This is a genomic window from Paraburkholderia largidicola, from assembly GCF_013426895.1.
In the GTDB taxonomy this organism is placed as follows: domain Bacteria; phylum Pseudomonadota; class Gammaproteobacteria; order Burkholderiales; family Burkholderiaceae; genus Paraburkholderia; species Paraburkholderia largidicola.
The window spans coordinates 3,161,695-3,277,037 of the sequence record NZ_AP023174.1; the positions used below are offsets into that span (position 1 = coordinate 3,161,695).

The 115,343-nt window shown below is 62.7% G+C and carries 99 protein-coding genes, 3 tRNA genes, 3 rRNA genes and 2 pseudogenes (2 of these 107 only partly in view); 45 read left to right on the forward strand and 62 right to left on the reverse strand.

The genetic code is table 11. From position 1 onward, the window contains the following. The 12 genes from araH to mpl all read right to left on the reverse strand — a co-directional run. Nucleotides 1-177, reverse strand: partial view of an L-arabinose ABC transporter permease AraH gene (araH, locus tag PPGU16_RS13990; RefSeq protein WP_180720503.1) — the beginning only. The gene continues 840 nt to the left of window position 1, outside the view; the window shows 177 of its 1,017 coding nt (coding positions 1-177); its start codon is at nt 175-177; its stop codon lies off the left edge, out of view. Nucleotides 178-282: 105 nt separating this feature from the next. Beyond that, a complete protein-coding gene (araG, locus tag PPGU16_RS13995; protein WP_180720504.1) occupies nt 283-1,797 on the reverse strand; it encodes an L-arabinose ABC transporter ATP-binding protein AraG in 1,515 nt (504 codons plus the stop codon). A 146-nt stretch (nt 1,798-1,943) separates the two neighbouring features. Beyond that, nucleotides 1,944-2,942: an arabinose ABC transporter substrate-binding protein gene (locus tag PPGU16_RS14000; protein ID WP_180720505.1), complete on the reverse strand. Its 999-nt coding sequence runs from the start codon at nt 2,940-2,942 to the stop codon at nt 1,944-1,946. A gap of 177 nt (nt 2,943-3,119) precedes the next feature. Continuing rightward, nucleotides 3,120-3,896, reverse strand: coding sequence for an SDR family oxidoreductase (locus PPGU16_RS14005; RefSeq protein WP_180720506.1), 777 nt, complete (start codon nt 3,894-3,896; stop codon nt 3,120-3,122). After that, nucleotides 3,893-4,573 carry a 2-dehydro-3-deoxy-6-phosphogalactonate aldolase gene (locus PPGU16_RS14010; protein ID WP_180720507.1) on the reverse strand — a complete coding sequence of 227 codons (681 nt, stop codon included), beginning with the start codon at nt 4,571-4,573 and terminating at the stop codon, nt 3,893-3,895. The genes PPGU16_RS14005 and PPGU16_RS14010 overlap by 4 nt, the downstream gene beginning before the upstream one ends. 53 nt (nt 4,574-4,626) lie before the next feature. Continuing rightward, nucleotides 4,627-5,676, reverse strand: coding sequence for a 2-dehydro-3-deoxygalactonokinase (locus tag PPGU16_RS14015; protein ID WP_180720508.1), 1,050 nt, complete (start codon nt 5,674-5,676; stop codon nt 4,627-4,629). Next, nucleotides 5,673-6,626, reverse strand: a complete 954-nt coding sequence (locus tag PPGU16_RS14020; RefSeq protein WP_180720509.1) for an IclR family transcriptional regulator — start codon at nt 6,624-6,626, stop codon at nt 5,673-5,675. Before PPGU16_RS14020 ends, PPGU16_RS14015 begins: the two co-directional genes overlap by 4 nt. A 389-nt stretch (nt 6,627-7,015) precedes the next feature. After that, the gene (mtgA, locus tag PPGU16_RS14025; protein WP_180720510.1) at nt 7,016-7,750 is read right to left on the reverse strand and encodes a monofunctional biosynthetic peptidoglycan transglycosylase; all 735 of its coding nucleotides are present in this window, start codon (nt 7,748-7,750) and stop codon (nt 7,016-7,018) included. Between the two features lie 59 nt (nt 7,751-7,809). Next, a complete protein-coding gene (gene aroE, locus PPGU16_RS14030; RefSeq protein ID WP_180720511.1) occupies nt 7,810-8,682 on the reverse strand; it encodes a shikimate dehydrogenase in 873 nt (290 codons plus the stop codon). Continuing rightward, nucleotides 8,679-10,760, reverse strand: coding sequence for a ribonuclease catalytic domain-containing protein (locus tag PPGU16_RS14035; RefSeq protein WP_180720512.1), 2,082 nt, complete (start codon nt 10,758-10,760; stop codon nt 8,679-8,681). The genes aroE and PPGU16_RS14035 overlap by 4 nt, the downstream gene beginning before the upstream one ends. A 135-nt stretch (nt 10,761-10,895) precedes the next feature. Then, nucleotides 10,896-11,504: a YqiA/YcfP family alpha/beta fold hydrolase gene (locus PPGU16_RS14040; protein ID WP_180720513.1), complete on the reverse strand. Its 609-nt coding sequence runs from the start codon at nt 11,502-11,504 to the stop codon at nt 10,896-10,898. Further along, nucleotides 11,501-12,922, reverse strand: coding sequence for a UDP-N-acetylmuramate:L-alanyl-gamma-D-glutamyl-meso-diaminopimelate ligase (gene mpl, locus PPGU16_RS14045; protein ID WP_180720514.1), 1,422 nt, complete (start codon nt 12,920-12,922; stop codon nt 11,501-11,503). Before mpl ends, PPGU16_RS14040 begins: the two co-directional genes overlap by 4 nt. Before the next feature lie 258 nt (nt 12,923-13,180). Between mpl and PPGU16_RS14050 the strand changes: the two genes are divergently transcribed. The 13 genes and pseudogenes from PPGU16_RS14050 to PPGU16_RS14105 all read left to right on the forward strand — a co-directional run bounded on the left by PPGU16_RS14050 (nt 13,181) and on the right by PPGU16_RS14105 (nt 25,470). After that, nucleotides 13,181-13,834 carry a UDP-N-acetylmuramate--alanine ligase gene (locus PPGU16_RS14050; protein WP_180720515.1) on the forward strand — a complete coding sequence of 218 codons (654 nt, stop codon included), beginning with the start codon at nt 13,181-13,183 and terminating at the stop codon, nt 13,832-13,834. A gap of 24 nt (nt 13,835-13,858) precedes the next feature. Beyond that, nucleotides 13,859-14,407, forward strand: a complete 549-nt coding sequence (locus PPGU16_RS14055) for a TlpA family protein disulfide reductase (RefSeq protein ID WP_042307944.1) — start codon at nt 13,859-13,861, stop codon at nt 14,405-14,407. A gap of 194 nt (nt 14,408-14,601) precedes the next feature. After that, on the forward strand, nt 14,602-15,066 hold the full coding sequence (gene aroQ, locus PPGU16_RS14060; protein WP_180720516.1) for a type II 3-dehydroquinate dehydratase: 465 nt from the start codon (nt 14,602-14,604) through the stop codon (nt 15,064-15,066). A gap of 68 nt (nt 15,067-15,134) precedes the next feature. Further along, entirely contained in the window at nt 15,135-15,608 is a 474-nt protein-coding gene (gene accB / locus PPGU16_RS14065; protein ID WP_180720517.1) for an acetyl-CoA carboxylase biotin carboxyl carrier protein, read from the forward strand. Between the two features lie 123 nt (nt 15,609-15,731). Then, nucleotides 15,732-17,099 carry an acetyl-CoA carboxylase biotin carboxylase subunit gene (accC, locus tag PPGU16_RS14070; protein WP_036002540.1) on the forward strand — a complete coding sequence of 456 codons (1,368 nt, stop codon included), beginning with the start codon at nt 15,732-15,734 and terminating at the stop codon, nt 17,097-17,099. Between the two features lie 3 nt (nt 17,100-17,102). Then, nucleotides 17,103-18,005, forward strand: coding sequence for a 50S ribosomal protein L11 methyltransferase (prmA, locus tag PPGU16_RS14075; RefSeq protein ID WP_180720518.1), 903 nt, complete (start codon nt 17,103-17,105; stop codon nt 18,003-18,005). A gap of 59 nt (nt 18,006-18,064) precedes the next feature. Continuing rightward, nucleotides 18,065-18,130, forward strand: a pseudogene (locus tag PPGU16_RS43390) (hypothetical protein); the annotation flags it as partial. Nucleotides 18,131-18,169: 39 nt separating this feature from the next. Continuing rightward, complete coding sequence (locus PPGU16_RS14080) at nt 18,170-19,912, forward strand: DUF3426 domain-containing protein (protein WP_345961186.1); 1,743 nt, start codon at nt 18,170-18,172, stop codon at nt 19,910-19,912. 93 nt (nt 19,913-20,005) lie between these two features. Further along, nucleotides 20,006-20,506, forward strand: coding sequence for a thiol peroxidase (gene tpx, locus PPGU16_RS14085; RefSeq protein ID WP_007743647.1), 501 nt, complete (start codon nt 20,006-20,008; stop codon nt 20,504-20,506). 109 nt (nt 20,507-20,615) lie between these two features. Next, nucleotides 20,616-21,560 carry a carbohydrate kinase family protein gene (locus PPGU16_RS14090; RefSeq protein ID WP_180720520.1) on the forward strand — a complete coding sequence of 315 codons (945 nt, stop codon included), beginning with the start codon at nt 20,616-20,618 and terminating at the stop codon, nt 21,558-21,560. An 87-nt stretch (nt 21,561-21,647) separates the two neighbouring features. Further along, nucleotides 21,648-22,136 (forward strand): outer membrane lipoprotein, encoded by a 489-nt coding sequence (locus tag PPGU16_RS14095; protein ID WP_180720521.1) that lies wholly within the window; start codon nt 21,648-21,650, stop codon nt 22,134-22,136. 387 nt (nt 22,137-22,523) lie between these two features. After that, a complete protein-coding gene (locus PPGU16_RS14100; RefSeq protein ID WP_180720522.1) occupies nt 22,524-23,663 on the forward strand; it encodes an IS481 family transposase in 1,140 nt (379 codons plus the stop codon). Between the two features lie 535 nt (nt 23,664-24,198). Then, on the forward strand, nt 24,199-25,470 hold the full coding sequence (locus tag PPGU16_RS14105; protein ID WP_418016271.1) for an IS256 family transposase: 1,272 nt from the start codon (nt 24,199-24,201) through the stop codon (nt 25,468-25,470). A gap of 398 nt (nt 25,471-25,868) precedes the next feature. Here PPGU16_RS14105 and PPGU16_RS14110 read toward each other — a convergent pair whose 3' ends face one another. From PPGU16_RS14110 to PPGU16_RS14135, 7 genes are all read right to left on the reverse strand, one after another. Continuing rightward, entirely contained in the window at nt 25,869-26,474 is a 606-nt protein-coding gene (locus PPGU16_RS14110) for a histone H1-like DNA-binding protein (RefSeq protein WP_036003902.1), read from the reverse strand. 30 nt (nt 26,475-26,504) lie between these two features. Beyond that, nucleotides 26,505-26,831, reverse strand: coding sequence for a hypothetical protein (locus PPGU16_RS42675; protein WP_224031814.1), 327 nt, complete (start codon nt 26,829-26,831; stop codon nt 26,505-26,507). 79 nt (nt 26,832-26,910) lie between these two features. Then, the gene (locus PPGU16_RS14115; RefSeq protein WP_180720523.1) at nt 26,911-28,125 is read right to left on the reverse strand and encodes a ribonucleotide-diphosphate reductase subunit beta; all 1,215 of its coding nucleotides are present in this window, start codon (nt 28,123-28,125) and stop codon (nt 26,911-26,913) included. A gap of 570 nt (nt 28,126-28,695) precedes the next feature. Then, nucleotides 28,696-31,698: a ribonucleoside-diphosphate reductase subunit alpha gene (locus tag PPGU16_RS14120; RefSeq protein WP_180720524.1), complete on the reverse strand. Its 3,003-nt coding sequence runs from the start codon at nt 31,696-31,698 to the stop codon at nt 28,696-28,698. 497 nt (nt 31,699-32,195) lie between these two features. Continuing rightward, complete coding sequence (gene ampD / locus PPGU16_RS14125; RefSeq protein WP_180720525.1) at nt 32,196-32,816, reverse strand: 1,6-anhydro-N-acetylmuramyl-L-alanine amidase AmpD; 621 nt, start codon at nt 32,814-32,816, stop codon at nt 32,196-32,198. Then, nucleotides 32,813-33,145 (reverse strand): PP0621 family protein, encoded by a 333-nt coding sequence (locus PPGU16_RS14130; protein WP_180720526.1) that lies wholly within the window; start codon nt 33,143-33,145, stop codon nt 32,813-32,815. The genes ampD and PPGU16_RS14130 overlap by 4 nt, the downstream gene beginning before the upstream one ends. Before the next feature lie 5 nt (nt 33,146-33,150). Next, nucleotides 33,151-34,092: a cytochrome C assembly family protein gene (locus PPGU16_RS14135; protein ID WP_180720527.1), complete on the reverse strand. Its 942-nt coding sequence runs from the start codon at nt 34,090-34,092 to the stop codon at nt 33,151-33,153. 80 nt (nt 34,093-34,172) lie between these two features. Here PPGU16_RS14135 and ffh point away from each other — a divergent pair, with 80 nt between their 5' ends. Next, on the forward strand, nt 34,173-35,540 hold the full coding sequence (ffh, locus tag PPGU16_RS14140; RefSeq protein ID WP_091780145.1) for a signal recognition particle protein: 1,368 nt from the start codon (nt 34,173-34,175) through the stop codon (nt 35,538-35,540). Between the two features lie 154 nt (nt 35,541-35,694). Next, a complete protein-coding gene (locus tag PPGU16_RS14145; protein WP_036002518.1) occupies nt 35,695-36,246 on the forward strand; it encodes a hypoxanthine-guanine phosphoribosyltransferase in 552 nt (183 codons plus the stop codon). A gap of 81 nt (nt 36,247-36,327) precedes the next feature. Here PPGU16_RS14145 and PPGU16_RS14150 read toward each other — a convergent pair whose 3' ends face one another. Next, a complete protein-coding gene (locus tag PPGU16_RS14150; RefSeq protein ID WP_042307913.1) occupies nt 36,328-36,933 on the reverse strand; it encodes a MarC family protein in 606 nt (201 codons plus the stop codon). Between the two features lie 12 nt (nt 36,934-36,945). Continuing rightward, nucleotides 36,946-38,682 carry a proline--tRNA ligase gene (locus PPGU16_RS14155; RefSeq protein WP_180720528.1) on the reverse strand — a complete coding sequence of 579 codons (1,737 nt, stop codon included), beginning with the start codon at nt 38,680-38,682 and terminating at the stop codon, nt 36,946-36,948. 289 nt (nt 38,683-38,971) lie between these two features. Here PPGU16_RS14155 and PPGU16_RS14160 point away from each other — a divergent pair, with 289 nt between their 5' ends. Both PPGU16_RS14160 and PPGU16_RS14165 read left to right on the forward strand, forming a co-directional pair. Continuing rightward, on the forward strand, nt 38,972-39,670 hold the full coding sequence (locus PPGU16_RS14160; RefSeq protein ID WP_036002508.1) for an RNA pyrophosphohydrolase: 699 nt from the start codon (nt 38,972-38,974) through the stop codon (nt 39,668-39,670). 75 nt (nt 39,671-39,745) lie between these two features. Then, nucleotides 39,746-40,330 (forward strand): CNP1-like family protein, encoded by a 585-nt coding sequence (locus PPGU16_RS14165; protein ID WP_180720529.1) that lies wholly within the window; start codon nt 39,746-39,748, stop codon nt 40,328-40,330. A 124-nt stretch (nt 40,331-40,454) separates the two neighbouring features. Here PPGU16_RS14165 and proB read toward each other — a convergent pair whose 3' ends face one another. From proB to rplU, 4 genes are all read right to left on the reverse strand, one after another. Then, nucleotides 40,455-41,573 (reverse strand): glutamate 5-kinase, encoded by a 1,119-nt coding sequence (gene proB, locus PPGU16_RS14170; protein ID WP_180720530.1) that lies wholly within the window; start codon nt 41,571-41,573, stop codon nt 40,455-40,457. A 73-nt stretch (nt 41,574-41,646) separates the two neighbouring features. Then, complete coding sequence (cgtA, locus tag PPGU16_RS14175; RefSeq protein WP_180720531.1) at nt 41,647-42,762, reverse strand: Obg family GTPase CgtA; 1,116 nt, start codon at nt 42,760-42,762, stop codon at nt 41,647-41,649. A 221-nt stretch (nt 42,763-42,983) separates the two neighbouring features. Further along, nucleotides 42,984-43,247, reverse strand: a complete 264-nt coding sequence (gene rpmA / locus PPGU16_RS14180; protein WP_007747163.1) for a 50S ribosomal protein L27 — start codon at nt 43,245-43,247, stop codon at nt 42,984-42,986. 24 nt (nt 43,248-43,271) lie between these two features. Next, nucleotides 43,272-43,583 (reverse strand): 50S ribosomal protein L21, encoded by a 312-nt coding sequence (gene rplU, locus PPGU16_RS14185; protein WP_007747161.1) that lies wholly within the window; start codon nt 43,581-43,583, stop codon nt 43,272-43,274. A 239-nt stretch (nt 43,584-43,822) separates the two neighbouring features. Between rplU and PPGU16_RS14190 the strand changes: the two genes are divergently transcribed. The 9 genes from PPGU16_RS14190 (at nt 43,823) to PPGU16_RS14230 (ending at nt 51,785) form a co-directional block, all read left to right on the forward strand. Further along, nucleotides 43,823-44,815 carry a polyprenyl synthetase family protein gene (locus tag PPGU16_RS14190; RefSeq protein WP_180720532.1) on the forward strand — a complete coding sequence of 331 codons (993 nt, stop codon included), beginning with the start codon at nt 43,823-43,825 and terminating at the stop codon, nt 44,813-44,815. Between the two features lie 52 nt (nt 44,816-44,867). Next, nucleotides 44,868-44,944 (forward strand) — tRNA-Pro (locus PPGU16_RS14195). A gap of 181 nt (nt 44,945-45,125) precedes the next feature. Then, nucleotides 45,126-46,430: an HlyC/CorC family transporter gene (locus tag PPGU16_RS14200; protein WP_180720533.1), complete on the forward strand. Its 1,305-nt coding sequence runs from the start codon at nt 45,126-45,128 to the stop codon at nt 46,428-46,430. Nucleotides 46,431-46,536: 106 nt separating this feature from the next. Next, nucleotides 46,537-47,790 carry a GspE/PulE family protein gene (locus tag PPGU16_RS14205; RefSeq protein WP_180720534.1) on the forward strand — a complete coding sequence of 418 codons (1,254 nt, stop codon included), beginning with the start codon at nt 46,537-46,539 and terminating at the stop codon, nt 47,788-47,790. Beyond that, a complete protein-coding gene (locus PPGU16_RS14210) occupies nt 47,787-49,010 on the forward strand; it encodes a type II secretion system F family protein (protein WP_180720535.1) in 1,224 nt (407 codons plus the stop codon). The genes PPGU16_RS14205 and PPGU16_RS14210 overlap by 4 nt, the downstream gene beginning before the upstream one ends. A 31-nt stretch (nt 49,011-49,041) precedes the next feature. Further along, the gene (locus PPGU16_RS14215; protein ID WP_180720536.1) at nt 49,042-49,971 is read left to right on the forward strand and encodes a prepilin peptidase; all 930 of its coding nucleotides are present in this window, start codon (nt 49,042-49,044) and stop codon (nt 49,969-49,971) included. Between the two features lie 3 nt (nt 49,972-49,974). Then, nucleotides 49,975-50,577 (forward strand): dephospho-CoA kinase, encoded by a 603-nt coding sequence (gene coaE, locus PPGU16_RS14220; protein ID WP_180720537.1) that lies wholly within the window; start codon nt 49,975-49,977, stop codon nt 50,575-50,577. A gap of 198 nt (nt 50,578-50,775) precedes the next feature. After that, nucleotides 50,776-51,531, forward strand: coding sequence for a cell division protein ZapD (gene zapD, locus PPGU16_RS14225; protein ID WP_007747120.1), 756 nt, complete (start codon nt 50,776-50,778; stop codon nt 51,529-51,531). A gap of 59 nt (nt 51,532-51,590) precedes the next feature. Further along, nucleotides 51,591-51,785, forward strand: coding sequence for a DNA gyrase inhibitor YacG (locus PPGU16_RS14230; protein ID WP_180720538.1), 195 nt, complete (start codon nt 51,591-51,593; stop codon nt 51,783-51,785). A 66-nt stretch (nt 51,786-51,851) separates the two neighbouring features. Here the strand turns inward: PPGU16_RS14230 and PPGU16_RS14235 are convergent, their stop codons facing one another. From PPGU16_RS14235 to secA, 4 genes are all read right to left on the reverse strand, one after another. Further along, a complete protein-coding gene (locus tag PPGU16_RS14235; RefSeq protein WP_180720539.1) occupies nt 51,852-52,286 on the reverse strand; it encodes an NUDIX domain-containing protein in 435 nt (144 codons plus the stop codon). After that, nucleotides 52,283-53,152, reverse strand: coding sequence for an ATP-binding protein (locus PPGU16_RS14240; RefSeq protein WP_054929039.1), 870 nt, complete (start codon nt 53,150-53,152; stop codon nt 52,283-52,285). Before PPGU16_RS14240 ends, PPGU16_RS14235 begins: the two co-directional genes overlap by 4 nt. Nucleotides 53,153-53,169: 17 nt before the next feature. Then, entirely contained in the window at nt 53,170-54,411 is a 1,242-nt protein-coding gene (argJ, locus tag PPGU16_RS14245; protein WP_180720540.1) for a bifunctional glutamate N-acetyltransferase/amino-acid acetyltransferase ArgJ, read from the reverse strand. Between the two features lie 149 nt (nt 54,412-54,560). Beyond that, nucleotides 54,561-57,374: a preprotein translocase subunit SecA gene (gene secA / locus PPGU16_RS14250; protein WP_180720541.1), complete on the reverse strand. Its 2,814-nt coding sequence runs from the start codon at nt 57,372-57,374 to the stop codon at nt 54,561-54,563. A 309-nt stretch (nt 57,375-57,683) separates the two neighbouring features. On the opposite strand from secA, the gene PPGU16_RS14255 reads away from it, so the two are divergent. Then, nucleotides 57,684-58,187: a DciA family protein gene (locus tag PPGU16_RS14255; protein ID WP_180720542.1), complete on the forward strand. Its 504-nt coding sequence runs from the start codon at nt 57,684-57,686 to the stop codon at nt 58,185-58,187. A 91-nt stretch (nt 58,188-58,278) separates the two neighbouring features. Here the strand turns inward: PPGU16_RS14255 and lpxC are convergent, their stop codons facing one another. The 19 genes and pseudogenes from lpxC to PPGU16_RS14350 form a co-directional block, all read right to left on the reverse strand. Continuing rightward, entirely contained in the window at nt 58,279-59,196 is a 918-nt protein-coding gene (gene lpxC / locus PPGU16_RS14260; RefSeq protein WP_180720543.1) for a UDP-3-O-acyl-N-acetylglucosamine deacetylase, read from the reverse strand. 270 nt (nt 59,197-59,466) lie between these two features. Further along, nucleotides 59,467-59,976, reverse strand: a complete 510-nt coding sequence (locus PPGU16_RS14265) for a peroxiredoxin (protein ID WP_180720544.1) — start codon at nt 59,974-59,976, stop codon at nt 59,467-59,469. 239 nt (nt 59,977-60,215) lie between these two features. Further along, nucleotides 60,216-61,409, reverse strand: a complete 1,194-nt coding sequence (gene ftsZ / locus PPGU16_RS14270) for a cell division protein FtsZ (RefSeq protein WP_007747082.1) — start codon at nt 61,407-61,409, stop codon at nt 60,216-60,218. 123 nt (nt 61,410-61,532) lie between these two features. After that, on the reverse strand, nt 61,533-62,765 hold the full coding sequence (gene ftsA / locus PPGU16_RS14275; protein ID WP_007747080.1) for a cell division protein FtsA: 1,233 nt from the start codon (nt 62,763-62,765) through the stop codon (nt 61,533-61,535). Between the two features lie 27 nt (nt 62,766-62,792). Further along, nucleotides 62,793-63,545 (reverse strand): cell division protein FtsQ/DivIB, encoded by a 753-nt coding sequence (locus PPGU16_RS14280; protein ID WP_180720545.1) that lies wholly within the window; start codon nt 63,543-63,545, stop codon nt 62,793-62,795. 18 nt (nt 63,546-63,563) lie between these two features. Next, entirely contained in the window at nt 63,564-64,505 is a 942-nt protein-coding gene (locus PPGU16_RS14285; RefSeq protein WP_180720546.1) for a D-alanine--D-alanine ligase, read from the reverse strand. Next, entirely contained in the window at nt 64,502-65,896 is a 1,395-nt protein-coding gene (gene murC, locus PPGU16_RS14290) for a UDP-N-acetylmuramate--L-alanine ligase (RefSeq protein WP_180720547.1), read from the reverse strand. The genes PPGU16_RS14285 and murC overlap by 4 nt, the downstream gene beginning before the upstream one ends. Further along, on the reverse strand, nt 65,893-67,011 hold the full coding sequence (gene murG / locus PPGU16_RS14295) for an undecaprenyldiphospho-muramoylpentapeptide beta-N-acetylglucosaminyltransferase (RefSeq protein WP_180720548.1): 1,119 nt from the start codon (nt 67,009-67,011) through the stop codon (nt 65,893-65,895). Before murG ends, murC begins: the two co-directional genes overlap by 4 nt. A gap of 1 nt (nt 67,012) precedes the next feature. Further along, nucleotides 67,013-68,278, reverse strand: a pseudogene (gene ftsW, locus PPGU16_RS14300) (putative lipid II flippase FtsW); the annotation flags it as partial. Continuing rightward, nucleotides 68,275-69,789 carry a UDP-N-acetylmuramoyl-L-alanine--D-glutamate ligase gene (murD, locus tag PPGU16_RS14305; RefSeq protein WP_180720549.1) on the reverse strand — a complete coding sequence of 505 codons (1,515 nt, stop codon included), beginning with the start codon at nt 69,787-69,789 and terminating at the stop codon, nt 68,275-68,277. The pseudogene ftsW and the gene murD, both read right to left, overlap by 4 nt. A 58-nt stretch (nt 69,790-69,847) precedes the next feature. Further along, entirely contained in the window at nt 69,848-71,017 is a 1,170-nt protein-coding gene (mraY, locus tag PPGU16_RS14310; protein WP_007747064.1) for a phospho-N-acetylmuramoyl-pentapeptide-transferase, read from the reverse strand. Nucleotides 71,018-71,034: 17 nt separating this feature from the next. Then, nucleotides 71,035-72,447 (reverse strand): UDP-N-acetylmuramoyl-tripeptide--D-alanyl-D-alanine ligase, encoded by a 1,413-nt coding sequence (locus PPGU16_RS14315; protein WP_180720550.1) that lies wholly within the window; start codon nt 72,445-72,447, stop codon nt 71,035-71,037. Continuing rightward, entirely contained in the window at nt 72,444-73,985 is a 1,542-nt protein-coding gene (locus tag PPGU16_RS14320; RefSeq protein WP_180720551.1) for a UDP-N-acetylmuramoyl-L-alanyl-D-glutamate--2,6-diaminopimelate ligase, read from the reverse strand. Before PPGU16_RS14320 ends, PPGU16_RS14315 begins: the two co-directional genes overlap by 4 nt. Further along, nucleotides 73,982-75,865 carry a peptidoglycan D,D-transpeptidase FtsI family protein gene (locus PPGU16_RS14325; protein ID WP_180720552.1) on the reverse strand — a complete coding sequence of 628 codons (1,884 nt, stop codon included), beginning with the start codon at nt 75,863-75,865 and terminating at the stop codon, nt 73,982-73,984. Before PPGU16_RS14325 ends, PPGU16_RS14320 begins: the two co-directional genes overlap by 4 nt. Then, nucleotides 75,862-76,212 carry a cell division protein FtsL gene (gene ftsL, locus PPGU16_RS14330; RefSeq protein ID WP_036002429.1) on the reverse strand — a complete coding sequence of 117 codons (351 nt, stop codon included), beginning with the start codon at nt 76,210-76,212 and terminating at the stop codon, nt 75,862-75,864. The genes PPGU16_RS14325 and ftsL overlap by 4 nt, the downstream gene beginning before the upstream one ends. Next, complete coding sequence (rsmH, locus tag PPGU16_RS14335; RefSeq protein WP_180720553.1) at nt 76,209-77,162, reverse strand: 16S rRNA (cytosine(1402)-N(4))-methyltransferase RsmH; 954 nt, start codon at nt 77,160-77,162, stop codon at nt 76,209-76,211. Before rsmH ends, ftsL begins: the two co-directional genes overlap by 4 nt. 15 nt (nt 77,163-77,177) lie before the next feature. Beyond that, the gene (mraZ, locus tag PPGU16_RS14340) at nt 77,178-77,606 is read right to left on the reverse strand and encodes a division/cell wall cluster transcriptional repressor MraZ (RefSeq protein ID WP_009771045.1); all 429 of its coding nucleotides are present in this window, start codon (nt 77,604-77,606) and stop codon (nt 77,178-77,180) included. Between the two features lie 404 nt (nt 77,607-78,010). Further along, nucleotides 78,011-78,640 (reverse strand): 2-polyprenyl-3-methyl-6-methoxy-1,4-benzoquinone monooxygenase, encoded by a 630-nt coding sequence (gene coq7, locus PPGU16_RS14345; RefSeq protein WP_180720554.1) that lies wholly within the window; start codon nt 78,638-78,640, stop codon nt 78,011-78,013. Continuing rightward, nucleotides 78,630-78,962: a hypothetical protein gene (locus PPGU16_RS14350; RefSeq protein ID WP_180720555.1), complete on the reverse strand. Its 333-nt coding sequence runs from the start codon at nt 78,960-78,962 to the stop codon at nt 78,630-78,632. Before PPGU16_RS14350 ends, coq7 begins: the two co-directional genes overlap by 11 nt. Here PPGU16_RS14350 and PPGU16_RS14355 point away from each other — a divergent pair. Then, on the forward strand, nt 78,932-80,134 hold the full coding sequence (locus tag PPGU16_RS14355; protein WP_180720556.1) for a porin: 1,203 nt from the start codon (nt 78,932-78,934) through the stop codon (nt 80,132-80,134). The genes PPGU16_RS14350 and PPGU16_RS14355 overlap by 31 nt on opposite strands. Before the next feature lie 195 nt (nt 80,135-80,329). On the opposite strand, the gene PPGU16_RS14360 is transcribed toward PPGU16_RS14355, so the two are convergent. Both PPGU16_RS14360 and PPGU16_RS14365 read right to left on the reverse strand, forming a co-directional pair. Next, nucleotides 80,330-82,003, reverse strand: a complete 1,674-nt coding sequence (locus PPGU16_RS14360; RefSeq protein ID WP_180720557.1) for a long-chain fatty acid--CoA ligase — start codon at nt 82,001-82,003, stop codon at nt 80,330-80,332. Between the two features lie 167 nt (nt 82,004-82,170). Then, nucleotides 82,171-84,249, reverse strand: a complete 2,079-nt coding sequence (locus tag PPGU16_RS14365) for a molybdopterin-containing oxidoreductase family protein (protein WP_180720558.1) — start codon at nt 84,247-84,249, stop codon at nt 82,171-82,173. Between the two features lie 167 nt (nt 84,250-84,416). Between PPGU16_RS14365 and PPGU16_RS14370 the strand changes: the two genes are divergently transcribed. Further along, the gene (locus tag PPGU16_RS14370) at nt 84,417-85,610 is read left to right on the forward strand and encodes a M20 aminoacylase family protein (protein WP_180720559.1); all 1,194 of its coding nucleotides are present in this window, start codon (nt 84,417-84,419) and stop codon (nt 85,608-85,610) included. 357 nt (nt 85,611-85,967) lie between these two features. Here the strand turns inward: PPGU16_RS14370 and rrf are convergent. From rrf to PPGU16_RS14400, 6 genes are all read right to left on the reverse strand, one after another. Further along, nucleotides 85,968-86,081: ribosomal RNA gene (gene rrf, locus PPGU16_RS14375) — 5S ribosomal RNA — on the reverse strand. 207 nt (nt 86,082-86,288) lie between these two features. Next, nucleotides 86,289-89,169: ribosomal RNA gene (locus PPGU16_RS14380) — 23S ribosomal RNA — on the reverse strand. 308 nt (nt 89,170-89,477) lie between these two features. Further along, nucleotides 89,478-89,553, reverse strand: a tRNA-Ala gene (locus PPGU16_RS14385). Nucleotides 89,554-89,615: 62 nt separating this feature from the next. Further along, nucleotides 89,616-89,692: transfer RNA gene (locus tag PPGU16_RS14390), tRNA-Ile, on the reverse strand. A gap of 65 nt (nt 89,693-89,757) precedes the next feature. Next, nucleotides 89,758-91,288, reverse strand: a 16S ribosomal RNA gene (locus PPGU16_RS14395). The 16S, 23S and 5S rRNA genes sit together here with 2 tRNA genes alongside, the layout of an rRNA operon. Before the next feature lie 445 nt (nt 91,289-91,733). Further along, nucleotides 91,734-92,510 carry an enoyl-CoA hydratase gene (locus PPGU16_RS14400; protein ID WP_180720560.1) on the reverse strand — a complete coding sequence of 259 codons (777 nt, stop codon included), beginning with the start codon at nt 92,508-92,510 and terminating at the stop codon, nt 91,734-91,736. Between the two features lie 136 nt (nt 92,511-92,646). On the opposite strand from PPGU16_RS14400, the gene paaN reads away from it, so the two are divergent. The 5 genes from paaN to paaK all read left to right on the forward strand — a co-directional run bounded on the left by paaN (nt 92,647) and on the right by paaK (nt 98,359). Beyond that, a complete protein-coding gene (gene paaN / locus PPGU16_RS14405; protein WP_180720561.1) occupies nt 92,647-94,338 on the forward strand; it encodes a phenylacetic acid degradation protein PaaN in 1,692 nt (563 codons plus the stop codon). A gap of 140 nt (nt 94,339-94,478) precedes the next feature. Continuing rightward, nucleotides 94,479-95,681: a 3-oxoadipyl-CoA thiolase gene (pcaF, locus tag PPGU16_RS14410; RefSeq protein WP_180720562.1), complete on the forward strand. Its 1,203-nt coding sequence runs from the start codon at nt 94,479-94,481 to the stop codon at nt 95,679-95,681. 43 nt (nt 95,682-95,724) lie between these two features. Next, a complete protein-coding gene (gene paaG, locus PPGU16_RS14415) occupies nt 95,725-96,516 on the forward strand; it encodes a 2-(1,2-epoxy-1,2-dihydrophenyl)acetyl-CoA isomerase PaaG (RefSeq protein ID WP_180720563.1) in 792 nt (263 codons plus the stop codon). Between the two features lies 1 nt (nt 96,517). Then, nucleotides 96,518-96,979, forward strand: a complete 462-nt coding sequence (gene paaI, locus PPGU16_RS14420) for a hydroxyphenylacetyl-CoA thioesterase PaaI (protein WP_180720564.1) — start codon at nt 96,518-96,520, stop codon at nt 96,977-96,979. Between the two features lie 75 nt (nt 96,980-97,054). Next, nucleotides 97,055-98,359 (forward strand): phenylacetate--CoA ligase PaaK, encoded by a 1,305-nt coding sequence (gene paaK, locus PPGU16_RS14425; protein ID WP_180720565.1) that lies wholly within the window; start codon nt 97,055-97,057, stop codon nt 98,357-98,359. 95 nt (nt 98,360-98,454) lie between these two features. Here the strand turns inward: paaK and mltA are convergent, their stop codons facing one another. After that, nucleotides 98,455-99,687 (reverse strand): murein transglycosylase A, encoded by a 1,233-nt coding sequence (mltA, locus tag PPGU16_RS14430; protein ID WP_180720566.1) that lies wholly within the window; start codon nt 99,685-99,687, stop codon nt 98,455-98,457. On the opposite strand from mltA, the gene PPGU16_RS14435 reads away from it, so the two are divergent. Then, a complete protein-coding gene (locus PPGU16_RS14435; RefSeq protein ID WP_180720567.1) occupies nt 99,608-99,781 on the forward strand; it encodes a hypothetical protein in 174 nt (57 codons plus the stop codon). The two genes, mltA and PPGU16_RS14435, sit on opposite strands and share 80 nt — an antisense overlap. A gap of 35 nt (nt 99,782-99,816) precedes the next feature. Here the strand turns inward: PPGU16_RS14435 and apaG are convergent, their stop codons facing one another. Then, complete coding sequence (gene apaG / locus PPGU16_RS14440) at nt 99,817-100,191, reverse strand: Co2+/Mg2+ efflux protein ApaG (protein WP_180720568.1); 375 nt, start codon at nt 100,189-100,191, stop codon at nt 99,817-99,819. Nucleotides 100,192-100,445: 254 nt separating this feature from the next. Here apaG and rpe point away from each other — a divergent pair, with 254 nt between their 5' ends. The 8 genes from rpe (at nt 100,446) to PPGU16_RS14480 (ending at nt 107,759) form a co-directional block, all read left to right on the forward strand. After that, the gene (gene rpe, locus PPGU16_RS14445; protein WP_180720569.1) at nt 100,446-101,129 is read left to right on the forward strand and encodes a ribulose-phosphate 3-epimerase; all 684 of its coding nucleotides are present in this window, start codon (nt 100,446-100,448) and stop codon (nt 101,127-101,129) included. A 1-nt stretch (nt 101,130) separates the two neighbouring features. Further along, the gene (locus PPGU16_RS14450) at nt 101,131-101,853 is read left to right on the forward strand and encodes a phosphoglycolate phosphatase (RefSeq protein WP_180720570.1); all 723 of its coding nucleotides are present in this window, start codon (nt 101,131-101,133) and stop codon (nt 101,851-101,853) included. 408 nt (nt 101,854-102,261) lie between these two features. Beyond that, nucleotides 102,262-103,755, forward strand: coding sequence for an anthranilate synthase component I (gene trpE, locus PPGU16_RS14455; RefSeq protein ID WP_180720571.1), 1,494 nt, complete (start codon nt 102,262-102,264; stop codon nt 103,753-103,755). A 13-nt stretch (nt 103,756-103,768) separates the two neighbouring features. Then, on the forward strand, nt 103,769-104,356 hold the full coding sequence (locus tag PPGU16_RS14460; RefSeq protein ID WP_180720572.1) for an aminodeoxychorismate/anthranilate synthase component II: 588 nt from the start codon (nt 103,769-103,771) through the stop codon (nt 104,354-104,356). Between the two features lie 15 nt (nt 104,357-104,371). Continuing rightward, nucleotides 104,372-105,400: an anthranilate phosphoribosyltransferase gene (gene trpD, locus PPGU16_RS14465; protein ID WP_180720573.1), complete on the forward strand. Its 1,029-nt coding sequence runs from the start codon at nt 104,372-104,374 to the stop codon at nt 105,398-105,400. An 11-nt stretch (nt 105,401-105,411) separates the two neighbouring features. Continuing rightward, on the forward strand, nt 105,412-106,197 hold the full coding sequence (trpC, locus tag PPGU16_RS14470; protein ID WP_180720574.1) for an indole-3-glycerol phosphate synthase TrpC: 786 nt from the start codon (nt 105,412-105,414) through the stop codon (nt 106,195-106,197). A 30-nt stretch (nt 106,198-106,227) separates the two neighbouring features. Further along, nucleotides 106,228-106,863 carry a CYTH domain-containing protein gene (locus PPGU16_RS14475; protein WP_180720575.1) on the forward strand — a complete coding sequence of 212 codons (636 nt, stop codon included), beginning with the start codon at nt 106,228-106,230 and terminating at the stop codon, nt 106,861-106,863. 77 nt (nt 106,864-106,940) lie between these two features. Further along, nucleotides 106,941-107,759 (forward strand): uracil-DNA glycosylase, encoded by an 819-nt coding sequence (locus tag PPGU16_RS14480; RefSeq protein WP_180720577.1) that lies wholly within the window; start codon nt 106,941-106,943, stop codon nt 107,757-107,759. A gap of 119 nt (nt 107,760-107,878) precedes the next feature. Here PPGU16_RS14480 and PPGU16_RS14485 read toward each other — a convergent pair whose 3' ends face one another. From PPGU16_RS14485 to PPGU16_RS14500, 4 genes are all read right to left on the reverse strand, one after another. Then, nucleotides 107,879-108,475: an FMN-dependent NADH-azoreductase gene (locus PPGU16_RS14485; RefSeq protein WP_180720585.1), complete on the reverse strand. Its 597-nt coding sequence runs from the start codon at nt 108,473-108,475 to the stop codon at nt 107,879-107,881. A gap of 155 nt (nt 108,476-108,630) precedes the next feature. Further along, the gene (locus PPGU16_RS14490) at nt 108,631-110,424 is read right to left on the reverse strand and encodes a M61 family metallopeptidase (protein WP_180720587.1); all 1,794 of its coding nucleotides are present in this window, start codon (nt 110,422-110,424) and stop codon (nt 108,631-108,633) included. 85 nt (nt 110,425-110,509) lie between these two features. Further along, nucleotides 110,510-111,235, reverse strand: coding sequence for a DsbC family protein (locus tag PPGU16_RS14495; protein ID WP_180720589.1), 726 nt, complete (start codon nt 111,233-111,235; stop codon nt 110,510-110,512). Nucleotides 111,236-111,446: 211 nt separating this feature from the next. Continuing rightward, nucleotides 111,447-112,619 carry a UbiH/UbiF family hydroxylase gene (locus PPGU16_RS14500; protein WP_180720590.1) on the reverse strand — a complete coding sequence of 391 codons (1,173 nt, stop codon included), beginning with the start codon at nt 112,617-112,619 and terminating at the stop codon, nt 111,447-111,449. Between the two features lie 420 nt (nt 112,620-113,039). On the opposite strand from PPGU16_RS14500, the gene ychF reads away from it, so the two are divergent. After that, complete coding sequence (ychF, locus tag PPGU16_RS14505; protein WP_180720592.1) at nt 113,040-114,134, forward strand: redox-regulated ATPase YchF; 1,095 nt, start codon at nt 113,040-113,042, stop codon at nt 114,132-114,134. A gap of 270 nt (nt 114,135-114,404) precedes the next feature. Further along, nucleotides 114,405-115,343, forward strand: partial view of a sn-glycerol-3-phosphate ABC transporter substrate-binding protein UgpB gene (ugpB, locus tag PPGU16_RS14510; RefSeq protein WP_180720594.1) — the 5' portion only. Its footprint extends 387 nt past the window's final position; 939 of the gene's 1,326 nt are visible here — the first part of the coding sequence; its start codon is at nt 114,405-114,407; its stop codon lies beyond the right edge, outside the window.

A 115,343-nucleotide genomic window follows, 5' to 3' on the forward strand; every position in this document is an offset into this window, starting at 1 on the left:
GATCGAGAAGAAGTGATCGACGGTCAGCGACATCGTGATGAACATCACGACGAAGATCACGATCAGACTGTATTCCGTGATCTGCTGCCACCACTTCTGCTTGTCGTTGGCTTGCGGAATCAGCGCTTCAGCGGCGCTCTTGGCGGCCTGTTGCGCGAGGTTTTCTCTGGCTTGCATTTGGTTCACTCCTCCCGTTCCCCACGGGTTACAGGACTGTTGTAGATCCTGTCAGTTACAGATGTCTTGCGGTTTTCGTTTCACCCAGCCGGCGCGCCCAGGCGTTCAGGCCGCCTGCGCCGTCGTCGAACTCTTCGGCAGCGCGAGGTTCAGCACCGATTGCTCGGTCGCGGCGCTGCGCGACAGTTCGCCGGAGATGCGCCCCTGGCGCATCACGAGGATCCGGTCGGACACGCCCAGCACTTCCGGCAGTTCCGACGAAATCATCACGATCGCGCAGCCGCGCTGGGCCAGCTCGTAAATCACGTTGTAAATCTCGTGCTTCGCGCCGACGTCGATGCCGCGCGTCGGCTCGTCGAGAATCACGACGCGCAGATCCGGCTCGGCCAGCCAGCGCGACAGAATCGCCTTCTGCTGGTTGCCGCCCGACAGAAAACGGATCTTCTGCCGGCGGCTCGGCGTCTTGATCTTCAGCAGCTTGATGAAACGGTCCGCCGTTTCGGCTTCCTTCTTGCGATCGAGGAACAGCCCCGCCTTCAGATAGTGACGGCGGCAGCTGATATTGATGTTCTCCGACACCGACGCAATCGCGACGATGCCTTCTTCCTTGCGGTCTTCCGGGCACAGCACGATGCCCTGGCGGATCGCTTCACCGGCGCTCTTCACCTTGATCGGCTTGCCGTCGAGCACCAGTTCGCCGCCCTTCTTCGGATCGTCGCCGTAGATCAGGTGCATCAGTTCGCTGCGGCCCGCGCCCACGAGACCAAAGAAGCCGACGATCTCGCCGCGGCGCACTTCGAAGCTCGCCGGTTCCGCGAGCGGGCCGCCTTCGATGTTCTTCACCGAGAAGCGCACTTCGCCGAGTTCGCGCGGCCGGTAGCCATAGATATCCGAGATCTCGCGGCCGACCATTTCGGCCACGATCGTGTCGCGGCTCACGCCTTCGAGCGTCGGATGCGACGCGACCTTGCGGCCGTCGCGGAAAATCGTGCACGCGTCGCACAGCTGATAGATCTCGTCCATCCGGTGTGAGATGTAGATCAGCGCGCGGTTGTCGGCGCGCAGATCGCGCACCAGCTTGAACAGCACTTCCGTTTCGCGGTGCGACAGCGAGCTGGTCGGCTCGTCGAGCGCGATCACGCGGGCGTTGCGCATCAGCGCCTTGCAGATTTCGACCATCTGGCGTTGCGCGATGGAGAGCTTGCGCAGCTTCGCGTTCGGATCGAGATCCACGCCCATCGCTGCGAGCTGCTCGCGCACGTACCGCTTCGCGTCGCCCTTCTTCACGAAGCCGATCGTGTTCGGCAAGCGGCCGAGCAGCAGGTTTTCCGATACCGTCAGATCGGGCACGTACTGCAGTTCCTGGTGAATCACCGCGATGCCCGAGGCAATCGATGCGCCTGCGCTTGCAAAACGCACTTCGTTGCCGTCGATCATCACGCGGCCGGAATCCGGCTGATATTCACCGCCGAGAATCTTGAGCAGGGTCGATTTCCCTGCGCCGTTTTCGCCCATCAGGCCGTGCACCTGGCCGGCGTGCACGTCGAAAGAGATGCCGTCGAGCGCACGCACGCCTGGAAACACCTTGCCGATATTGTCAAAACGCAGCGTCGCTGACACTTTGCCTCCTGTTACTTCGATTGAACCTTCGTGCATGCCGAAGCGCGTTTGTATGGCGCGGCGATCACGATGGCTGGTCCCTCTGCTTCTGATCCGTTCCGTCTCGCGCGTGAATGCCAGCCTGGCACTCACGCGCGTATTCCCGCTTACTTCGATGCGAGACCCATCTTTTCACGCACTTCGCCGACGTTGTCGCGCGTGGCCAGCATGCCCGTCGTCAGCGTGAGCTTCGGCGGTTCCTTGCCTTGCGTGATCCAGGCGTACATCAGGTCCGACGTCTCTTCGCCGTGGCGCTTCGGGCTGATGATGACCGTGCCGAAGAAGCCCGTCGGGTTCGGCTTCTTGAACTCGTTCAACGCCGAGTCCGAGCCGCCAATGCCGATGCCGATCATGTTGTCGGCCTTGAAGCCGCGGCCTTCCGCTGCGCGCACGGCGCCGAGCACGGCTTCGTCGTTCAGGCCGTAGGCAACCCAGTGCTTGAAGTTCGGATTCTTCGTCAGCGCGATGTTCGCTGCGTTGAACGCGTTTTCCGTGTCGGTCTTCGATTGCGGCGCGGCGATGATATTGGCCTTCGGGAAACCGGCGGCGATCAGCGCGTCGGTGGCGCCTGCCGTGCGGTCATGAGCCGTCGGCAGCTGTTCGTAGGTCACGTCGATCGCGCCGACGTCCTTCATGTCCCAGCCGCGCTTCTTGATTTCAGCCGCGATGCCTTCGCCAACCTGCTTGCCGATGTTGTAAGCCGAGATGCCCATGTGCGGCACCGATTCGATCGGCTTGCCTGCGCCGTCGACGAGACGGTCGTCCACCGTCATCATCTTCAGGTTGTCAGCCTTCGCCTTCGCGACGATGCCCGGTCCGAGCTTCACGTCCGGCGTGCAGATCACGAAACCTTGTGCCTTTTGCGCTGCGAGGTTGTCGATCGCGCTCATGACCTTCTCGCCCGACGGCGCGCCGATCTTCACCAGCGTGAAGCCCTTTTCTTTGGCAGCGGCTTCGGCGAACTTCCACTCGTCCTGGAACCACGGTTCTTCCGGCTGCTTCACGAGGAAGCCGATCTTGACCGGGTCGGCGGCTTGCGCGACGGGTGCGTTGAACAGCACCGCCGTCGCCGCTGCTGCCAGCGTGAGGAAAATTCTGCGTTTCATAATGCGTGTCTCCTGACTAATGAGTAACGAGAAGGTTATCGGCCGCGTCTTCTTGTACCGCCACCGACACACGCGGCCAGCGCGTCAGGCGGTTCACACCGTCGCCCCGTTTGCGGGGCGGCTTTGCTGCTTTTTCTGTTCCTTCGCTACTGCTTTGTTCTTTGCTTGTTCAGTCTTTCAGTCGTGGTAAAGCGCAGAGCGCCCGCCGTCGACGGTGATGCAACTCGCGTTGATGAAAGGCGCTTCATCCGACGCGAGAAATACGGCTGTCATCGCGACTTCTTCCGGCTTGCCGATGCGCTTCATCGGCTGCAGATCGAGCGTCGCCTGCTTCGCGGCGGCGGGGTCCGTCTGACCGTCCCACCAGTCGCGCGTCAGTTGCGTTTCGATGTAGCCCGGCGCGATCGCATTCACGCGCACGTTGCGCGGCGCGTATTCGATGCCGAGCGCGCGCGTGAGGCCGATCACGCCGTGCTTCGCGACGGGATACGGGAAGCAGCCCGGAATGATCTTGAACGAGTGTGTCGACGCGATGTTCACGATGCTGCCCGCGCCGCGCTCGACCATTCCCGGGAGCACCGCGCGGCAACCGTTCCACACGCCGTCCAGATCGACGGCGAAACAGCGGCGCCAGTCGTCGTCGGTCATCGTCAGCGGATCGCAGAACACGTTGATGCCTGCGTTGTTCACCAGCACGTCGATCGCACCGAACGCTTTTTCGCCTTCGCTCACCGCGCGCTGCACCGACGCCGACTGCGTGACGTCCGTCTGCACGGCAAGCGTCTTGCCGCCCGTTTGCGCGGCAATGTCGGCGGCCGTGCGCTGTGCGGTTTCGATATCGAGTTCCGCGAGCACGACAGCCGCGCCCTCGCGCGCGAACGCCGTCGCGATCGCCGCGCCGATGCCGCGTCCCGCACCCGTCACCAGCGCGACCTTGCCTTGCAGCCGTTTCATTTCTTCACGCCCGCGCGCGCAATGCGCAGGCCGTTGATGAACGCCTTCGCATGCGAAGCCGTCGTCGTCGCCGGCTGGCCGGGTTTGTAGAGCGCCGAGCCGAGGCCGAAACCATTCGCGCCAGCGGACAGGAACGGTCCCATGTTGTCCGGCAAGATCCCGCCGACGGGCAGCAGCGGCACGTCCTTGTGAATCACTGCGCGCCACGCCTTCACGACCTGGCAGCCGAGTTGCTCGGCGGGGAACATCTTCAGCACGTCCGCGCCGTTCTTCAGCGCGATAAAGGCTTCCGTCGGCGTCGCGACGCCGGGCGCGCACGCCATCGCGAGCGACTTCGCCGTCGTCACGACTTCGGGGTCGCTGTGCGGCATCACGATCAGCTCGCCGCCCGCCGCCTTCACGTCGTGCACGAGTTCGCCGCGCAGCACCGTGCCCGCGCCGATGATGGCATCGACGGGCAACGCCTGGCGGATCGCCGCGATGCTGTCGAACGGGTTCGGCGAATTGAGCGGCACTTCGATGATGCGAAAGCCCGCTTCGTAGAGTGCGCGGCCGTGATCGGCGGCATCGGCGGGCGTGATGCCGCGCAGAATCGCGACCAGCGGGCACGCTTCGAATGCGGCCATCAGGCCGGCGTGCGGCTGGTACGGTGCGGGCAGATTCAGATCGAGTGACATGACGGTTCCTTTGATTCGTTGTGCGCCGGCGCAGGTCGGGTTCAGGCCGCGCTTCAGGTCGCCTGCGCGGCGCCCGACGCCTCGCTGACGAGACCCGCTTGCGCCGCGATGCGCCACAAGCCGCGCTCGGTCGCCTGCTTCACGAGGTCCGCCTGATGACAGCCGAATTGCGCGAGCGCGAGCCGGTAGCGTTCGCAGAGCGCCTCGTTGCCGATCAGTTGCAGCGCGCTGCCGGCGAGCGTCGATTGCTGTTGCGCGAGTGCTGCTTCGAGGCCGCTCAGTTCGTGGCCGATCAGCAGGCCGGACAGGTAATCGGGTTGTTGCTCGCGCGCAAGCTGGCCCGTCAGGCCCAGCGTGCGCGTGCTGAATATCGTTGCGAGCACGCCGGCCTTGCCCTTGTCGCGCGCGACGCGCACGCCGCGCAGGAAGGCCTCGGTGTCGGGCTGGTCGGGCGTGAGCATCGTGCGGCCGAGAATGGTGTGCTCGGAAAGCGCCGCGAAGACTTCACCCGTCATGAACGTGTCGAAGCGCTCGATCTTCGCGTCGCGCACCATCACCCATTTCGCGTGCGTGCCGGGCAGGCCGATCAGCAGGCCCTTGCCCGCCGCCGACGGTTCCGCGCAGGCCAGCGCGCCGAAAATCTGCGTTTCCTCGCCGCGCATCACGTTCGGCAGTTCGCCGTTCTGCAGCACGCCGGGGACGATATTCAGCGTCACGCCGCGCGCCGTCTGCACGCGCACGATGCCGTCGACGAGCGCATCGGCGCTGGCGGGCGCATTCACGTACGGCGCTTCCTTCCAGCCTTGCGCGCTGCCGACCATGCCGGCAGCGATCACGGGCAGCTCAGGCGTGCGGTCCAGCCAGGCGCCGACGACGGCATCGAACGCCGCGTCGAAGCCGCCTTCCGCCGCCGGGCGCGGCAAATTCATGATGCCCGCCGTCGACGCGCGCGTTTCCAGCACGGCGCCGTTAGCGTCGTACAGATACGCACGCAGCGACGTCGTGCCCCAGTCGAGCGCGATCAGCGCGGCATGACCCGCTGCTGCCGCCGTCTGCGCCGGCTGGGCTTGTTCCGTGGACAGGGTCGAGCCCGTCTGAGTCATCGTTTGATCCTGCGGGTAGTCGGTTGCGGAACACGCCAGCCCAGTTCTTCCGAAATCGCGCGCGCCTCGCGCTGCACGACGGGAATCAGCTCGTCCATGCGTTCGAGCGACATGTACGGAATCGTGCTCGCGACCGACAGCGCCGCGACGATCGAACCCGACGCGTCGCGCACGGGCGCGGCCACGCAGCGGATCGACGCTTCGTTTTCCTCGAGGTCGAACGTGAAGCCGCCCGCCGAGTAGTTCGTCATGCGCTGCATGAAGGTCTGCTGGTCCGGGCGGTTGTCGGGCTTGAAACTGACGCCGGCCAGCGCGCGGCGCGACGCGTCGAACAGCGACTGCCACTGGTCGGGACCGAGGTCGAGCATCATCGCCTTGCCGATACCCGTCGATGCGAGCGGCATCCGGTGGCCGACGCGCGAGCGCATTTCGAGGCCGCGCGTGCCGGGAATCTTGTCGATGTACAGCACGTCGTCGCCGTCGCGCACGCCGAGATGGATCGTGTCGTGCGTCAGTTCGGCGAGCGACGCCAGATGCGGACGCGCGACGGTCGTGAGCGGCATCTGCTCGAGCGCGATCGTGCCGAGTTCGATCAGCTTCGGACCGAGCAGGTAGCCGCCCTGCACCTGGCGCAGATAGCGCGCCTGCACGAGGCTGCTGACGAGCCGGTGCGTGGTGCTGCGCGTCGTGCCGAGCGCGGCGCCGAAGGTGCGCAGATCGCGCACGCCCGCGGCGGCGGCTTCGAGAATCGCGAGGCCGCGCAGCAGCGTCTGCGTGCCGGCTTGCTGCGGCGTGATGTCGAGCAGCGTGCTCGGCAGGCCGATCGTGTCGGCAGGCGGCGTCGGCACGACCGCGCCGTTGGCGGGACGCGCGGCGGGCTTGCGCACGGTTTCGACTTCAAGCGCCTCGGGCGCTTCGGACTCGACGTGAGAGGTCATCGCTTTGTTCATGGCGACTGGCAACAGACAAAAGGTGAGTTACCGCGAAATGCCGGCGTGACGGTGCGCGTCGGGCGTGGTTCGAAGCTGAGCGTGATTCGCGCGGTTTGGCGCGAGCGAGCTGTGCAGCAAGGTGCTGGAAGGCATGGCGTGGTGTCTCCGATTTTCGTCCCGCTGCGCGCACCGCGCGGTTTTGCGCTGGCGACGAGGCGGTGTTTCTGGCCGGTGTCGGCTCGTTGAACCGGATTGTAGGGCGCTTTTTTGAGATTCACCAACATATGAACGTGACGTCCATATTTTGGGAATTACGTGAAATCGGATGGCGTGTGCCCAAGCAGAAAGCAAAACGGCGGGTCCCGTTACGGGATCCGCCGTTTTTGTGGCCATTCGGTGTGCGGAACTCAGTCCGGCAGTTCCGCCGCGCCCATCCGGCGCGCGATCACCCGCGCGCGTTGCGTGAGATAGCTGGAAGTACGATGCTCGTCGAAGTATTTCGGTCTCGGCAGCATGACTGCGAGCCGCGCAGATTGCCCGGCCGTCAGCTTCGCGGCCGATGTCTTGAAGTAATAACGCGCCGCCGCTTCCGCGCCATACACGCCATTGCCCCATTCGACCGAATTCAGATAGATCTCGAAGATGCGCTCCTTGTCCATCAGCGTCTCGAGCATCCACGTGATGATCAGTTCCTGGCCCTTGCGGATATAGCTCTTTTCACGCGACAAGAACAGATTGCGCGCCAGCTGCTGCGTGATCGTGGAGCCGCCCGCGACGATCTTGCCGCGCGCCTTGTTCTTCTCCCATGCCTGCAGAATCGCGTCCGTCTCGTAGCCGTTGTTACTGGCGAAGTTCGCATCTTCCGAAGCGATGATCGCGCGCTTCAGATTGCGCGAGATCTGATCGTAGGGCACCCACGTATGCTGGAGCGACAGATCGGGACGCTCTTGAGAAAGACGCCAGGCATCGGAACGCATGAAGGCCGTCGATTGCGGATTCACGGTGTTCCACACGGCGATCTGCGCGAAATAGAAAAGCTGCGTGGCGACCCACGCGACGACGAACACCGCGCCGGCATACAGCACCCAGCGTGCGGGACTCGCGCCGGCCCGCTGCCCCTTCGCGCGCCTCGTCTTCGTCATTGTCGTCGCCATGTCGTGGAATCTGGAGGCGCGTCGCTTGCGTTGATCGGCTCAGCCGCTCACGCGCTTTGCGGCGCGCGCAGCATCTCGCGCAGCGCGGCGAGCACGGGCGCGCCGTCGGGGCGCACGCCGCGCCACACGAAGAACGATTCCGCCGCCTGCTCGACCAGCATGCCGAGGCCGTCCGCCGCGCGCGCGCCGAGCTGGCTGGCGTGCTGCATGAAAACGGTCGGCTGCGCGCCGTACATCATGTCGTACGCGAGCGTGCCCGCGCCGAACGCGCCGTCGTCGCACTCGGGCAACGACGCATCGAGGCTGCTCGCCGTCGCGTTGACGATCACGTCGTAGGCGCCTGTTTCGATCGCTTGCGCACTGCCGCCCGTCAGACGGCATGCGGCGTCGCTGGCCGCGCCGGCGAATTGTGCAACCAGCGCCTCGGCCTTCGATGCCGTGCGATTCACGATGGTGAGCGATTGCGGCTTGCGCTCGAGCATCGGCAGCACGACGCCGCGCGCCGCGCCGCCCGCGCCGAGCAGCAGCACGCGCGCGCCTTTCAGCGACACGCCCAGGTTCACTTCGATATCGCGCACGAGGCCGAAGCCATCCGTGTTGTCGCCGTAGACGCCGCCGTCCTTCTCGAAGCGCAACGTATTCACCGCGCCCGCCGCGGCCGCGCGCGGCGACAGCGTGGTCGCAAACGCGTGCGCGTCGAGCTTGAACGGCACGGTGACGTTCATGCCGCGCCCACCTTCGGCGATGAAGGCACGCACGTGCGACACGAACTGATCGACGGGCGCGAGCAGGCGGCCATATTCGACGGGTTCGCCCGTCTGCTCGGCAAAGCGCGCATGGATGAGCGGCGACTTGCTGTGCGCGATCGGATTGCCGATCACCGCGTAGCGGTCGCGCTGGGTGGTCGTGTCGGTCGTCATTGGCCCTGCTCCGTCGCGTGTTGCGTTGAATCGTTCGAGTCGGCGGGCTGCTCGCCTTCCGCTGCGGCCGTATCGGCTTCGGCTTGCGCTTCGGCTTCGCTTTCGGCGGATTCGTCGGCGGCGTCGATGATTTCTTCTTCGGTCTCTTCCTCTTCTTCCGCGCCGCTCGTCACGGTCGGCGCGTCGAGTACGTGCAACGGCCGCACCGATGCCTCGACCGTCAGTTCATCCACCGACATCACTTCGAGCATCAGCCGCGTGCCGCGCGCATGCACGCCGAGACCCGGCACGTGCAGCAACAGCGGCACCTCTTCGAGCCGCACGAGATCGCCCTTCACGACGGAAGCGACCACCTGTTTCTTGCCTTCCTGCGTGAGCCAGCGCAGACACCAGAAATACTCCATGCGACGCTGATGATCGGCGTACGCGGTGTAGGTGTCGTCGAAGCCTTGCACGACGGCGAACAGGTCGGCGTCCTTCGGCTTGAACGGCGCGGCGAGCTTGGCCGTCACGCCGTGCTGCACGCACGCAATCAGCTGCCACTGGTTGACGAGGTCGACATAGCGGCGCAGCGGCGACGTGCTCCACGCGTACTGCGACACGCCGAGACCTTCATGCGGTGCGGCCGTCGTCTGCATGCGGGTGCGCTTCGGTCCCGTCGGCGCGCCGAACGCGCGCTGCGACCGATAGATGCCGGGCACGCCGTGATCGTGCAGGAATGCGCCCCACGTCGAATTCGCGAGAATCGCCAGTTCGGCGACGATGGTGTCGAGCGGCGAACCGCGGCGGCGCGGCGTGATCGACACGTGCTCGCCTTCGACGTAAAAGTTGAAGTCCGTATTGCGCTGCACTTCGCGCTTGAGGCCGAAACCGGCGCGCGCAAGCTGGCGCTTCTCGAAGAGCGCCTGTGCAAACGGCCACAGTACCGCGATGTCTTCCTTGTGCGGATAGTCGCCCGTGCCGTTGGCGAGCGCTTCTTCAGTGACGAGTTCGTCGAGCGTGTTGTGGCGCAGATTGTTCTTCACGTAGACGAGTTCGGCCCGCGTTTCGCTCACCACGATTTCCTGCGTCTCGCGGTTCACGATGCTGTACAGCGACAGCGCCGGACGCAAACCGCCCTCGGCCAGCGTGAATTTCTCCACGACGGAATCGGGCAGCATCGTGATCTTGTCGCCCGGCATGTAGACGGTCGACAGACGGCCACGCGCGATGGCATCGACAGCGTCGCCGCGTTCGATGCCCAGCGCCGGCGCCGCGATGTGAATGCCGATCCGCACGCGCCCATCGGACAGATGCTCGACGGAGAACGCGTCGTCGATTTCCGTCGTGGTCACGTCGTCGATCGAGAACGCTTCGACGTCGGCTTGCGGCAGATCGTCCGGCAGCGCGCCGACCGTCACGGGCGGAAAACCCGTGCCGTGCGGGAAGAATTCCGACAGGAAGCGCGCCTCGTGCAGCGCGCGCGCCGACGGAATGCCGCCGCATTCGAGCATCAGACGCGCCATCGAAATACCGCGCGCCGCCGCTGCCGCTTCGAGCGCCTTATATTCGATCGAATTCTTGTCGGGCTTCGTCAACAGGCCGAGCGCCTTGCTCTGGAAGCCGTCCGGCAGACGGCCCGCCTTCAGTTCTTCTTCGTAGCCCTGCTGCACGAGCGCCTGCTGGCGCTTGCGCTCCAGCGAAGCGAGCGCCATCTTCAGTTGCTCTTCCGGCGCGCGCTGATACTGGCCGCGCCCCTTGCGGCGGAAATAGATGGGCGAGCCGTGCATGCGCAAAATCAGCGCGGCACGCTCGACGGGTCCGAACGACTCGCCGAAGTATTCGGCGCCGAGCGTGGCAAACGGAAATTCGTCTTCCGGCGCGCATTCCCACAGGAAGTCCAGATCGATCTCCTGTGCGGCAGCATCGGCCTGTTCCATCAGTTCGCCCGCCGACGGCTTTTCGAATTCCATCAGCACGTCTTTTGCGCGAACTTTCGCGCGGCGTCCGCCCGGCAGCTCGACCTGAAACGCGTCGCCTTGACGCGACATCACGCTGCCGGCCTTGAAACTACCCGATTCCTCGAAGAAAACGTTCACTCAATACTCTCGTTCTGGCTTGCGTCGGCCGGCGCGCAGTGCGGTTGCTTCGCGCGTCGGCGTCGTGTTCGGTGTGGTGTTCCGCAACGCGCGTGCCTCAACCGTCAGCGTGCGCGGCGTATGCGGATCATCGGATCATGCCGCCTCGCGCGGTGCGGGCGGCTCAGTGTCGGCGTCGGCGGCATCGCAAAACGCGAGCACGTCGTCGACATAGTCGGGAAACTCGCTGATCGCGTGGTCGCTGCCTTCGATCAGTCTGGTCTGCACACCGGGATAATGCGCGAGCATTTCGCGGTAATCGAGCACTTCGTCGCCGGTGGCGGCAAACAGATAATAGCGTTCAGGGCGGGTGATTCGCGCGACGCCTAGCGCACGCAACTCATCAAGATGATGCGGCTCGACCACGATGCTGCCGCCGCCATGCCACAGCGGCTGCTCGCCGAGATAGTGGCTAAGATCGCGCTGCGGTACGACCGCGGGATTCAGCAGCACGGCGCGCCAGCCGTGCTTTTCGGCGAGATGCGTCGCGAAATAGCCGCCCAGCGAGCTGCCGATCACCGTCACCTGCGCCGGCTTCGCCGCCGCGACCCGTTCTTCGACGAGCGCCACGGTGTCCAGCGGCGACACGGGCAGCATCGGACAGCACCATTCGGCGCTGCGGCCAAGCGCCGCAAGACGCTCGGCCATCACGCGCGCCTTGAACGAATTCGGCGACGAGCGGAAGCCGTGCAGATAGAGGATCACGCGACGCCCCGCGCCTGCGCCGTCGGACGCGCCGACAGCGCGTCGAGCAGTTTCTGGTGCACGCCGCCAAAGCCGCCATTGCTCATCACGAGCACCTGATCGCCCGGGCGCGCGGCCGCGACCACGGATTTGACGAGCGTGTCGATGTCGTTGAAGGCTTGCGCCTTGTCGCCCATCGGCGCGAGCGCTTCGGCCAGATTCCAGCCGAGCGCGTCTTTGCCCGTGGGCGCGCCATAGCCGAATACCAGATCGGCGTCGACGAGGCTCGCCGGCAATTGCGCCTTCATCACGCCGAGCTTCATCGTGTTCGAGCGCGGCTCGAGCACGGCGAGAATGCGCGCGCGCTTGCCGTTCTCGTCGCGGCCGATGCGCGTGCGCAAACCGGCGACCGTCGTCTGGATGGCGGTGGGGTGATGCGCGAAATCGTCATAGACAGTCACGCCGTCGACGCTGCCGCGCACTTCCATGCGCCGCTTCACGTTACGGAAGGTCGACAGCGACTTCGCGGCCTGCGCTGGCGGCACGCCGATGTGGCGCGCGGCCGCAATCGCGGCGATCGCGTTCATGCGGTTGTGCTCGCCCTGCACCTGCCAGTCGACCACGCCGACGCGCTCGCCGTTGTGATAGACGGCGAAGCGCTCGTCGATGGCGACGCCGTCTTCAGCGGGCAACGCCTGCCAGCCGCCGTCGACGCCGAACCGCTCCACTTCGCTCCAGCAGCCGCGCGTGAGCACGCGGTCCAGCGCGTCTTCCCGACCGTTCGAAATGACGCGGCCAATGCCCGGCACCGTGCGCACGAGGTGATGAAATTGCGTTTCGATCGCGGCGAGATCGGCGAAGATGTCCGCGTGATCGAATTCGAGGTTGTTCAGGACCGCGGTACGCGGCCGATAGTGGACAAACTTCGAGCGCTTGTCGAAGAACGCCGTGTCGTATTCGTCAGCTTCGATCACGAAGAAGCTCGAATCCGTCAGGCGGGCCGACACGCCGAAGTTCAGCGGCACGCCGCCGATCAGAAAGCCGGGGTTCATGCCGGCGTCTTCCAGCAGCCACGTCAGCATCGAGGTCGTCGTGGTCTTGCCGTGCGTGCCCGCCACGGCCAGCACCCACTTGCCGTTCAGCACGTGGTCGCCGAGCCATTGCGGGCCGGACGTGTACGGCAGGCTGCGGTTGAGGATTTCTTCCATCAGCGGATTGCCGCGCGTCACGACGTTGCCGACCACGAACAGGTCCGGCTTCAGGTCGAGCTGCTCGACACCCCAGCCTTCGATCAACCTGATGCCTTGCGCCTCGAGCTGCGTGCTCATTGGCGGGTAGACGCCGGCGTCGCAGCCCGTCACCGTGTGACCGGCGTTGCGCGCGAGAACCGCGAGACCACCCATGAACGTACCGCAGATGCCGAGGATGTGAATGTGCATAAAGCTGTCGCGCCGCAAGGCGTGTTTTGCGTGGAAAGTGGACATGCGCCGGGGACCGGAAAGCCCTCGCGCGAAGGACGCCTATTGTAACCGACAGGCCCGCCCGATCTTGATCGGGCGTGCTTTTCCCGCCGATGTTTCGCGGCGGCCGGAAACCCGCCGCAGACCCGTCAGATAGCCGCCAGATAGCCGCCTGAGGCCCGCCGAGGCGACGGCGGCGTAAAAAGACCCTCGGGCTTTCTCTAGTATGATTGGCGGATGGTTCGCAAATCACATTTCGATCCGCAGCGCGTGCGCGAGGAAATCGCCATCGCGGCTGCGCGGATGATCGCCGAGGACGGGCTCGACTACTCGACTGCGAAGCGCAAAGCTGCGCGGCAGGTGGTCGGGGAGACGCGCGTCGCCGGCGAATGGCTGCCGGATAACGACCAGATCGAGGAAGAAATCCGCGAATATCAGTCGCTGTTCCAGGGCGACAGTCAGCCGGCCGTCTTGCGTCGGCTGCGCGAAGTCGCGCTGGACTGGATGCAGCGGCTCGCGCCGTTCAATCCTTATCTGACGGGCGCGGTATTGGGTGGGACGGCGGGCGAACATTCCGATGTCCATCTGCAAGCCTTCTGCGACGACCCGAAGGAAGTTGCCATTTATCTGTTAAACGCGAATGTGCAGTACGACGTTTCCGAAACGCGGCACTTTGCGGGTCGTGGCTACGTCGAAACATTGAGCTTTCTGTGGCGTCCGGCGAATGAAGGGCGTGACACTGAGCCCGTGGGCATTCACCTCGCGCTCTACAGCACCGACGACCTGCGCGGCGCAGTACGCGCCGACGCGCGCGGACGATTCGCGCGCGCCGACGTCCGCGCCGTCCAGGCGCTGATCGACGAAAGCGACGCCGCGCGTCCCACGAACTGAACTCTTAACAGACACACTCTCTATATGAAGCGGATTCTGGCAATCGCGGCGGTGGCTGTCGTCGCGACAGCGGGCGGCGCGGTGGCAGGCCACTGGCTGCTCGGCAACAACGACCTCGCGGGTGTCGCGAATGCGGCGCCCGCCGACAGCAACAACGCCGTCAATCAGTTGTGGGCCGCGAAAGTGACCAATGCCGACGGCGCGCCGCAGTCGCTCGCCGGTTTCAAGGGACACCCGGTCGTGATCAACTTCTGGGCGTCGTGGTGCGGGCCGTGCGTCGAGGAAATGCCGTCCCTGTCGGCGCTGCACAAGGAATACTCGAAAAAGGGCATCGAGTTCGTCGGCCTGGGCGTCGATTCCGACAAAAACATCAAGGCTTTCCTGCAGAAAGTGCCCGTCAACTATCCGATCTATGTCGCCGGGTTCGGCGGCGCGGACCTCGCGCGCGCGTTCGGCAACAACGCAGGCGGTTTGCCGTACACGGTCGTAATTGACGCGAAAGGCGTCGTACGGTCGACAAAACTCGGCCAGATCAAGCCGGACGAGTTGAAACGCACGCTCGACGCGCTCTGATTTCGACAACTTTTTGACATTTAGTTGAGAACTTTTTGCCTCAGATTGGGCGATATTCACAATAAGATGTCAGAAGTTCGTCGAGTTGCTGCTATCCCGGTAAGGCCGCGAGACACGCCACGCGTTCGAGAAACTAGACAAATTTCTCTAATCAGCGCTAAAGTGCGGCCAATTCCACGGAAAACGAACCGACCATGACGCGACTGCTGGTTCTGCACGGCCCCAACCTCAACCTTCTCGGTACCCGGGAACCTGAGGTCTATGGCCGCGTCACGCTCCCGCAGATCGATCAGGCGCTGGCGGACCGCGCAGCGGACGCCGGTGTCGAACTGGCCACCTTCCAGGGCAATCACGAAGGCGCGCTGGTCGATCGCATTCAGGCCGCTCGGACCGAGAAGACCGATTTCATCGTGATCAATCCCGCTGCGTACACGCATACCAGCGTGGCGATCCGGGACGCACTGGCGGGCGTCGGCATCCCGTTCGTCGAGATTCATCTGTCGAACGTGCATCGTCGGGAACCGTTCAGGCATCACTCGTATTTCTCCGACCAGGCAGAGGGCGTCATTTGCGGCCTCGGCTGGAAGGGCTATCTGTACGCACTCGAATATGTGCTCGACCGGTTGGCCGTTGGGACGGCCGGATCGTCGCGCGACTGACAACCCAAAACACGAATTCGGCGCTGGCGGCAAACCGCCGGCGCTTCACGCATTGAAGGGGAAAGCCCATGGATCTACGTAAACTGAAGACTCTGATCGACCTCGTCTCCGAGTCCGGCATTTCCGAACTCGAAGTGACCGAGGGCGAAGGCAAGGTGCGCATCGTCAAGAACGCGCCGCCGGTTTACGTCCAGCAGCCTGGCAACTACGCGCCGCAATACGCCGCGCCGGGCATGGCGCCCGCTGCACACGGCGGTGAAGCACCCGCCGTCGGCGCGCCGGCGACGCCCGCCGCCGCAGCGCCGCAAGGCCATGTCGTGACGTCGCCGATGGTCGGCACGTTCTACCGCGCTCCGTCGCCCGGCGCCGATCCGTTCGTGCAGGTCGGCGACACGGTGAAGGAAGGCCAGACCATCTGCATCATCGAAGCGATGAAGTTGCTGAACGAGATCGAATCGGACGCGGCTGGCGTCATCAAGGAAATCCTCGTCGAGAACGGCCAGGCAGTCGAATACGGCCAGCCGCTCTTCGTGATCGGCTGACGCGGCGCGCTGTAGCCGTTCGCCATCCGCGCGCCCGCCTTCTTCGGGCGCGCCACCGATCCTCAGAGGCAGCCGCCCGTCCGAACCGGCCCGCGGTGCCCATTGATGAGTCGAATATCCGCTATGTTTGAAAAAATCCTCATTGCCAATCGTGGTGAAATCGCGCTCCGTATCCAGCGCGCGTGCCGCGAACTCGGCGTCAAGACGGTCGTCGTCTATTCCGAAGCCGACAAGGAAGCCAAGTACGTGAAGCTCGCCGACGAGGCGGTCTGTATCGGACCGGCGCCGTCGAACCTCTCGTACCTGAACATGCCTGCGCTGATCAGCGCGGCGGAAGTCACGGACGCGGAAGCGATCCACCCCGGCTACGGCTTCCTGTCCGAAAACGCCGACTTCGCCGAGCGCGTCGAGCAATCGGGCTTCGTGTTCATCGGCCCGCGCCCGGACACGATCCGCATGATGGGCGACAAGGTCACCGCGAAGCAGACGATGATCAAAACGGGCGTGCCGTGCGTGCCCGGTTCTGAAGGCGCGTTGCCGGAAGATCCGAAGGAGATCGTGAAGATTGCGCGCGCGGTCGGCTATCCGGTGATCATCAAGGCAGCGGGCGGCGGCGGTGGCCGCGGCATGCGCGTCGTGCACACGGAAGCCGCACTCGTGAACGCCGTCAACATGACGCGCGAAGAAGCAGGCCGCGCGTTCGGCAATCCGCAGGTCTACATGGAGAAATACCTGGAGAACCCGCGGCACATCGAAATTCAGGTGCTGGCCGACTCGTTCAAGAACGCACTGTGGCTGGGCGAGCGCGACTGCTCGATGCAGCGCCGTCACCAGAAGGTGATCGAAGAGGCGCCGGCGCCGGGCATCGCGCGCCGTCTGATCGAGCGTATCGGCGACCGCTGCGCGGACGCGTGCAAGAAGATGGGCTATCTCGGCGCGGGTACGTTCGAGTTCCTGTATGAAAACGGCGAGTTCTATTTCATCGAAATGAACACGCGCGTGCAGGTCGAACACCCGGTCACCGAACTGATCACGGGCATCGACATCGTTCAGGAACAGATCCGCATCGCGGCAGGCGAAAAACTCGCCATCCGCCAGCGCGACATCCAGTTCCGCGGACATGCGATCGAATGCCGTATCAACGCGGAAGATCCGTTCAAGTTCACGCCGTCGCCGGGTCGTCTTACGTCGTGGCATATGCCGGGCGGCCCCGGTATTCGCGTCGATTCGCATGCATACAACGGCTATTTCGTCCCGCCGAACTATGATTCGATGATCGGCAAGCTGATCGCTTACGGCGCGACGCGCGAACAGGCGATCAAGCGGATGCGCATCGCGCTGTCGGAAATGGTGGTCGAAGGCATTCAGACCAACATTCCGCTGCATCGTGAGCTGATGCTCGACGCGAAGTTCGTCGAGGGCGGCACGAGCATCCATTACCTCGAAAACCGGCTGGCCGCGAAGCTGCAAGCCGCACCGGAAGAAGCGTAAGCAATGAGCTACCGGGAACTGGTCGTCGAACTGGCGCGCGAGCACGCGGAAGCGTTGTCGGATGCGTTGCTCGAACTGGGCGCGCTGTCGGTGTCCGTCGAAGACGCGGATGCCGACACGCCCGACGAGCAGCCGCTGTTCGGCGAACCCGGTCTCACGCCGGACCGCACCGCGTGGACGCATTCGCGCGTGATCGCGTTGCTGGCGCCGGAACAGGAGCCGGCCGTGCTGCTGGCGGCCGCCGCAAATGAACTCGCCCTCGCCGATGCGCCGTCGTTCAGCGTGCGCGAGGTCGAAGAACAGGACTGGGTGCGCCTCACGCAATCCCAGTTCGATCCGATTCCGATTGGCGAGCGTATCTGGGTCGTGCCGTCATGGCACGACGCGCCCGATCCGACTGCGCTCGTGCTGGAACTCGATCCCGGCCTCGCGTTCGGCACGGGCAGCCATCCGACCACGCGTCTGTGCATGGAATGGCTCGAGCAGAACGTGAAGCAGGACCAATCCGTGCTCGACTACGGTTGTGGTTCGGGCATCCTTGCGATACTCGCGAAGAAATGCGGCGCGAATCCCGTGATCGGCATCGACATCGATCCGCAAGCGGTCGAATCCGCGCGCCACAATAGCGAGCGTAATCGCGCCGAAGTCACGTATGGTCTGCCCGACGATTGCCCCGCGGGGGAGTTCGATATCGTCGTCGCGAATATTCTGTCGAACCCGCTGAAGCTGATGGCGTCGATGCTGTCGTCGAGGGTGAAGCCGGGTGGACGCATTGCGCTGTCAGGCATTCTCGCGCGACAGGCGGATGAAGTAGCGCGTGTCTATCAGCAGTGGATCGACATTGCAGTGTGGCGCGAACACGAAGGTTGGGTATGCCTTGCGGGTACGCGACGCGAAAGCAATTAGAATAACGCATATTTGTTTGCTTCCGGCCCCTTAACGGCTAACCGGTCTATCGGCTCAATATGCTTCTAGCGACACGCTGTCCCTTCTGCGAAACCGTTTTCAGGCTCCAGCCGGAGCAGCTCACGCTGCGCCGCGGACTCGTGCGTTGTGGTCACTGCAAAGAAGTGTTCGATGCGTCGAGCAGCCTGTTCGACGTGAGCGACGGCGTGAGCGTCGACAAGGCGAAGCACGTCACAATCGACGACGTGACGGCGCATACGCTCGAAACACTCGCCAATGGCGGCATGGCGCCAGCGCAGGAAGCAACGCCTGCTGTCGATGTACCGCCCGCGCCCGTCGCGATGCCCGTTGTGACGCACGCGGAAGAAGCAGTCACGCCGCAGCCGGCAGAAGCGTCCGACGCGCGCCTGGCTGAGCCGCATGTCGGCAGCAGTGAAACTGCACACACGGAATCGGCGTCCGCCGAACAACACGCCGAGCACACCGCTGCGCAAGTCGCGCCGCCGGACGTCGATGTCGAAGCGCGACACGAAGCTGCCGTCCAGGCTTCGCCCGTAGCGGAGCCGTCCGCGGAAGCCGGGTCGGCGCGTGTCGAACCATCGTTCCCTGCAGGCGAAACTCAACCCGCATCGTCGGCGGATAAGGCTGACTTCCGCGCCGAGGCGTGGAACCCGTGGGCGCCCGCGCCCGACGCATCGATCGATCGGCGCATCCGCCACAACGCGTCGACTATTCCGTTCAATCCGGTCACGATCCCGCGTTCCGCGCAACCGCCGCTCACGCTCGAACTCACCGAATCGCAACCGTTGCAGCTCGACAAGGCAATCGCGCGCGAGCCGGTCGGACCCGAGCCGCACAGCGAAGCGCCTGTCGAAGCGAAACCGGAAGCGCCCGTCGCCGCGCAAGCTGCGGCAAACGTCGAGCCGGCTGTCGAGGCGCAAGCTGAGCCCAGATTCGAACAAGCGGCTCAGAAAGCGGAACCGGTCTCCGGCGCAACGCCCGCACACGAAGCCGAGCCTGCCGTCCACGAGCCGTCGCACGCGTGGCACGTGCCCGAGTCTCTTCGCGAGCCTGCCGAGGCGCGCCTCGATCAGACCGCGAACGAAACGAAGCGTGAGCCGGAAGCGCCGCTGCACGACGCATTCGACGACGCGTTGCACGAATCGCGTCGGGACGAGCGCGCCAAGCCCGTGTTCGAAGACGAAGAGCGCACTGTCATCCCGTCCGCCGAGCATGCCGGCCATGCAGAACAGCACCGCGAACGGGAACGCGAACCCTACTTCGGCGCGCCGTCGGCGGAACCCGATCTCGAGCCGCGCTTCGGCGCAGCCGCGCGCGAACCCTACGGCACCCCTTTCGCCGCTACACCCGAAAGCGGAGACGACGCATTCGCCGTCACGCGCGAACCGCGCCAGGCCGAGTCGAGCCGCATCGTGTGGCATATTCTGGGCGGTGTCGCGGCGGGTCTGCTTGGCTTTCTGCTGCTCGTGCAGCTTGCCTGGTGGCAGCGCGAAACCGTGATGGTCGCGTGGCCCGATACGCAGCCGCTGTTCGTGAAAGCCTGCTCGCATCTCGGATGCAAGGTCGAGCCGCCGCGCGATATCGACGGTTTGCTGGTCGAGCCGTCGGATCTGCGGCAGGTCGACGGTCCGCACAAGCTCGAACTGAAGATGCCGCTGCGCAACCGCTTCGATCTCGCGCTCGCGTATCCCGCCGTCGAACTGACGCTGCTCGACGAGAACAACAACATCGCCGTGCGGCGCGTGCTGTGGCCGCAAGACTATGTGAAACCCGGCACGCCGATCGCGGCGGGCCTGCCCGCCCGCACGACGCAGACGATGATCGTGCGCCTCGACACCGGCGACGCCGTCGCCTCGAATTTCCGCGTGCAGATCTTCTATCCGTAACGGACCGATCTGCGGCGCGCGCAGGTTATCCGCGGGCCCGGCGAGAACCGGGCGCGCATCCCGTCAATCCCTGACGAATCTTCGGAGCACAACATGAGTCAAGTCACGCTGGGTGGCAACCCGATCGAAGTCGCTGGCACGTTCCCGTCCGTGGGCCAGGCCGCCCCCGCCTTCTCGCTGGTCGGCAAGGATCTCAAGCCGCTGACGCTCGCCGATTTCGCGGGCAAGCGCAAGGTGCTGAACATCGTCCCGAGCCTCGACACGCCGACCTGCGCCACCTCCACGCGCAAGTTCAACGAAGCCGCCGCCAAGCTGAGCAACACGGCTGTGATCGTCGTGTCGGGCGATCTGCCGTTCGCGGCTTCGCGCTTCTGCACGACGGAAGGCATCGAAAACGTCGTGACGGCGTCGACCTTCCGCGGCCATGAGTTCGCGCAGGCGTACGGCGTCGACGTGACGAGCGGTCCGCTGACGGGCCTGACGGCGCGCGCCGTGGTGGTCGTCGACGAAAACGACAAGGTCGTCCACGCCGAACTCGTCAGCGAAATCAAGAACGAGCCGAACTACGACGCAGCGCTCGCCGCGCTGAAGTAAGCTTCATACTTGCGTCGACACAGCGCCGCGCCCGTTTCACTCCGGGCGCGGCGCTGTCACATCGTCGCACCCTTTTTCCATCCGACCGACACTTATAGGAACGCTCGCCTTGGCTACGCTGATTTGCGGCTCGCTCGCCTACGACAACATCATGACCTTCGAAGGGCGCTTTCGGGAGCACATCCTGCCGGAGCAGGTCCACATCCTGAACGTCAGCTTCCTGGTGCCGACGATGCGCCGCGAGTTTGGCGGCTGCGCGGGAAATATCGCCTACTCGCTGCATCTGCTCGGCGGTGACGCGCGCATCATGGCGACGCTCGGCGCCGTCGATGCGCAGGTGTACATCGACCGTCTCGACACGCTCGGCCTGTCGAAAGAGCACGTGCGCGTGCTGCCCGACACGTACTCGGCGCAGGCGATGATCACGACCGACCTCGAGAACAATCAGATCACGGCATTCCACCCGGGCGCGATGATGCAGTCGCATCTGAACCGCGCGGACCAGCCTGGCGTGAAGCTCGGGATCGTCGCGCCGGACGGCTTCGACGGCATGATCCAGCACTCCGAACAGTTCGCAGCGGCGGGCATTCCGTTCATCTTCGATCCGGGCCAAGGGCTGCCCCTCTTCGACGGCGCGTCGCTGCGCCGCATGATTGAACTTGCCACCTACGTCGCAGTCAATGATTACGAAGCTGCGCTGGTGAGCAACAAGACGGGCTGGTCGATCGAAGAGATTGCGAGCCACGTCGATGCGCTGATCGTGACGCGCGGCGAGCACGGGGCGCAGATTCACCATGCAGACGGCATCGAAGAGATTCCGGCCGTCAAGGCAAAGCAGGTACTGGACCCCACGGGTTGCGGCGATGCGTTCCGGGGTGGCCTGCTGTACGGCATCGAGAAGGGTCTGGGTTGGGCGACCACCGGCCGTCTCGCGAGCCTGATGGGCGCGCTCAAGATCGAGCATCAAGGGCCGCAGAACTATGCGCCTTCGCGCACGGAGATCAACGAACGGTTCAAGCAGGCATTCGGTTACGAACTGCCGCAGGGCGCCTGATGTAGTCGGGTGAGCCCGCTGCGCATACGCCGCGCCTGACCGCTCGGGTTTGAGGGGCTCGAAACGAGCCTGTTTGGAGTCAAGGGAATGAAAACAACGAGTCGTATGTTGAGTCACCTGGTACTGGGCGCGGTGATCGCGAGTTCGCTCGCCATGACGGGCTGTGCGTACAACAGCAGTTCCGCTGATGTGTATACGTCGTCGCAGGCGCAGCGCGAAGAGACGGTGCGCATGGGCGTCGTCGACAGCGTGCGGGCGGTGAAGATCAGCTCGAACAATGGCCAGCCTAGTGGCATTGGGGCGATTGGTGGCGGCGCGCTTGGCGCGGTGGCGGGCAGTGCGATAGGCGGCGGGCGCGGGTCGATCCTGACGGGTATCGTTGGCGGCCTGGCGGGCGCTGTCGCGGGTAATACGATCGAGAACAGCACGGCGATGCGAGATGGCGTCGAGATTACCGTGCGGCTCGACAATGGCGATATGCGCGCCATTACGCAAAGCGCCACGGGTGAGATTTTTCGCGCTGGCGAGAGGGTTCGGTTGCTGTCGAGTGGTGGTGTGACTCGCGTTACGCATTGAGCTTTTCTGGTTTCCCTGCCGGCGGCGTGGAAGCGCTGTGACGGCAACCTCACACGCATGTGCTCCCCTGTGCATGCGTTTTTTTTTGCCTTCTGGGGCGGCGGGCCCCTTCGTTGTGGTTGATTTTGTCTGTTTGTTGATCGGGTTTGTGGGTTTGGGGTGCTCGCGCGCGAGGCAGTGGTTTTGCGAGGTTTGCCTTTGCGGTAGTAGCACACGTGCTTTGCTTCTGCGCTGGCATCCGCGATTTGCCTTCGTGCTTCAAGCGTCGCCCCTGTGCGGGGCGGCACCTACTTTTCTTTGCCGCCGTGTACAGACTGGAGACATCGCTGACAGGTGTACAGGGACATGACTGACACTTTCGGGTAATCAAACGCCCGGATTCCAACCATGCCCTGGGATGTAAAAGACACCATGAATCGTCGCGAAGATTTCGTCTGCGAGGCCGCCACACAGGCGGTCCCGTTCAGCGAGCTATGCCGTAAATTCAAGATCACCCGCCAGACCGGCTACAAGTGGCTCGCCCGCCACAAGTCTGAGGGTAGCAAGGGGCTGGCCGACCGCTCCCGGCGCCCGCATCACAGCCCCACACGCTCACCGGAGCACATCGAGGCACTGGTGCTGGACCTGCGCCGCCAGCATGGCTGGGGCGGACGCAAGATCGCACGGCGCCTGCGCGATCTGGGCCAGATTGAGGTTCCCGCGCCCGCCACCATCACCGAGATCCTGCGACGCCACGGGCTCATTGATGAACAGGCGTCCCGCCAGCGCCAGCACTGGCAACGCTTCGAGCACGAGCATCCGAACTCGTTGTGGCAGATGGACTTCAAGGGCGACTTCCCGACCCTGGAGAGCGGGCGCTGCGCGCCGCTGACGGTCATCGATGACCACTCGCGCTACAACATCGTGCTGAGCGCCTGCGCGCGCACCACCACCGGGATCGTGCAGGCAGAGCTTGAGCGGGCGTTTCGCTGCTACGGACTGCCATCGCGCATCAACACCGACAACGGCGCGCCGTGGGGCTCGCCCAGTGCGCCGGGGCAGCTCACCGAGCTCGCGGTCTGGCTGATCCGGCTGGGCATCCAGGTGAGCTACAGCCGCCCGTATCACCCGCAGACCAATGGCAAGGATGAACGGTTTCACCGCTCGCTGAAGGCCGAAGTGCTGGAGCGGCACACGTTCACCACGCACGCGCACGTGCAGCAGGTACTGGATCGCTGGCGGCAGGTGTACAACACCGAGCGTCCGCATGAGGCACTGGACATGGCGGTGCCGGTCACCCGCTACGCGTGCAGCCTGCGCAGGATGCCGGAGCGGCTGCCCGAGCCCGAATACGGTTGCGGCGATGAAGTGCTACAGGTCAATGCAAGCGGCGTGGTGCGCGTGCGAGGCGAGAAAGTGAAGCTCTCGATTGCGCTCAAGGGGCTGCAGGTGGCAGCCCGCCCGAGCGAAGAAGACGACGGGGTGATCGAGATCTGGTTCGCCCATCAGCGAGTCGCAAAACTTGACCTGAAGACAGTAAAACCCTGACCATCATGTGTCAGCGATGTCTCTGTACATGTGTCAACCATGTCTCCAGTCTGTACACCGCCGCAAAGAAAAGTAGGCAAAAGAAAGCGGCTCACACCGCCAGCACGTGTTCTTATCCAGGGCTCCCCAACGTCCCCATTCTTCATGCGGCATTACCCTGGCCGGTGCTCGTTGCGAACGCTTTGAATGGACGCCTCACCGGCTCCAGACACCCGCACAAGGGCCAGCGGCAACGAATGGTTATTGCCGCTCAGGTGGCAAACGGTGTGTAGGTTGTCGCACCGCACAGGTCAGTGCTCCTACCAGAAACACCAGCCTTGCTACCCAGCCCGGAGTGATGCGCGTATGGCGCGAAAGCCTAAACACCGTTTGCCACCTGGACGGCAGAGGACTGTCTGGCACGGCGTGCCGCGACGCGGGGGCATGAAGCGGGTGAGGCGTACAGGGAGAACGTTGGCAACGGGCGCGGACTGGCGCGTGGGCCTATCCGTCATTTTGTGGGCGAGGCATATCATGAGAGGTAAAAGTCATGGATATGCCAATGAAGAAGAAACGCACGGTGGCGTCTCAGGCAGCGGCCCGAGGGCCGCTGCCTGAACTGCCCAAGGCACTGCTGGACGAACTGGTCAAAGGGCCGATGACGCCAGGCGAGGTGCAGGATCTGATGCTGGCGTTTAACAAGGCGATTATCGAACGCGCGATGGGTGCGGAGATGAATCTGCATCTGGGGTATCCGCCGGGCGAATCCAAACCCGCTGGCCAGGCCAACGAGCGCAACGGCGCCAGCCGCAAGACGGTCATCACCGATCGTGGCGTCGTCCGGGTCGAGTTGCCGCGCGACCGCGACGGCAGCTTCGAGCCGATCCTGATCCCCAAACACGAACGCCGCTTCACCGGCTTTGACGAGCGCATCATCGCGATGTACGCGCGTGGCATGAGCGTGCGTGAGATCCAGGCCTTTCTGGCCGAGAGCTACGGCACCGAGGTGTCGCCCGATTTCATCAGTTCGGTCACCGACGAGGTGATGGCCGAAACGCTGGCCTGGCAGAACCGTCCGCTCGAGACGATGTACCCGGTGGTCTTCTTCGACGCGTTGCGGGTCAAGATCCGCGATGACGGTGTGGTCAGCAACAAGGCGGTGTATCTGGCTCTGGGCATTCAGGCGGACGGCCAGCGCGATGTGCTGGGCCTGTGGATCGAGCAGACCGAGGGCGCGAAGTTCTGGCTCAAGGTGTTCAACGAACTCAAGACCCGCGGCTGCCAGGACATCCTGATTGCGGTCGTTGACGGCCTGAAGGGGCTGACCGACGCGATCGGCGCGGCTTATCCGAAGACGGCGGTGCAAACCTGCATCGTGCATCTGATCCGCAACAGCCTGGAATACGCGGGCTGGAAGGACCGCAAGGCCGTCGCCCAGGCGCTGCGTCCGATCTACGCAGCGGCCAGCGAAGAGGCCGCGAAGCAGGCTCTGCAAGCCTTCGCTGATGGGCCATGGGGCGCGAAATACCCGAGCATCGTGCAGTCCTGGCAGCGCGCATGGGAGCACGTCACGCCGTTCTTCGTGTTTCCACCCGAGATCCGACGGGTCGTGTACACCACGAACGCCATTGAGAGTCTGAACATGCAGTTACGCAAGATCATCAAGACCCGCGGTCACTTCCCCAATGACGATGCTGCCATCAAGCTACTCTGGCTGGCATTGCGCAACGTCCTGGCCAAAAACGTGCGCTCAGCCTTCGACTGGAAGTCAGCCATGAACCAGTTTGCTATTCTGTTTGGCGATCGATTCACGCAGGCGCGCGGCTAACGATTCCTTTAACCGCCTCGCCCACAAAAATGCGGACAGGCTCTGGCGCGTTGCCGTGTGAAGTGTAAGAGCCTTTGGGGGCCCTCAGGCAAACACAAGAACTGGCGGTGTGAGCCGCTTTCTTTTGCCTACTTTTCTTTGCGGCGGCAAAGAAAAGTAGGTGCCGCCCCGCACAGGGGCAACACTCGCGAACCGATAACATCACGCGGATGCCAGCGCAAAAGACAAACCGCGAACGCCAACGCAACCACAAGCCAACCACCCTGCTTGCGCAGCAAAACCAAAAACCCAATACCAAAAAGCAAAAAATCCCGCCACCAGTCACCCGGCGACGGGATCAACGCTGATCGAGCGACAACCGCCACTCAATCAACCGACGCACTCACGTGCGTCACTTCTTACGGACGGCTGCCCGTCGGGAACGGCCATGCTGCAGCCGGGTTCAGAGCCGTCTTCACCGTAGCAGCCGGCGCCGTCGAAGCAGCGGGCGCAGCCGGAGCAGGTGCTGCCTTCTTCGCAACAGCCTTCTTCGCAGGGGCAGCCTTCTTCGCAGGCGCAGCGGCCTTCTTCGCGGCAGCCTTCTTCGCAGGCGCAGCCTTTTTGGCGGCAGCCTTTTTCGCAGGCGCCTTCTTCGCAGCGGCCTTCTTCGCTGCAGCCTTCTTCGCCGGCGCTGCCTTCTTCGCAGCAACCTTCTTCACGGCGACTTTCTTCGCTGCAACCTTCTTCGCTGCAGCCTTCTTCGCCGGTGCTGCCTTCTTCGCAGCAACCTTCTTCACGGCGACTTTCTTCGCTGCAACCTTCTTCGTTGCGACCTTCTTCGCAGCTGCCTTCTTCGCCGGTGCTGCCTTCTTCGCAGCAACCTTCTTCACGGCGACCTTCTTCGCAGCGACCTTCTTCACGGCAACCTTCTTCACCGCTGCCTTCTTAGCCGGAGCAGCCTTCTTCGCAACGACCTTCTTCGCTGCAGCCTTCTTGGCTGCCGGTTTCTTCTTGGCGAGTGCCATCATTTTCTCCTTCAGGTTTTCAGATGAGAGTCAGTTCAAACTACACCCTTCGTCAAAACCCGCTTCCCGCGGACGCTTCTCACGGCGGCCACTGCGAAGCGGGCTATTCATCGGCGTACGCAGCTCCAGCGCGCTTACGCTAATGAATACGGTAAGGCGCGCCGTGCCTTCGGGCACAGCGCGCCAAGTCCAGTCGGCGCCCAATCTCGACGCCGCGAATCGTTTGATCGAGCCGCTCGCTTTATGGCGAACGGCTTTTTCCGGGGGGAAGTTTGCCCATCCCACTGAAGGGTTCGCAAAGTGCCTGTGATCTTTATAGGCCGTGGTAATCCACGGCACACCGGGCACGCTCTGCATCAGGCGGTCATGCTCCTCACCAAACTTGCCGCGGCACAGCCAGCGGCAACCCCATCAAATACATATGCGACGCGTTGGGTTATTCCCAGGACAGCGCGCCACCGGTCTGATATTCGATAACCCGAGTCTCGAAGAAGTTGCGCTCCTTCTTCAGGTCGATCATCTCGCTCATCCACGGGAACGGGTTTTCCTCGTTCGGGAACAGCGGATCGAGACCGATCTGCTGGCAACGGCGGTTGCAGATGAAGCGCAGATAGCTCTTGAACATCGACGCATTGAGGCCGAGCACCCCGCGCGGCATCGTGTCTTCTGCGTAGCGATATTCGAGGTCGACCGCAGCTTTGAAGATTTCGCGGATTTCCGCGCGGAACTCAGCCGTCCAGAGATGCGGGTTTTCGAGTTTGATCTGGTTGATCAGGTCGATGCCGAAGTTGCAGTGCATCGACTCGTCACGCAGGATGTATTGGTACTGTTCCGCCGCGCCCGTCATCTTGTTCTGGCGGCCGAGCGCCAGGATTTGCGTGAAGCCGACGTAGAAGAACAGCCCTTCCATCACGCACGCGAACACGATCAGCGACTTGAGCAGCTTCTGGTCTGCCTCGAGCGTACCCGTCTTGAAGGCCGGGTCGGTCAGCGTGTGGATGAACGGAATCAGGAATTCGTCTTTGGCGCGAATCGACTCGACTTCGTGATACGCGTTGAAGATTTCGCCCTCGTCGAGACCGAGCGACTCGACGATGTACTGGTATGCGTGCGTGTGGATCGCCTCTTCGAACGCCTGGCGCAGCAGGAACTGGCGGCATTCGGGCGCCGTGATGTGGCGGTACGTGCCGAGGACGATGTTGTTCGCGGCAAGCGAGTCGGCCGTCACGAAGAAACCGAGGTTGCGCTTGACGATGCGGCGCTCGTCTTCTGTCAGCCCGTTCGGGTCTTTCCAGAGAGCGATGTCGCGCGACATGTTGATTTCTTGCGGCATCCAGTGGTTCGCGCAACCGGAGAGGTATTTCTCCCACGCCCACTTGTATTTGAACGGCACGAGCTGATTGACGTCAGTCTGGCCGTTGATGATGCGTTTGTCGGCGACATTCACGCGCGCTTCGGAAGCGACTGCCGGTTGAACCGGCGGAGCGACTGCGAAGTCGTTCGCGAAGATGTTTTGAGCCGAGGGAGCTTGATGAGCGGAACGCGTTTCGACTTGCGAACCGACGGCCGTTCCCGCAGCGTTGCGCAACACGTTTTGTTGCGAAGCACTCGAGGGAGTTACGGCAGTGATCTCGTCATCCCAGTTGAGCATAAATGTCACCATCAATTTAGATCGGTTTGTACCATCTTTTCACGAGCGTTAAAAGGGTCCGCTCATGAAAAATCCTGTTTTCGAATCGCGTTGCGACCTACATACAACACTTTGTTCATTGGTATGTGAAGGTCACTCGTTGCGATTCGATCGAAACGTGTGTCGATGAAGCACGATGCACGATCGAAAGCGCGTTGCTTCAGTGATGCGTATGCGTTGCTTCTGCGTTGTTCCGAACTCGAAACGTTGCTGCTTCGCTTGCGTTGCGCGTGTCGTGCGAAGCGTGTTGGGCGCGCGATGCGTCGGCACCTTGTCGCTCGCTCGTTGACTTCATCATGCGTGCGCCGTTCAGGGTTTTCTCGCACGTGTCGATGAGGTGTAGCACGTGATGTTCCTCGCTGCGTCGAGTGCTTCTGTTCCGACTGCAACGAGCGCCGCGCTGGCTTCGTGTCGCGATGAGCGGCGCGTTCGACTGGCTCCGCTCATCGCCTGCTACTTTGCTACTGCCTGTCTGCTACGTACCGCCGGCAAGCGTCGGCGGCTGACTCACTACTATATGAAGCGTCGCGCTTACTGGCAGGCTTCGCACTCTTCGAAGCCAGGATCGCCCGGACGCATCATGCACACAGGACCATCCGCTTCCGGCGCTGCTTCGACAGCGGGCGCTGCAGATGCCGCCGATGCCTGGAAGCCGCCCGTCACACCCGACGAACCCACACCGCCGCCGACGCCGAAACCACCCGCTGCACCACCGGCACCACCCGCGCCGCCGTCGCTCGACGGCACTGCGTTCAGTGCGCCGTGCGCGACCGTCGACTTCTCGACGTGCGTCGCCGCCATCGTGCGGAGGTAGTACGTCGTCTTCAGACCGCGCAGCCATGCGAGCTTGTAGACCTCGTCGAGCTTCTTGCCTGACGCGCCTGCCATGTAGATGTTCAGCGACTGCGCCTGGTCGATCCACTTCTGACGGCGCGACGCCGCTTCGACCAGCCACGTTGCGTCGACTTCGAAGGCCGTCGCGTAGATCGCGCGGAGGTCGCCCGGCACGCGGTCGATGCGCGACAGCGAGCCGTCGAAGTACTTCAGGTCGGCGACCATCACTTCGTCCCACAGGCCGCGCGCCTTCAGATCACGCACGAGGTAGTCGTTCACCACCGTGAACTCACCCGACAGGTTCGACTTCACGTACAGGTTCTGGAACGTCGGCTCGATACATGCAGACACGCCGATGATGTTCGAGATCGTCGCCGTCGGCGCGATCGCGACGCAGTTCGAGTTGCGCATGCCGTACGTCGAGATGCGCGAGCGCAGCGACGCCCAGTCCATCGATTCGCTCGAATCCACTTCGATGTAGCCGCCGCGCGCTTCCTCGAGCAGCTTCAGCGTGTCCTGCGGGAGGATGCCGCGATCCCACAGCGAGCCGCGGTAGGTCGCGTAACGGCCGCGCTCTTCCGCCAGTTCCGTCGACGCCCAGTATGCGTAGTAGCAGACGGCTTCCATCGAACGGTCGGCGAACTCGACGGCTTCCTGCGATGCGTACGGCGTGCGCAGCACGTGCAGGCAATCTTGGAAGCCCATGATGCCCATGCCGACCGGACGGTGCTTCAGGTTCGAGTTACGCGCCTTGGCGACCGCGTAGTAGTTGATGTCGATCACGTTGTCGAGCATGCGCATCGCGACGCTGATGGTGCGCTTCAGCTTGTCGTGGTCGAGCACAACCGTGCCGTCCGCCTGTTCCTTCAGATGCGCGACGAGGTTCACCGAGCCGAGGTTGCAGACGGCGATTTCGGTGTCGCTCGTGTTCAGCGTGATTTCCGTGCACAGGTTCGACGAGTGGACGACGCCGACGTGCTGCTGCGGCGAGCGCACATTGCACGGATCCTTGAACGTGATCCACGGGTGGCCCGTTTCGAACAGCATACCGAGCATCTTGCGCCACAGTTGCGCCGCCGGGATCTTCTTGAACAGCTTGATCTCGCCGCGTGCCGCTTTCTCTTCGTAAGCCGTGTAGGCCTTCTCGAAGTCGGCGCCGAACAGATCGTGCAGGTCCGGGCAGGTGGACGGCGAGAACAGCGTCCAGTCGCCGCCTTCGTGAACGCGCTTCATGAACAGGTCGGGAATCCAGTTCGCCGTGTTCATGTCGTGCGTGCGGCGACGGTCGTCACCCGTGTTCTTGCGCAGCTCGAGGAATTCTTCGATGTCGAGGTGCCACGATTCCAGGTACGCGCACACCGCGCCCTTGCGCTTGCCGCCCTGGTTCACGGCGACGGCCGTGTCGTTGACGACCTTCAGGAACGGCACGACGCCTTGCGACTTGCCGTTGGTGCCCTTGATGTGCGAGCCGAGCGCACGCACGCGCGTCCAGTCGTTGCCCAGACCGCCGGCGAACTTCGACAGCAGCGCGTTTTCCTTCAGCGCTTCGTAGATGCCGTCGAGGTCGTCGTCGACCGTCGTCAGGTAGCACGACGACAGTTGCGAGCGGCGCGTGCCCGAGTTGAACAAAGTAGGCGTGGACGACATGAAGTCGAACGACGACAGCACGTTGTAGAACTCGATCGCGCGCGCTTCGCGGTCGATCTCGTTCAGCGACAGACCCATCGCGACACGCATAAAGAATGCCTGCGGCATTTCGATGCGCGTACCGTCGGCGTGCAGGAAGTAGCGGTCATACAGCGTTTGCAGACCGAGGTAGCCGAACTGCAGGTCGCGGTTCGCGTCGAGCGCGGCGCCCAGACGCTTCAGGTCGAACTGCAGCAGCTTTTCGTCGAGCAGTTCGGCGTTCACGCCGCGCTTGATGAAGAGCGGGAAGTATTCGGCGTAACGCTCGCCCATTTCGGCTTGCGTGACTTCTTCTTCGAGGATCTCGCGGCGGATCGTGTGCAGCAGGATGCGAGCCGTGACCTGGCTGTACGCCGGGTCCTTCTCGATCATCGTGCGCGCAGCGAGGATGGCCGAGTCGTAGACCTGGCTCATCGGCACGCCGTCGTACAGGTTCTTGATCGTTTCCGTGACGATCGGCTCGGCGCTCACCGCGTCGCCCAGATTTGCGCAAGCGGATTCGATGATGCCGCGCAGCGCTGCCATGTCCAGCGGACGCGTGATGCCGTTGTCGGTCACGTTCAGGCCCGACGCGCCTGCTACGACTTCCGGCTCGTGGCTGCGTTCCTGGCTGCGCTTCTCGCGGTACAGCACGTAGGCGCGCGCAACGTTGTGCTCGCCCGTGCGCATCAGCGCGAGTTCGACCTGATCCTGGATGTCTTCGATATGGAACGTGCCGCCGTTCGGACGGCTGCGCACCAGCGCGCGCACGACGTTCTGCGTGAGTTGCTCGACCAGTTCGCGAACGCGTGCCGACGCCGCGCCCTGACCACCGTTGACGGCCAGAAACGCCTTCGTCACGGCGATGGCAATTTTCGACGGCTCGAACGACACCACGCTGCCATTGCGACGGATCACCTTGTAGTCGGCGTAGTTCGTCTGCGGCGCGAGCGCTGCTGCGCCCTGTGCGAGCGCTTCGGGGCGGCCAGCGGGTGCGCCTTCGAACCGGGTCGTCACGTTGTCGGTGGTTTGCATGTGCAAAGCTCCTGGTCTTGGAATAGTGCGGAGTTACCGCGGATTAGTACAAACGCTGCGCCACCCCGGACGCATGCGATGAGGGTGAAGAAGAGAAACAGCGGGAACCTTGAAACAGAGAGGCCGGATGCGACAGATCCGTCGGGACGTACTTCAACGTTGTGTGTGTCGCGATCACTTGGCTGTGCCTTTTCTTCGAATTTGCCGGCGCACCGGTCGTCGTAACTGGTTGCGCCGCATCAGATTTTTCAGTGCCGGTAATGCTGACGGCGCCATGCTCATGGAGCGGGCGCCGCCTGACAAACACTACATCTTGTGCAAAAACTGATTAACGGCACGAAGTATAGTGTACTGAACGGTCATCGCAAATTCTTTTATTTGGTCTGACGATCTTGACTTTTGCGATGCCCGCGTCGGAAAAAGCTGTCGGGGACATGACACGCGCTCACAGCGCGCTGACGGTGTCTGTTGGGTTGCGCACAGAACGGCCAACCCGCTTACGACGTTATCGGCGCGCGCGTCGACGGATGCAGATAGGGGAAGTACTGATCGGTCAGCGCGGTGTCGCGCTGCAGACGCGGCCAGTCGAAGTGCGGGCCGGGATCGGTCTTGCGGCCCGGCGCGATGTCCGAGTGACCCGCGAGCGCTTCGATCGCGTAGTGCCCAGCGAGTGCCTGCACGAGCGGCGCGAGCGTCTGGTATTGCGCCGCTTCGAACGCCGATGCGTCGCTGCCTTCGAGCTCGATGCCGATCGAAAAGTCGTTGCAGCGCTCGCGTCCGAAGAAGTTCGACGCACCCGCGTGCCATGCACGCTCGTCGCACGAGACGTACTGCTCGAGCGCGCCATCGCGATGGATCACGAAATGCGCGGACACCCGCACGTCGCGCAGATGCGCGTCGAAGTACGGATGCGCGTCGCAATCGAGACGGTTGAGGAAGAGATCGGTGATGCCCGTGCCGCCGAATTCGTTCGGCGGCAGGCTGATGTTGTGAACGACGATCAGCGTCGGGCGCGCGCCGTTCGGGCGCACTTCGAAATTCGGCGACGGCAGCTTGCGCGCTTCGTTGATCCAGCCGTTTGCATCGACGGTGAAGCGCGCGGGGGCGTGTGCCGTCATCGTGCGTCGCGACCCGTCGGGCGGGTGGCGTAACGCTGCGCGTGATCGTGCGAGCAGAACGTCTGGCCCGCGACGAGCACGGAATCGCTCTTCGGCGCATGCACGCCGCATTGCGCACAACGGATCATCGGCTCGGCGAGCTGGGCAGGCTTGCCGTTCGCGCTACCGTTCGCGTGACCATTGGCTCGCGCGCCCGTGCGCGCGCCGGCGCCGGCGTCGCCGCCCGCACCTGTGCGCGCCGACGTGCGCGATGCGTCGGCACGGCGCAGCGCCTTCACCAGCCACTGGCCCACGATGAACAACAGAATCAGCAGAAAAATTTGTCGCATGACACTCAGACCACAGGACGGTGCAACAGCACCTCGAAGACAAAACGGCTACCGACATACGCGAGCAGCAGCGCGACGAACGACGCGAGCACCCAGCGCAATGCCGCGCGGCCGCGCCAACCCGAAACTTTGCGCGCTGTCAGCAGCGCGCCGAACATGACCCACGACAGCAGCGCGAACACGGTCTTGTGATCGAGTTGCAGCGCGCGGTCGAGCAACTGTTCATTGAACAGCATGCCCGAGACCAGCGTCAGCGTGAGCAGCACGAAGCCCGCGCCGATCAGACGGAACAACAGCGTCTCCAGCGTGAGCAGCGGCGGCAGCGTGTCGAGCCAGCTCGACAGCCAGCCGTCGTTGCTCGCGGCACTCTGACGCGCGAGCCCGCCGCCGCGCATCGCGTGCAGACGCCGCTCGACGAGCAGCATCAGCACCGCATGCAGCGCGGCGATCACGAACAGACCATAAGCGACGTTCGCGATCAGGAAGTGCAGCTTGAACAGCGGATCGGCTGCGTACGACAGCACGTGCACGCCGTTGAACACCAGCGGCAGCAGCGACGCGATGCACGCGAGCGGCAGGACGAGCAGACGCAGGCCGTCGAGCGGAAAAAAGAAACTTTCGATCCAGTAAATGCCCGCGCCGAGCCAGAACATCGCCGACAGCGCGAATGCAAAGCCGAACACCATCGCGTCGTGCGGGAAGATAGTGGTATGCAGCAGCACGCCATGTGCCAGCAGCGCGACGAGCAGCACGACGCGCGTCGTCATCGACATGCCGGCGGATGCAGCCGCCAACCCTCGCCCGCCCACGGGCAGCGGCGCAGCGGGAGAAAGCGGCGACACGCTCTCGAGCGTCGGCGCGGCCGCCGCCTGCCGGTGCGCGCGCCAGCCCGCGACGGCTAGACCGCCGTACAGGAGCGCAGTGAGGGCATACAGTACAATATCCATATTCGAAGTTTACACCAGGCCCTCCAAAGTCCGCCGGTCTCGCGCGGTGACGGAACGGGCCGCACTGCTCATCGCCCCCCATGCTCGACAACCTCACTCAACGGATGGCGCGCGTCGTCAAGACGCTGCGCGGCGAAGCCCGGCTCACCGAGGCGAATACCCAGGAGATGCTGCGCGAAGTGCGCCTCGCACTCCTCGAAGCGGACGTGGCGCTGCCCGTCGTGCGCGACTTCATCGCGAAGGTGAAGGAGAAGGCGCTCGGCGAGGAAGTGATCGCCAGCCTGTCGCCAGGTCAGGCGCTGGTTGGCGTCGTGCAGCGTGAGCTGACGGCCGTGATCGGCGGCGACTACGAAGGCAAGGCCGCCGAACTGGATCTCGCCGTCACGCCGCCCGCCATTATCCTGATGGCCGGCCTGCAGGGCGCGGGTAAAACCACCACGGTCGGCAAGCTCGCCAAGCTGCTGCGCGAGAAGTACAAGAAGAAAGTGCTGACGGTGTCGTGCGACGTGTACCGCCCCGCCGCTATCGCGCAGTTGAAGACGGTGACCGAACAGGTCGGCGCCGACTTCTTCCCGTCGCAGCCGGACCAGAAACCCGTCGATATCGCGCGCGCCGCCGTCGACTGGGCGAAGCGCCACTATCACGACGTGCTGCTCGTCGACACGGCCGGCCGTCTCGGCATCGACGAAGCGATGATGAACGAGATCACCGCGCTGCATAAGGAACTGAATCCGGCCGAAACGCTGTTCGTCGTCGACGCGATGCTCGGTCAGGACGCCGTGAACACCGCGAAGGCGTTCAACGACGCGCTGCCGCTCACGGGCGTCGTGCTGACCAAGCTCGACGGCGACTCGCGCGGTGGCGCGGCGCTGTCCGTGCGTCACGTGACGGGCAAGCCGATCAAGTTCGTCGGCGTCGCGGAAAAGCTCGACGGCCTCGAAATCTTCTACCCGGACCGCATGGCGAACCGGATCCTCGGCATGGGCGACATTCTCGCGCTCGTCGAGGAAGCGCAGCGCGGCGTCGATGTTCAGGCCGCGCAGAAGCTCGCCGACAAGGTCAAGAAAGGCGGCGACTTCGATCTGAACGATTTCCGTGCGCAGCTTTCACAGATGAAGAAGATGGGCGGTCTGTCGTCGCTGATGGACAAGCTGCCCGCGCAGTTCCAGCAGGCCGCGTCGAATGCGGACATGGGCCAGGCCGAAAAGCAGATGCGCCGCATGGAAGGCATCATCAACTCGATGACTGCGCAGGAGCGCGCCAAGCCCGATCTGATCAAGGCGACGCGCAAGCGCCGCATCGCCGCGGGCGCGGGCGTGCAGGTGCAGGAAGTGAACCGCTTGCTGAACCAGTACGACCAGATGCGCACGATGATGAAAAAGCTCAAGGGCGGCAATCTGCAGAAGATGATGCGCGGCATGAAGGGCATGTTGCCGGGCATGCGCTGATCCTTACCGGACGTTGTGCGCTCGCCGGCAAATGCGAGCGCGCGGCGGCCACCACGGCCCGGCGCGTATGCCGAACCAAGGCGCGGGTATATGCTGTAGCGCGCAGGGTCGTTGTCTTTCACACTATGTATACAGTTACCGCCCGTCAGACGTCATGAATCGCGAAGAAGCTCTCCACATTTTCAGTCACTCCGAAGAAATCGTTTCGGCCAGCGACGTCAACGCCTCCATCAGCCACATGGCCGACGCGATCCGCGCCGAAATGGCCGAAGACTTTCCGCTCGTGCTGTCGGTGATGGGCGGCGCGGCGGTGTTCACAGGCATGCTGCTGCCGCACCTCGATTTCCCGCTCGAGTTCGACTACATCCACCTCACCCGCTATCGCAACGCGATCAAGGGCAGCGCCGAGATGCAATGGCGCGTCGCGCCTTCGGGTTCGGTGAAGGACCGCGTCGTGCTGGTGCTCGACGATATCCTCGACGAAGGCGAGACGATGGCCGCGATCCGCGACCGCATCATGGATATGGGCGCGAAGCGCTTCATGAGCGCGGTGCTGTGCGAGAAGATCCTGCAGAAGGCGAAGCCGCTGCACCCGGATTTCTGCGGCTTCGAAGTGCCCGACCGCTACGTGTTCGGCTGCGGGATGGACGCGAAGGGTTACTGGCGCAATCTGCCGACTATCCGCGCGCTGACGGAAGGCGCCTGACGCTTCCCTTTTTGCCGCGTAAAAAAGCGACCTCTCGAGGTCGCTTTTTTGTTGCCTGATTGATGTTGCTTCGATCAACCGCTATTTTTCGAGCTGATGCACGAAAGTGCGAATGCCGCCGAGCATCATCTCCACTGAAATCGCGACGAGCACGAGACCCATCAGCCGCTCGAACGCCATCACCGTGCGCTCGCCGAGCCATTGCTGGATGCGCTCCGCAAGCACCAGCACGATCGCGCAGACGATCATCGTCACCGTCAGCGCCGCCACCCATTCGAACATCTTGTTCGGCGCCTGCGATGTCAACAGCATCACCGTCGCCAGTGCCGACGGACCGGCGAGCGCGGGAATCGCGAGCGGCACGATCATCGGCTCGGCGGCGCGCGTGTCGGCGCCGAACGGGCCGTCGGGATGCGGAAAGATCATCCGCAGCGCGATCAGGAACAGCACGATCCCGCCGCCGATGCGCAATGACAGATCCGTCAGGCTCATCATCCGCAGAAAGCGGTCGCCGACGAGCATGAAGACCAGCAGGATCACGAACGCGATGGCGACTTCGCGCAGAATCACGCGGATGCGCCGGTGAGGCGCAACACCCCGCAGGCAGTTGATGAAGAGCGGGATGTTGCCGAGTGGATCAGTGATGAGAATCAGCAGGATGGTCGCGGACAGGAAGTTGTACTCCACCGTCCGCTCCCGTCAGCGCGCGAGCGCTGCGTTGATCTTGTCGATGACGGTCTGCGCCGCGCCTTCGACGGGCAACAGCGTGGCTTCCGCGTCGCGACGGCCCTGGTACTCGATCTTGCCGTCCTTCAGGCCACGATCGCCGATCACCAGACGATGCGGCACGCCGATCAGTTCCCAATCCGCGAACATCACGCCCGGACGCTCGCCGCGATCGTCGAGAATCACGTCGATGCCCGCTGCCGTCAGTTCGTCGTGCAGCTTGTCCGCCTGCTCGCGCACGGCGTCGCTGCGGTCGTAGCCCATCGGGCACAGCACGACTTCGAACGGTGCGATCGATTCCGGCCAGATGATGCCCTTGTCGTCGAAGTTCTGCTCGATCGCCGCGCCGAGAATACGCGTGACGCCGATGCCGTAGCAGCCCATCTGCATCGGCTGCGGCTTGCCGTTTTCGTCGAGGAACGTCGCGTTCATCGCTTCCGAATACTTCGTGCCGAGCTGGAACACGTGGCCCACTTCAATGCCGCGGCAGATGTCGATTACGCCCTTGCCGTCCGGCGACGGATCGCCCTTCTTCACGTTGCGGATGTCCGCGACGACGGGCTCGGGCAGATCGCGGCCCCAGTTCACGCCCGTCGTGTGGAAATCGACTTCGTTCGTGCCGACCACGAAGTCGCTCATGTTCGCGACCGTGCGGTCCGCGATCACCTTGATCGGCTTCTTCGTGTTCAGCGGCCCGAGGTAGCCCGGCGGCGTGCCGAACCACTCGACGATTTCTTCTTCCGTCGCGAAGCGGAACTCGGCGAGACCCGGCAGCTTGTTGACCTTGATCTCGTTCAGATCGTGGTCGCCGCGCAGCATCAGCAGCCAGATGGTCGGTTCGGCGCCTTCGTTTTCCGTGGCGAGGATGATCGACTTGATCGTCTTTTCGAGCGGAATTTCCAGATACTCGGCGACGGCTTCGCACTTCGCCTTGCCCGGCGTCGGCGTCTTCTTGAGCTCTTCCTTCGGCGCGGCGCGTTCGGCGATGAGCGGCAGCGCTTCGGCCGCTTCGACGTTGGACGCGAAGTCCGACGTCGGGCAGTAAGCGATGTCGTCCTCGCCCGTATCGGCGATCACGTGAAACTCGTGCGAGCCGCTGCCGCCGATCGAGCCGTTGTCCGCCGCAACCGCACGGAAATCGAGGCCGAGGCGCGTGAAGATGCGCACGTAAGCGTCGTACATCTTGCGATACGACTCTTTCAGGCCGTCCATGTCCTTATCGAAGGAATACGCGTCCTTCATGATGAATTCGCGGCCGCGCATCACACCGAAACGCGGACGGATTTCGTCGCGGAACTTCGTCTGGATCTGATAGAAGTTCACGGGCAACTGACGGTAGCTCTTGATCTGGTTACGCGCGATGTCGGTCACGACTTCTTCGTGCGTCGGTCCGATCACGAAGTCAGTCTGCTTGCGGTCCTTGAAGCGCAGCAGTTCGGGACCATATTTTTCCCAGCGACCCGATTCCTGCCACAGCTCCGCCGGCTGGACAGCCGGCATCAGCAGTTCGATCGCGCCTGCCCGGTTCATTTCCTCGCGCACGATCGCTTCCACCTTGCGGATCGAACGCAGGCCAATTGGCAGATAGTTGTAGATGCCGCCAGCGACGCGCCGGATCATGCCGGCACGGACCATGAGCTTGTGACTGACGATTTCCGCGTCGGCGGGCGCTTCCTTCAGGGTGCCAATAAAGAATCGGGAGGCTTTCATTCAGAATTTTCCAAAAGCGGCGGACCAAAGGGGCCGCCCGAAAGGGTAAGACGATGGGTTCGCGCGCCTGAGCGCCTGGACATGCCGGCGCACGCTGTGACAGGCCGAAAAGCGATTGTCGCATGCGCGAGCACTTGTCCGACTACGCGCCAAAAGCGCCGGAATGCGGCTCTCGGGGCGCAGGACGAGGCTTGTTGCGGGCAATCGCGCCAATCTGGTGCGAGGCGGTGCGTCGGACCCGTTATCTGTTTATAATCAAAGCAATTTTAAAGGATTCGAAGGTGGTTGTATGCTGGATCGTGAAGGCTTTCGCCCGAACGTCGGCATCATCCTCTTGAACGCTCACAACGAGGTGTTTTGGGGCAAGCGTCTGCGTGAACATTCCTGGCAGTTTCCGCAAGGGGGCATCAAGTATGGTGAGACTCCCGTGCAGGCGATGTTCAGGGAATTGCACGAAGAAACGGGCCTGCTTCCGGAGCACGTCAAGGTTATCGGTCGCACGCGTGACTGGTTGCGTTATGAGGTGCCTGACAAGTTCATCAAGCGTGAGGTCCGCGGCCATTACCGCGGCCAGAAGCAGATCTGGTTCCTGCTCCGGATGGTTGGACGCGATTGCGACATTTGTTTGCGCGCGACCGATCACCCCGAGTTCGATGCCTGGCGCTGGAACGAGTACTGGGTGCCGCTCGACTGTGTGATCGAGTTCAAGCGGGATGTATATCAGCTGGCGTTAACGGAATTGTCCCGTTTCCTGCGGCGTCCTGCGCCGCGTACGGAACGGCCTGGTGGACATCATCACGGGCAGCGCTATCCACGGATGGCGTCGTCGGTGAATGCGCCGCCTGGGGCGTCGATGGAGTCCGCAGCGTCGGTGACGACCGTCACGACGACATTTGTAGTCGAGACTACGCTGCGTGCGACAATCGGGTCTGACTGTTCGTCGACGGAAGACCCGGCGGCCGTTCAGGCTCCGGGGCTGCGCGACTGACGCTGAGCGGCTGTCCACGCCGCATCTGCCGGTGCGGCGTGTGACACGCTGCGCCGGCGTTTCGAGGAAATCACATTGAAAGTATCTGCTTTCGCCGCGGCGTGTGTCGCCGCGGGCGTTCTGCTGGCTGGCTGTTCGAGCACCAAGACTTCCACTCCGTCTGACGCTTCCAAGTCCGATGGACCCAAGAGCGACTTTCAGTATCTGTTCGACCGGCCGTCGACGTGGACCGAAAAGAAAGTCGATACGCTCCCGGCCATGCCGGCGCCAGGCGATCTGCTGCCGTTCAACGTTTCGCAGAACACACCGCTGCAGTTCGCACTCGATGCGAAATCGCTGACGGTCGACAGCGACGGCGTCATCCGCTACACGGTGGTCATCACGAGCCCGAGCGGCGCGCGCAACGTGAACTACGAAGGGATTCGCTGCGAAGACTACTCGTGGAAGCTGTACGCGGGACTCAACGCCGATCACGACGGCTGGGACCGCACGGTCGAAAACGACTGGACGCGCATCGAAAACGGCGATCTGAACGCGTATCACGCGGCGCTCTATCAGGATTATTTCTGCACGAGCAAGCTGCCCGTCGGCAAGGCAGATCTGATCCTGAACAACATCAGATACAAGCGCGTGAACAGCACGCTGATTCGCGGAGGCTGAGGCGGGTCCAACGCATCTTCTGCGCGCGGAAGGTGTCGCGGCTCGATGCTGGCGCAACAAAAAAGCCGTTCCATCTTGCGATGGAACGGCTTTTTTGATGAGCCTCTCCCGGACGGGAGCGCTTCTAGATGAGCACCAGATTGTCCCGATGGATGAGTTCGGGCTCGAGCATGTAGCCCAAAACGGATTCGATCTCGCCGCTCGGACGACGCTGGATCAGCTTCGTCTCAGCGCTGCTGTAGTTCGTCAGCCCGCGCGCGACCTCGCGCCCCGACGGGCTCAGACACGCGATCACCTCGCCGCGCGCGAACGCGCCCTGCACGCCGACTACGCCGATCGGCAGCAGACTCTTGCCGCCTTCGGTGAGCTTTTCGACGGCGCCGTCGTCGATCACCACGTGCCCGCGCACTTGAAGATGGTCCGCCATCCACTGCTTTCGCGCGGCCATGCGAGCCGTGCGCGCGATCAGCTGCGTGCCAATCGCCTCGCCCGATGCGAGCCGCGCGAGCACGTCCGCCTCGCGACCGCTCGCGATCACCGTGTTCGCGCCGCTATGAGCCGCGCGCTTCGCCGCGAGAATCTTCGTCAACATGCCGCCGCGGCCGATGCTCGAACCCGCGCCGCCCGCCATCGCCTCGAGTTCCGGCAAGCCGGCATCGGCCTGCTGAACGAGCGTCGCGCTCGGATCCTTGCGCGGATCCGCGGTGAAGAGACCTTGCTGGTCGGTGAGGATGATCAGCGCATCGCCTTCGATCAGATTCGCGACCAGCGCACCGAGCGTATCGTTGTCGCCGAACTTGATTTCATCGGTGACGACGGTGTCGTTCTCGTTGATGATCGGCACCACGCCAAGACGCAGCAACGTCAGCAGCGTGGAGCGCGCGTTCAGATAGCGCTCACGATCGGCCAGATCGGCGTGCGTCAGCAGGATTTGCGCAGTGCGAATGGAGTGCTCGGCGAAGCGGCTTTCATAGACCTGCGCCAGGCCCATCTGGCCGACGGCGGCCGCCGCCTGAAGCTCGTCGATTTCGCGCGGGCGCTTGGTCCAGCCGAGGCGCTGCATCCCCTCGGCGATCGCGCCCGAGCTGACGAGCACGACTTCCTTGCCCTGCTCGCGCAACGCGGCAATCTGTGCGGCCCAGCGGCCAATTGCCGCGTGATCGAGCCCGCGCCCGTCGTTCGTGACGAGACTCGAACCGACTTTCACTACCAATCGCCTGGAATCTGCGATAACGGAACGCATTGTGCGCGGTCTCCAAGATGATTCGTAAGGCCGGCGCATGCTGGGAGTGCGCCGGCATCCAGGGTACGGCTGCTTACTCCTGCGGCTCGACGGGTGCGCCCGCGGCGCCGCCCGCCTGCCCTTCCCGGAAGCGCACGTCAGCGGCCAGATCTTCGGCCTCAGCCTCGCGGTGCGCATCCGAATGCTCGGAGATGTAGTCGTACACCGCGTAGCACAGGTTTTCGCAGCCTTGCCCCGTGAGCGCCGAGATTTCGAAGTACGGGCCATCCCATTCGAAGTCCTTCAGGAATTGAGCCACGCGCACTTCGCGCTCGTCTTCCGGAACCATGTCGAGCTTGTTGAGCACGAGCCAGCGCGGCTTGCCATACAGCTCTTCGTCGTACTTGCGCAGTTCGTTGACGATTGCCTTCGCTTCCGCGACGGGATCGACGGTTTCGTCGAACGGTGCGAGGTCGACGATATGCAGCAGCAAGCCCGTGCGCTGCAAGTGCCGCAGGAACTGATGACCAAGGCCCGCGCCTTCCGCCGCGCCTTCGATCAGCCCCGGGATGTCGGCGATCACGAAGCTGCGGCTCGGCCCGACGCGCACGACGCCGAGATTCGGCGCGAGCGTCGTGAACGGATAATCGGCAATTTTCGGCTTCGCGTTCGACACCGACGAGATGAACGTCGACTTGCCCGCGTTCGGCATACCGAGCAGACCGACATCGGCGAGCACCTTCAATTCGAGGCGCACCATGCGGCGCTCGCCCGGCTTGCCTTCCGTCTTCTGACGCGGCGCGCGATTCGTACTGGACTTGAAGTGCAGGTTGCCGAGGCCGCCCGAGCCGCCCTGCGCGATCTGCACAGTCTGGTTGTGCTCGGTAAGGTCGGCGATCAGCTCGCCCGTATCCATGTCCGTGATGATCGTGCCGACAGGCATGCGCAACGTGATGTCGTCGCCGCCCTTGCCGTAGCAATCCGAGCCGCGACCGTTTTCGCCGTTGCGCGCCTGATGCTTTTTCGCGTAGCGGTAGTCGATCAGCGTGTTGATGTTGCGGTCTGCGACTGCAAAGACGCTGCCGCCACGGCCGCCGTCGCCGCCGTCCGGACCGCCGAACGGGACGAATTTCTCGCGGCGCATCGACGCGCTGCCATCTCCTCCGTCGCCGGCGATGACTTCAATCCTCGCTTCGTCAATGAACTTCATGCGTTACTCCGTCCCGTAGGTATTGCTATTTTGCCGCGCGTGACGCGCGCGCACCATTGGCCGAATGGCCAGATTGAGCCTGATTCTTGTCCCATCCCGACAACGACATGCCGCGACGGATGCAGGTTCGCGAACAGAAGCCCGAAAAGCCTGCAAACAAAAAGGCCCCGCAAACTTCGCGGGGCCTTTTTTCCGGTCCTGAAGCCCGTGCCTGACTAAGCTCAGACAGCAGCCGGGACGACGTTGACCAGATGCTTCTTGCCGGCGCCCTTCGTCGTGAACTTGACGTGGCCGTCCGTCAGCGCGAACAAGGTGTGGTCCTTGCCGATACCGACGTTTTCACCCGGGTGCATACGCGTGCCGCGTTGACGCACGATGATGCCGCCAGCCAGGATCGCCTGACCGCCGTACACTTTCACGCCAAGTCGTTTCGACTCGGAGTCGCGGCCGTTCCGGGACGATCCGCCTGCCTTTTTGTGTGCCATTTGTTAGCTCCTTGCCCGATGCGCTTACGCGTTGATCGCGTCGATGCGCAGTTCGGTGTAGTTCTGGCGGTGGCCGCCATGCTTCTGGTAGTGCTTCCGGCGGCGCATCTTGAAGATGGTCACTTTCTTGTGACGACCTTGAGACACGACGGTAGCTTTGACGGAAGCCCCACTGACCAGCGGCGTACCGAACTTAATCGATTCGCCTTCGCCCACTGCGAGAACCTGGTCGAGCGTGATTTCAGCGTCAATGTCTGCCGGTATCTGTTCTACTTTAAGTTTTTCGCCGACAGCAACTTTATACTGCTTGCCGCCGGTTTTTATGACCGCGTACATTGAAAACCTCACTCTGGATTCATTTTCCCCACGCACCACGCGCGGAAACCCTCGATTATACATAGAGTTAGCTGCGCGGTCAAAATCAGTTGACAACGACCGCAACCACCCGTCCCGTGCGCGACAAATGCAGGCAATCCCATCCGCAAACGGGTCAAAACGGCCATGAACAAATGGTGTCCGGCGCGGAAATGCCGCAGTTCGCCTTATAATTCGCGGCACTACCCGAATTCGCCACCATGTCGTCAACCGCCACCCCCACCCCCAACGCAGCAAATCTGCTCGCTCCGATCGCCGAAGACATGCAGCAGGTGAATCGCGTCATCCGGCACCGTCTGGCGTCCGAGGTGATGCTGATCAACCAGATCTCCGAGTACATCATCAGTGCCGGAGGCAAGCGGCTGCGGCCCGCGCTGCTGTTGCTCGTGGCAGGCGCGCTAGGCGACAGGACGGGGTATCGGCACGAACTGGCGGCCGTCGTCGAGTTCATCCATACGGCCACGCTGCTGCACGACGACGTGGTCGACGAATCCGATCTGCGCCGCGGTCGCCAGACGGCGAATGCGCTGTTCGGCAACGCGGCGAGCGTGCTGGTTGGCGACTTCCTGTATTCCCGCTCGTTCCAGATGATGGTCGGCGTGGGCAAGATGCGCGTGATGGAGATTCTTTCGGAAGCGACCAACATCATTTCCGAAGGCGAAGTGCTGCAGTTGTTGAACATGCACGACGCCGACGTCGACGAAGCGCGCTACATGCAGGTGATCCGCTACAAGACGGCGAAACTGTTCGAGGCAGCGGCCCAGTTGGGCGCGGTGCTGGCGGGCGCGGACGCGACCACGGAAGCGGCCGCAGCGGAATTCGGCCGACGCATCGGTACGGCATTCCAGATCATGGACGACTGGCTCGACTACACGGGCACGCCGGAATCGATGGGCAAGAACGCTGGCGACGACCTGCGCGAAGGCAAGCCGACGCTGCCGCTCATCTATCTGATCGAACGCGGCTCGCCCGAGCAGGCGGCGCTGGCGCGCGAGGCAATCGAGCAAGGCGGCACGGACCGCTTCGACGAGATTTTCGAGGCCATCACGCGTTCCGGCGCGCTGGATCACACGCTCGAATGCGCGAAGCACGAAGCGCAGGCCGCAGCTGCAGCAATTTCTTCGTTTCCCGATTCCATTTACAAAGAAAGCCTGCTAGAATTATGTTCTTACTCGACGACGAGGCAGTCTTAAACGAGACTGACACGCCGGATTAGTCCGGATCGAGTGAACTGCAGTACCAAATCGGGGTGTAGCTTAGCCTGGTAGAGCGCTACGTTCGGGACGTAGAGGCCGGAGGTTCGAATCCTCTCACCCCGACCAGATTTTGAAAAAACCGCGCATTGCGCGGTTTTTTTTCGTCTGTCGTACGGACAAGAGGCAATCGCGTGCTGCCGCGCGTCGAAAGGACGCACGCGTTTTCAAGCTGCCCGTCCGCCCACTGAGGGCTCCCGGCCCCTCTGCTATATTCTCCCCATCCCTCCCCTTCTCTTATTCACGTCGCGTGGAACAACTTCCCTTATGGGCGCAAATAGGCGCCGTCGTCCTGCTTCTCATCTGCTCCAGTTTCTTTTCCATTACCGAGACAGCGATGATGGCGATCAACCGCCATCGCCTGAAACATCTCGCGACCAAGGGCGCGCTCGGCGCGAAGACCACCCAAGGCCTGCTCGCGCGCACCGATGAGCTGTTGAGCGCCGTCCTGATCGGCAACAACCTGTTCAACACGATCATCCCCGTGCTGACCACGTCGATCGCGTTGCACACATTCGGCAGCAACAACGTCGTGCTGTCGATCGCGACGGGTATCGTCGCGTTTCTCATCATCGTGTTCGCCGAAATCACGCCGAAAATTGTCGGCGCGACGTTCCCGGAAAAGATCGCGCTTCCCGCCAGTCTGCTGATCGCGCCGCTCATGCGCGTGTCGAAACCGCTGATCTGGTTCGTGAACCTCTTCGCGAACAGCATCCTGCGCGTGCTGCATATCAACACCAAAGGCGCGCACGACCAGCGGCTGTCGACAGAGGAACTGCGCACTATCGTGCTCGAGTCCGGCAGTTTCATGCCGACCAAGCACCGCAGCATTCTGCTCAACCTGTTCGACCTCGAAAACATTACCGTCGACGACGTGATGATCCCGCGCCGCCGTATCGAAGCCCTCGATTTCGACGCGCCATTCGAGCAGATCCTGCATCAACTCGAGACCTGCTATCACAACAAGCTGGTCGTCTATCAGGGCGATTTCGACCGCGTGCTCGGCGTGCTCCACGTGCGCAAGACGCTGGCCGCCCTGCATAACCAGGAACTGGAGCGCGAGACGCTGCGCGAACTGCTCGCCGAGCCGTACTTCGTGCCGACGGGCACACCCGTCTTCCAGCAGCTTCAATACTTCCAGGAAAGCCGCCACCGCATCGCACTCGTCGTCGATGAGTACGGCGAACTGCAGGGCCTCGTGACGCCCGAGGACATCATCGAGGAACTGATCGGTGAATTCACGACGTCCGTGCCGCGTAGCGCCAGTTCGCGCGGCGGCTGGAACGAGGAAGGCGAATGCATCGTCGCGGGCAGCATGCCGTTGCGCGAGTTGAACCGCTGGCTGCAACTGAAGTTACCGACGGACGGCCCGAAAACGCTGAACGGATTGATCCTGGAAGTTCTCGAAGAGATTCCTGAAGGTGATGTCTGCGTAAAGATTAACGACATCAAAATCGAAGTCATGCGCAGCGACGATCAGGCAATCAGAACGGTTAAGATTTTTCGCCCCGGCCCTGCGCCGGGATCGAAGATCAAGCGGCTTGTTGGCCGCTGATCGCGCACCTGGTTCGCACCTGGCCATTCGGCTGAATAGCCGCCCGATGCGCGTTACCGGATGATGAAGCCGTCATGTTCTACAGGCGGCTCGCAGCCGGTTTTCGATGCGCACTTCTTCTCTGACCGCAGCACCCGCGCCCCACGTCGCCACGACCCGGCCGGCGCTTCCAACCGCCACACCTGACGCGGACAGCCCGCCCGCCGTGCGCCTGCTCGCCGATACGCTGCAGGAAGCAGCGCGCCTGAACGCCTCCGATCTGCACATCGAACCGATGGAACACGGCTGGCGGATGCGTCTGCGCGTCGACGGCGTGTTGCACGAACTCGTGCGGCCGCCCGCGCATCTGCGCGACGCGTTCATCACACGCGTGAAAGTGCTGGCGCGCATGGATATCGCGGAGCGGCGCGTGCCGCAGGACGGCCGCTTGCGCCTGCCAATCGCGGCGGGGCGCGTCGAAGACTATCGCGTGAACTCGTTGCCTACGCTGTTCGGCGAAAAGCTCGTACTTCGGCGGCTCGAAGCACTGCCGGCCGATCTCTCGCTCGATTCTCTCGGCCTCGCGCCCGGGCAGCGCGACATCGTGGACCGGTCGATCCGCGCGCCGCATGGGCTCGTGCTCGTCACGGGCCCGACAGGCAGCGGCAAGACGATGTCGCTGTACTGCTTCCTGCAACTGCTGAATGCCGAGTCGCGCAATCTCTGTTCGGTCGAAGATCCCGCCGAGATCCAGCTTGCGGGCATCAACCAGGTCAGCGTGCGCGAAAAGGCCGGTTTGACGTTTGCCGTCGCGCTGCGCGCGTTCCTGCGCCAGGACCCGGACGTCATCATGGTCGGAGAAATCCGCGACGAAGAGACTGCCGACGTCGCCGTCAAGGCAGCGCAAACAGGACACCTGGTCCTGTCGACGCTGCACACGAACGACGCGCCCGCCGCCATCGCGCGTCTGATCGACATCGGCGTCGAGCCCTACAACCTCGCGGCCGCGCTGCGACTCGTCACGGCGCAGCGGCTGGTGCGGCGTCTGTGCCCTGCATGCCGACGTGCGTCTTCGGAAACGTTCGCTTCGCTACGCGCGGCCGGCGTACCCGACGATCAGGTCACGGACTGGCGCCCCTACGTTCCACAGGGATGCCAGGCGTGTCATGGAATCGGCTTTCGCGGACGCGTCGGCATTCACCAGACCATGCCGGTTTCGGACGCAATGCGTGAACTCATCGTCGCGCGTGCCGGGACGCATGAGATTGCGCGACAGGCACACATCGAGCACGTGCAGACCTTGCGCGAAGCGGCGCTGGCCCGCGCTTTCGACGGCACGACGAGCCTCGCCGAAGCATTGAGCGCAACGGAGGTTGCATGACGGCCGCTGCCATGCAGGAACAACGCTTCGAGTGGCGCGCGTTCGACGCGCAAGGCATACGCCGGCGGGGAACGGTGATCGCGCCGGACCTCTCGACGGCGCGCGCGTCGTTGAAACAGGACGCGCTCTATGCGGTCGAATGGACAGCGCGCGGCACAGCGCCGCAACCGAAAGTACGCGCCGCCGACATCACGTTGTTCACGCGCCAGTTATCGAGTCTGCTACGCGCAGGCTTGCCGCTTGCGCCATCGCTCGAACTGTTGGCGCATGCCACAGCAAAAGACAACGCGCGAACCAAAGGCATGTCGCGCATCGTGCACGCCCTGGCGCGTGACATCACTGCGGGCTTGGGCTTTTCGTCGGCGCTCGCCCGTCGCCCGGCGCAGTTCGGCGCGCTGTACTGCCAGCTAGTCGAGGTCGGCGAGGCCTCGGGCGCGCTGCCGACCGTCCTCGCGCGGCTCGCCGACGACCGTGAGCGCGCCGCCGCCCAGCGCGCCAAAGCCCACGCCGCGCTCACCTATCCCGTCGCGATCCTGCTGCTCGCGCTCGCGATCACAGCCGCTCTGCTGGTGTGGGTCGTCCCGACGTTCAAGCAGATCTTCGACGGCTTCGGCGCGAAACTGCCCGCACCGACGCAGTTCGTACTCGCGATGTCCGCCGCGGCGGGACGCTGGAGCGTGCCGCTCGCATCGTTAGCATGCGTGCTCATGTTCGCAATGCGTCGCGTGCTGCGGCGCTCGGAAGCCGCTCGGCTGCAATTCGCCCGTATGACGCTGCGCCTGCCCGTCGCCGGTGCGCTGCTCACTACGTTGTGCGCGGCGCGCTGGAGCCGCGCGCTCGGCACGTTGCTGTCGGCAGGCACGCCGCTCGCCGACGCATTCGATTCGCTCACGCACGCAACGGGCAACGCCTGGTTCGATCGCGCGACCGTCGCGATCTCAGCGCAACTCAGACGCGGCGTGCGGCTCGCGCCCGCGATGCGCGAAGCACAATGTTTCCCCGAAGAAATCGTGCAGCCCGTCGCGATCGCCGAAGAGTCGGGCACGCTGGATACGATGCTGCTGGACGTGGCGTCGTTGAGCGATCGTCAGGTAGACGAAAAGATCGCGGGCCTCGCGAGCCTGTGCGAGCCGCTCGTGATCGTCGTGCTGGGCGGGCTGGTCGGCGGTCTCGTCGTCGCGATGTATCTTCCCATCATCCAACTTGGCAACGTGGTGTAGTAGCATCGCAGCCGAATCCAGACAATCGATCATGCCGACCACGCTCACGTCCGTGTCAGAACCTTCCTTCAGCGGCCCGCTCGCCCGTTTCGCGGACAGTCTCGGCGCGGCCTTCGGCACGCTGCCGGCGGGCGCGCAGATCGCATTCGTGATTGCATTCGGCCTGGTGATCGGCAGCTTCCTGAACGTCGTCGTGCACCGCTTGCCCATCATGCTCGAACGCGCGTGGCGCGCCGAAGTGAGCGAAGCGACGGACCATGCATTCGATGACGACGGCCTGCCCGTGCGCTACAACCTCTGGTTGCCGCGCAGCGCATGCCCACATTGCGGCCACGTGCTGCGCGCGTGGGAGAACGTCCCGGTGCTTAGCTATCTGCTGTTGCGCGGCCGGTGCTCGCACTGCAAGACGCACGTGAGCTTTCGTTATCCGCTGCTCGAACTGTCGAGCGCAGCGCTGGCCCTGGGCGCGCTCATCTCGTTCGGCGCAACGGGCACGGCGCTCGCTGCGTTCGCTCTATGCGCGACACTGCTGGCAATGAGCGCGATCGATATCGACACGCACCTGTTGCCGGACTCGATGACCTTGCCGTTGCTGTGGGCCGGCCTCATCGTCAATTTCAATACCGTGTTCGCGAGCCTGCACGATGCCGTGATCGGCGCGATCGCAGGCTACCTCGCGCTGTGGTGCGTGCATTGGGTGTTCAAGATCGTGCGCGGCGTCGAAGGCATGGGTTATGGCGACTTCAAACTACTCGCCGCGCTCGGTGCGTGGCTCGGTTGGGCTGCGCTGCCGCAGATCATCCTGATCGCTGCCGTGACGGGCGCCGTCGTCGGCCTGGTCGCGACGTGGATCGGCCGCATGCGCTTCGAGGAGCCGCTGCCCTTCGGTCCGTTCCTCGCGGCGGGCGGTGCCGTGACGCTGTTCGTCGGCACGCCGCTTTACATGGCTTTGGGAGGCTGACGCATGTTTGCTGTTGGATTGACAGGCGGCATCGGCAGCGGCAAGTCCACGGTCGCCGATCTGTTCGCAAAACGCGGCGTGACGCTCGTCGATACTGACGTGATCGCGCATCGCATCACCGCGCCGCAGGGTCTCGCCATGCCGTCCATTGCAACGGAGTTCGGCCCATCGTTCGTCGCCGAAGACGGCTCGCTCGATCGCGCCCGTATGCGCGCGCTCGTTTTCAGCGACGAGAACGCGCGCAAGCGGCTCGAAGCCATCACCCATCCTTTGATCCGCGCAGAGACCGAGCGTCAGCGTCAACAGGCGCCGGGGCCTTATGTGATCGTCGTCGTGCCGCTGCTCGTCGAGTCGGGTAGCTGGAAAACGCGTGTGAATCGCGTGCTGGCCGTCGATTGCAGTGTCGAAACCCAGATCGCTCGCGTCATGCGTCGCAACGCTTTTACTCGCGAGCAGGTACTCGCGATCATTGCGCGCCAGGCCACGCGCGAAGCGCGCCTTGCCGCCGCCGACGACGTGATCGTCAACGACAACCGGTCGCTCGACGAACTCGAGGTTGATGTCGATCAGCTTCATCGCACGTATGTTTCGCTCGCGGGGGCCTAAGCCGTGAGCGATTCTCTTCATTGTCTGTAGCGTGCGCGCATGTTGTCGGGAACGGCATCTACACGCAACGAATGCGCGTAATAGTGCGCAAAAATTGACAGAAGCTCGCCAAAAAAGTGTGTGATTGCTAGGGTAGTCTCACGGCATTAGAATGTCCTGCAATTCCGTCACCGACCACCACGCCCGAGGCGAGCCCGCTTGATCCTTTACGAGTATCCCTTCAATGAGCGAATCCGGACGCTGCTGCGCCTCGAAGATCTGTTCGAGCGCTTCACGTTCTTTCTGACTCAGGAAGATGCCAGGGAACATCACGTCGCGCTGACTACGCTGTTCGAAATCTCCGAAGTCGCGGGCCGCGCGGATCTGAAGTCCGATTTGATGAAGGAACTGGAGCGGCAGCGTCAAACGCTCGCTCCGTTTCGTGGCAATCCCGGTATCGAGCAGAACGCGCTCGAAGCCGTCCTCGGCGAAATCGAACAGACGCTCGCCGGGCTGACGCAAATGCAAGGCAAGACTGGCCAGCATCTTGCTGACAACGAGTGGCTCGCGAGCATCCGCAGCCGCGCCATCATTCCGGGTGGCACCTGCAAGTTCGATCTTCCGTCGTACTACGCGTGGCAGCAGACGCATCCCGACCAGCGTCGCCAGGACATCGCCAAGTGGGTCATGCCGCTTCTGCCGCTACGCGACGCGGCCGCCATCGTGCTGCGGCTCGCGCGCGAATCGGGACAGGCTTCGAAAGTGATGGCCATGCAGGGCAGTTACCAGCAAATGCTGTCGGGTCGCACGTATCAGCTGATGCAGGTGCGCGTGGCACCGGAATTGCGGGTGATTCCGGAGGCCAGTGCCAACAAGTACATGTTGTGGGTGCGCTTCACGGTGCAGGATGGCGATCTGCGTCCGCGCGCGGTCGATGTCGACGTGCCGTTCCAGTTGACGCTCTGCAGTCTTTAAACCGACGCAAACGGCCTCACTTAGCTGGCTTCATTGTTTGCGATTGAACGTTTGATCGAATGGTCACTGTAGTCAAATGCCCAAGCTGCGGTAGAGATGTCCGCTGGACTCCCGAGAACCGCTTCCGTCCCTTCTGTTCCGAGCGCTGCAAGCAGATCGATCTCGGCGCGTGGGCTGCCGAGAAATACAAGATCGGCGGCACCGACGAAGAACCGCCAACCGACGACGCGCCCGGCGAGCACCGCTCGCACTGACAGGCACAACACGCGTCGTCATCCACAGCGAGGCGGAAGCCGCACAAGTGCGCTCCCGCCTTCAGCTCACTCCGCCGCCAGCCACTCCAGCACGGGAATCGTCGCGGGCAAGAGCGGCGACACCTGAGCCGGCAGCGTCTGCCACGCGAACGCCTGACCCTCGCGCCCATGCGGCTCGCCGTCCCACGCCGTCACCTTGCAGAAATAGAGACGAACGTAGGCGTGCGGATAGTCGTGCTCGAGCACATGCCAGCGGTGGCTCGCCTGCACGTCGATGCCGAGTTCTTCGTGCAGCTCGCGCGCAAGCGCCGCTTCGACCGTTTCACCCGGCTCCAGCTTGCCGCCCGGAAATTCCCAATAGCCTTCGTATGGTTTTCCGGTGGGGCGTTGCGCCAGCAGATAGCGGCCATCGGGCTGCACGAGCACGCCGACGGCCACTTCCGTGACGGGACGGCCAGCTTCGTTCAACTCGCCCGCGTTGCCGTGTGCTGCGTCGCTCATGCTTGCGCCCGCTTGCCGGACCAGTCGCGCGCGAACTGCCACGCGACGCGACCCGAGCGCGAGCCGCGCTCCAGCGCCCAGATCAGCGCATCGCCGCGCGCCGCTTCGACGTCGGCATCGTTGCAGCCGAAGTGATGCAGCCAGTGCGCGACGATCGACAGATAGTCGTCCTGCTTGAACGGGTAGAAACTGACCCACAGGCCAAAGCGCTCGGACAGCGAGATCTTTTCTTCGACCACTTCGCCCGGATGAATTTCGCCATCGGACGTGTGCTTGTACGTCTCGTTGTCGCTCATGTACTCGGGCAGCAGATGGCGGCGGTTCGACGTCGCATAGATCAGCACGTTGTCCGACTGCGCGGCAACCGATCCATCGAGCGCTACCTTCAGCGCCTTGTAGCCCGACTCGCCCTCTTCGAAAGACAGATCGTCGCAGAACACGATGAAGCGCTCGGGCCGCGCCGAAATCAGATCGACGATATCGCCCAGATCGTGCAGATCGTCCTTGTCGACTTCGATCAGACGCAGACCGTCCTTCGAATACGCGTTCAGGCACGCCTTGATCAGCGACGACTTGCCCGTACCGCGTGCGCCCGTGAGCAGCACGTTGTTGGCGGGCTGCTTGCTGACGAACTGCTTCGTGTTCTGCTCGATCAGGTTTTTCTGTCGATCGATGTTCTGCAGATCGTCCAGCGAAATCAGCGAGATGGCGGGAACCGGCTGCAGGTAGCCGCGCCCCTGGCGCTTGCGCCAGCGGAATGCAACAGCCGCGGACCAGTCGATTTGCGGCGCAGCCGGCGGAAGCATCGCTTCGAGGCGCACCAGCACGGCTTCGGCGCGGGTCAGGAATTGTTCGAGTTTATCCATGTCGTGATAGGCGCGAATCAGGAACGGTAATCGGCGTTGATACTCACGTAATCATGCGACAGGTCGCACGTCCAGATCGTCGCTTGCGCGTCGCCACGGCCCAACACGACGCGAATCAGGATCTCCGCCTTCTTCATCACGCGCTGCCCGTCTTCTTCCTTGTACTCCGGGTTGCGTCCGCCCGCTTTCGCGACGAGCACATCGTCGAGATACAGGTCGATCTTGCCCACGTCGAGGTCCGTCACGCCCGCATAGCCGATCGCCGCCAGAATGCGGCCGAGGTTCGGGTCCGATGCGTAAAACGCCGTCTTCACGAGCGGTGAATGGCCGATCGCGTAAGCAATCTGGCGGCACTCGGCGACACTCGATCCGCCTTCGACCTGCACCGTCATGAACTTCGTCGCGCCCTCGCCGTCGCGCACGATCAGTTGCGAGAGCGTCTGCGCCGTTTCCGTCACGGCATCGCGCAGCGCCGCATAGGCGGGCGAATCCGTCGACGTGATCGCGGGCAGGCTCGACTTGCCCGATGCGATCAGGATGAACGAGTCATTGGTCGACGTATCGCCGTCGATCGTGACGCAGTTGAACGAGCGGTCCGCGACCTGCTTGACCAGTTCGTCGAGCACCGGCTGCGCGACGTTCGCGTCGAATGCGAGGAAGCCGAGCATGGTCGCCATGTTCGGTTTGATCATGCCTGCGCCCTTGCTGATGCCCGTCATCGTCACCGTGTGGCCGTCGATCTTGACCTGGCGCGACACGGCTTTCGGCAGCGTGTCGGTGGTCATGATGGCTTGCGCAGCGTCGTACCAGTGCGCAGCCTGACGGTTCGCCAGCGCAGCGGGCAAGCCTGCCTTCAGACGGTCGACAGGCAGCGGCTCCAGAATCACACCCGTCGAGAACGGCAGCACCTGCTGCGGCTCGATACCCGCAAGGCGCGCGAGTTCGTCGCACGTTTCGCGCGCGGCCACCATGCCCGGCTCGCCCGTGCCCGCGTTCGCATTGCCCGTATTCACGACCAGCGCGCGAATGCCCTTGCCGCCCGCGCGTACCTTCTCGAGATGCTCGCGGCACACCGTCACAGCCGCTGCGCAGAAGCGGTTCAACGTGAACACGCCCGCGACCGTCGCGCCTTCGTCGACGGAAATGACGAGCACGTCCTTGCGGTTCGGCTTGCGGATATTCGCCTCGGCCCAGCCTAGCGTGACGCCGGCGACGGGATGGAGTTTTGCGGGATCGATCGAGGGGAAATTGACAGCCATGTTTGCGACCTGTCGAGACTGAAATGCCGGCGTGCGCCGGCATTGGGGATCAAAGGTGATGGCGCCAGATGGACCTGCGCCACCGCGAAATCACCAGCAATGCACGCTTCAAACGACGCGGCGCGCATGGTGCGCGCCGCCTTCGTGTGTCACGCGATCTTGCCGTGGCACTGCTTGTACTTCTTGCCGCTGCCGCACGGGCAGGGATCGTTGCGTCCGACTTTCGGCACGCCGTCGCCCGACAGCGGCGCCGCGACGCCCTGGCCATGCGCCATCGCATCGCCGATCATCGACGCTGCCGCGCTCGCCGCGACGGGCGCCGCCGCGACGGCTGCGCCTGCTTCCGCGTAATCGGCGTGACGGAACTCGACGTTGTCGACCAGATGGCTGCCCTGCTCTTCCATTTGCTCGGCGGCCTGCTCCAGCTGTTCCGGCGACTGGATCTGCACGTTCATGACGATGCGCGTGACTTCCAGCTTCACCGAGTCGAGCATCGCTGCAAACAGTTCGAACGCTTCGCGCTTGTACTCCTGCTTCGGGTTCTTCTGCGCATAGCCGCGCAGATGGATGCCCTGGCGCAGGTGATCGAGCGCGGCGAGGTGTTCGCGCCAGCTGCGGTCCAGCGTCTGCAGCATGACCGAGCGCTCGAACGCGCTGAACGACTCGCGGCCCACCTGCTCGACCTTCGACTCGTAAGCCTCGTCGGCTGCCGCGGTCACGGCCTCGAGAATCTCGTCGGCGTTGATCGACTGCGATTCGTTGATCATCTCCTGAATGGCGAGGTCGAGCTGCCAGTCGTTGCGCAGCACTTCTTCGAGTTCAGGCACGTCCCATTGTTCTTCGATGCTGCCCGCCGGCACGAACTGATGGACGATGTCGCTAATCACGCCGTGACGCATCGCGCCGATCGTTTCGGTGATGTCGTGCGCTTCGAGCAGTTCGTTGCGCTGCTGGTAGATCACCTTGCGCTGATCGTTCGACACGTCGTCGTATTCGAGCAGCTGCTTACGGATATCGAAGTTGCGCGCTTCGACCTTGCGCTGCGCCGATTCGATTGAACGCGTGACGATGCCTGCCTCGATCGCCTCGCCTTCCGGCATCTTCAGGCGGTCCATGATGGCGCGCACGCGGTCGCCCGCGAAAATACGCAGCAGCGGATCTTCCAGCGACAGATAGAAACGCGACGAGCCCGGATCGCCTTGACGGCCCGCACGGCCGCGCAGCTGATTGTCGATACGGCGCGATTCGTGACGCTCGGTGCCGATGATGTGCAGACCGCCCGCGGCCTTCACCTGATCGTGCAGCGTTTGCCACTCGTCGTGCAGCTTCTGGATGCGGGCCGCCTTTTCGTCTTCGGGGATCGACAGATCGGCTTCGATAAACGCTGCCTGCTTTTCGGCATTGCCGCCCAGCACGATGTCGGTACCGCGACCGGCCATGTTGGTGGCGATCGTGACGCGCTTCGGACGGCCCGCTTCCGCGACGATCGCCGCTTCACGCGCGTGCTGCTTCGCGTTCAGCACTTCGTGCGGCAAACCGGCCTTGTTGAGCAGTTGCGACAGCACTTCGGAATTTTCGATCGACGTCGTGCCGACCAGTACCGGCTGGCCACGCTCGTAGCAGTCGCGGATGTCGCGAATGACGGCGTTGTAGCGCTCCATTGCCGTCTTGTAGATCTGGTCCTGCTTGTCGATCCGCTTCGGCGGGCGGTTGGTCGGGATCACAACCGTTTCGAGGCCGTAGATCTCGTTGAATTCGTACGCTTCGGTGTCGGCCGTACCCGTCATGCCGGACAGCTTCGCGTACATGCGGAAGTAGTTCTGGAACGTGATCGAGGCGAGCGTCTGGTTCTCGCTCTGGATCTTCACGTGTTCCTTCGCTTCGACGGCCTGATGCAGGCCATCCGACCAGCGCCGGCCCGCCATCAGACGGCCCGTGAATTCGTCGACGATCACCACTTCGCCGTTCTGCACGACGTAGTGCTGGTCTTTGTAGAACAGCGTGTGCGCGCGCAGCGCGGCGTACACGTGGTGCATCAGCGTGATGTTCTGCGGCGCGTAGAGGCTTTCGCCCTCGCCGATCAGGCCCCACTCGGCGAGCAGACGCTCGGCCTTTTCGTGGCCCGACTCCGTCAGGAACACCTGGCGCGCCTTTTCGTCCAGCGTGTAGTCGCCCGGCTTTTCCACGCCGGTGCCGTCTGCCTTCTCCTCGCCGATCTGGCGCTCGAGCAGCGGCGGCAGCGCGTTCATGCGCACGTAGAGTTCGGTGTGATCTTCGGCCTGGCCGGAGATGATCAGCGGCGTACGCGCTTCGTCGATCAGGATCGAGTCCACTTCGTCGACGACCGCGAAATTCAGCGCCCGCTGCACGCGCGCATCGGTCTCGTAGACCATGTTGTCGCGCAGGTAGTCGAAGCCGAACTCGTTGTTCGTGCCGTACGTGATGTCCGCGGCGTACGCTTCCTGCTTCATGCCGTGGTCCATCTGCGACAGGTTGATACCCACCGACAGACCGAGGAAGTTGTAGAGACGCGCCATCCACTCGGCGTCGCGCTGGGCGAGGTAGTCGTTCACCGTGACCACGTGCACGCCGCGGCCCGAGAGCGCGTTCAGATACACGGGCAGCGTGGCGACGAGCGTCTTGCCTTCGCCGGTGCGCATTTCCGCGATCTTGCCGTAGTGCAGGACCATGCCGCCGATCAGCTGCACGTCGAAGTGCCGCATCTTCAGCACGCGCTTGCTCGCCTCGCGACAGACCGCGAACGCCTCGGGCAGCAGCTTGTCGAGCGACTCGCCGCTGCTCACGCGTTGCCGGAATTCCGTGGTTTTCGCGCGCAGTTGATCATCCGTCAATTGCTCGATCTGCGGTTCGAGCGCATTGATCGCCGTGACGGTCTTTTGATATTGCTTGACGAGCCGCTGGTTGCGGCTGCCAAAAATCTTTTGTAGAAAACCGGTGGTCATCGGATCGTGGTTGCGTCGCGGCTTCGGCGGGGTTGCAAGGCCGGTTTTTACACCCTTTCACCTTGTTGCAACTCGTTGACGGAGGGGCCTCGGCGGCTTAGGTCCAAGAGTAAATTCGAATCACGGATTTTAGCACGCGCCCCCGCGTACGCCTGTGTCAGCGGCAAGATGGTTGGCCATCCGACCAGGGCGCGAGCACTGCGAATGGGGCCGTCTCACATGTTGCGAGGGGAAGTTGCGCGCCAGTGCCGCACGGTACAATTCCGGCATCGAGCCCGCGCGACGCGCGGGCTGCTACCAGAATCCCAGATGAGCCGTTTCTCACCGTTTTCAAGGCAGTCGCTCAAGCCCGGCCCGAAGCTGGGCTCGAAGTCGTTCAGCGTGCGCCGGCCGCAGGCGGTGGTCGAGGTCCTGAACCGCACCGACGCATTCGCCGCGCTGCGTGCGGGCGTCGAGCAGGTTGCCGCGCTGGAGCGCGATCTCACGGAGTTGCTGCCCGACTATCTGGCGACCAGCGTCGAGCCCGGCTTTATCAAGGACGGCGTGCTGGCGCTGTTTGCCGCCCACAATGCGCTCGCCGCCCGGCTGCGGCATCTGGAGCCGCGTCTGCTGTCGGATTTGCAGCAGCGCGGCTGGCCCGTCAATGCGCTGAAGATTCGCGTGCGTCCGCAATCCGTGAAAGAGCCGCCGCGCGTCAAGCAGGCGCGCATGTCGCGTGCGGGTGCGGACGCGCTGCATGAACTGAGCGAATCGCTGGAACCGTCGCCGTTGCAGGAAGCGCTGGCCCGCATGGCGGCTCGTCATCGGAAGTGAGTGCGTGCATCACGCGCTGAAAAGAAAAAAGCGACCGTTCAGGTCGCTTTTTCGTTTTGGCCCCGGTTGTCACCGGGGCGACAGACTGGCCTCAGGCGAACGCCGTTTGCGTGTCGTACGCGAAACCGCGCGGCGCCTTCTGCGGATCGTCGAACGTGACGATCTCGTACGCGTCTTCGTGCGCCAGCAGTTCGCGCAGCAGTGCGTTGTTCAAACCGTGGCCCGACTTGTACGCGTCATACGCCGCGAGCAGCGGGTGACCGACCACGTACAGATCGCCGATCGCGTCCAGCATCTTGTGCTTCACGAACTCGTCGTCGTAGCGCAGACCGTCGTTGTTCAGAATGCGGTACTCGTCCAGCACGATCGCGTTGTCCATGCTGCCGCCGCGCGCCAGGCCCAGCTCGCGCATCATTTCGACTTCATGCGCAAAGCCAAACGTACGGGCACGTGCGATTTCACGCACATACGACGTGTTCGCGAAGTCCACTTCGAGCGCCTGGCCCGTCTTGTCGACGGCCGGATGGCGGAAGTCGATCGTGAACTTCAGCTTGAAACCGAAGTACGGGTCGAGACGCGCAAACTTGTCGCCGTCGCGGATTTCGACCGGCTTGGTGACCTTGATGAACTTCTTCGCCGCGTTCTGCTCTTCGATGCCCGCCGACTGGATCAGGAACACGAAGGACGCCGCGCTGCCGTCCATGATGGGAATTTCTTCAGCGGTGACGTCGACGTAAAGATTGTCGATCCCGAGGCCCGCACAGGCGGACATCAAGTGCTCGACCGTCGACACACGCGCACCGTCTTTCTGCAGCACCGATGCGAGCCGCGTATCGCCAATCGCCATTGCGGACGCGGGAATGTCCACCGGCGTGGGCAAATCCACGCGGCAAAACACGATACCCGTGTCCGGCGCCGCCGGGCGGAGCGTCAGGTCGACTTTCCGGCCCGAATGCAGGCCGATGCCAACCGTCTTGACGATTTGTTTGATAGTGCGCTGCTTCAACATGGTGGTCTTCTATTCGATTGAAAATCCCAATCAGGATTTTTTAATTCATAGCACGAATTATACTCCAATCGTTTCCGGAGCGTCGTTGCGCTGGCGTTTCAATCTGTTTCTCTACGTTACCTAATCGGGAAGCGTGACGGGCCGATGCCCGGAACGGAGGCGTTTCCGGTCATCGGCCCGCGTTACGGCCTGTCACAACAGCGTCACGAAAAGCGTTGCCGCAGCGCAACAAGTCACTCTGCGCGGCTGCGACGAAGCTTCAAGGCCGCGTCATGCCTGGCTCAACGTCGCGAGAATGCTGGCCGCATCGCTCACTTCGAACTTGCCGGGTGCCTCGACGTGCAGCGTCTTGACCACGCCGTCGTCGACCACCATCGCGTAGCGCTGGGAACGGATTCCCATGCCGCGCGCCGACAAATCCTGCTCCAGACCGAGGGCTCGGGTGAAAGCCGCGCTGCCGTCCGCCATCATCCGCACCTTGCCCGAGGTGCGCTGATCGCGTGCCCACGCGCCCATCACGAACGCGTCGTTGACGGATACGCACCAGATCTCGTCGATACCAGCAGTACGCAACTTTTCTGCCTGCTCGACATAGCCTGGCACGTGCTTCGCCGAACAGGTGGGCGTGAACGCGCCCGGCAACCCGAAGATCACCACGCGCTTGCCCGCCGTCTGTTCGCGCACGTCGAAGCTGTTCGGCCCGATCGTGCAGCCCTCGCGTTCGTCTTCGATCAACTCGTAAACGGTCGCCTGGGGAAGCTTTTCACCTAACTGAATCATGCTCGTTCCTTCGCATCGATGCAGAGCACGCTCGCACGCTCTCGTGCCGCAGTGGAGTATTCATCCGGCGACAGTGACCCGATCCGCTTCACAACCGCGAAGAGGGCACTTGTCCATGCTGCGCGGGCAACCCAACGCAGCCTTTTTGCCGTTCCACCCGCCACGCTCGTGCAGTTCTGCCGCGCGTAATCAGCACACAAGCAAGATTACGCCGCAGAAAGCCCGCTCCTGCGTGAACCTCAGTCCGCCTGCTTGCGCAGGAAGGCCGGGATGTCGTACGTGTCGACGCCCTTTTCCTGCAGCGCCTGCACGTGCGAAGCAGCCGTATCACGCGAGGTGCGCCACACTGCCGGCGTATCCAGCGAACCGTAGTCCGCCGTCGCTGCGTGATGCGGCGTGTACGCATGTTGCATTGCGCCCACCGGCTGGTTGTCCGTGCCCGTGCGCAGCAGCGTCATCGGTGCCGATTGCTGCTTCTTCGCAGCGCGGCCCAGACCCGTCGCCACCACCGTCACGCGCAGCGCATCGCCCATTGCGTCGTCGTACACCGCGCCGAAAATCACGGTCGCGTCATCGGCAGCATAGCTCTTAATCGTGTTCATCACTTCGCGCGTTTCCGACAGACGCAGCGAACGGCTCGACGTGATGTTCACCAGCACGCCACGCGCGCCCGACAGATCGACGCCTTCCAGCAGCGGGCTGGCAACGGCCTGTTCCGCCGCGAGACGCGCGCGATCGACACCGGCTACCGTCGCCGTGCCCATCATCGCCTTGCCCTGCTCGCCCATCACCGTCTTCACGTCTTCGAAGTCGACGTTCACCAGACCATCGACGTTGATGATTTCCGCGATACCGGCAACTGCGTTGTTGAGCACGTCGTCAGCGCACTGGAAGCACTTGTCCATCTCGGCGTCATCGCCCATCACCTCGAACAGCTTGTCGTTCAGGACGACGATCAGCGAGTCGACGTGATCCTCCAGTTGCTGCGAACCGGCTTCAGCGACGCGCATGCGCTTGCCGCCTTCGAACTCGAAAGGCTTGCTGACGACACCAACCGTCAGAATGCCCATTTCCTTGGCGATCTGCGCGACCACGGGTGCTGCGCCCGTGCCCGTGCCGCCGCCCATGCCTGCCGTGATGAACACCATGTGCGCGCCACGCAGTGCGTCCGCGATGCGCTCACGTGCTTCTTCTGCTGCCGAGCGGCCCATTTCCGGCTTTGCGCCTGCGCCCAGACCCGTGTTGCCCAACTGGATGACGTTCGGCGCGCGCGAGCGCGACAGCGCCTGAGCGTCCGTGTTCATCACGATGAAGTCGACGCCTTGCACGCCGCGATTGATCATGTGCGTGACTGCATTGCCGCCCGCACCACCGACGCCCACCACCTTGATGATGGTGCCGTTGGTTTCCGTTTCCAGCATCTGGAATTCCATGTTGCCTCCGTCAAGAAAAAAAGAACCACTTCCTCGGCCGTTATTCGGCAGGAGATCGGGCAACCTCCTGTCGCGCGCCGGCCGCCGTCACCGGCGCGAATTTCCCTTTTACTTCGAATTCTTTTAGAAATTGCCGAGGAACCAGTCCTTCATCCTCGTGAACACCTGACCCATCGATCCCGACTGCACCGCGACCTTGCGGCCGCGCATGCGCTGCGAACGTCCTTCGACGAGCAAACCCATCGCCGTCGAATAACGCGGATTGCGCACCACGTCCGCGAGACCGCCTGCATATTCCGGCACGCCGATACGCACCGGCTTCAGGAAAATGTCCTCACCCAGTTCGACCATGCCTGGCATCATGGACGCGCCGCCCGTCAGCACGACGCCCGAACTGAGCAGTTCTTCGTAACCCGACTCGCGCACGACCTGCTGCACGAGCGAAAACAGTTCTTCGACGCGCGGCTCGATCACGGCCGCGAGTGCCTGGCGCGACAGCGTGCGCGGACCGCGCTCACCCAGGCCCGGCACTTCGATCATCTCGTCCGGATCGGCGAGCGCCTGCTTCGCGATGCCGTAGCTGACCTTGATGTCTTCGGCATCCGGCGTCGGCGTGCGAAGCGCCATCGCGATATCGCTGGTGATCTGGTCGCCGGCGATCGGAATCACAGCCGTATGGCGGATCGCGCCTTCGCTGAAGATCGCGATGTCCGTCGTGCCGCCGCCGATATCGACCAGCACCACGCCCAGTTCCTTCTCGTCTTCCGTCAGCACCGCGAGCGACGACGCCAGCGGCTGCAGGATCAGATCGTTCACTTCGAGCCCGCAGCGGCGCACGCACTTGACGATGTTCTGCGCCGCGCTCACCGCGCCCGTCACGATGTGCACCTTCACTTCGAGGCGGATGCCGCTCATGCCGATCGGCTCGCGCACATCTTCCTGACCGTCGATGATGAATTCCTGCGTCAGGATGTGCAGCACCTGCTGATCGGTCGGAATGTTGATCGCCTTGGCCGTCTCGATCACACGCGCGACGTCCGTCTGCGTCACTTCCTTTTCCTTGATCGCGACCATCCCGCTCGAATTGAAGCTGCGGATATGGCTGCCAGCGATCCCGGTGAACACGTTCGTGATCTTGCAGTCGGCCATCAGCTCGGCTTCTTCGAGCGCTCGCTGAATAGACTGCACCGTGGCCTCGATGTTCACCACGACGCCTTTCTTGAGCCCCTTCGATTCGCTCTGGCCGAGTCCGATCACCTCGTAATGACCTTCGCCCTTCAGCTCGGCGACGATGGCGACCACTTTCGCCGTGCCGATGTCGAGGGCTACCAGCAGATCTTTATAGTCTTTACTCATAGCGTGCTCATTGCGTGTGATGTCCTGTTACTTCTTGCCCTTGTCGGGTTCCGTAATGAAGCGCATGCCTGCTGCACGAATGGCGAAACCGTTCGGATAACGCAAGTCCGCATATTCGATGTCCTTCCCCCAACGTTGCGTCACCGCGCCCCATGCCGCGGTGAGCCGCTTGCAGCGGTCGTAGAGCGTGTCCTGATTACGCTCGCGTCCAATTTCGACCTGCATGCCGTTCGACAGCTTCACCGTCCACGCAAAACGCGGCGACAGCGTCACTTCATCCGGCGTTGCGCCAACGGGCGCGAACCACTTCCTGAAGTCCTGATAACGCGCGACGACTTCCTTCGCCGACCCTTCCGGACCATCGAACGCGGGCAGTTCTTCTTCGAGTTCGCCCTGGTTCGCGGTGAACACCTCTCCGTCGGTGCTCACCAGTTGATCCGTGCCCCACGTGCCGAGCGGCTTGTACTCTTCGAGCGTCACCGCGAGCGCATTCGGCCACACGCGGCGCACGCTTGCATGACGCACCCACGGCATCTGCTCGAACGCCTGGCGCGCCGTGTCGAGATCGACGGTGAAGAAGTTGCCCTTCAACCGGCCGACCACGCCCGCACGCACCGTCGGCGAGTTGATGTGCTCGGTGTCGCCGTCGATGCGGATCTCGCGCAGCGTGAAGTTCGGGCGCTGGATCAGCCAGTACGCGCCCGCCGCCAGCAGCACGAGCAGCAACAACGCATGCAATGCGTTGGCGGCGAGATTGAGCTGGCGAACGTTGTTCCACATGATCCGGGCGCGATCCTCTTAGTCCTTGAGCGTCAATGCAAGCACCTTCACCACCAGTTCCTGGTAGCTGATGCCGACAGCACGCGCAGCCTTCGGCGGCAGCGAGTGATCGGTCATGCCGGGCGCCGTGTTCACTTCCAGGAAATACGGATTGCCTTCGCCGTCCAGCATGAAGTCCGCGCGGCCCCAATCGGTGCAGCCGAGCACGTCGAACGCCTGACGTGCGATCTTCTTCAGGCGCTGCTCTTCTTCAGCGGCAATGCCGCACGGAATCAGGTACTGCGTGTCGTTGGCGATGTACTTCGCGTGATAGTCGTAGAACTCGCCGGCGGGCACGATGCGGATGATGGGCAGATCGAGATCGCCCGCGATGCACGCCGTGTACTCGCCGCCGCCTTCGATGCTCTTCTCGACCACGACGATCTTGTCGAACTTCACCGCTTCTTCAAGCGCGGGCACGAGTGCGTCAGCCGTCTTCACCTTGATGACAGCGACGCTCGAACCTTCGCTGGCCGGCTTCACGAACAGCGGCAAGCCGAGCTTCGCGACGATGTCCTTCGCACGCGTGGCGTAGTCGTCGCCGCGCAGCACTGCTTCGAACGGCGGCGTCGGCACGCCCAGTTGCTGCCACACGAGCTTCGTGCGGAACTTGTCGAGACCGAGCGCCGAGCCGAGCACGCCGCTGCCCGTATAGCGGATGCCGTAAAAGTCCAGCGCACCCTGAATCTGACCGTTCTCACCGTAGCCGCCATGCAGCGCGTTGAACGCGCGCACAAAGCCTTCGTCTTTCAATGCCGCAAGCGGACGCTCGGACGGATCGAACGGATGCGCGTCGACACCCGCATCGCGCAGCCCTTGCAGCACGAGACGGCCGGAGTTCAGCGACACTTCGCGTTCGGCGGACACACCGCCGAGAAGAACCGCGACCTTGCCAAAAGATTTGGGATCGATACCGCTCATTTCACACCTTCGTTTCCTGCAAGCCGACCCGGCACGCTGCCGATCGAACCTGCGCCCATCGTGATCACCACATCGCCGTCGCGCACGATTGCACCGAGCGCGTCCGGCACTTCATCTACTGTTTCGACAAACACCGGCTCGACCTTGCCCGCCACGCGGATCGAACGCGTGAGCGCACGGCCGTCCGCTGCGACGATGGGCGCTTCGCCCGCTGCGTAGACTTCAGTCAGCACGAGTGCATCGACCGTCGACAGCACCTTCACGAAATCTTCGAAGCAATCGCGCGTGCGCGTGAAGCGGTGCGGCTGGAATGCGAGCACGAGGCGCTTGTCGGGGAATGCGCCACGCGCCGCCGCAATCGTCGCGGCCATTTCGACAGGGTGATGGCCGTAGTCGTCGACGAGCGTGTAGGCGCCGCCGCCCGTCACGCTCACTTCGCCGTAGCGCTGGAAACGCCGGCCGACGCCGTTGAAATCCGCGAGCGCTCGCTGGATATCGGCATCTTTCACTTCAAGTTCAGTCGCAATTGCAATTGCGGCCAACGCGTTCTGCACGTTGTGCAGGCCAGGCAGATTCAAAACGATGTCGATAGGCGCCGCGTCTTCGCGCATCGCCGTGAAATGCATCTTGCCTTCGCGCGCTTCGACATTAACCGCGCGCACCTGCGCGTCAGACGCAAAGCCATAGCGGATGATCGGTTTCGACACGAACGGCAGGATCTCCTTCACATTCGGATCGTCGACGCACAGCACGGCAATACCGTAGAACGGCAGACGGTGCGTAAATTCAATGAACGCCTGCTTGAGCCGCGCAAAGTCGTGGCCGTAGGTGTCCATGTGATCGGCGTCGATGTTCGTAATGACTTCGATCACCGGGAACAGGTTCAGGAACGACGCATCCGATTCGTCCGCTTCGGCGACGATGAAATCGCCCGTGCCGAGGCGCGCATTCGCGCCCGCGCTGATCAGACGTCCACCGATCACGAAAGTCGGATCGAGACCGCCTGCCGCGAGCACGCTCGCCACCAGCGACGTGGTGGTCGTCTTGCCATGCGTGCCGGCGATCGCGATGCCCTGCTTCAGGCGCATCAGTTCCGCGAGCATCACTGCGCGCGGCACGATGGGAATGCGGCGATGACGCGCGGCCAGCACTTCCGGGTTGTCGCTGCGCACCGCCGTCGATACGACGACGGCATTCGCGCCTTCGATGTTCTCCGCGTCGTGACCAATCGCGATGCGCGCGCCGAGCGCGGCGAGGCGCTCCGTCACGGCGTTGCGCGACAGGTCCGAACCGCTCACCTGATAGCCGAGATTGACGAGCACTTCGGCGATGCCGCTCATGCCCGCGCCGCCGATCCCGACGAAGTGAATGTGTTTGACGATATGTTTCATTGCTGCTTTCCTTCCGGGCTCAGGCTCGGTGTCACGCCTGCCACCGTTGCGCAGATCTGCGCGACCTGTTCGGTGGCATCGGGTTTCGCGAGCGAGCGCGAACGCTCCGCCATGTCCGCGAGCGACGCCCGCGTCTGACTGCGCAACCAGTCGGCGAGGTTATCCACCGACAGGTCGCGTTGTTGCACGAGCAGCGCCGCGCCGTGGTCGGCGAGAAACGCTGCGTTAGTTGTCTGGTGATCGTCGACGGCGTACGGGAACGGCACGAAGAACGCCGCCACGCCCACCGCCGCGATCTCGGCGACCGTCATCGCGCCCGAACGGCAGATCACCAGATCGGCGTTCGCGTAGGCGCTCGTCATGTCGTCGATGAAGGGCACGAGTTGCACGTCGTCGCCCGTCGCGATGCCGGCTGCTTCGTAGTTCGCGCGCAATGCGTCGATATGTTTCGCGCCCGCCTGATGCACCATGCGCGGACGCTCTTGCGGTGCCAGCTTCGCAAGCGCACGCGGCACGACTTCGTTCAATGCTGCCGCGCCCAGGCTGCCGCCGACGACCAGCACATTCAGCGGACCACTACGCGCCGCGTAGCGTGCTTTGGGTGCTGGCGTGCGCGCAAGTTCCTCACGAATTGGATTACCTGTCCATTCCGCGTTCGGCAATGCATCCGGAAACGCGACGAGCACCCGCCTGGCGAGCTTCGCGAGCACCTTGTTCGCGAGACCGGCGATCGAATTCTGTTCGTGCAGCACGAGCGGCGTGCCGCTCAGTGCCGTCATCACGCCAGCCGGGAACGTGATGTAGCCGCCCATGCCGAGCACGACATCGGGCTTCACCCGACGCAGCACCGAGAGACTCTGCATGCACGCGCGCAGCAGATTCACAGGCAGCATCAGCTTGGTCTTCGTACCCTTGCCGCGCAGGCCGCCGAACTTCACGTACTCCATCGGAATACCGTGTTTCGGGACGAGCGTCGCTTCCATGCCGGCAGGATTGCCGAGCCACACGACGCGCCAGCCCCACGCCTGCATCAGGTGCGCGACGGCGAGGCCCGGGAACACGTGTCCCCCGGTCCCGCCTGCCATCACCATCAGCGTGCGTTGTTGCATCGTCATACCTTGCCCCGCGCATCAACACACGGTTTTCGTAATCCACCCGCATCAGCACCGCAACCGCGACGCAGTTCAGCAAAATGCCCGAGCCGCCATAGCTGACGAGCGGCAGCGTGAGACCTTTGGTCGGCAGCAGGCCGAGATTCACGCCCATGTTGATGAAGGTCTGCGCGCCGAACCAGATGCCGACGCCCTTCGCGACCAGACCCGCGAAGGTGCGGTCGAGCGCGAGCGCCTGACGGCCGATCTCGAACGAACGGCGCACGATCCAGTAGAACATCAGGATCACGACGAGCACGCCAACGAACCCGAGTTCCTCGCCGATCACGGCGAGAATGAAGTCGGTGTGCGCTTCGGGCAGATAGTTGAGCTTCTCGACACTGCCGCCGAGGCCCACGCCGAACCATTCGCCGCGACCGAACGCGATCAGCGAGTGCGTCAATTGATAAGCCTTGCCCTGTGCATAGCGGTCGTCCCACGGATCGAGGTACGCGAAGATCCGCTCGCGGCGCCACGGCGACGCCCACACGAGCAACGTAAATGTACCGACAGCCGTCGCCACCAGTCCGCCGAAAATCTTCCCGTTCACGCCGCCCAGGAACAGCACGCCCATCGCGATCGCCGCGATCACCATGAACGCGCCCATGTCCGGCTCGAGCAGCAGCAGCATGCCGACCACGCCGACGGCGAAACCCATCGGCAGGAAGCCCTTGGCGAAGCTGTGCATGTATTCCTGCTTGCGCACCGTGTAGTTCGCCGCGTAGATCGTCACGGCGAGCTTCATGATTTCCGACGGCTGCATGTTCGTGATGCCGAGGGGAATCCAGCGGCGCGCGCCGTTCACGCCCTTGCCGACGTGCGGAATCAGCACGATCACGAGCGCGACGAGCGCGATCAGGAAGAGCTTCGGTGCGTACTTGTCCCACGTGGAAATGGGGACGCGGAACGCGATCACGCCCGCCACCGATCCCATCACGACAAAGAGGAGCTGGCGCACGAGGAATGCATAGTCGTGATACGCCGCGTACTTCGGCGAGTCCGGCATCGTGATCGACGCCGAGTACACCATCACGATGCCGAGACCCAGCAGCGCGACCACGACCCACAGCAGCGAGTGATCGTAGTCGAGCATCCGCGAGCGCAGCGGACGCACGCCGTTGACGGCGCTCGACAGCCCACCCGTGCGCGAGGTGCGTTCGGCCGTTGTTGCGCCGCCAGCGGAGCCGCGCTGCTTGCCGAGTTGCGATCCGAAGCGTTCCGTCCAGCTCATATCATCGTCCCCCGTTCGGCAGCGATGTCTTCGACCGCGCTTTTGAACACTGCGGCGCGGTGCGCGTATCCCTTGAACATGTCGAAGCTGGCGCACGCGGGCGACAGCAACACGGCGTCGCCCGGCTGCGCGACGGCGCTGGCTGCGCGCGTCGCTTCTTCGAGCGTCGCGTGATCGGTCATTGCGATGCCCGTATGCGCGAGCGCTGCGCGAATCTGCGGCGCATCGCGGCCGATCAGCATCACCGCGCGGCACCAGCGCATCACCGGCTCGGCGAGCGGATCGAATTCCTGACCCTTGCCGTCGCCGCCCGCGATCAGCACGACGCGTTGCGCGAGACCGTCGAGCGCTGCGACCGTCGCGCCGACATTGGTGCCCTTGCTGTCGTCGACAAAATCCACACCGTCGATCGATGCAATCAGTTCAACGCGATGCGGCTCGCCGCGATACTCGCGCAAGCCGTGCAACAGCGGCGCGCCCGGCAGACCGATGGCACGCGCGAGGGCGAACGCGGCCAACGCGTTCGTTGCGTTGTGCAAGCCGCGGATACGCAGCGCGTCAGCGGGCATCAAGCGCTTGAGGCCGATGTTCGGCGGCGTCGTGGATTCGCTCTTGCGACGACGAGTGGGCGTGGGTTCGTCGGTCGCGTCGCGGTCGTGCGCATCGACGAGCCAGATCATGCCGCTTTCGCGCATCAAGCCGAGGTCGCCGTCGCGCGTCGGTTCGCCGACCCCGAACGTCACCACCTGCGTACCGCCCTGCGCCGACGACGCGAGCGCCATCACGCGCGCATCGTCGCGATTCAACACGCGAACCGTGTTCTTGCCGAAAATCTTGCCCTTCGCCGCGGCGTACGCATCGAGGCCGCCATGCCAGTCGAGGTGATCCTGCGTGATGTTCAGGATCACGGCGGCGTCCGGCTCGAAGGTGTGCGCGGTTTCCAGCTGGAAGCTCGACAGTTCGAGCACCCAGACGTCGGGCAGCGCGGTGTTGTCGATCGCTTCCGTGAGCTTGTCGAGCGCAGCTGGACTGATGTTGCCCGCGACGGCGACCTTCTTGCCCGCGCGCTCGCACAACAGGCCCGTCAGACTCGTCGTGGTGGTCTTGCCGTTCGTGCCCGTGATCGCGATGATCTTCGGCGCGTAGCCGCTTTCGCCGAGCGTGCGCAATGCCTGCGCGAAAAATTCCAGTTCGCCCCACACGGGGATATCGCGTTCGCGCGCGGCGGCGATCAGCGGCACGAGATCGGCGGCGAGCGGCGACAGACCCGGGCTGATCGCAACCAGCTCGACGCCTTCCAGCAGCACCTCGGAAAACGGCCCGCCGACGAAATCACCGTCGATGCCGTGCCCTTCGAGCGCGGACAGATTCGGCGGCACTTCGCGCGTGTCGGCAATGCGCAGGCGGCAACCATGCCGCGCGCACCAGCGCGCCATCGCGAGGCCCGATTCACCGAGCCCCAGCACGAGCACCATCGGCTTCTGCCGATCCCGAAACTTCTCGCCAAACATCGACTGCTTCCCCTTGTGTACGACTTAGGTACGACTTTGAGTACGACTCGAATGCGGCTTAACGCAGCTTCAGCGTGGACAAACCAAACAGGCACAACATCAGCGTGATGATCCAGAAACGCACCACCACTTGCGTTTCCTTCCAGCCCGACAATTCGAAGTGGTGATGCAGCGGCGCCATCTTGAAGATGCGGCGGCCTTCACCGAAACGTGCCTTCGTGAACTTGAACCACGTGACCTGCAACATCACCGACACCGTCTCGGCGACGAAAATCCCGCCCATGATGAACAGCACGATTTCCTGACGCACGATCACGGCGATCGTGCCGAGGGCTCCGCCGAGTGCCAGCGCGCCGACATCGCCCATGAATACTTGCGCCGGGTGCGTGTTGAACCAGAGGAACGCGAGCCCTGCCCCGCCCATCGCCGAACAGAAGATCAGCATTTCGCCCGCGCCCGCGATGTGCGGGAACAGCAGGTATTTCGAATAGACCGCGCTGCCCATCACGTACGCGAACACGCCAAGCGACGAGCCGACCAGCACGACGGGCATGATGACGAGGCCGTCGAGACCGTCGGTGAGGTTCACCGCGTTGCTCGAACCGACGATCACGAAATACGTCAACGCGATGAAGCCCCACACGCCGAGCGGATAGGTCATCGACTTGAGGAACGGCAGCAACAGGTCGGCACGCGCGGGCAGGCCCATCGACAGGCCGCTGCGCACCCACGCCATGAACAGGTCGAACACGCGCACATTGCTCGCTTCCGAGACGCTGAACGCGAGATACACGGCTGCGAACAGACCGATCACCGACTGCCAGAAATACTTTTCACGCGACGACATGCCGCGCGGATCCTTGTAGACGACCTTGCGATAGTCGTCGACCCAGCCGATCACGCCGAAACCGAACGTGACGAGCATCACGATCCAGATGAAGCGGTTGGTCAGGTCGGCCCACAGCAGCGTGGACACGGCGATGCCGATCAGAATCAGCACGCCGCCCATCGTCGGCGTACCCGATTTCACGAGGTGCGTCTGCGGGCCGTCCTTGCGCACCGCCTGGCCGACCTTCATCTGCGCGAGCTTGCGGATCACCCACGGGCCGCAGACGAGCCCGATCAGCAGCGCGGTGATCGTCGCCGCGACAGCACGAAACGTCAGATAACTGAACACGCGCAAAAAGCCTACGTCGTTCTGCAGCCATTGCGCCAGCGCCAGTAACATACTTCTGTCCTTCTCTTTCAGTGTGCGCCGGGCGTCGAGCCCGATGCAGCGGGTTGTGGACTCGTAACGGCGTCCACCACGCGTTCCATTTTCATGAAGCGCGAGCCTTTCACGAGATACGTTGCAGCCGCGCCGTAACCGGCCTGCTGCAATTGCGCGACGAGCGCATTCGCGTCGTCGCAATGGTGTGCTTCGGTGCCGTACGCGGCACACGCGTCGCGCGAAGCGTCACCGAGTGCGTACAGCGCGTCGATACCGCGCGCCTTCGCGTACGCGCCGACTTCGCGATGAAACTCAGGGCCGTTGTCGCCGACTTCGCCCATGTCGCCCATCACCAGCACGCGCGGCGACGGACGCTCGGCGAGCACGTCGATGGCGGCGAGCATCGAATCGGGATTCGCGTTGTACGTGTCGTCGATCACGGTCGCGCCCGTCATCGAGCCGAGCACCGCGCGCTTCACCTGCAAGCGGCCCTTCACTGCGCCGAATGCTTCGAGACCGCGCTTGATCGCTTCGAGCGAAACACCCGATGCGAGCGCCGCTGCCGTCGCCGCCAAAGCGTTGTGCGCGTTGTGCGCGCCGAGCACTTGCAGTGTGACGTCGACGTGGCCTTCGGGCGTATCGATGCTCAACTGATTACCTTCGAGCGTGCCTTGGACCGCCGCTTCCGTCGTGCGTTCTGACGTGTTCAACGCGAAATCGACGATGCGGTTGCCCGTCGCCGCGACGCGCCAGATGCCGGCGTAGGCGTCGTTGGCGGGGAACACGGCGACGCCTTCGGGTTTCAGCGCGTGAATCACGCTGGCGTGTTCGAGCGCGACGGCCTCGACGGTCGCCATGAATTCCTGATGCTCGCGCTGCGCGTTGTTGACGACCGCGACGCTCGGCTCGGCAATCTTGCCGAGCAGCGCCGTTTCGCCCGGATGATTCATGCCGAGTTCGACGACAGCGAGCTTGTGTGCTTCGTTCAGACGGAACAGCGTCAGCGGCAAGCCGACGTCGTTGTTGAAATTGCCCGACGTGGCGAGACGCGATGGTTCGCCGACAGCCGCCGCGAAGATCGACGAGATCATTTCCTTGACCGTCGTCTTGCCGTTGCTGCCCGTTACCGCGACGAGCGGCATCGCAAAGCGGCGGCGCCAGCCGTTGGCCAATGCGCCCAGCGCGATGCGCGTATCGCCCGTCACATGCAATACGGGTACGTTGAAGTTGTCCGGTGTGCGCGTGGCCATCACTGCGCTCACGTTGCGCGCGGCCACGTCGGCCAGAAAATCGTGCGCGTCGAAACGGTCGCCCTTCAGCGCGACGAACAGATCGCCGGGACCGCATGAACGGCTGTCCGTCGACACACGGTCGAATGCGACCGAGTCGTTGCCCGTCACCGTTGCGCCCGGAATCTCCGCGGCGGCTTCACGCAGTGTGAACATCATGATTCGCTACCTCCGCGTGCGTGCGTCGCGCGGGCCGCGAGTGCGAGCCGCGCGTGATCCTGATCCGAGAACGCGCGCTTCTTGCCCATGATTTCCTGCGTCGATTCGTGACCCTTGCCGGCCAGCACGATGACGTCTTCGCGCGCCGCGCAACGCACCGCTTGCAGAATCGCGCTCGCGCGGTCTTCGATGCGGCGAGCCTTCGACGCGTCCTTCATGCCGGCCGCGATCTGGTCGATGATTTTCTGCGGATCTTCGCTGCGCGGGTTGTCGCTCGTCACGACCACGCCGTCGGCGCAACGCTCCGCGATTTCGCCCATCAGCGGGCGCTTCGTCGCGTCGCGGTCGCCGCCGCAGCCGAACATGCAGATCAGCTTGCCGCCGCGTGCGTCGGCGATCGGGCGCAGTGCCGTCAGCGTCTTTTCGAGCGCGTCCGGTGTGTGCGCGTAATCGATCACGACGAGCGGCTCGTCGTTCTGCAAACGGCCGCCGAGGCGCTCCATCCGGCCGTTCACCGATTCGAGCTTCGCGATCTGCGCGACAGCGGCGTCGAACGGCACGTCGGAGGCGAGCAGCGCGCCGAGCACGCCGAGCAGATTGCTCACGTTGAACGTGCCGAGCGTGTGGACCTCGATGTCGGTGTTGCCCCAGTCGGACGCGATATGGAATGCCGTGCCCGTCGCCGTCGCGCGCACATTGGACGCGACGATCGACGCGTCGGCCTGCACGTCGGCATGCGATTGAAGCCCGTAGGCGATCGTCTTCGCACGGCCCTTCGTGCTCGCGATCATGCGGCGGCCCGCTTCGTCATCGGCGTTGATGACGGCGGCCTTCAGTTCCGGCCACGCGAACAGGCGCGCTTTCGCGGCTTCGTAGGCTTCGAACGTGCCGTGATAGTCCAGATGATCCTGCGTGAGATTCGTGAACACGCCGACGCTAAACGCGGTGCCGTTCACGCGACCCTGATGCAGCGCGTGCGACGACACTTCCATCGCGACAGCTTTCGCGCCCGCAGTGCGCAATTGCGCGAGGCTGCGTTGCAGTTGCGGCGCGTCGGGTGTCGTGAAGCCGGTGTGCACGAGGTGACCCGGCATGCCGCTGCCGAGCGTGCCGATGATCGCGCACGGCTGGCCGAGCGCCGTCAGCGCCGCCGAAATCCAGTTCGTGCACGACGTCTTGCCGTTCGTGCCCGTCACGCCGATCACGCGCATCGCGTCGCTCGGATCGCCGTACCACGCGCTCGCGATCGTGCCCGCCAGTTCGTTCAGGCCAGGCACCGCGAACATCGTCGCGGGATCGATATCGCCCGTAAAACCATCCGATTGCACGAGCACGGCAGCCGCGCCGCGCTCAATCGCGTTCGCGATGAACGGACGGTTGTCCGCGCCGTCGACGGCATACGCGAGGAACACGTCGCCCGCCGCGATCTTGCGGGTATCGGCGTGCAAATGTGCGCCTGGCTGCACGCGTGCGCGCAGCCAGGTTAGCGCGTCAGCAATCTGCTGTTGCGCTGGATGAGAAGAACGCAGCGCACTCATCTGACTACTCCGGGGCGGTTCTTCGTGCTGTCTGAAATCTGCAGCTTCTTCGGCGCGGCATGCGTCGAAAGTTTCTTTGCACCGTTCGCACCATTGGCGGCCGGCTGCGACGCGGCAGCGGGTTTCGCGGGATTCACTTCATCCGACACGACCATCTGCTTGACGGGCTGATCGGGCGGCACGTTCAGCGAGCGCAGCGTGTCGCCGACGATCGACGAGAACACCGGGCCCGACACCTGGCCGCCGAAGTGGCTGCCCGCCGTCGGTTCATCGACGGATACGGCCACCACGATGCGCGGATTCGGCATCGGCGCCATGCCGACGAACGACGCGCGGTACTTGCTGTGGTCATAGCCGCGGCCCACGTGCTTGTACGCCGTACCCGACTTGCCGCCGACGCGATAGCCGGGCACAGCCGCATCCGGCGACGTGCCGCCGGGCGAGACGACCGTTTCGAGCATCGCGCGGACTTCGCGCGCAGTGGTCGGCGCGAAAACCTGCGTGCCTGTCGCCGGCTGGTCTTTCGGCGTGCGGAAAATCGATACGGGCAGGATCCGGCCGTCGTTCGCGATGGCCGTGTAGGCGCGGCCCAGCTGAAACAGCGACACGGACAGACCGTAACCGTACGACATCGTCGCCTGCTCGATGCGGCGCCAGCTCTTCCAGGGGCGCAGACGGCCCGCCGCCGCGCCCGGGAAACCGACCTTCGGCGCCTGGCCGAGACCAATGCCCGTGTACATGTTCCACATCTCTTCGGGCCTGAGCTGCATCGCGATCTTCGTCGCGCCGATGTTGCTCGACTTCTGGATCACACCGCCGACCGTGAGCACACCGAAGCCAGAGTCGTCGGTGATGGGCGCGCCGTCCAGCACGAAACGGCCACCACCCGTATCCACCAGTGTAGTCGGCGTCACGCGGTGCAGATCGAGCGCGAGCGACACCGTGAACGGTTTCATGATCGAGCCCGGCTCGAACGTGTCGGTCAGGATGCGGTTGCGCAACTGCTCGCCCGTCAGATGCGAGCGGTCGTTCGGGTTATAGGTCGGATAATTGACGAGCGCGAGCACTTCGCCCGTCTGCACGTCGATCACCATCGCGGCGCCCGCTTTCGCCTTGAACTTCTGCACGGCCGCTTTCAGATTCGTGTACGCGATGTACTGGATCTTGCTGTCGATCGACAGATCGACGTCCTGACCGTTATGCGGCACGACCTGCTCGTCCACGTCTTCGACGATATGGCCGAGACGGTCCTTGATCACGCGACGGCTGCCCGCCACGCCCGCGAGCATCTTCTGGTCGCCGAGTTCTACGCCTTCCTGGCCTTCGTCCTCGACGTTCGTGAAGCCGATCAGGTGAGCCGTGATTTCGCCTTCCGGATAAAAGCGCTTGTACTCGTTGCGCTGATAGATACCGGGAATGTTCAGCGCTTCCACTTTCGCGGCGACGTCGACGGGCACCTGGCGCTTCACGTAGACGAACGTCTTGTCTTCCGACAGCTTCTTGCGCAGTTCCGGCTGCGTCATGTCGAGCAGCTTGGCGAGATCGGCGAGCTTGTCCGCGCCGAGGTCGTCCGGCACCGACTCGGGAATCGCCCAGATGGCGCGCACGGGCAGACTCGTCGCGAGCACGAGGCCGTTACGGTCGAGAATCTTGCCGCGCGTGGCCGGCAACTCCAGGCGGCGCTGATAGCGGCTTTCACCCTGCTTCTGATAGAAACCGTTGCCCGGACCCTGAATCCAGAACGCGCGCGCCGTCAGCGCGACGAACGCCATGAACAGCAGGAACACGACGAGCTTCGAGCGCCACATCGGCAGGCGCACCGAGAGAATCGGATTCGCCGAGAACGCGACGCTCTTGTTCTTGTTCGACGATTTCTTCATCGCGTGGCTCCACGAGCTTTCGCGGCCGACGCCGGAGTCGGCGCCGAGACCGGGATCGGTGCGTCTTCAGCCTTGGCGGAACCGGCGTCGAGCGTCAGATATTGCGTGCGCCCCGTGGTCGCGCCCTGCATCTTGAGAGAATCAGTCGCGATCTGCTCGATACGCGAGGTCTTCGACAGCGCGCTCTGCTGATATTGAAGCTGCGAATAGTCCTGCTGCAGCTGGCGCTCCTGCGATTGGGCGCGCTGCAACTGGATGAAGAACTGACGCTGCTGATTGGTCGCGTTGACGACGGAAAGCGCACAACCCATCACGACGATCAGCAGGAAGATATTGAGACGGTTCATGGCGCGATCCGCTCCGCGACGCGCATCACGGCGGAACGGGCGCGCGGGTTCGCAGCGACTTCGGCGTCGCTCGCGAATACACGGCCGATCAGTTTGAGCGGCGGGCTCGGCAGGTCGACGGCGCGGATCGGCAGGCGGCGATCGACAGCAGGCGCACTCGAGTGCGTCTGCATGAACCGCTTGACGATCCGGTCTTCGAGCGAATGAAAGCTGATCACGACCAGCCGCCCCCCTTGCTCCAGCAACGACAATGCTGCTTCTAGTACGACTTGCAGCTCCGCAAGCTCTTGATTGATGTGAATCCGTATAGCTTGAAAGGTGCGGGTTGCCGGGTCCTTACCCTTCTCACGGGTTTTGACGACGTTAGCCACGATTTGGGCAAGCTCGCCCGTGCTGACGAGAGGCCCAAGACGGTCGGACTCTGCCCGGCGAGCAACAAGCGCCTTTGCAATCTGAAAAGCAAACCGTTCTTCCCCATAATCCCGTATCACCTCCGTCATTTCCTGCACCGTGGCCCGCGCCAGCCAATCCGCGGCGGACTCGCCGCGCGTCGGATCCATCCGCATGTCGAGCGGGCCGTCGGCGCGGAAACTAAAACCCCGCTCCGGGTCGTCGAACTGCGGCGACGACACGCCCAGATCCAGCAACACTCCCGACACACGCCCTACCCCGCGCTCGCTCATCGCGTCGCGCAGTGATGCGAAACTTTCATGCACGATCTCGAAGCGCGGATCGGCGATCTGCTGCGCGGTCGCAATGGCGAGCGGGTCCTTGTCGAATCCGATCAGACGCCCCGACTCGCCCAGCTTTGCCAGCACCGCGCGGCTATGGCCGCCGCGCCCGAACGTGCCATCTATATAGATACCGTCCGCGCGCGTGACGAGCGCATTCACCGCTTCTTCGAGCAGCACCGTGCGATGCTGCAATTCGTTACTCATCGCAGGCGCCATATGTATTACCTGCGGTCAGAATGTGAAGTTCTTCAGAGACTCGGGCATGCCCTGCGACATGGCCGCCTGTTCCTGCGCGTCGTAGGTTTCCTTGTCCCAGATCTCGAACCGGCTCCCCATTCCCAGCAACATCACTTCTTTTTCCAGCTTGGCCGCCTGGCGCAACTCGGGCGCGATCAGCACGCGACCGGCCGTGTCCAGATCGACATCCGCAGCACTGCCGAGGAAAATCCGCTGAAACCATTTGGCTTCCATAGGCAGTGCGACGATCTTGGCGCGAAAGACTTCCCATTCGGGGCGCGGAAACAGCAACAGGCAGCCGTCCGGGTGACGCGTAATGGTCACTCGGCCTTCTGCCTGTCCTTGCAGCGCATCACGATAGCGAGACGGGACGGACATCCGCCCCTTCGCATCGAGTGTCAGCGCTGACGCCCCTTGGAACACTTCACTCCCCTTTTGTCAGGGCGCTGAAAGATGTCGCCCGATTCTGGAAATTTACCGAAGAAAGCGCGTTGGATCACACAAAAATACACTTTCTCACACTGTCTCCCACTTTAGAGTAACCCCCAACACGGGTCAAGGGAGAGTCGCGGTTTTTTGACGAATTTTGTTTGCTAGAACAAGGACTTAGCGACGCCTGCTCAGGTGACGCCTAAAAATGGAAAATCGTTATAAATGAATGAACTAACGAAACTTGTGAAGGTGATACGTGAAAAGTCCGAGGGAAGCGCGCGGAATGAAAGCGTTCGTGGAGGGTGAAAAGCGCGGAAAGACGGAAGATTTGGAGCGATTTTCCAGGGCGACGCGGGGTGCGCCGCCCACTTCTAGCAGTTTTGCTTTAAACCAGATTAAACGTGATACGCCGTGCGGGTCATGATCTTCGACGCGGCACGCATCAGCGCGCGCGCCGGGAATGGCAATTCGACGCCGCCCGCATCCGTTGCGGCCTTGCCGTGCGCGGCTTCATCGATACGCATCTGCTCGACGATCGCGCGCGACTCGTGATCGCCTTCCGGCAGCGTGGTCAGATGACCGCCGAGATGCAGTTCAACCTGCCGCTCCGTCTCCGCCATGAAGCCGAGGCTCACGCGATCGCCAAGACGACCGGCCGCAAACCCGATCGCGAGGGCGCCAGCATACCAGAGCGGATTGAGCAGGCTTGGACGCGAATTGAGCGCTTCGAGGCGCTTGTACGTCCATGCGAGGTGATCTTCCTCTTCGCGCGCGGCGTGCTCGAAGGCCTGCTTGAGCGTGGGCGAGCGCGTCGCCAGCTTTTGCGCCTGATACAGCGCTTGCGCGCATACCTCGCCAACGTGATTCACACGCATCAGCCCAGCTGCATGTGCGCGCTCTTCATCGCTCAACTCGACAGGCTCCGTCGACGCGGGTGGAACGGGTAGCGGGCGCGACATGCGCGATACCCCCGTCATTGAGCGTAAACCCCGATCGAACTCATTAATCAATTCATCAAGCAGCATTCTGGCCTCCACGACGCGGCGACCGGAACGCTTCGCGCAAACCCTTGTCCAGCAAGGCTTTGCGGCCGGTGGCAAGAAAAATTCCGAAGCGTTTCCGATGGCCGATTCTGGATTTTAGATCATGTTGCGTAAACGAAACAGCGACTTGGTTGCCGCCCCGCTTTTTCTTTGTACGCTTAGGTGTCTTTGCTACATTACGTGGCAACTTCTCGAAGAAGTTACGCAAGGTCGCAACACAGATAAATACTTGCCTTGCTTGAAAATAATTCGCAATTCCTTGGAGATCTTTCGATGAAAAAGTCGCTTCTCGCTCTGGCAGCATTGGGCGCGTTTGCTGGCGTCGCTCACGCTCAGAGCAGCGTGACGTTGTACGGCATTATTGACGAAGGTTTTAACTATACGAACCACGTGCAGACGGCAGCTGGCGCCGGTCGTACGAACCAGAGCCTGTACAACCTGTCGAGCGGTGTTCTGCAAGGCAGCCGTTGGGGCCTGCGCGGCACCGAAGATCTGGGCGGTGGCCTGAAAGCGGTCTTCGTGCTGGAAAGCGGCTTCGACGTGAACTCCGGCAAGTCGGGTCAGGGCGGCGCACTGTTCGGCCGTCAGGCTTATGTCGGTCTGTCGAGCCAGTTCGGTACGGTTACGCTGGGTCGCCAGTATGACTCCGTGGTCGACTACGTCGGTCCGCTGGAAGCCGGCGACCAGTGGGGCGGCTACATCGCGGCTCACCCGGACGATCTGGACAACTTCAACAACGCAAACCGCGTGAACAACGCAATCAAGTTCACGAGCGCGAACTACGCCGGCCTGACGTTCGGCGGCATGTATAGCCTCGGCGGTGTTGCAGGCGCGACGGGCCGTAACCAGATCTGGTCGTTGGGCGCTGGCTACAACAACGGCCCGCTGGTGTTGGGTGCTGGCTACTTGAACGTCCGCGATCCGAATACCTCGTTCTGGGGCAACGTGCCGAGCAGCGGCGCGAACCCGACGAACAACATCGGCAAGGTGACGGGCGTCCAGGGCAACCCGGTCATCTCGGGCTTCGCTTCGGCTAACTCGTACCAGGTCGGCGGCGCAGGTGGTGCGTACACGTTCGGCGCAGCAACGGTCGGCGTGACGTATTCGTTCATCCAGTTCGGCAACCTCGGCACGGAGAACGTCACGGCTCCGGCTTACCGCGGCTCGGCAACGTTCAACAACGGCGAAATCAACTTCAAGTATCAGTTGACGCCGGCTCTCGTCCTGGGCGCAGCATATGACTACACGCGCCTCGCGTCGTTCAATGGTCATGGCGGCGCGCACTACAACCAGGGCGCACTCGGCGCAGACTACTTCCTGTCGAAGCGCACGGACGTCTACCTGATCGGCGTGTACCAGCACGCTTCGGGTACGGACTCGACGGGCCAGCAAGCGGTTGCTTCGATCAACGGTCTGACGCCGTCGAACTCGAACAGCCAGATCACGGCTCGTGTCGGTATCCGTCACAAGTTCTAATAAGTTGTGAAAGCGTAGTTACCCTCGAGGGCGCCTTAGGGCGCCCTTTTTTATTGGTGAGCCCGTCGGCCCGTGAAATGGAAAAGGCCCAACGGGTATGAACCGTTGGGCCTTCTCGCGTCTCGCCTGCCGACTGTCTCGTCGATCTTTGCGCTTGCGGTCTCTCTCGCCTGTCTGCTTACCTGAACCTGATTTTCACGCCCGGCCGTCACGCAATTCGCGACGCAATATCTTCCCGACATTGCTCTTCGGCAGTTCCTTGCGAAACTCGACCATCCGCGGCCGCTTGTAGCCTGTCAGCTGGGTCTTGCAATACGCGAAGATGTCTGCGTCCGTGATCGCGTCGTCCTTCTTCACGATGTACAGCTTCACCGCTTCGCCTGAATGCTCGTCGGGCACGCCGACGGCTGCTACTTCGAATACGCCGGGGTGCTTGGCGACCACGTCCTCGATCTCGTTCGGATACACGTTGAAGCCCGACACGAGAATCATGTCTTTCTTCCGGTCGACGATCTTCACGAAGCCGTCGTCGTTGACGGTCGCGATGTCGCCTGAACGGAAGAAGCCGTCGGACGTCATCACCTTGGCCGTTTCGTCCGGCCGGTTCCAGTAGCCCGCCATCACCTGCGGACCTCGAATGCACAACTCGCCCGCCTGACCGGGCGGCAGTTCATTGCCGTCGTCGTCGCGAATCGATATCTCAGTGGAAGGCAGCGGCAAACCGATCGTGCCGCTGTACTCGGTGACCGTAGTCGGATTGCAGGTGACGCACGGCGACGTCTCCGACAAACCGTAGCCTTCGACGATCGGCGCGTGCGTGCGCTCGAACCAGCGGTTTGCCACCGCTTCCTGCACGGCCATCCCACCAGCGTTTGCGACCAGCAGGTTCGAGAAATCGAGCTTCGCAAAATCGGGATGATTGAGCATCGCGTTGTACAGCGTATTCACGGCGGGGAACGTCGTGATCCTGTAGCCGTGCAGCGACTTGATCATGCCGGCGATATCGCGCGGATTCGGAATCAGCACGCCGAGGCCGCCCGTACGGATCGTCAGCAGGCCGCACACCGTCAGCGCGAACACGTGGTACAGCGGCAGCGCAACAACCGTCACGAACTGATCGATGTCGCCGCGCTTCTTGCGCGCCGGCTCGACCCATACATGCGACTGCAGTACGTTCGCGACCAGATTGCGGTGCAGGAGCGTTGCGCCCTTCGCGACGCCCGTCGTGCCGCCCGTGTACTGGAGAAACGCGACATCGTCGGGACGTTGCTTCACGGGCGTGAACTTGCTGCGCGCGCCTTCGGAAATCGCGTCGTTGAAGCTGACGTGTCCCGGCAGATTCCACGCTGGCACCATCTTCTTCACGCGACGCACGACGAAATTGACGATCAAGCCCTTCGCGCCCATCAGATCGCCCATCGATGCGACGACGACATGCTTGATCGACGTATTGCGCACGACCGCCTGCAACGTCACGGCGAAATTCTCGAGCAGGATGATCGCTTCCGCGCCGCTGTCTTTCAGCTGATGTTCGAGCTCGCGAGGCGTGTACAGCGGGTTCACGTTCACGACGACGTAACCCGCGCGCAAAATCGCCGCGAGCGCGACGGGGTATTGCAGGACGTTGGGCATCATGATGGCGATGCGCGCCCCGCGCGCTATGCCCTTCGACTGAAGCCAGGCGGCAAGCCGCGTCGACAGGCTGTCGAGTTCGCCATACGTGATCTGCTTGCCCATACAGGCGAATGCCGGCCTTGCGCGATATTCGCGGAAGCTCTCCTCCAGCATCGCAGTGACCGACTCATATTGCGTCGGATCGATCTCTTTTGGCACGCCGGGCGGATACGACTTCAGCCAGACTTTTTCCATACGGCGTCTCCTCCGTGATTTTCGAATGGTCGTGCTAAAAGCCGCATCGTAGCATGCGTACACGTGTCGACATTCGGGATAAGCCCCCAGTTAGACGACGCACTCGAAAGTGCGGACGGGGGCGCGAAGGCGCGGCGAAAGCGTCCGCCGCGCATGAGGAACACAACTCAGGCTCGTTCGACCTCGACGAGGCAGTCGTAGAAGGTGGCGGAGCCGCCGAGGTCGGTCAGCGCCTGGCTCGTGACCTGATTGGCGTTGCGGCCGTCCGGCGCGAGCTTCTTCCACCAGATCGACAAGCCGACTACGAGCCCGACACGCGCCTTGTCGGTAACGCGGGCGCGGGCCTGCATCGAGCCGCGATCGTTGAAGATGCGGACCTGATCGCCGTCGTTGATGCTGCGTTCGCTTGCGTCGACGGGATGGATATCGAGATGCGGCTCGCCTTCTGTGGCTCGCAGACTCTCGACGTTCACGAAGGTGCTGTTGAGGAAATTGCGCGCGGGCGGAGAGATCATCGCGAGCGGATAGCGGGCTGCGAGTTCGGGCGAGCCGTCCGCCGACTCATAGGGCGGCAGATAATCCGGCACCGGTTCGAGACCCGCTTGGGCGAGACGCTCGCTATAGAACTCGCACTTGCCCGAAGGCGTACGAAAACCGCCGTTCGCGAACGGCGCATCGGCGACATTCAGCTTCGCCCAGCCATCGCGCTTCAGTGTCTCCCAGCTGAAACCCTCCAGTATGGGATCGTCCCAGCGAAACGCCGACGACGCCACCGCCTCATCGCTTTCATACAGCGCCGGTTCGTCGAGGGCCATCGCGCGCGCGATGCCACGAAAAATTTCCGTGTTCGAACGTGCGTCGCCGACGGGCGCGATTGCCGGCAGGTTGACCATGACGTGCGTGTGGCCGTACGACTTGTGGACATCGAGATGCTCGAGCTGCGTCGTAGCGGGCAGCAGCAGATCGGCGTAGTCGGCCGTATCGGTCTGGAAGTGCTCGAGCACGATCGTGAACAGATCCTCGCGAGCGAAGCCGGCGGCGACGCGCTCGGAGTCCGGCGCCACCGCGACGGGGTTCGAGTTGTACACCACGATCGCTTCGACCTTCGGGCCGAAGGAAGCATCGCCCGGATGGCACAGCGCGTCGCCGATCGCGTTCATATTCACGACGCGCGGCTGTTTCGAAGGCCAGCCCGGCATGAGGTCGGGCCGCGACAACGCATGTGAATCGACAGGCGCCCACCCCGACGACGACAGCAGCGCACCGCCCGCTCGCTCGCGCCAGGCGCCCGTCAGCGACGGCAGGCAGGCAATTGCGCGGACAGCATTGCCGCCGCCGCGCACGCGCTGCATGCCGTAGTTCAGCCGAATCGCCGACTTTTTCGTGCTGCCGTAGAGGCGCGCGAGATCCACGACGACTTGCTCGTCGATGCCGCAGATTTCAGCGACGCGCGCCGGCGGATAGTCGAGCGCGCGCGCTTTCAGTTGATCGAAACCAAGCGTGTGGTCGGCGATGTAAGCATGGTCGAGCATGTCTTCCGCGATCAGCACGTGCATCATGCCGAGCGCGAGCGCGCCGTCGGTGCCCGGCTTCAGCGCGATGTGCTGATGGCATTTTTCGGCAGTAAGCGAGCGGTAGGGATCGATTGCAATCAGGCGCGCGCCGTTGCGCTTCGCCTCCTGCGCACGCGTCCAGAAATGCAGGTTCGACGCGATCGGGTTTGCGCCCCAGATCAGAATCACCTCGCTCTCGGAGAAAAACTCCGTGAGCATCCCGAGGCTCGCGCCGTAAGTGTATTTGAGGCCCGCTGCGCCGGCCGCCGCGCAAATGGTCCGGTCCAGTTGCGAGGCGCCAAGCTTATGGAAAAAGCGCTGCGCGATGCTGTCGCCCTGCACGAAACCCATCGTGCCGGCGTAGCTGTACGGCACGATCGCTTCCGGTGCACGACCCGCGATTTCGGACAGACGCTCGCCCGCGAGGCGCAGCGCTTCGTCCCAGCTGATTGGCTCGAAGCGCCCTTCGCCTTTTTTGCCGATCCGCCGCATCGGCGTGCTTAGCCTGTGTGGATGATGAACGCGATCCGCATAACGGCTGACCTTCGTGCATAGGACGCCTTGCGTCGGCGGGTGATCCGGTTCGCCAACAACCTTGATCGCGCGGCCGTTGTCGACGGTCACGCGCATCGCGCAGGTATCGGGGCAATCGTGCGGACAGACGGCGCGGGCGAATTCGGCGGGAGCGTTCATGTTTGTATCGAGGGGCTGCGCGGATGAAGGTGTTGATTTTATTACGTTCCGGCGCTCGGATCTGACACACGACCGTCAAAAATAGGGAAGGGCGTAGAATCGATTTTGATCTTCTCCGGAATCGACTGTCCGGATCAAACCGCACACAGCCCGACACTCAATCCATCATGAAACTGCTTCCTGAAATCCAAGCCGCTCGCGGCGAAATTCAGACTCTCCGACGAACAATCCACGCCAATCCGGAATTGCGATATGAAGAGACGCAGACGGCGTCGCTCGTCGCCAAAACATTGGCTGGGTGGGGTATCGAGGTACATGAAGGCATCGGCAAAACCGGCGTGGTCGGCGTGCTCAAGCGCGGGACGGGGACGAAGTCGATCGGTCTGCGCGCTGACATGGACGCGCTGCCGATCCAGGAACTGAATACCTTCGATCACCGCTCGAAAAACGAAGGGAAGATGCACGCTTGCGGTCACGATGGACATACCGCAATGCTGCTCGGCGCGGCGCACCATCTGGCCAGGCACGGTGATTTTGACGGCACGATCGTGTTGATCTTTCAACCGGCCGAGGAAGGCGGTGCCGGCGCGCAGGCGATGATCGACGACGGGCTGTTCACGCGCTTCCCTGTCGATGCCGTATTCGGCATCCATAACTGGCCGGGCATGGCCGCAGGACATTTCGGCGTCACCGAAGGTCCGATCATGGCGTCGAGCAACGAATTCCGCATTGAGATCAAAGGCATCGGGTCCCATGCGGCTTTACCGCATAACGGACGCGATCCCGTGTTCACGGCCGTGCAGATCGCGAATGGCCTGCAAAGCGTGATTACGCGTAACAAGAAACCACTCGATACTGCCGTGCTTTCGATCACCCAGATTCATGCCGGCGATGCCGTGAATGTCGTGCCCGATTCGGCATGGCTAGCGGGGACTGTTCGGACTTTTACGACGGAGACACTCGATCTGATCGAAACGCGGATGCGGAAGATCGTGCAAAGCACGGCTGAAGCCTACGAGTGTTCGGTCGAGATGACCTTCCATCGCAACTATCCGCCGACGGTCAATAGCGGCAAGGAAGCACGGTTCGCGGCGGCGGTGATGAAGGAAGTCGTCGGCGAGGATAAGGTCGACGATGCCGTCGAACCGACGATGGGCGCCGAAGACTTTTCATTCATGCTGCTGGCGAAACCTGGATGCTATGCGTTTCTTGGAAACGGCAATGGGGGACATCGTGAAGCCGGGCATGGCGCCGGTCCCTGCATGCTGCACAACGCGAGCTACGATTTCAACGATGAGTTGCTGCCGGTTGGGGCTAGTTATTGGGTGCGGTTGGCGCAGCGCTTTTTGGCGGAGGCGTGAGCGGGGCTTAAGACCTGAGTGCTCAGATGAGTGGCGGACATGCAAATGCGTGCGTTTGCTGTTCCGCTGAGGGGCGTCGGTACGTGAACCCTGGGTGGCCGCAGTCGGTGAAACTAATACAGTGTGGCCGAGTGACGACTATGCGGTGAAATGTCGACTGGGGTCGCGAGAACACAGGCACGCGGTCGTCGCGGCATCAGCGACGTGGGACACGTCTCGCAGGAATGTCGGATAGAGAGGAAATGCGGGCACGGTCGTCGCTGTCGTATGCGACCAGCTGAGGCCGCTGCATTAAAAACGCGCGCCGCAAACGCCAAGACCCCGCTTTTGAGGGCGGGGTCCTGGTTGATATAGGGAGCCTGACGATTACCTACTTTCACACGGGCAATCCGCACTATCATCGGCGTGGAGTCGTTTCACGGTCCTGTTCGGGATGGGAAGGGGTGGGACCGACTCGCTATGGTCATCAGGCTTTGACGGGTTGCTGCGTCGCGGTTTTGCGCGCCACAGCCAATCTGGAAGAAGCGTAAAGAGGGGGGTTGTGTTGTTTAATCTGGCACAACACTGATCTCAACCTGTGTGTCCTGATACCTCCTCTGGAGGTTCACAGTATCCCCTTCGGGGATCGGACCAGCGTAAGCGCTGAAGCGCTAACGCTGGTCGAGACACACCTGTTATAGGATCAAGCCTTACGGGCAATTAGTATCAGTTAGCTTAACGCATTACTGCGCTTCCACACCTGACCTATCAACGTCCTGGTCTTGAACGACCCTTCAAGGGGCTCGAAGCCCCGGGGATATCTCATCTCAAGGCGAGTTTCCCGCTTAGATGCTTTCAGCGGTTATCTCTTCCGAACATAGCTACCCGGCGATGCCACTGGCGTGACAACCGGTACACCAGAGGTTCGTCCACTCCGGTCCTCTCGTACTAGGAGCAGCCCCCTTCAAATATCCAGCGCCCACGGCAGATAGGGACCAAACTGTCTCACGACGTTTTAAACCCAGCTCACGTACCTCTTTAAATGGCGAACAGCCATACCCTTGGGACCGGCTACAGCCCCAGGATGAGATGAGCCGACATCGAGGTGCCAAACACCGCCGTCGATATGAACTCTTGGGCGGTATCAGCCTGTTATCCCCAGAGTACCTTTTATCCGTTGAGCGATGGCCCTTCCATACAGAACCACCGGATCACTATGACCTGCTTTCGCACCTGCTCGACTTGTCGGTCTCGCAGTTAAGCACGCTTATGCCATTGCACTATCAGCACGATTTCCGACCGTACCTAGCGTACCTTCGTACTCCTCCGTTACACTTTGGGAGGAGACCGCCCCAGTCAAACTGCCCACCATGCACTGTCCCCAACCCGGATCACGGGCCAAGGTTAGAACCTCAAACAAACCAGGGTGGTATTTCAAGGACGGCTCCACGCAAACTGGCGTTCACGCTTCATAGCCTCCCACCTATCCTACACAGATCGGTTCAAAGTCCAATGCAAAGCTACAGTAAAGGTTCATGGGGTCTTTCCGTCTAGCCGCGGGGAGATTGCATCATCACAAACACTTCAACTTCGCTGAGTCTCGGGAGGAGACAGTGTGGCCATCGTTACGCCATTCGTGCAGGTCGGAACTTACCCGACAAGGAATTTCGCTACCTTAGGACCGTTATAGTTACGGCCGCCGTTTACCGGGACTTCAATCAAGAGCTTGCACCCCATCATTTAATCTTCCGGCACCGGGCAGGCGTCACACCCTATACGTCCACTTTCGTGTTTGCAGAGTGCTGTGTTTTTATTAAACAGTCGCAGCCACCAGTTTATTGCAACCCCTTCACCCTTTGCCCGCAGGGGCATCAAGCTACAGGGGCGTACCTTATCCCGAAGTTACGGTACCAATTTGCCGAGTTCCTTCTCCCGAGTTCTCTCAAGCGCCTTAGAATACTCATCTCGCCCACCTGTGTCGGTTTGCGGTACGGTCAATGTGAAACTGAAGCTTAGAGGCTTTTCCTGGAACCCCTTCCGATTGCTTCGCTTCCGAAGAAGCTCGCGCCACGCCCTTGAATTCCGTGCCCGGATTTGCCAGAGCACCTTCTCCAACGCAGCGACCGGGACTTCCAACACCCGGACAACCTTCCGCGATCCGTCCCCCCATCGCATTTCACACTGGTGCAGGAATATTGACCTGCTTCCCATCAGCTACGCATTTCTGCCTCGCCTTAGGGGCCGACTCACCCTACGCCGATGAACGTTGCGTAGGAAACCTTGGGCTTACGGCGAGGGGGCCTTTCACCCCCTTTATCGCTACTCATGTCAGCATTCGCACTTCCGATACCTCCAGCACGCTTTTCAACGCACCTTCGCAGGCTTACGGAACGCTCTCCTACCATGCACATAAATGTGCATCCGCAGCTTCGGTATATGACTTAGCCCCGTTACATCTTCCGCGCAGGACGACTCGATCAGTGAGCTATTACGCTTTCTTTAAAGGGTGGCTGCTTCTAAGCCAACCTCCTGACTGTTTTAGCCTTCCCACTTCGTTTCCCACTTAGTCATATTTGGGGACCTTAGCTGGCGGTCTGGGTTGTTTCCCTCTTGACACCGGACGTTAGCACCCGATGTCTGTCTCCCGTGATTGCACTCTTCGGTATTCGGAGTTTGCTATGGCGAAGTAATCCGCAATGGACCCTTCAACCATGACAGTGCTCTACCCCCGAAGGTGATACACGAGGCACTACCTAAATAGTTTTCGGAGAGAACCAGCTATTTCCAGGTTTGTTTAGCCTTTCACCCCTATCCACAGCTCATCCCCTAACTTTTCAACGTTAGTGGGTTCGGACCTCCAGTACGTGTTACCGCACCTTCATCCTGGCCATGGATAGATCACCTGGTTTCGGGTCTACACCCAGCGACTGAATCGCCCTGTTCGGACTCGCTTTCGCTACGCCTGCCCTAATCGGTTAAGCTCGCCACTGAATGTAAGTCGCTGACCCATTATACAAAAGGTACGCCGTCACCCCTTGCGAGGCTCCGACTGTTTGTATGCATGCGGTTTCAGGATCTGTTTCACTCCCCTCCCGGGGTTCTTTTCGCCTTTCCCTCACGGTACTGGTTCACTATCGGTCGATCACGAGTATTTAGCCTTGGAGGATGGTCCCCCCATCTTCAGACAGGATTTCACGTGTCCCGCCCTACTTGTCGTACACCTAGTTCTTCCTCGCTGTTTTCGCCTACGGGGCTATCACCCACTATGGCCGCACTTTCCAGAGCGTTTGGCTAACAACGAAGATAAAGAGTACAGGCTGGTCCCATTTCGCTCGCCACTACTTTGGGAATCTCGGTTGATTTCTGTTCCTGCGGTTACTTAGATGTTTCAGTTCACCGCGTTCGCTTCACATGGCCTATGTATTCAGCCATGGATGACCCATACGGGCCGGGTTTCCCCATTCGGATATCGGAGGATCAAAGCTCGTTTGCCAGCTCCCCTCCGCTTTTCGCAGGCTACCGCGTCCTTCATCGCCTGTGATCGCCAAGGCATCCACCACATGCACTTGTTCGCTTGACCCTATAACGGGTGTGTCTCTCAGTGATTGCTCACCGGATAACATCCGCTACAGGTTGAGTATTCGCGTTGTGCCGTATTCCAGGTTCGTCTTTCGATGAACTCAAAAAATACATTGATACAATCACAACCCTGATTCACCTACTCACGCGCCCATCTCTAAGCACGCTTTCGTGAATCTCTTTACTACTTCTTCCTGATTGTTAAAGAACGACAGCCGATATAAGGCGCTATGCCTTAAATCACTTGCTGACTGGCTCAATTGCCAATGCTTAATGCTCAGTTCGCACTGAACGCTAGGCATTGGGAATTGGTGGAGGATGACGGGATCGAACCGACGACCCCCTGCTTGCAAAGCAGGTGCTCTCCCAGCTGAGCTAATCCCCCAGTCATACAGCGCACAGGGCATATCCAGCCAGCTACATCAGCAACCACACCAGACAAGGCAATGGTGGGTCTGGATGGATTCGAACCATCGACCCCCGCCTTATCAAGACGGTGCTCTAACCGACTGAGCTACAGACCCCTGAGCCTGTCTTCAATTAACAGCCGACAAGTGTGAGCGCTCAACTTTGAGACGCGAAGCTCTGGAAAGGAGGTGATCCAGCCGCACCTTCCGATACGGCTACCTTGTTACGACTTCACCCCAGTCATGAATCCTACCGTGGTGACCGTCCTCCTTGCGGTTAGACTAGCCACTTCTGGTAAAACCCACTCCCATGGTGTGACGGGCGGTGTGTACAAGACCCGGGAACGTATTCACCGCGGCATGCTGATCCGCGATTACTAGCGATTCCAGCTTCACGCAGTCGAGTTGCAGACTGCGATCCGGACTACGATCGGTTTTCTGGGATTGGCTCCACCTCGCGGCTTGGCAACCCTCTGTTCCGACCATTGTATGACGTGTGAAGCCCTACCCATAAGGGCCATGAGGACTTGACGTCATCCCCACCTTCCTCCGGTTTGTCACCGGCAGTCTCCCTAGAGTGCTCTTGCGTAGCAACTAGGGACAAGGGTTGCGCTCGTTGCGGGACTTAACCCAACATCTCACGACACGAGCTGACGACAGCCATGCAGCACCTGTGTTACGGCTCCCTTTCGGGCACCCTCACCTCTCAGCAAGGTTCCGTACATGTCAAGGGTAGGTAAGGTTTTTCGCGTTGCATCGAATTAATCCACATCATCCACCGCTTGTGCGGGTCCCCGTCAATTCCTTTGAGTTTTAATCTTGCGACCGTACTCCCCAGGCGGTCAACTTCACGCGTTAGCTTCGTTACCAAGTCAATGAAGACCCGACAACTAGTTGACATCGTTTAGGGCGTGGACTACCAGGGTATCTAATCCTGTTTGCTCCCCACGCTTTCGTGCATGAGCGTCAGTATTGGCCCAGGGGGCTGCCTTCGCCATCGGTATTCCTCCACATCTCTACGCATTTCACTGCTACACGTGGAATTCTACCCCCCTCTGCCATACTCTAGCCCGCCAGTCACCAATGCAGTTCCCAGGTTAAGCCCGGGGATTTCACATCGGTCTTAGCGAACCGCCTGCGCACGCTTTACGCCCAGTAATTCCGATTAACGCTTGCACCCTACGTATTACCGCGGCTGCTGGCACGTAGTTAGCCGGTGCTTATTCTTCCGGTACCGTCATCCCCCCACCGTATTAGGACGGAGGTTTTCTTTCCGGACAAAAGTGCTTTACAACCCGAAGGCCTTCTTCACACACGCGGCATTGCTGGATCAGGGTTGCCCCCATTGTCCAAAATTCCCCACTGCTGCCTCCCGTAGGAGTCTGGGCCGTGTCTCAGTCCCAGTGTGGCTGGTCGTCCTCTCAGACCAGCTACAGATCGTCGCCTTGGTAGGCCTTTACCCCACCAACTAGCTAATCTGCCATCGGCCGCCCCTTGAGCGCGAGGTCCGAAGATCCCCCGCTTTCCTCCATAGAGCGTATGCGGTATTAATCCGGCTTTCGCCGGGCTATCCCCCACTCCAGGACACGTTCCGATGTATTACTCACCCGTTCGCCACTCGCCGCCAGGGTTGCCCCCGCGCTGCCGTCCGACTTGCATGTGTAAGGCATGCCGCCAGCGTTCAATCTGAGCCAGGATCAAACTCTTCAGTTCAAACCTGTTACTGTTTTTCGGTTCCGTTAAGAACCGGTCGCTCACTCAAAATCACTGACGAAAGATCTGATTGCTCAAACCTTCCTCAATTACTTCTGTGTGAGACTCGATTACTTTCGCTATATCAGTGATCCGAAGATCACCGCGCGCCGCCATCGAGCACCCACACTTATCGGCTGTTGATTGTTAAAGAACATTCGCGGGAAGCGCCTTGCTTTCACCGCGTTGCTGCGTCAGCAGCAGAGAAACGAGATTATGAAGAACCTTTTTCGTTTCGTCAACCGGTTTTTTTAACTTCCCAACCTGTCGACTCCACTGGAAAGCCCCGTCAATACTGGCTTTCCGGCCTTCTTCGTTTCCCTCGCGCCGCGTTGGCCGCAGCGCGAAAGACCGGAATTCTAGACACTTGCCTCGCCAGTTGCAAGCGGTTTTTTGAGCAATTCGATCACCGGTGTTTAAAGACCGGTTTCCGCTTCTCAACGAAAGCTGCCATCCCTTCTTTCTGGTCTTCCGTTGCGAACAGCGAATGGAACAGCCGACGCTCGAAATGCACGCCCTCGGCCAATGTCGTCTCATACGCGCGATTGACCGACTCCTTCACCATCATCACCGCCTGCATTGGAAACTCAGCGATTGTCGCGGCCGCAGCAATTGCCTCGTCGATCAGATTCGCCGCCGGGATCACTCGCGACACAAGCCCGGAACGTTCCGCCTCTGCGGCATCCATGAATCGCGCGGTCAGGCACATATCCATCGCCTTCGCCTTCGACACCGCGCGCGGTAAGCGTTGCGTGCCGCCAGCTCCGGGCATGATGCCGAGCTTGATTTCCGGCTGACCGAATTTCGCGGTGTCAGCGGCAAGAATGATGTCGCACATCATTGCGAGTTCGCAGCCGCCGCCCAGCGCGAAGCCGGCAACGGCAGCAATGATCGGCTTGCGAACTGATCGGACAGCTTCCCAGTTCCGCGTGATGTAGTCGCCCTTATAGACATCCATATAAGAGTAAGTCGACATCATTCCGATATCCGCGCCCGCCGCAAATGCTTTCTCACTTCCGGTAATGACAATGGCGCCGATGCCTTCATCCGAATCGAACGCACGCAATGCTTCGCCCAGTTCATCCATTAGCGCGTCATTGAGCGCGTTAAGCGCCTTAGGACGGTTCAATGTAATGAGGCCGACGCGGCCACGTGTCTCAACCAGAATGTTCTCGAAACCCATGCACTCCTCCTAAGTGTTTACCAGCAGGCGCAAGACGCTCGCGCTGCATCCCAATAATGCTAACATTCACCAACCAACCGGTCGGTCAATAAATCGACAAGGTTTCCTCTAACGTTCAGTCAGCATCTTGCCCGCCATGACCCACCCACTCTTTACAAAGCACGAAGACACGCTGCAGAAAGCCCTTGCCGCCATTGAAACCCGCGGCTACTGGAGCCCATTCTCTGAAATGCCGAGTCCCAAAGTGTACGGGGAAACCGCGAACGCGGACGGCGAATCGGCGTTCAAGGCTCTTCTGAACAAAACGTTCGAACTCGATCAGCCGAGCACGGGCGAGATGACGGCAGCGGAACAATCGCCGTTCGGTTTTCCGCTCGGAATCCGCTACCCCAAATCCGATCCTGATGCGCTGATTGCTGCTGCTGCCAAAGCCCAGCGGACATGGCGCGAAGCAGGTCCCAAAGCCTGGGCCGGCGTGAGCCTCGAGATCCTCACGCGCCTCAACCGGATGAGCTTCGAGATCGGCTACAGCGTAATGCACACAACTGGCCAGGCATTCATGATGGCTTTCCAGGCGGGCGGTCCGCATGCGCAGGATCGCGCACTCGAAGCCGTCACCTACGCCTGGGACCAGTTGCGCCGGATTCCCGCCGACGCCCATTGGGAAAAACCGCAGGGTAAGAATCCTCCGCTCGCGATGCAGAAGCGCTTCAACATCGTGCCGCGAGGCACGGGTCTCGTCCTCGGGTGCTGCACGTTCCCGACGTGGAATGGTTACCCCGGCCTGTTCGCCGACCTGGCAACCGGTAACACGGTCATCGTCAAGCCGCATCCGGGTGCGATCCTGCCGCTCGCGATCACCGTGCGCGTCGCCCGCGACGTGCTGCGTGACGCTGGCTTCGACCCGAACGTCGTGACCTTGCTCGCGACCGAACCGAACGACGGCGAACTCGTTCAGAACCTCGCCAAGCGTCCGGAAATCAAACTGATCGACTTCACGGGCAGTACGCAAAACGGCACGTGGCTGGAGCGCAACGCACATCAGGCGCAAGTGTTCACGGAAAAGGCCGGCGTGAACCAGATCGTGATCGACTCCGTCGATGACATCAAAGCTGCCGCGCGCAACATCGCGTTCTCGCTGGCACTGTATTCAGGCCAGATGTGCACGGCGCCGCAAAACATCTACGTACCACGCGACGGCATTCGCACGTCCGAAGGCACGATCCCCTTCCAGGCCGTCGCCGACGCGATTGCCGGTGCTGTCCAGAAGCTCGGCTCGGACCCGGCCCGCGCTGTAGAACTGCTGGGCGCGATCCAGAACGAAGCCATTGAGCAACGCATCGACGAAGCTCGAAAGCTCGGACACGTTCTCGCCGACAGCCAGTCGCTCGAGCATCCGACGTTCGCGGGCGCCCGCGTACGTACACCGCTGGTGCTCCAACTCGATGCCGCGACGGACGAAGCAAAGTTCACCAAAGAATGGTTCGGCCCGATTTCCTTTGTGGTCGCCACCGACTCGACCGTCCAGTCGCTCGAACTTGCCGGCCGCATCGCCGCCGAACATGGCGCGCTCACTCTCTCCGTCTATAGCACGGACGACAATGTGATCGAGGCCGCCACGGAAGCCTCGATTGTTGGCGGCGTCGCGCTCTCCATCAATCTGACGGGCGGCGTTTTCGTCAATCAGTCGGCAGCGTTCTCGGACTTCCACGGTACGGGCGCTAATCCGGCTGCGAATGCGGCGCTCGCCGACGCCGCCTTCGTCGCGAATCGCTTCCGCGTTGTTCAAAGCCGGGTTCATGTTGAACCGAAGGCCGTCGCCGCGTAAGTCGGCAGAACGATATAGGACGTTTGACCGACGTTTTGGCCTATACCTTCGGGCCGACTGAAAGTGCGCCAAACGTCGAACTAACATGCTGTTCAAGGGCCGGCGCGCTTGCCGGTCCGTTCTCTTGCAGGAATCCCGACATGACCGACGCATTTATCTGTGACGCGATTCGCACTCCCTTCGGCCGCTACGGCGGCGCATTGAAAGACGTCCGCGCCGACGACCTCGGTGCCGTCCCGATCGAAGCGTTGATCGAACGGAATCCCGGCGTAGACTGGCGCGCGCTCGACGACGTGATCTACGGCTGCGCCAATCAGGCCGGGGAAGACAATCGCAATGTGGCGCGCATGTCGGCGCTGCTCGCCGGCTTGCCGACAGACGCGCCCGGCGGCACGATCAACCGGCTGTGCGGCTCGGGCATGGATGCAGTCGGCACGGCAGCCCGCGCGATCAAGGCGGGCGAGGCAAACCTGCTGATCGCGGGCGGCGTCGAAAGCATGACGCGCGCGCCGTTCGTGATGGGCAAGGCGACATCGGCGTTCTCGCGGCAATCGGAGATTTACGACACGACCATCGGCTGGCGTTTCGTCAACGCACAGATGAAGCGCGACTACGGCGTCGACTCGATGCCCGAGACAGCAGAAAACGTCGCCGTCGATTTCAACGTCAGCCGCGCCGACCAGGACGCGTTCGCCATGCGCAGTCAGGAGAAGGCGGCCCGCGCACAACGCGACGGTACGCTCGCGCAGGAAATCGTGCCCGTCGACATTCCGCAGAAGAAGGGCGAGCCGATCCGCGTGACGCTCGACGAGCATCCGCGTGAAACGTCGCTCGAAGCACTCGGCAAACTGAAGGGCGTCGTGCGGCCGGACGGCTCGGTGACGGCAGGCAACGCATCGGGCGTCAACGACGGCGCGTGCGCACTTCTCATTGCAAGTGAAGCAGCGGCAGCGCAATACGGACTGCGGCGTCGCGCTCGCGTGATCGGCATGGCAACGGCCGGCGTCGAACCGCGCATCATGGGCATCGGCCCGGCCCCCGCCACGCAGAAGCTGCTGAAGCAACTCAATATGACGCTCGACCAGTTCGACGTGATCGAACTCAACGAAGCGTTTGCGTCGCAAGGCCTGGCCGTTCTGCGTCAACTCGGTTTGCGCGATGACGATCCGCGCGTCAATCCCAATGGCGGTGCGATCGCGCTGGGGCATCCGCTCGGCGCATCCGGCGCGCGCCTGATTACGACGGCGCTGCATCAACTCGAACGCACCAATGGCCGTTACGCGCTTTGCACGATGTGCATCGGCGTCGGGCAAGGCATCGCACTCGCTATCGAGCGCGTCTGATCGCCCCGAGTTCCGAAACCATATAGAGACGAGGAGACAAGCGATGACCTATGAAGCGATCCGCGTAGACATCGACGCTGCCACCCGCGTCGCGACCGTGACGCTGAACCGTCCTGACAAGCTGAACAGCTTCACGCGCGCCATGCATCAGGAATTGAACGCGGCGCTCGACGAAGTAGAAGCCGCCGGCGCGCGCGCGCTCATACTCACAGGCGCCGGCCGTGGCTTCTGCGCTGGACAGGATCTGGCCGATCTCGATTTCACGCCGGGTGCCATGACAGATCTCGGCGATCTGATCGACCGGCACTTCAATCCGCTGATCCGACGGTTGCAAGCCCTTCCACTGCCCGTCATCGCCGCCGTGAACGGCACGGCCGCGGGCGCAGGCGCGAATCTCGCGCTCGCTTGCGACCTCGTGCTGGCCGCGCGTTCGGCGAGCTTCATCCAGGCCTTCGTAAAAATTGGGCTCGTGCCGGATTCCGGCGGCACGTGGTTCCTGCCGCAACGCGTGGGCATGGCCCGGGCGCTGGGACTGGCGATCACCGGCGACAAGCTCAGTGCCGACAAGGCGGAAAGCTGGGGCCTCATCTGGAAGGCCGTAGAAGACGCCGAACTGCAGAACACCGCAGCCCAGCTCGCCACGCAACTCGCGCAGCAGCCCACGCGCGCGATTGCGGCCATCAAGCAGGCGATGCGGTCGAGCGCAACGCAAACGCTCGACCAGCAACTCGATCTCGAACGTGACATGCAGCGCGACCTCGGCGCATCGCATGACTACGCAGAAGGGGTCCGTGCGTTCATCGAAAAACGCGCGCCGCGCTTCGAGGGCCGCTGACATGTCCACGCAACCCAACCTGAGCAACACGATGACGCCCGACGAACTCGCCCGCGCGACGGCCGAAGCCATGTATGCGAACGACGCCTGCAGCAAGGCGCTCGGCATCGACATTCTCGAAGTGCGCGCCGGCTACGCGCGCCTTCAGATGAGCGTACGGCCGGACTTTCTCAATGGTCATCAGATCTGTCACGGCGGCCTGATGTTCACGCTGGCCGATTCGGCATTCGCGTTCGCCTGCAACTCGTACAACATCAATACCGTCGCAGCGGGGTGCTCAATCGAGTTTTTGCGCCCCGTGCGCGGCGGCGACGTCCTGACTGCAGAAGCTGTCGAGCAAACATTGAGCGGTCGCAACGGCATCTACGACATTCGCGTCACGAACCGCGCGAACGAAACCGTTGCGATGTTTCGCGGCAAGTCCGCGCAAATCAAAGGCACGGTGATTCCCGTCGACGACTGACAGGGAACGTCACAGCTTCACGTAATTGCGTCGCCTTCCGCGCGGCATACTATTCTGAAAGTAAGGAGACATTCGATGACTAACCCGCTCCCGCTCGATCCCATCGAAAAGGCGAGCCGCGACGAACTCGCTGCACTACAGCTCGAACGACTGAAGTGGTCGCTCGCTCACGCCTATGAGAACTCCCCTGTCTATCGACGCAAGTTCGACGAAGCGGGTGTGCATCCGTCGGAGCTGAAGACCCTTTCCGACTTGTCGCGCTTCCCCTTCACGACGAAAAAGGATCTGCGCGACAACTATCCATTTGGTCTGTTCGCCGTACCGCAAGATCAGATTTCGCGCATTCATGCGTCATCGGGAACGACGGGCAAGCCGACCGTCGTCGGCTATACCGCGCGAGACATCGATACCTGGGCGAACCTCGTCGCACGGTCGATCCGTGCGGCAGGCGCGCGGCGCGGCGACAAGGTCCACGTGAGCTACGGCTATGGCCTGTTCACGGGCGGCCTCGGCGCGCATTACGGCGCGGAACGCGCGGGCCTTACGGTCATTCCGTTCGGCGGCGGTCAGACCGAAAAGCAGGTTCAGCTGATTCAGGACTTCCGTCCCGACATCATCATGGTGACGCCGAGCTACATGCTGTCGATTGCCGACGAACTGGAGCGCCAGGGTGTCGATCCCAAGACTTGCTCGCTGCGCATCGGCATCTTCGGCGCTGAGCCCTGGACCAACGACATGCGGCGCGCGATCGAAGAACGGATGGGCATCGACGCCGTGGACATCTACGGCTTGTCCGAGGTGATGGGTCCGGGCGTAGCGTCCGAGTGCGTCGAAACCAAAGACGGCCCGACGATCTGGGAAGACCACTTCTATCCCGAGATCATCGATCCCGAAACGGGCGAAGTGTTGCCGGACGGCGAACTCGGCGAGCTTGTGTTCACCTCGCTGACGAAGGAAGCGCTGCCCATCATCCGTTACCGCACGCGGGATCTCACGCGTCTGCTGCCCGGCACCGCGCGCACGATGCGCAGAATGGAAAAAATCACCGGCCGCTCGGACGACATGATGATCATTCGCGGCGTCAATGTCTTCCCGACGCAGATCGAAGAACTGCTGCTGAAGCAGCACGCGCTCGCGCCGCATTATCAGATCGTGCTGACGAGGGAGGGCCCGCTCGACGTGATGACGTTGAACATCGAGCCGTGCCCGGAGACCGCGCCGGACACGACCGCGCTAGAGACTGCAAAGAAGGCGCTCGCCTATGACATCAAGGCGCTGATTGGCGTGACGGCGAACGTGGTACTGCTTGGCGTGAACGGCATCGAGCGCTCGGTGGGTAAGGCGCGTCGCGTGATCGACAAGCGCAAGGCAGGCGCGTAACGCGCGCACAAAAGCAAACAGCCCGACGGCAGTGACACAAACCGTCGGGCTGTTCAGATCAGACTATCGCCTGAACTCAGGATCAGGGCCTGGCATCACGAATTGGGCAGGAGCAGCCACATCCGGCCGCCTTGCTTCATCTTCCCAGCCAGATCGCCCGCTTCATCGCCGAGTCCCCAGAAGTAGTCCGCACGCACGCCGCCCTTGATCGCCGAACCCGTGTCCTGCGCAAACACCAGACGATTCATCGGTGCATTGGTCATCGGGCGTGTCGTCTGCAGGAAGACGGGCGTACCGAGCGGGATCGCCGCCGGATCGACGGCAATCGAGCGCTCCGGCGTAAGCGGCACGCCAAGCGCGCCAATCGGACCATCGGCACCACCGCCGGCCGCAGGCTCGCTCGACGGCATCTCGCGGAAAAACACGAAGCGCGGATTCGTGTCGAGCAGTGCATCGACACGCGTCGGGTTTGCGCGCGCCCACGCCTTGATACCTTGCATGGTCGCCTGCGACGGCGTCAGTTCGCCGCGATCGAGCAACCATCGGCCGATCGACTTGTACGGCTGATTGTTCGTCCCGCCAAAGCCGACGCGCATCACGCTACCGTCTTCCATCACGATGCGACCCGAGCCTTGCACCTGAAGGAAGAAAGCCTCGATGGGATCGTCGACCCACACGAGTTCATTGCCGTTCAGCGCGCCCGAACGCTCGAGCTGCGCACGCGCCGGCATCGGAGAACCGGGGCGGTATGCCGAAGGCCAACGGTACAAGGCCGTCTGATACACGCCATGCCGAACGCGCGAACCTCGCAGCAGCGGCTCGTAGTAGCCTGTCACGAGTCCGTCGAGCGTGCCGTCGGTGTTCGAGAACTGAAACGGCGTGAAGTAGGTTTCGAAGAAAGTGCGCGCACTCGCCACGTCCAGGTCGTCGAGCATCAGCGCAGCTGCACACGCGCGCCGCCAGGTCGGCTGGGTGGCAAGGCGCACGCAGTTCTGACGCAGCGCCGCAGCAGCGCCGATCAGCGAATCGTCCTGCCATCCCGGCACCTGCCGCCACGCGACGGGGGTCAGCCGCTGGGCGGCGATCTGACCGGGTATGATCGCGGCGCCCGTCGGCGGCGAAACGGACGGCCGCACCGCGCCACCGCCGCCGCACGATGCAAGCAATACGGCAAGCGACAGCGCTCCCGCCCAGGCCGCGGCCCGGCGGGCAAAGCGCATACAATGATTGTTCTCGATGGAAACTGCCATGTCTGATCTGCTCGACGAATATCCGATGCTCATCTTCGCGCTGGAGGCGCTCCTGGCGCTTTCCCTGCTGATTTTCATCGTTGTGTGGACAGCGTCCGGCAAGAAAAAGAATGCCGCACGCCAAAGGCAGGACGCGAAACAGGTCCCGTCGCGGCAGGAACCGCGTCGCTGACTGACAGCGCGCGGCGTCTCACGTTCAACGCGCGTTCAATGCAGCGTGCGCGGCATGCGCAGAACGAATTCCGGCACGGGCGCGTCCCAGCGCTCACCGTCCTCCGCCACGCAAAAATACTCGCCGCGCATCGTCCCGACGGGCGTCGCGATCACGGCGTAGCTCGTGTACTCGAACTGCTCGCCCGGCTTCAGCAAAGGCTGATGCCCGACCACACCCAGTCCTTTCACTTCCTGAACGCGATTTTCGCTATCCGTAATGACCCAGTGACGCGCGATCAGTTGCGCGGTGGCCTGGCCTGTATTGCGGATGGTGAGCGTGTAAGCGAAAGCGTATTTCCGATGCTCCGGGTCCGACTCCTCGGCGATGTACCGGACCTGGGAGGACACGCTGAATTCGTACTGACTCATGCTGATTCCGATGGTGAGCAAAGCGCGCAATCTATCTGCACAAGGCCGTGTGCAGGCGGCTCGGCGTGAATAGCGGCGCGCCGGCACAGACGTTGACATGGTTTGGCATTCTGCTTGATGCAGCGCACGCCCGCAACCGCATCGGCCAGTTGGACAAGAGGTCGGAAGGTGAGGAGAGCCATGCCGCCTCGAAGGCCGCGGCGCGCCGGCCGGCGCTAAAATAGCGGTTTTCCGTCTCCCGCCCACCCCACGCCATGACTCAATTCCGCATCGCTCCCAGCATTCTGTCCGCCGACTTCGCGCGGCTCGGCGAAGAAGTCCGCAACGTCGTCGCCGCGGGCGCCGACTGGATTCACTTCGACGTGATGGACAACCACTACGTGCCGAACCTGACGATTGGCCCGCTCGTGTGCGAGGCGATCCGCCCGCACGTGCAGGTGCCCATCGACGTGCATCTGATGGTACGCCCCGTCGACCGTATCGTGCCCGACTTCGCAAAGGCCGGCGCGAACGTGATCAGCTTCCACCCGGAAGGCTCGGATCACATCGACCGCACGCTGTCGCTGATCCGCGACCACGGTTGCAAGGCGGGCCTCGTGTTCAATCCCGCCACGCCGCTGAACTATCTCGATCACGTGATGGACAAGGTAGACCTCGTGCTGATCATGTCGGTGAATCCGGGTTTCGGCGGGCAGTCGTTCATCCCCGAGGCGCTGAACAAGCTGCGCGAAGCACGCGCGAAAATCGATGCGTACAAGGAAAAGACCGGCCGCGAGATTCATCTCGAAGTCGACGGCGGCGTGAAAGTCGACAACATCGCGGAAATTGCGGCGGCAGGCGCGGATACCTTCGTGGCCGGCTCGGCGATCTTCGGCCATCCGGACTACAAGACGATCATCGACAAGATGCGCGGCGCGCTGGCATCCGTTGGGCACTGACATGGAAACGACGCCTCGTTACCCCGCTCCCGCCTTCACGGCCGGGAAGATTCGCGCCGCGATCGTCGATCTCGACGGCACGATGGTCGATACCGCCGACGACTTCACCGCTTCCCTGAACGGCATGCTCGCCCAGTTCGACGCCGAAGAAACCTCACGCGAAGAAGTGATGGACTACGTCGGCAAGGGCTCCGAGCATCTGATCCGCAGCGTGCTCGCGCCGCGCTTCGAAGCCGAGCTGGCGCAGTCGCGCTTCGACGAGGCGCTCGCGATCTACCAGGAGGAGTACGCCAAGATCAACGGCTTGCACACACGGCTCTATCCCGATGTCGAAGCCGGCCTGATCGCGTTGCGCGACGCGGGCCTCGCGCTTGCGTGCGTGACCAACAAGCCGCATCGCTTCGCGACGCAACTGCTCGAGCATCACGGGCTGCTGCGCTACTTCGGCGTGGTGCTGGGCGGCGACAGCGTCGCGGCGAAAAAGCCCGATCCGCTGCCCATGCTCACCGCCTGCAAAGCGCTCGGCGTGTCGCCCAATGAGGCCGTCGCGATCGGCGATTCGCAGAACGATGCGTTCGCGGGCCGCGCCGCCGGCATGGCGACGCTGACCGTCCCGTATGGCTACAATCACGGCGAATCTGTTCAAACCATAAAATCCGATGGTATAGTTGTGTCGCTGTTGGGCGCCGCCAAGGCGATCGCAGCGCACAATGCAGTACAATAAGCGTCAATCAAGCAACACCCATTCATCGACTTAACAAAGTCTTCTCTCATGTTTCTGAATAAAAAACGGAGTCTGAGCACGATCGACCGGGGAGCCTGGCCCTGGCGTCGCTGGTCGCGCTGATACCTCGCCCGAGGTACGCTGAAGCTCGTCTTTGGCACCCGTTTTTTACTTCGCTGCGCTCACGCGCTTTTCCCGAAACGCCGGTTTGACCGGCACGCTACCGCTGCACTGAGTTTCAGCTAGCCGTCGTGTACCTTGCGTACTATCGTCGTGCTGTGAAGCCGTGCATGCGTTCGGGAAAGCGCGCGCCGGTCTCCCAACCTGTGACGAGCACATTCGACCGGTAACGCAGCCCCCGCTTTGTCCGACGCTAGTCGCGCACGGACGCACGAACAGGATCGGAACATGACCGAACTCGAATTTCAGTCCCTCGCGAACGAGGGCTTCAATCGCATCCCGCTGATCGCCGAAGCGCTGGCCGACCTCGAAACGCCGCTCTCGCTGTATCTCAAGCTCGCGCAAACCGAGCGCAACGGCGCGAACTCGTTTCTGCTCGAATCGGTGGTGGGCGGCGAACGCTTCGGCCGCTACTCGTTCATCGGCCTGCCGGCGCGCACGCTGATCCGCACGAGCAACGGCGTCACAGAAGTCGTGAAAGACGGCAAAGTCGTCGAGACGCATGAGAGCGACCCGCTCGAATTCATCCAGCAGTTCCAGAACCGCTTCAAGGTCGCGCTCCGTCCGGGCTTGCCGCGTTTCGCGGGCGGTCTTGCGGGCTATTTCGGCTACGACGCCGTGCGCTACATCGAGAAAAAGCTCGCACACACGGCCCCGCCCGACGATCTGAACCTGCCCGACATCCAGCTCCTGCTGACGGAAGAAGTCGCCGTCATCGACAACCTCGCGGGCAAGCTGTACCTCGTGATCTACGCCGATCCGACCACGCCCGAGGCATACACGCGCGCCAAGCAGCGCCTGCGCGAACTGAAGCAGCGCCTGCGTACGACGGTGCAGCCGCCTGTCACGTCGGCGAGTGTGCGCACCGAAATTTTCCGCGAGTTCAAGAAAGACGATTACCTCGCCGCCGTGCGCAAGGCGAAGGAATACATCGCCGCGGGCGAACTGATGCAAGTGCAGGTCGGCCAGCGCCTGACGAAACCGTATCGCGACAATCCGCTGTCGCTTTACCGTGCGCTGCGCTCGCTGAATCCATCGCCGTATATGTACTACTACAACTTCGGCGAGTTCCATGTGGTCGGTGCGTCGCCGGAAATTCTGGTGCGTCAGGAAAAACGCAACGAAGACCGCATCGTTACGATCCGTCCGCTGGCCGGTACGCGTCCGCGCGGCAACACGCCCGAGCGCGATGCCGAACTCGCAACCGAACTGCTGAACGACCCGAAAGAAATCGCCGAACACGTGATGCTGATCGACCTCGCGCGCAACGACGTGGGCCGTATCGCGCAGATCGGCTCGGTGTCGGTGACCGACAAGATGGTGATCGAAAAGTACTCGCACGTGCAGCATATCGTCAGTTCTGTCGAAGGTACGCTGAAGCCGGGCATGACCAACTTCGACGTGTTGCGCGCGACGTTCCCGGCGGGCACGCTGTCGGGCGCGCCGAAGGTTCGCGCGATGGAACTGATCGACGAACTCGAACCCGTGAAGCGCGGCCTGTATGGCGGCGCAGTCGGCTACCTGTCGTTCACGGGCGAAATGGACCTCGCAATCACCATCCGCACGGGCGTGATCTGCAACGGCAATCTGTATGTGCAGGCGGCAGCAGGCGTGGTCGCCGACTCGGTGCCCGAATCCGAATGGCAAGAGACCGAGAACAAGGCGCGCGCGGTGATGCGCGCCGCCGAGCAAGTGCAAGACGGCCTCGATAGCGATTTCTGACGGGAGACAGACCATGCTGCTGATGATCGACAACTACGACTCGTTCACCTATAACCTGGTCCAGTACTTCGGCGAACTCGGCGAAGACGTGCGGACTTATCGCAACGACGAAATCACGCTCGACGAAATCGCGAAGCTCAATCCCGAGCGCATCTGCCTTTCGCCGGGACCGAGCAATCCGCAACACGCGGGCATCACGCTCGATGTGCTGCGCGAATTTTCCGGCAAGTATCCAATTCTCGGCGTGTGCCTCGGCCATCAGGCGATCGGCGAAGCGTTCGGCGGCCGCGTAGTGCGCGCGCAGACCATCATGCACGGCAAGGTAAGCCAGATCGAAACCGACTGCAAAGGCGTATTCGCCGACCTGCCGAAGCACTTCACCGTCACGCGCTATCACTCGCTCGCGATCGAGCGCGAATCGTTGCCCGATTGCCTCGAAGTATCCGCGTGGACCCCGGACGGCGAAATCATGGGCGTGCGTCACAAGACGCTGCCTGTCGAAGGCGTGCAGTTCCATCCGGAATCGATCCTGTCGGAACACGGCCATGCGTTACTCGAAAACTTCGTGAAGCAGTCGAAGGCCGTGGCGCGTAGCGCCTAACAAGGAGACATCAAAATGATTACGGCCCAGGAAGCGCTGCAACGCACGATCGAGCATCGCGAGATTTTCCACGACGAAATGCTGCACCTGATGCGCCTCATCATGCGCGGCGACATGTCGCCCGTGATGGCGGCCGCGATCATCACGGGGCTGCGCGTCAAAAAAGAGACGATCGGCGAGATCACCGCAGCTGCCACGGTGATGCGTGAGTTCGCACGTCACGTTGAAGTGCAGGACAACTCGAACTTCGTCGATATCGTCGGCACGGGCGGCGACGGATCGCACACGTTCAATATCTCGACCGCGACGATGTTCGTCACGGCGGCGGCAGGCGCGAAGGTCGCGAAGCACGGCAATCGCGGCGTGTCGAGCAAGTCGGGCAGCGCGGACGTGCTCGAAGCGCTCGGCGTCAATATCGATCTGCAGCCTGAACAGGTCGCCGCGTCGATTGCCGAAACGGGCATGGGCTTCATGTTCGCGCCGAACCATCACCCGGCGATGAAAAACATCGCGCCCGTGCGCCGCGAACTGGGCGTGCGGACCATCTTCAACATCCTCGGTCCGCTGACGAATCCGGCCGGTGCGCCGAACCAGTTGCAGGGCGTGTTTCACCCGGACCTCGTCGGCATTCAGGTTCGCGTGATGGAGCGTCTCGGCGCAAACCATGTGCTGGTCGTGTATGGTATGGACGGCATGGATGAAGTGTCGCTCGGCGCCGCGACGCTGGTCGGCGAACTGCGCGACGGCAAGGTGCGCGAGTACGAGATTCACCCCGAGGACTTCGGCATGCAGATGGTGTCGAACCGGACGCTGAAAGTCGCGGATGCGACGGAATCGAAAGTGTTGCTGCTCGAAGCACTCGACAACAAGCCGGGCGTCGCGCGCGAAATCGTCACGCTGAACGCGGGCACCGCGCTGTACGCGGCGAACGTCGTAGCGTCCATCGCAGACGGCATCGGGCTGGCCCGCGAAGCAATCGCGAGCGGCAAGGCACGCGCGAAGGTCGACGACCTGGTCCGCTTCACGCAACAGTTCAAGAAATAAACGGATTTCACATGAGCGATATTCTCGACCGCATCATCGACGTCAAGCGCGAAGAAGTGCGCGCCGCGCAGCAAAGCGCGCCGCTCGAAGAATTGCGCCTGCAGGCATCGTCGCGCGATCTGCGTGATTTCGTCGGCGCGATTCGCGCGAAGCACGAGGCGGGTCTCGCGGCCGTGATCGCCGAGGTCAAGAAGGCGAGCCCGTCGAAAGGCGTGCTGCGCGACAACTTCGTACCGTCGGAGATTGCGCGTTCGTACGCGAAGCACGGCGCGGCGTGTCTGTCCGTGCTGACCGACGTGCAGTTCTTCCAGGGCAGCGCGAAGTATCTGGAAGAGGCGCGCGCCGCGTGCGAACTGCCCGTTCTGCGCAAGGATTTCATCGTCGATCCGTATCAGATTCTCGAAGCGCGGGCGATGGGCGCCGACGCGATCCTGCTGATCGTCGCGGCCCTCGAACTCTCGCAGATGCAGGACCTCGAAGCGTACGCGCACTCGCTCGGCCTCGCGGTGCTCGTCGAGGTCCACGACAAGGACGAACTGGTCGACGCGCTCACGCTGAAGACACCGCTGATGGGCGTGAACAACCGCAATCTGCGCACGTTCGAAACGTCGATCGATACCACGCTCGGCCTGCTCGACATGATGCCGGACGACCGTATCGTCGTGACCGAGTCGGGCATCATGTCGCGCGGCGACGTCGAGCGGATGCGCGCGATGGACGTGAACTCGTTCCTCGTCGGCGAGGCGTTCATGCGCGCTGAAGAGCCGGGCGTGGAGCTTGCGCGGATGTTCTTCTGATTCTCACCACGTTATAGAGCGAGCCGCGCGATGGGCATGGAACACGAGATCAAGCTGTCGCTGCCGACCAGTCAGGTCGGCGCCGCGACGCAATGGTTGATTCAACGCGCCGGTGGCAAGGGTCGCTCGATCACGCTCGAAAACAGCTATTACGACACGCCGGCGCTGACGCTCGCGCGCGCGAAAAGCGCGGTGCGCGTGCGCCGCACGCCGGATGGCTGGCTGCAGACGTACAAGACGGTGGGCACGTCGAGTGGCGGCTTGCACAGCCGGCACGAGTGGGAAATGCCCATCAAGGGCAACGCGCTCGAGATCGACGCGCTGCTCGCAGCCTGTGACGACGAACCGTCGAAGGAAGCGTTGTGCAGCGCGCGGGACGATCTGATTCCGCTGTTCAGCACGAACTTTTCGCGGACCCTCTGGCACGTGAGCATCGACGGCGCCGACATCGAGGCGGCCATCGATCAGGGTGAAATTGTGGCGGACGTGAACGGCGAAACGCGCCGCGCGCCGATCTGCGAGATCGAACTGGAGCTGAAGCATGGTGACGCGGGTGCGCTGAACGCGTTGTCGGCGGAACTGGCGCAAGCCGTGCACGGCTTGCGCCCGGATGACGTCAGCAAGGCGCAGCGCGGTTATCGTCTGCGCGAAAGCGGCTCGCAATAAACGGCGAAAACAGCAAACACGCAAGCACGCGCGCAGAACCTTGAGCGCGCGCGCGTTTGCTGCCACACTAGCCCGCCATGAATTCCGCTAAACGTTCCCGCACTCCGCCGACGCAGCCGTCGCTCTTCACCGACGACGACACCCGCGCCGCCGCGCCGCCCTCTCCCGCCGCCGAAAACCAGACGCTCGAATCCCAATTCGACGCCCTTCCGCCCGCCTGGCGCGCGCACCTCAAACCGTTTATCGATAGCGAGACGTACACGCCGCTGTGCCGTTTCGTCGACGGCGAGCGTGCGTCCGGCAAGACCGTCTATCCCACCGATGTCTTCCGCGCGCTGCGACTCACCAGTCCCGACGACGTCAAGGTCGTGATTCTCGGCCAGGACCCGTATCACGGCGAAGACCGCGGCATGCCGCAGGCGCACGGTCTCGCATTTTCGGTGCCGCCTTCGGTGCGGCCGCCGCCGTCGCTGCGCAACATCTTCAAGGAGATCGCCGCGAGCCTGGGCCACGAAGCGCCGCAGCACGGCTGTCTCGATGCATGGGCGCGACAGGGCGTGCTGTTGCTCAACACGGTGCTGACCGTCGAGCGCGACCACGCCGCGAGTCACGCGAAGCGCGGCTGGGAAAAGTGCACCGACACGTTGATCCACGAACTCGCGATGCGTCACGACGGACTCGTGTTCATGCTGTGGGGTGCGCACGCGCAGGCCAAGCGCGTGCTGCTCGGCGGCAAATCGCACTGCGTGCTGGAAGCGCCGCACCCGTCGCCGCTGTCGGCTCATCGCGGGTTTCTCGGCTGCCGGCATTTCGCGCTGGCCAATGAATTTCTCGAAGCACATGGCCGCCAGCCCATCGACTGGCGTTTGCCGGAAACGGGCGAAGTATTCGCCTGAAGCGCTCTACTTCACCTGAGAGCCAAAAGAAAACGCCACGGAATTGTGTTCCGTGGCGTTTTTCGTTTGTCCGCGCGACGCGGTCGATCACCACATCGCGCTGACGAACCCTGGTTCGCTTACGCAGCGGCGATCGCTTCGCGCGCACCGGCCAGTGCCGCGTTCGCTGCGTCCGGGCCCATTGCCAGGCCTTCGGCGTAGATGAAGTTCACGTCCGTCATGCCGAGGAAGCCGAGGAACGTCGTGATGTACGGCGTCTGCGTGTCGCCCGGCGTGCCGACGTACTTGCCGCCGCGTGCCGAGACCACGAACACCTTCTTGCCCTTCACGAGGCCTTCCGGACCGTTCGCGCCGTACTTGAACGTGATGCCAGCGCGCGCGATGAAATCGAAGTACGTCTTCAGTTGCGAGGTGATGCCGAAGTTGTACAGCGGCGCGCCGATCACGACGATGTCGGCGGCTTGCAGTTCGGCGATCAGCGCTTCGCTGCGTGCTGCGATCGCTTGCTGTTCAGCCGTGCGCTGCTCAGCCGGCGTGAAGAACGCGCCGAGAATCTCGTCGTCGAGGTGCGGCAGTGCGTCTTCGTGCAGACTGCGGACGACGACTTGCGCGCCCGGGTTCGATTGTTGCAGCTTTGCCGTCAGTTCGTTAGCGAGCAGCGTCGATTGAGCGCCTTGCGAGCGAGCCGACGAGTTGATTTGCAGGATCGTGGTCATCTGTGACTCCAGTGAGGGGCGCGCTGTGTTGCGCGAGTGGAGCCATTGTGTTTTTTTACCCGCCCGGGAAAAAGTAGCGCGGCAGCGAAGGATTGTTGCAGTGGTAGAACAATCCGCCGCCGGGAACCTTGCCGCGCGGGCGGTTCGGCGCCCGCTTACTTGCCGCCCAGCCAGCGTTTGCGCGCCGTCACGGCCGCCGCACGCTTGTCATTCGCGGCGAGCTTGTAGCGCGAGACTTCCGGTCCGTCCAGCTTGACCTGCGCGACGCGCAGCTCGTCGCGCCGGAACGCGTGCACCTCGACCTTCGCGCCCGGCTGGTAGCGCGACAGCAGCGCGTCGAGATTCGAGCCCGTCACGCGCAGGCCGTCGACAGCGATCAACACGTCGCCCGCCGACAGACCGGCCTTCTGCGCCGCGCTGCCGTCATGAACGGCCGCCACTGTGCAGTCCGCGCCGCCGCGCATACGGGCGCCGAGCGACGGCTTGCCCTTCGGATCGACGTCCGCCTCGAGCGTCACGCCGAACGATGCCAGCAGCGTGTCGAGCGGCAGATCGCGCGTGCCGCGGACGCCTTCCGCGAACAGCTCGGACAGGTCCGCGCCCGTCGCCTCGGCGAACAGCGCTTCCACGTCGGCTTCCTCGATACCCTGCCCCTTGCCATGGAAGAAGTCGCGTCCGTAGCGCTGCCACAAGAGGCGCATCACGTCGTCGAGCGATTTGCGATTCTGCGTTTGCTCGCGAATCGTCAGATCGAACGCGAGCGCGACCAGCGAGCCCTTCGTGTAATAGCTGACGATCGCATTCGCAGCGTTTTCGTCCTGACGGTAGTACTTGACCCAGGCGTCGAACGAGCTTTCGGCGACCGTCTGCTTCAGGCGCCCGCTGCCGCGCAGCACACCGCCGATCGTCTTGCCGAGCAGCGTGAAGTAGTCGGTTTCCTTGATCAGGCCGCTGCGCACGAGCACCAGGTCGTCGTAGTACGACGTGAAACCTTCGAACAGCCACAGCAGCGACGTGTAGTTTTCCTGCGTCAGATCGTACGGCGCGAACACGGCGGGCTTGATGCGCTTCACGTTCCACGTGTGGAAGTATTCGTGGCTGCACAAGCCGAGATACGTGCGATAACCGTCCGTCGTCTCGTCGCGGCCTTCGACGGGCAAATCCGCCCGATTGCAGATCAGCGCCGTCGATGCGCGATGCTCCAGACCGCCGTAGCCATCGGTGACGGCTTGCGTCATGAAGACATAGCGGTCCATCGGCGCCTTTTTCGAGCGCGGCTCGAACATCGCGATCTGCGCTTCGCACACGCGCTTCAGATCCGCCGACAGCCGCGCCATGTCCAGCCCGATCACGCGCCCGGCGATCACGATGTCGTGCGGCACGCCATGCGCCTTGAACGTTCCGAGTGCGAATTCACCGAGCGTGACGGGATGATCGATCAGTTCGTCGTAGTTCTGCGCGCTGTACTCGCCAAAGGCGTAGCGCTTCGTGCCGCGCGCTTCCGTCAGCGCCGTCGCGACGCGCCAGTTGCGGAACTGCGGACCGACAGGCTTCTGGATATCGACGACGCACGGCGCGTCCTCGAAACCGAGCGGCGACAGAAACACGCTCGTTCCGTTGAAGAAGCCCGTTGTGTCGTCGAGATGCGCAGCGCGCACCGACATGTCCCATGCGTAGACCTCGTAGCGCAGCGTCAGCGCGCCCTTGACGGGCGCGGCTTGCCACGTGTGCTTGTCGGTCTTTTCGAGCCGCACCTTGCGGCCCGCGTCGTTGAAGGCGCGCAGCGTGACGATGTTGCGCGCGAACTCGCGGACCATGTAGCTGCCGGGAATCCACACGGGCAGCATGAAGCGCTGGCCCGACGGATCGGGCTCGGCGACGGTCACGGTCACTTCGAAGAGATGGGCGGCGGGTTGCTTCGGAACGATGGTGTAGCGGATCGGCTTCATCGGCGCTCGTGTGTGAAAACTCGGGAAGAAACGACAAGAGGCGCTGCGCGCCTCCTTTCAAACATCTTCAGACGATGGACGCAGCTCAGCGCACCGACGACAACGCCTTGTCCAGCTCGTCCGCCGGCACGGCGCCCGGCAGGCGGCGGCCATCGGCGAGGAACACGGTGGGCGTGCCGCTGACGTTCATCGACTGTCCGAGCGCGAGGTTCTTGTCGATCGCGGCTGTGTCGCAGGTGCCCGCAGCGGTCGGCGCGCGGTGATCCTGCATCCAGGCTTCCCATGCCTTCGCACGGTCCGACGAACACCAGATCGACTTCGACTTCACCGTCGAATCCGGCGACAGCACCGGATACAGGAACGTGTAGACGGTGATGTTGTCCATCGACTTCAGCGTTGTTTCGAGCTGCTTGCAGTACGGGCAGTTCGGATCGGAGAACACAGCGATCTTGCGGCTGCCGTTGCCCTTCACCACTTTCACCGCGTTCGCGAACGGCAGGCTCGCGAAATCGATGCGGTTGGTTTCGGACAGACGCGCTTCCGTGAGATTCTTGCGCGTCTTCGCGTCGATCATGTCGCCGAGAATCAGGTGATCGCCCGTCGCGTCGCTGTAGACGATCTGCGAGCCGAGATTCACCTCATAAAGCCCGTCGATCGGCGACTTCGACACGCTCTTGATCGTCGCTTCGCTCAGACGCGATTGCAGCGTCGACTTGAGCTTGTCGGTGGTCTGGTCGGCCTGCGCCGAACAGCCGAGGCCGATGGTCGCGACGGCCAGCGCCAGCGCGGCGATACGGATACGTTTCTTCATGCTGCTGCTCCTGATTCGATTCGGCGCACGGCCCGTTTGCCGCTCGTCTGCGCCTGTGTTCAAGTTCCGTGCGGGTTTCCGCGTGTACCGGGGTGTTCCCTTTTGCAACGATGGGCGTCGGGTGTATCGGGCGCTGTTGCGCAGATGGTATGCCTTGCGTTCGATCCTGTCAGACGTGCGCGCCGCCGTGCCGTTCCGCCTGGCCCGTTATTCAGCCGAGCGCCGCCGAGACCAGCCAGCGCTTGACCAGCGGTTGCGCGCCGACGAATGCCATGCCCGTGTTGCGAACCGCGCGCGCGATATTGCCCGGCAGCCCGAACAGCTTCTGCAGGCCGTCAGTGGCAATGGTCAGCGCGCGGATGTCTTCGCTGCGCGAGCGCTCGTAGCGGCGCAGCAGAACCGTATCGCCGATATCGCGGAACGCCTCTTTCTTCACAATCACGTCCACCAGCGACGCCACGTCGCGCAAGCCCAGATTCATGCCCTGCCCCGCGAGCGGGTGAATCAGGTGCGCGGCATCGCCGACCAGCGCGACGCGCGGCGAGACCAGCCGGTCGACGGTTTGCAGCGCGAGCGGAAAGCCTTGGGCGGGCGTCACGCATTCGAGCGTGCCGAGCGCGCCCATCGTCGCGCGTTCGACTTCCGCTGCGAGTTGCGCCGGATCGAGTTTGATGAGCGTGTTCGCGTGATCGGTCATCGCCGACCAGACCAGCGACACATGGCCGTCCGGCAGCGGCAGCAGCGCGATGATCTCACCGTCGCGGAACCACTGATACGCCGTCTCGCCGTGCGGGCGACCGGCCTTGAAGTTCGCGACGACGCCCGTCTGCCGGTAGTCGCGCCGCTTCACCTTCGAACCGATCTGCGCGCGCACCCACGAATGCGCGCCGTCCGCGCCGACCACGAGATCCGCTTCGAGCACGTTGCCGTTCGCGAGACCGATCGTCGCGCCGCCCGTCTTGACGTCGAGCCCCTGCGCGCGGGTGTCGAGCCACGTGAGATTGGGCTGGAAGCGCAGCGCCGCATCGAGCGCCTGTTCGATCAGCGACGATTCGGCGATCCACGCGAGCTGCGGCACCGATGCCTGGAACGCCGAGAAATGCAGTTCGGCGTGGGCGTCGCCGTAGACTCGCATGTCGTAGACAGGCGCGAGCCGCGAGGTATTGAGCGCCTGCCAGACGCGCAGGCGTTCGAGCAGCGCCTGCGAACTCGCGGACAGCGCGTAGACGCGCGAGTCGAATACGGCGTCGGCGGGCAGCGGCTGACAATGCTGCGCGAGCAATGCGACGCGCAGGCCGCTTTGCGTGAGCGCAAGCGCCGCCGTCTTGCCGACGAGCCCGCCGCCGATCACGGCGACGTCGAAGGACTGATGGTGAGCATTCATCCGGCCATTATAGCCGCGAGGGGTGCCGGGGACGGATCGGCCGGACAGGCTTTGCGCGCGGTTTCGGCCTTGTTTGAGCAGTGATTGATGCAGATCGGGCACAAGTCGCGTCGATTGTGGACTGCCTGTGCGCGCGCTCGCGTAACGAACGGCGCGCGCCACTGTGACTCCGCCGCCGCGAATGCGCCGCCGGACGGGGTTACAATTGCGGTTTTCGGTTATCCGGCACCTCCGGCGCGCGTTTGCATCGCGGCGGGTGTCTTACGACAGTCCGCCTGTGCCGCGTGTTTGCGGCGCGTGCTTCTGGCACGTGCCTGGCGCGAGCGGACTTGCGGGCTGCGGACAGCATCGCGCCGCGCCACATGGAGCCCGCACTCCGTTCGCCGAAGCCTGTCACCACCTGATTTGTAGAGAACCTTCATGAGCCTCAAATGCGGCATCGTCGGCCTGCCTAACGTCGGCAAGTCCACTCTGTTCAACGCGCTGACCAAGGCGGGCATCGCCGCCGAAAATTACCCGTTCTGCACCATCGAACCGAACGTCGGCGTGGTCGAGGTGCCGGATGCGCGTCTGACGGCACTCGCCGGTATCGTCAAGCCGGAGCGCATCGTGCCCGCTGTCGTCGAGTTCGTCGACATCGCGGGTCTGGTGGCGGGCGCAAGCAAGGGCGAAGGCCTCGGCAACCAGTTTCTCGCGAACATCCGTGAAACCGACGCGATCACGCACGTCGTGCGCTGCTTCGAGGACGAGAACGTGATTCACGTCGCGGGCAAGGTCGATCCTGTCTCGGATATCGAAGTGATCAACACGGAACTCGCGCTCGCCGACCTCGCGACGGTCGAAAAGGCGCTCACGCGCTACGCGAAAGCCGCGAAGTCCGGCAACGACAAGGAAGCGGTGAAGCTCGCTGCCGTGCTGGAAAAGGTTCGCGTGCAACTGGATCAGGCGAAGCCGGTTCGTGGCCTGGATCTGACGGAAGAAGAGCGTCTGCTGATCAAGCCGTTCTGCCTGATTACGGCCAAGCCGGCCATGTACGTCGCGAACGTCAAGGAAGACGGCTTCGAGAACAACCCGCACCTCGACGCGGTGCGCAAGTACGCGGAAACGGAGAATGCGCCCGTGGTCGCCGTATGCGCGGCAATCGAGGCGGAAATCGCCGATCTCGCCGATGAAGACAAGGAAGTGTTCCTCGCCGACATGGGCATGGACGAGCCGGGTCTGAACCGTGTGATCCGCGCAGGCTTCAAGCTGCTCGGCCTGCAGACGTACTTCACGGCGGGCGTGAAGGAAGTGCGCGCGTGGACGATTCACGTCGGCGATACCGCGCCGCAGGCAGCGGGCGCGATTCACACGGACTTCGAACGCGGCTTCATTCGCGCGCAGACGATCGGCTTTGACGATTACATCGCTTACAAGGGTGAGCAAGGCGCGAAGGAAGCGGGCAAGATGCGCGCGGAAGGGAAGGAGTACATCGTGCATGATGGCGACGTGATGAACTTTTTGTTCAACGTCTGACGAACGATTGTCAAATGCGTCCCCTCGCCTCGCGCGGGGCGCGCGAATCATCCAAAGCCGCGCATCGACGCGGCTTTTTTTCGCCCTCGTTGCATGCGCACCCATCGACGCTTCGGGTAATCGCCCTTTCTCCGATTATTCTTCCGATGTTAAATTGCCCGTTCGGCACTGAGCCTTACATATAGAAAACTCGCCGACGTTGTCCTGTCATCGACTACAACTAGAATCGCGCGACCGTCCAACGCGCATTCCTCAAAGAGGAGACTCTCGATGCATTGCAAGCCGCTCTTCCGTTCGCTGTCCGTTGCAGCCGTTCTGGCCTTCGGCGTCCATCAAGGCGCCTACGCAGCCACCGAAATCCAGTTCTGGCACGCGATGGAAGCCGCACTCGGCGAACGCCTGAACACGATCGCCAACGACTTCAACGCATCGCAGAGCGACTACAAGATCGTTCCCGTCTTCAAGGGCACCTACGACCAGACGCTCGCCGCCGGCATCGCCGCGTACCGCAGCGGCAACGCGCCCGCGATCCTGCAGGTCTACGAAGTCGGCACGGCAACGATGATGCAGGCCAAGAAAGCCGTCATCCCCGTCTCCGACGTGTTCAAGCAGGCCGGCATGACGCTCGACGAAAAGGCGTTCGTGCCGACCATCGCCAGCTATTACAGCGACTCGAAGACTGGCCATCTGATCTCGATGCCGTTCAACAGTTCGACGCCCGTCCTCTACTACAACAAGGACGCTTTCAAAAAGGCCGGCCTCGACCCGAACACGCCGCCCAAAACGTGGGCTGAACTGGAGCAGGACGCGCTGAAGCTGAAAGCAGCGGGCATGTCGTGCGGTTATTCGTCGGGCTGGCAAAGCTGGATTCAGCTAGAGAACTACAGCGCATGGCACGGCGCGCCGTTCGCGACGGAAAACAATGGCTTCGATGGCGCCGACGCAAAGCTCGAGTTCAACAAGCCACTGCAGATCGCGCACATCACCTTCCTGCAGAAGATGGAGAAGGAAGGTGCGTTCACGTATGTCGGCCGCAAGGACGAACCGGTATCGAAGTTCTATAGCGGCGATTGCGGGATCATCACGAACTCGTCCGGCTCGCTGGCGACCATCCGCAAGTACGCGAAGTTCGACTTCGGCACGGGCATGATGCCGTACGACGCGAGCGTAAAGGGCGCGCCGCAGAACGCGATCATCGGTGGCGCAAGC

Coding starts and splice junctions, on each gene's coding strand:
- PPGU16_RS14000 (WP_180720505.1), bottom strand. CDS start 2,942: ATGAAACGCAGAATTTTCCTCACGCTGGCAGCAGCGGCGACGGCGGTG.
- PPGU16_RS14005 (WP_180720506.1), bottom strand. CDS start 3,896: ATGAAACGGCTGCAAGGCAAGGTCGCGCTGGTGACGGGTGCGGGACGC.
- PPGU16_RS14010 (WP_180720507.1), bottom strand. CDS start 4,573: ATGTCACTCGATCTGAATCTGCCCGCACCGTACCAGCCGCACGCCGGC.
- PPGU16_RS14015 (WP_180720508.1), bottom strand. CDS start 5,676: ATGACTCAGACGGGCTCGACCCTGTCCACGGAACAAGCCCAGCCGGCG.
- PPGU16_RS14020 (WP_180720509.1), bottom strand. CDS start 6,626: ATGAACAAAGCGATGACCTCTCACGTCGAGTCCGAAGCGCCCGAGGCG.
- mtgA (WP_180720510.1), bottom strand. CDS start 7,750: ATGACGAAGACGAGGCGCGCGAAGGGGCAGCGGGCCGGCGCGAGTCCC.
- aroE (WP_180720511.1), bottom strand. CDS start 8,682: ATGACGACCGACACGACCACCCAGCGCGACCGCTACGCGGTGATCGGC.
- mpl (WP_180720514.1), bottom strand. CDS start 12,922: ATGCACATTCACATCCTCGGCATCTGCGGTACGTTCATGGGTGGTCTC.
- PPGU16_RS14050 (WP_180720515.1), top strand. CDS start 13,181: ATGGTTCGCAAATCACATTTCGATCCGCAGCGCGTGCGCGAGGAAATC.
- PPGU16_RS14055 (WP_042307944.1), top strand. CDS start 13,859: ATGAAGCGGATTCTGGCAATCGCGGCGGTGGCTGTCGTCGCGACAGCG.
- aroQ (WP_180720516.1), top strand. CDS start 14,602: ATGACGCGACTGCTGGTTCTGCACGGCCCCAACCTCAACCTTCTCGGT.
- accB (WP_180720517.1), top strand. CDS start 15,135: ATGGATCTACGTAAACTGAAGACTCTGATCGACCTCGTCTCCGAGTCC.
- accC (WP_036002540.1), top strand. CDS start 15,732: ATGTTTGAAAAAATCCTCATTGCCAATCGTGGTGAAATCGCGCTCCGT.
- prmA (WP_180720518.1), top strand. CDS start 17,103: ATGAGCTACCGGGAACTGGTCGTCGAACTGGCGCGCGAGCACGCGGAA.
- tpx (WP_007743647.1), top strand. CDS start 20,006: ATGAGTCAAGTCACGCTGGGTGGCAACCCGATCGAAGTCGCTGGCACG.
- PPGU16_RS14095 (WP_180720521.1), top strand. CDS start 21,648: ATGAAAACAACGAGTCGTATGTTGAGTCACCTGGTACTGGGCGCGGTG.
- PPGU16_RS14100 (WP_180720522.1), top strand. CDS start 22,524: ATGCCCTGGGATGTAAAAGACACCATGAATCGTCGCGAAGATTTCGTC.
- PPGU16_RS14105 (WP_418016271.1), top strand. CDS start 24,199: ATGCCAATGAAGAAGAAACGCACGGTGGCGTCTCAGGCAGCGGCCCGA.
- PPGU16_RS14110 (WP_036003902.1), bottom strand. CDS start 26,474: ATGGCACTCGCCAAGAAGAAACCGGCAGCCAAGAAGGCTGCAGCGAAG.
- PPGU16_RS42675 (WP_224031814.1), bottom strand. CDS start 26,831: ATGCAGAGCGTGCCCGGTGTGCCGTGGATTACCACGGCCTATAAAGAT.
- PPGU16_RS14115 (WP_180720523.1), bottom strand. CDS start 28,125: ATGCTCAACTGGGATGACGAGATCACTGCCGTAACTCCCTCGAGTGCT.
- PPGU16_RS14120 (WP_180720524.1), bottom strand. CDS start 31,698: ATGCAAACCACCGACAACGTGACGACCCGGTTCGAAGGCGCACCCGCT.
- ampD (WP_180720525.1), bottom strand. CDS start 32,816: ATGACGGCACACGCCCCCGCGCGCTTCACCGTCGATGCAAACGGCTGG.
- PPGU16_RS14130 (WP_180720526.1), bottom strand. CDS start 33,145: ATGCGACAAATTTTTCTGCTGATTCTGTTGTTCATCGTGGGCCAGTGG.
- PPGU16_RS14135 (WP_180720527.1), bottom strand. CDS start 34,092: ATGGATATTGTACTGTATGCCCTCACTGCGCTCCTGTACGGCGGTCTA.
- ffh (WP_091780145.1), top strand. CDS start 34,173: ATGCTCGACAACCTCACTCAACGGATGGCGCGCGTCGTCAAGACGCTG.
- PPGU16_RS14145 (WP_036002518.1), top strand. CDS start 35,695: ATGAATCGCGAAGAAGCTCTCCACATTTTCAGTCACTCCGAAGAAATC.
- PPGU16_RS14155 (WP_180720528.1), bottom strand. CDS start 38,682: ATGAAAGCCTCCCGATTCTTTATTGGCACCCTGAAGGAAGCGCCCGCC.
- PPGU16_RS14160 (WP_036002508.1), top strand. CDS start 38,972: ATGCTGGATCGTGAAGGCTTTCGCCCGAACGTCGGCATCATCCTCTTG.
- proB (WP_180720530.1), bottom strand. CDS start 41,573: ATGCGTTCCGTTATCGCAGATTCCAGGCGATTGGTAGTGAAAGTCGGT.
- cgtA (WP_180720531.1), bottom strand. CDS start 42,762: ATGAAGTTCATTGACGAAGCGAGGATTGAAGTCATCGCCGGCGACGGA.
- rpmA (WP_007747163.1), bottom strand. CDS start 43,247: ATGGCACACAAAAAGGCAGGCGGATCGTCCCGGAACGGCCGCGACTCC.
- rplU (WP_007747161.1), bottom strand. CDS start 43,583: ATGTACGCGGTCATAAAAACCGGCGGCAAGCAGTATAAAGTTGCTGTC.
- PPGU16_RS14190 (WP_180720532.1), top strand. CDS start 43,823: ATGTCGTCAACCGCCACCCCCACCCCCAACGCAGCAAATCTGCTCGCT.
- PPGU16_RS14205 (WP_180720534.1), top strand. CDS start 46,537: ATGCGCACTTCTTCTCTGACCGCAGCACCCGCGCCCCACGTCGCCACG.
- PPGU16_RS14210 (WP_180720535.1), top strand. CDS start 47,787: ATGACGGCCGCTGCCATGCAGGAACAACGCTTCGAGTGGCGCGCGTTC.
- PPGU16_RS14215 (WP_180720536.1), top strand. CDS start 49,042: ATGCCGACCACGCTCACGTCCGTGTCAGAACCTTCCTTCAGCGGCCCG.
- coaE (WP_180720537.1), top strand. CDS start 49,975: ATGTTTGCTGTTGGATTGACAGGCGGCATCGGCAGCGGCAAGTCCACG.
- PPGU16_RS14230 (WP_180720538.1), top strand. CDS start 51,591: ATGGTCACTGTAGTCAAATGCCCAAGCTGCGGTAGAGATGTCCGCTGG.
- PPGU16_RS14235 (WP_180720539.1), bottom strand. CDS start 52,286: ATGAGCGACGCAGCACACGGCAACGCGGGCGAGTTGAACGAAGCTGGC.
- PPGU16_RS14240 (WP_054929039.1), bottom strand. CDS start 53,152: ATGGATAAACTCGAACAATTCCTGACCCGCGCCGAAGCCGTGCTGGTG.
- argJ (WP_180720540.1), bottom strand. CDS start 54,411: ATGGCTGTCAATTTCCCCTCGATCGATCCCGCAAAACTCCATCCCGTC.
- secA (WP_180720541.1), bottom strand. CDS start 57,374: ATGACCACCGGTTTTCTACAAAAGATTTTTGGCAGCCGCAACCAGCGG.
- PPGU16_RS14255 (WP_180720542.1), top strand. CDS start 57,684: ATGAGCCGTTTCTCACCGTTTTCAAGGCAGTCGCTCAAGCCCGGCCCG.
- lpxC (WP_180720543.1), bottom strand. CDS start 59,196: ATGTTGAAGCAGCGCACTATCAAACAAATCGTCAAGACGGTTGGCATC.
- PPGU16_RS14265 (WP_180720544.1), bottom strand. CDS start 59,976: ATGATTCAGTTAGGTGAAAAGCTTCCCCAGGCGACCGTTTACGAGTTG.
- ftsZ (WP_007747082.1), bottom strand. CDS start 61,409: ATGGAATTCCAGATGCTGGAAACGGAAACCAACGGCACCATCATCAAG.
- ftsA (WP_007747080.1), bottom strand. CDS start 62,765: ATGAGTAAAGACTATAAAGATCTGCTGGTAGCCCTCGACATCGGCACG.
- PPGU16_RS14280 (WP_180720545.1), bottom strand. CDS start 63,545: ATGTGGAACAACGTTCGCCAGCTCAATCTCGCCGCCAACGCATTGCAT.
- PPGU16_RS14285 (WP_180720546.1), bottom strand. CDS start 64,505: ATGAGCGGTATCGATCCCAAATCTTTTGGCAAGGTCGCGGTTCTTCTC.
- murC (WP_180720547.1), bottom strand. CDS start 65,896: ATGAAACATATCGTCAAACACATTCACTTCGTCGGGATCGGCGGCGCG.
- murG (WP_180720548.1), bottom strand. CDS start 67,011: ATGACGATGCAACAACGCACGCTGATGGTGATGGCAGGCGGGACCGGG.
- murD (WP_180720549.1), bottom strand. CDS start 69,789: ATGTTTGGCGAGAAGTTTCGGGATCGGCAGAAGCCGATGGTGCTCGTG.
- mraY (WP_007747064.1), bottom strand. CDS start 71,017: ATGTTACTGGCGCTGGCGCAATGGCTGCAGAACGACGTAGGCTTTTTG.
- PPGU16_RS14315 (WP_180720550.1), bottom strand. CDS start 72,447: ATGATGTTCACACTGCGTGAAGCCGCCGCGGAGATTCCGGGCGCAACG.
- PPGU16_RS14320 (WP_180720551.1), bottom strand. CDS start 73,985: ATGAGTGCGCTGCGTTCTTCTCATCCAGCGCAACAGCAGATTGCTGAC.
- PPGU16_RS14325 (WP_180720552.1), bottom strand. CDS start 75,865: ATGAAGAAATCGTCGAACAAGAACAAGAGCGTCGCGTTCTCGGCGAAT.
- ftsL (WP_036002429.1), bottom strand. CDS start 76,212: ATGAACCGTCTCAATATCTTCCTGCTGATCGTCGTGATGGGTTGTGCG.
- rsmH (WP_180720553.1), bottom strand. CDS start 77,162: ATGGCGCCTGCGATGAGTAACGAATTGCAGCATCGCACGGTGCTGCTC.
- coq7 (WP_180720554.1), bottom strand. CDS start 78,640: ATGCTGCTTGATGAATTGATTAATGAGTTCGATCGGGGTTTACGCTCA.
- PPGU16_RS14355 (WP_180720556.1), top strand. CDS start 78,932: ATGAAAAAGTCGCTTCTCGCTCTGGCAGCATTGGGCGCGTTTGCTGGC.
- PPGU16_RS14350 (WP_180720555.1), bottom strand. CDS start 78,962: ATGCTGCCAGAGCGAGAAGCGACTTTTTCATCGAAAGATCTCCAAGGA.
- PPGU16_RS14360 (WP_180720557.1), bottom strand. CDS start 82,003: ATGGAAAAAGTCTGGCTGAAGTCGTATCCGCCCGGCGTGCCAAAAGAG.
- PPGU16_RS14365 (WP_180720558.1), bottom strand. CDS start 84,249: ATGAACGCTCCCGCCGAATTCGCCCGCGCCGTCTGTCCGCACGATTGC.
- PPGU16_RS14370 (WP_180720559.1), top strand. CDS start 84,417: ATGAAACTGCTTCCTGAAATCCAAGCCGCTCGCGGCGAAATTCAGACT.
- PPGU16_RS14400 (WP_180720560.1), bottom strand. CDS start 92,510: ATGGGTTTCGAGAACATTCTGGTTGAGACACGTGGCCGCGTCGGCCTC.
- paaN (WP_180720561.1), top strand. CDS start 92,647: ATGACCCACCCACTCTTTACAAAGCACGAAGACACGCTGCAGAAAGCC.
- pcaF (WP_180720562.1), top strand. CDS start 94,479: ATGACCGACGCATTTATCTGTGACGCGATTCGCACTCCCTTCGGCCGC.
- paaG (WP_180720563.1), top strand. CDS start 95,725: ATGACCTATGAAGCGATCCGCGTAGACATCGACGCTGCCACCCGCGTC.
- paaI (WP_180720564.1), top strand. CDS start 96,518: ATGTCCACGCAACCCAACCTGAGCAACACGATGACGCCCGACGAACTC.
- paaK (WP_180720565.1), top strand. CDS start 97,055: ATGACTAACCCGCTCCCGCTCGATCCCATCGAAAAGGCGAGCCGCGAC.
- PPGU16_RS14435 (WP_180720567.1), top strand. CDS start 99,608: ATGTCTGATCTGCTCGACGAATATCCGATGCTCATCTTCGCGCTGGAG.
- mltA (WP_180720566.1), bottom strand. CDS start 99,687: ATGAAAATCAGCAGGGAAAGCGCCAGGAGCGCCTCCAGCGCGAAGATG.
- apaG (WP_180720568.1), bottom strand. CDS start 100,191: ATGAGTCAGTACGAATTCAGCGTGTCCTCCCAGGTCCGGTACATCGCC.
- rpe (WP_180720569.1), top strand. CDS start 100,446: ATGACTCAATTCCGCATCGCTCCCAGCATTCTGTCCGCCGACTTCGCG.
- PPGU16_RS14450 (WP_180720570.1), top strand. CDS start 101,131: ATGGAAACGACGCCTCGTTACCCCGCTCCCGCCTTCACGGCCGGGAAG.
- trpE (WP_180720571.1), top strand. CDS start 102,262: ATGACCGAACTCGAATTTCAGTCCCTCGCGAACGAGGGCTTCAATCGC.
- PPGU16_RS14460 (WP_180720572.1), top strand. CDS start 103,769: ATGCTGCTGATGATCGACAACTACGACTCGTTCACCTATAACCTGGTC.
- trpD (WP_180720573.1), top strand. CDS start 104,372: ATGATTACGGCCCAGGAAGCGCTGCAACGCACGATCGAGCATCGCGAG.
- trpC (WP_180720574.1), top strand. CDS start 105,412: ATGAGCGATATTCTCGACCGCATCATCGACGTCAAGCGCGAAGAAGTG.
- PPGU16_RS14475 (WP_180720575.1), top strand. CDS start 106,228: ATGGGCATGGAACACGAGATCAAGCTGTCGCTGCCGACCAGTCAGGTC.
- PPGU16_RS14480 (WP_180720577.1), top strand. CDS start 106,941: ATGAATTCCGCTAAACGTTCCCGCACTCCGCCGACGCAGCCGTCGCTC.
- PPGU16_RS14485 (WP_180720585.1), bottom strand. CDS start 108,475: ATGACCACGATCCTGCAAATCAACTCGTCGGCTCGCTCGCAAGGCGCT.
- PPGU16_RS14490 (WP_180720587.1), bottom strand. CDS start 110,424: ATGAAGCCGATCCGCTACACCATCGTTCCGAAGCAACCCGCCGCCCAT.
- PPGU16_RS14495 (WP_180720589.1), bottom strand. CDS start 111,235: ATGAAGAAACGTATCCGTATCGCCGCGCTGGCGCTGGCCGTCGCGACC.
- PPGU16_RS14500 (WP_180720590.1), bottom strand. CDS start 112,619: ATGAATGCTCACCATCAGTCCTTCGACGTCGCCGTGATCGGCGGCGGG.
- ychF (WP_180720592.1), top strand. CDS start 113,040: ATGAGCCTCAAATGCGGCATCGTCGGCCTGCCTAACGTCGGCAAGTCC.